This window comes from Cupriavidus sp. FW306-01-F10A (genome assembly GCF_058782785.1).
On sequence record NZ_JBYSYA010000015.1, the window covers coordinates 57672 to 161026 of the forward strand.

Sequence of the window (103355 nt, forward strand, 5' to 3'; positions counted from 1 at the left end):
ATCCTGGTCTCCACCATCGAGCGGCTGACCGCCGAGGGCTACGTTTATATCGGCATGGACCATTTCGCGCTGCCCGACGACGACCTCGCCGTGGCCCAGCGCGAAGGGCGGCTGCAGCGCAACTTCCAGGGTTACTCAACGCACGCCGGCTACGACCAGGTCGGGCTCGGCATTTCCGCGATCGGCGCGATCGCGGGGCGCTACGTGCAAAATGCGCGCACGCTGGACGAGTACTACGGCGCGCTCGACCACGGCCGCCTGCCGCTGGCGCGCGGCGTGGCGATGAGCGTCGACGACCACCTGCGGCGCGAGATCATCGGCGACCTGATGTGCAATGGGGTGCTCGATATCCCGGCGCTGGAAGCGCGCCACGGCATCCGCTTCGGCACGGCCTTTGCGCCGGAACTGGCCGACCTTGCTGCACTGGGCGCTGACGGGCTGGTGCAATGCGCGCCGGAACGCATCACCGTGACGCCGCTGGGCCGGTTGCTGGTGCGGCGCGTGGCGATGGTGTTCGACCACTACCTGCGCGAGGACGCCGCGCGGCCCGCGGACACCGGTGCCCAGGCCGTTGCCGCCAACGATGGCGCGCAGCCGGTGCGCTTCGTGCCGCGGGCGCGGTACTCGCGCGTGGTGTAGCGGCCGCGCAGGCGGTACGGACGAAAAAAAGCCCGCGCAATATGCGCGGGCTTTTCGTTTGCAGCAGGCGGACTTACTTGGCGGCGTTGGCCATGTAGTCCGAAGCGGCGATCACGTCCGCGTCCGGGCCGGCGTAGCCACCCTTGGGCGGCATCACGCCCTTGCCCTTGAGCGCAAAGTTGTGGACCGCGTCCATGCCTTCCTTCAGGCGCGGCGCCCAGGCGGCCTTGTCGCCGAACTTGGGCGCACCTGCCACGCCGGCGGCGTGGCAGGCGGCGCAGACCTGCTCGTAGACCTTCTTGCCCACGTCGGCCGAGGCGGCCGGCGCAGCAGCAGGTGCGGCGGCAGCGGCTGCCGGGGCCGCTGCAGCGGCCGGTGCAGGCGCGGCAGCGGCGGCCGGACCGGCGGCGGCATCAGGGGCTGCGGCGGTCGCCAGCGCGGCGGCAGCCGGGGCAGCCGGTTCCGGGAACTTGGCGCCGCCGGCGTCGGCCATGTAGACCACGGCACGGGCCAGTTCGTAGTCGGCGTAGTCGTCCGGCGTGGTGCCGGCGCGCGCGGCCATCGCGCCCTTGCCGTTTATCACCGACTTCATCAGGCCGTCAAAGCCCTGGCCGATGCGCGCGGTCCAGTCGCCAGCGTTGGCGTACTTGGGTGCACCCGCTGCGCCGGTGGCGTGGCACGCGGCGCAGATTTCCTTGTAGACCTGCTCGCCCGTCTTGAAGACGCGCGGCGCATTGGGATCCTTGATTTCGAGCGAGGCGACCGGCTTGATGCGGTCGTTGACGGCTTCCGCCGTGGTGGCGGCGCCGGCGCTTTCAGTCGAGCCGTGTCCGACAAAGTTGACCAGCAGAATGATCACGATGATCGGCACCAGGAAAGCCGCGATCACAACTGCGATCAGCTGCTTCGGGGTTTTGATGGGAGACTCGTGTTCGTCGTGTTCGTTGTGGACGTCGCTCATACAGAACTCTCAGTTTTGCAGGAAACCTTCTGGCCGCTTACGCTCGGCTTGCTTATTCTGGCCCGGTCTTGGTCACTCGCTGACCGCTGTCCGGCCCCATCCGGGCCGCCCGTGCTGGCTGCGGCCCTTGCCTGACTTGGGTCTGTTGCTATTTGCGCGCTGCGGACTGTCTCCCGGACCGGGCCTGATTGTCGCCGACAACAAGCCGCGCGGCCTTGACCCCGGTCGACTCATTGCATCGGCGGTGTGGCGGGCACGATTTGACGCAAATAGCTGGCGATTATAGCGCCAAAGGCCCCCCGCCAGTGCCAAAAAGCGGCGGTTGCGAGACGTTCCCTGAAGCCCCTGGCGGGCCCGCATGGACGGCACGGGGCAAACGCGGTATCCTATGCGACTTTCCTGCGGCGGCACTCGCCCGCCGCAACCGCTGTACCCACAAACCGGTTGCAAAACCGTCCTGTGCGCCCGTAGCTCAATGGATAGAGTACTGCCCTCCGAAGGCAGGGGTTGCTGGTTCGATCCCAGCCGGGCGCGCCAATCCCCACAAGGGTTTCCGGCTTTTCCCACCACCGCCGCGAAGGGCGACTGTAGCTAAACTGCAGCTAACTTCGACGCCGGCGCTGCCGTCAGTGGTGCCACCCACTGCGCCAGGTGATCCGCCGACAGGTGCGCATACCGCTGCACCATCTCCATCGTTTCCCAGCCACCCAGCTCCTTCAGTACCTGCAGGGGCGTGCCGCGTTGCACGTGCCAGCTGGCCCAGGTGTGCCGCAGGTCGTGCCAGCGGAAGTCCCGGATGCCGGCCCGCTCGAGCGCCTTCTTCCACGCCGCAGTGCTGGTCTGGTAGACCGGCCGGCCGCGGTAGACGAAGACGGCCTCGACGTGGTCCGGCTCCCGCTTCTTTGGCAACTGCCGGCGCAATACGGTGATCGCCATGTCCGACAGCGGCACGGTAATCGCCTTGCGCGCCTTGGCCTGGTCCGGGTGGATCCAGGCGACGCGCCGCACCAGGTCCACTTGCGACCAGTCCAGCCCGGTCACGTTGGCCCGGCGCAGGCCGGTCTCCAGGCTAAACTGCGCCATGTCGGCCAAGTGTTCGGGCAGCGCGGCCAGCAGCCGCTCGGCCTGCGCCGCGGTCAGCCAGCGGATGCGCTTGCTGACTACCTTGGCGCGCTTGCGCTTCGGCGCGCTGTCGAGCCACCCCCATTCCACCGCGGCGTTCAGCACCGCCGTGAGCACACCGATCACCCGTCGCACCGTGCCGGCGCTTACGGCGCCGTCCAGTTCCTTGATCCCCTGGCGCGTGCGCACCGTGCGCCGTTCGGCCCGCTTCACCGCGGCGATCGCATCGACGCGGTTGCGGTCGATGGTGGCCAGCTCGGCGCCGTCCAGATGCGCGTGCAGCCAGCGCAGGTGGATCTTCGACGTTTCCAGGCTGGCCAGGCTGGCCCGGTCACCCACATAGCGCACCACCGCCTCGTTCCAGGTGTAGCGGGGGCGCTGCCCCAGCTTCGCCTGGTTCCACAGGTCCACCTTCAGGCGGTCGTGGAATTCCTGCGCCTGCCTGGCGTCGCTGGTGCCAGTGCTTCCCTGTAGCGGCGTGCCGCCGCCAGGGGGGTACAGCTTGTAATACCACTTGGTACTGCCTTTGCGTTTGAAGAGCGACATGGCTCACCTTCCTTTGCCAGATCGCCTTGCACAACTCGCGGGATCCATTCTCCGGCGAGATAGCGCTCCAGGGCAATCTTCGAGAACATCCAGCGCTTGCCAACCTTGCGGCCGGGCAGCGCCCCGGCCTTGGCCTTCAGGCGCACGGTCTCCGGGTGGGCGCCGAGCATTTCGGCCGCGGCGTCCAGGTTGATCGTCGTGGTGATGGGCGTCATGCTATTTCCGTCGATTGGGCGGCCGAACCGCTGACCTCGTGCGCGGGCAGGTCCAGCAGCTGCAGCAGCATCGCCAGGCGCTCGCGCCACGGTTTCAGGAAATGCCGGCGCTGGTGCGAATCCACCTGCAGTGGCGTGCCATCGGCGGTGTCCAGCGGGCCGCCGATGATCAGCTGCGCCGGCGCCAGGCCGTCCAGCTCATCCCGGGCAGTTACCCACCAGCCGTACCGGTGCGCCGAGTGCGCTTCCGTCGCGGTTGCCATCAGGATCGCCTCGGCAATGGTCAGCAGGTTCTCGCGCGTCGCCCTCGGAAAATCCACCAGCAACCTGCCGGCGGCATGCGCCTCCGGGTAGAGGCCGGTGCAGATGATCTGCGCCACGCGTTGGACATAGGGTACAGCCCGTTCCTGTCGAGGGAGGGTGATGTCGTTCATGCTGCGTCTGCCAAGTGAAGGATCTGACCGGCTTCCACCGGACCAAGGGCGGTCGCCCGGTTGTTGACCTGGAGGGTGGCCACCAGGAGCTGCCGCCGGGTGCACGCGCGTTGCATGTCGTCGGTCAGGTTCAGGCCCTGGCCAATGGCGCGGAATTCGTCGCCGGTCACGCCCAGGCGGCCGCGCTCGCGGAAGCGCTTTCCCACGGCGGCAACAGCGACCACGGCCGCGTCCATGGCGCCGCGCAGCTCCTGGTTGTCGGCGAAGTACAGCGTGGCCACGACCTGGCCCACGTTGATGCGGAAGGCGAGCGTGTGCCACGCCGCCTCGGTGGCGGTGCCGTCGAGGATCTTGCTCAGCTCGACGTGCGGGACGAGCTGCAGGTCCACCTCGGCATTGCCACTGAAGCGGAACATCACGGGCAGGCCACAGGCGCGGGCAGCGCGCGGGCGGCGTGTCTTACGGTGCTTGCTGGCTGGCATGGTGGCTTTCCAGTGCTGGGTCAGTCATCGAAGTCGGCAGCGGCACGGCGCTTCAGGTCGGTGCCGGCTGTTGCGCAGCGGCGTCGCGCGCGCTGCCGCTGGCGGCTGGCCATGGCCCGCGCCGCGGCGGCCAGGGTGGCGCGCAGCAGGTCGGACATGGCCTCGAAAGGGGTAGCGATCCGCAGGGCGCGATGCGCGCGACGCAGCTCGGCTTCGGTGACGATGGACTTAGCCATGACGGCCTCCGCGACGAACGAACCCGTCCCACACGCCGCGGCCGTAGCACACGGTGAAGAACAGGCTTACCCAGAACATGCCCGGCTCATCTGTCGCAGCGGTCAGGTACAACCAGGCCGGCTGACCGAGCAGCCCCACCAGGGAGCCCCAGCGGGCGTGCGCGGCGCCAGCGTTGAGCAGGTAGATAGCGCCGGCCGCGGTGGCGATCATCCAGAGGTTGAGCAGCGCGAGCATCAGATGGCCCTCCCGATAGCGCGGGCGCAGCAGAAGCGCGGCGGCTCCGTCAGGTGGTCCAGGGCGCCGAGCTGCGCATCCAGACGGCTACGCGCGATCGCGGTGAACTGCATGCGCGCACCGCTGTGCGAAACGATGTAGACCAGGAACGCGGTCATGCCGATTCTCCCTGGGGCACCAGAAGGGCCGGAACGGCGATCGGCTCACCCAACACGAGTCGCTGGCAGCCGTCCTGCAGCCTGATGGTCAGGTTGTGCTGGCTGCCGTCTTCGGTGATCACATACACATGCTGCGTAGCGATCATTTCTGGCGGATGGCCAAGGTAGGCTTCCACTCGTTGGAACCGAACTTCCCCCACCTCCATTCGTACCGCCTTCGACAGATAGATATCCGCTGCCATGCTCAAGCTCCTTTGTTGCCCGAGCGATCCTCGAAGACCCAGCACTTGACTGTAGTGGGGCGCCTTGGCGCGTGGGAATACTCGGCGTTGTGACGCGCGTTGATCGCGCTGTTGACAACCCTCAGCTCCACGAACTTGCGATGCCGCGAGGTACGCAGCACACGCTTCAGATCGGTCAGCGGAGGGAGGTTGAGGCGGCGGTCATTGGCCACCTGTTCGAAGTGCCGCAGGCTGATGGCGATGATTCCGCCATCTCCCCGGGCGTGGTTCAGCACGGCGTGGTCTTCCTCCGCCGATTCGATGTGGTCGTACAGTTCCCAGAATTCCTGCACCAGCGGGTGGTCCGCGCCGATGGCCTGCTGGCGCTCGGCAGCCATGGTCACCAGCTGCTTGACCGCCGCATCGCGGTACTCTTTGGGCAGCGGCACCACGTGGCCGAGGCAGTCCACCAGCGCCATCACCTGGGCGTGGTTCTTCACCAGGCGCTGGTGCTTGACCTCGGGGTGCTTCGCCAGGTGGTCCTGGTACACCGGCATGCGCTCCACGTAGGAGGCCAGGATCTCGCGCTCCTTGAGGATCGCGGTCAGCAGGAAGCCGGATACCTCTTCCACCGGCATCTGCTCAAGCTCCCGCGCGGCGGCGAACGTGTCGGGGCTCTGGCCGGCCCGGTCGAAGTACAGGTGGACGATCCGCTGCAGCACGGCCTCGCTGGCGTTGACCTCGGCGTTCTGGCTGATGACCACCGTGCCCCGGAAGGGCGGTTCGTAGGTCTCGTTGCCGGCGTTCTTGACGCCGCGCGCCCGCGTGCTGCGGCCGTTGTATGCGGTTTTCAGCTCGTTCCAGTCGAAGCCCTTGACCTTGGCACCATCCTCGCCCCGGTCGCCTTCGATCAGCACCACCGGCAGGTTGGACACCTGGGCGAAGTTGCGCGCCCGCGCCGCCAGCGAAGACTTGGACGGGTCAAAGCCCTCATAGTCGCGCCGCCCGCACAGCTTCCACAGGAATTCGATCAGGGTCGACTTGCCGGCGCCGGGTTCCCCCACGACCTCGAGGAAAGGGAAGCTCTTCTGCTTGATCCCGTCGCCCTCGCGGATCTGCTCAGCGAACAGGCTGCCCAGCCAGAAGGCGAGCGCCACGATGGCCTTGGCGCCGAAGGCGCGCCACAGCAGCGCCAGCCAGTCGTTGCGGAATGCCTTGAGGTCGGTGTTCAGCGAGAGCCCAGCCGAGCCGCCGATTGTCTTGATGGACAGACGCCCCACGTCGAAGAAGTCCTCGTCATTGAGCGCGTGGAGCTTGCCGTCCTTGACCGCCACGTCCGCGTAGACATAGCAGCCATGCTCCTTGGTGTACCCGACGAAGTCGATGGTCTGCACGCTCTTGATGCGGTGCATCTGCTCCTTCAGGTAGCTGTCCAGCTGCCCGTTGGAACCCGTGTAGAAAGCGCCCGGCGCCACTGCCAGCAGCCGTTTCTTGAACTCGGTGGCGGACGCGACCTGGGAGCTGGTGAAGGTGTTCTTCACCGGTTGCGAGTCGTGGGGGAACGCAACGCGGAAGTAGTACCAGGCTTCGTCGGTCACGGCGTTGGCCTGGTAGTAGAGAACGGTCGGCAGGCATGTGGCGATGTTGGTCACCACGCCGGCCTTGAGCATGGCCTCGTCGCGCAGTTCCGCCTCGCTCATGTCAGCGTGCGCGCTGCGCACGGCGTCCATCTCGCGGTTCAGCGCTTCCAGATCGACCTTGAACCAGTACAGCTTGCTGTCGAAATCGAAAGCGAACTGGCTCATGCCGGTGCGACCGTAGATGAGCCGCGCCTTCTCGGCCGCGCTGGGGGCGGCCGTCAGGTCGCCCAGGTAGCGGTACTCTTCCAGGTCCTGCGCGAAAAGCTTGCCGAGCTGGTGCAGATCGTTCCAGTCGCGCTTCTTCGCGCCGACCTGTTTGGGCAGCGCGATCGAGGCTTCCCAGCCGTCGTCGCGACAGCGCTTGAGCCACTGCCTGGCGAAGCGCGTGCCGGCATGGTCGGCATCCAGGGCCCACACCAGCTTCGGGCGCGCGCGGCCAGCGGCGGCCCACTGCTCGGCCAGCGCGGCAAGTGCTGTGCCCGGGTAGTTGTTGCAGGACAGTGCCGCCACCGCCGGCACGCCGTGGTGCCAGAGCGCAATCGCGTCGAAGATGCCCTCCACGATCCACACCTCGGATGCGCCGGACGTTTCCAGCACCGGCGGCTGCCACCACATGCCGCCGTAGCTGCCATGGAAGGTTGCCTTGCGCGCGCCGAACCGGTGCGGCTGGTCGATGATCCGCTCCCAATAGATGCCGGCGCCCAGCGCGAACCGCACGGTGGCGCTGCCGATCTTCAGATCGTGGCTGTAGTAGCTCTCCTGGGTGTACCAGTCGCGGACCTTGTCCAGGTTGAAGCCGCGGCCGTCGCGCATGTAGGCATCGGCAGCCGCCTTGGGGTTTTCCGGCGTGGGCTTGAAGCGGTCGCTCCAGCTCTCGAACAGGTCGGGGTACAGGTCCTTGATGTGCAGTTCCGCGCCGCAATGGTTCAGGCGGTTGCAGCGCACGACCCACGGTGCATCGCCAAAAGCCCACAGCGTCTTCTTGCCGCAGGACGGGCACTTGCCGTCCTCCAGCTTCTCGCCGCCGCGCTTCGGCTTGAAAGCGTAGTCGCGCAGCAGGCGGCTGGTGACTTCGCTGTGCAGGGATGGGTTCATGTGTCAGCGCCCAGAATCGGTCAAGCCACGCCCTCGAGGCGCTTCGGCTGCAGCGCCGGCGCAAGGGATTCCAGTTCGGCTACAGGCATGCCGAGTAGGCGGGACACGTGTCGCAGGTTGGCGTATAGCTCGACGGCCACGCCGCGGGACTGGATGACGGCCAGTTCCTTGACCAGCGATCCCCGGTAACGCAGCGCGGCCAGGTGCTGGGGCACGGTCAGCGCACCGACCTTGCGGGGTGGTTGGCGGCCCTCCAGCACGTCGAGCACCCAGCGGCGGAAGGCCTTCGCGCGCTCGGTGCGGGCCAGCATGCCCAGCAGGTAGCAGCCGCGCGGGCTGAAGATGCGAACCTGCTGGCGGCCGCCGGCGGTGTCCAGCTCGACGAGCTGGGTCATCTCGGCGGTGAACTCGTCGGCGTTGCGGCTGAAGAGATTCTGGATATCCGCAGCCGGATTCCTGTAACCAAGGGCACTTGCAACCTGCAAGCCCCTTAGCCAAGGTACGTTGTGAATATCCACTACATCAAACTCGATGTTTTCGAAGGTGAGGACGGCAGTTTCAGAGAGATTTGGCATAGCAGGGCAAAAGGTGTCCCTCACGCCCGAATCGGGGCATGAACAGGGCGGTCAAACGGAAAAGGGGAGTTAGGCCGCTAGGTCGGCAGCAAGTCCAGTTGCCGCTCGTCGCGTGGCCCTGGGCGAGGCTTTCCCAGAGGCAGGTAGGCCTTCGGGTTCGGCTTTATGCTGGGCGCGATGGTGTGGACCGGGGAGAGCAGCATCTTGCACGTATACGCACAGTCCACGTTTGGGCATTGCACGTACAGTTCGCGTGAAAGCAACGACACGGCTCGGCTGCTGCGAATGTGGAGCCGAGTCTCGCAATGTGGACAGGTCATCTTCATTTGCAGAATCTCCCGCACTCGCCCAAGCCCTCACGGGCGCATTCGCAGTGCATGCCGACTTCGCCGAGTGTGGCGACGGCGTCGAGGTACTTGCGCGTGATCAGGACATAGCCGACAGCCGACACCAGACCATCCAGCTTGTCGATCACGACCCCCTGATTGCCGCTCAGGAAGCGGCTGACGTTGGAATCGTCCCAACCGATGGCACGTTGCACGTCCATGCGACCGGGGCCGGTGAGCGCTTCACGCAATGTCTGTTCAATGCGCACGGGCTTTCGCATCGCATCACCCCGCAACGGCATCTGCATGCGGATGCGAGTAGGCATCCGTATGCTGAGCACTATCAGGGTCAAGTCCGATGTCACGCTCGTATGCCGCCATGCCGCGGAGGAACATCAAACGAGTGAATGCCGCGCGGGAGCGGAATTCCGCAGCGCCGTAGCGATCGGTCTTGGCCAGCTCCGCGGGTGTGAGTCGGATGGCCACGGGCACCGTGTCCGGCTGGCGGGGCGCGCGCAGGGCAGGAGGCTTGGTAGGCATACGATATGATTGAGTTTCGTTAGTGTGTGCTGATGATGATAGTCTCCAATTTGGAGACTTATTTGATAAGAGTCAACCGAAATGGAGACTGTAGGCGAGCGTCTGAAGGCCGAAAGATTGCGTCTCGGTCTGACTCAGGCCGCATTCGGCGAGGCGCTAGGTGTCGCGAAGAACGTGCAAAGCCGGTACGAGAGAGGGGACCGTTCCCCTGATCCGGTGTACCTGGCAGCGATCGCCAGATCCGGCGTCGATGTGCTCTACGTCCTGACGGGCAAACGGCTTCCGGATAACGCAATCACTCTGGACGCCGCTCGCGTTGCGGCCGGCCAGGCCTACAAGGCCGCTCAAGCCCTGGGCGGCGACTTGTCCGTCGAAAAGTTCGAAAAGCTGTTTGTCACGCTATGCGACACGACAGCTGCGCGGGAGGAAGCCGCGGCGTCGCCAGTTCCTGAGCCCGAGGTGACGGGTGTACACAAGGTCGTCCAGAAGATCGGCGCCGGTTCGCACAACGTCCAGATCGGGCAAGGTCAGTTGGTCGCGTCAGACGCTGCAGTTCGGCCTTCAGCGGACCGGAAGAAGAAGCAGCGCTGAGCCGCGCGCCAAGCCGTCAGCCTTGATGCCGCCCCACCCAGTACGCCTGCCAGTCCGCTAGCGTCGTCCACAACGCAGCTCGCAGTTGCACCTCAGTCAACGTCTGCAAATCGTTGGTCTTGAATCGGGAGCGGCAAAGGTCCTGGGTCGATGGTTTCAGGCCCGGGCAGATTTCCCACATACGAAGGATTTGCCTCACCATGGCATTGCGCGGCAGGTTCTCGCCTCGCCGGCACGCTAGCCAGCTGACAAGGTAGGAGCGGGCGCTCCAGTATTGAGCATGCGTCAGCGTTTCTTCCCGCTCCACATCGTTTAGGCCTCTTCCGTTGAGGTGTCGTGTCAGCGCCTGCCAGATGGTAGCTGCGCTGACCAGGTCATCCTCGGCCATCTCGATTTCGAGGGCGATACTCGTTAAATCTCTACGCTCTTCAAGCGACATGGGATTCTTGTCGTCTGGCGTCTGAAATACCGTCGAAGCGGGCGAGACGAGCGAAGCGCGATGAACGACCAGGGTTCCAATCTGGATGTTCCCGTCACCGCGCCCGATGCATTGTTTGATCTTGCTATTTCTATCCCCACCAGCCACCGTCGTACCTCAACCGCAGGAGAAATTTGCACGGTACCGGGCACACGTCGCTGGGTAAGTAGGATGAGTCCGATTTGCTGCGTGGATTGCGCAGAACCGATGCCAAGCGGTGCGTTTATCGCCACAAGGTAAAATCCAGCGACGATCCGCCTGCCGTCAGCAGCCTCGGTCGTGTTGAAGATTCATTCTTCGGCGCAAATAGGGGTATCCGGGGCGGGCTGCTGGAACTGCCCCAGGAAGGCCAGGGACAAAGGTCTCATCTCGACCCAAAGCCGACCATCAGGGCTTGCGGAAGCGGACGCTCAACGTGGAGTTGAGATACCTTACCCATGCGCATGGCGAGCAGCAGAAGCGATTGCGAATCTGTTAAGCGACCCAATGCCTGAACTCAGCGGCCCGCCGCAAGCAGCCTGCTGGAATGATAGTTTTCACCGCTAGTAGAGCGTAATGACTCTTAGGGTTTTGCTTGCCGGAAGGTATTCAAGCGCGACTGTAATCCGAGTCGGATACCCGTCGACGCGATCCACCTCGATCATCAAGTTGAATTTCATGACGTCATGCTCGACCAGGTAAATGAGGTTGTAGATGTAACTGGCCGCGACTTTCGATTGAATCAACGATGCAATGTGTTCGCGGTCCGCATCGGCAAGACCTGCTTTGACTAGTTTGCCAAGCTTCTCATTGATCAGGTACCCATGTTTGGCTTCCTCTAGGATAACGCTAAACTCACTGAGACTCGCAACTTCGTCGGAGATGGCATTTAGAGCCATCTCCGAGTCAACGGCAAACGCGCCAACTACCGGTCGCTCGATCTTATATGACAGGAAGTTCGCAAAATAGTGATCTTGCAGGCTGGCCACCTTGTAACCGAAATCCTCCAGCGGGTAGATGGTGATATTTATGTTTTGGGCATTGGAGCGGTCCTCCTCGTGCGCCACAATAAGGGTCTTGTTCCGTTTGACAAACAGGTTAGCCATGCAGAGGGAAAGATAAATCTTTGCCCGTGATGCGAAGGACGTTGGGATGTAGCCTAGGTAGGCCGGAAAGGCAGAAAGTCGTTTGTGAAGTTGCGTCAGGTTGGCAGAAGAAAGATTGTTGATGTAGACGCCGTATAGAAGCGTAGAATGCCTAAAGCTAAACGAGCGCGCCAAGATCATGGATTCTTGGATAATCTCGAATACCAACTCTTGGTCGTCACCAAGAAGATCGCCGACCAGTACGCTCTGCGTTGTGCGTGGTTCAAGAAGCGGTAGCACTTGTTTAAGCACCTCCCTGCCGTACATACTCGACTCAATTTCCGTAGAGTCGAAAATGAAGGCCGCTTCGTGCCGATCAGCACTTGGCACCAGTGCCGAGCGCAAATCTGAGTATTGGACGCCCTTCGATGCGAGGGTTCTGATCATATCTCCATGTAGTTGGAGGATCTCCTTTCGCATTCGCGGTGCAGCAATCCCGAAGTGGTCCCGGATCACTTCAAGCATGATGTGGCCGCGAGCATTGAGAGTATGGATTGACTGCATGGGGGGCTCGTATAACAATTGGCATTTATTACATGGGGAATTATACGCCTTCACTTATCCATCGCGCTCTCAAGGCTAACAACTGCAATATCAAAGCATGGTGGCATCGCACTGGGGCCGAGCTCGGGAAAAGATGAATGGCTGCAGCCGTCTTGACCACGAGCTACTCATCGTGCTGGGTGGCGTGTTTGGCAACATAGAGTCGAAAGCCTACTTCGTCAAACTCCCCAGACACGAGATCTAGAAGCTCCTCCGAGGCAGGTATGTATTCGCGATTGGCGTAGCTTCCGATGTAGACATCCTCTGTTTCATCGGCTTCAAGTTGAGGATGCCAATACTGAAAGCCAACGAACCCGAATTTTAGAACCGTCTTTAGCAGTCGAACGACATCCGACGCAGGCATCGCGTGCGATACGGAAATTACCCACTTGGACGGAAGTTCCGATATACCGAACATCTCCGCGATGGGAATGCCCTCTGCCTGAAGAGCACGTGCAATTTCCGTTGCCCTAGGATGATGCGCATTAAGTCCGACGCGCCAATTCGGCCAAGGAACCTGATCTACTGAACCCTCTATAACTGCCGGCACAGTTCCGCGACCCATGTTGGCAACGCCGACATTCGTTCCCTGCTCAGCGGAAGTGCCGCTTGACGTAGTGCCTTTCTCGATGTGAACGACGGCTGCTGTCTTCTTGCTTAGATACTCCGAATAGAATGAATCTTCTTGGAGCTCAGCTCTAAACTTCGTCTGTAACAGGAACAGCGCGAACAGAAAGATGGGCACATCGACGATTGCGGCGACAACCAACGCTCCACGCTCCCACGCGCCCGGTTCCAACCTAAGTGCAGTCGTCAGGAATATGCCGACTGTCAGAACCAAACCAATAAGCCATGCCGCTAGCAGTTGAATTGGTTTTGTTACCTTATGCGGCTGAATTTGCTCGGCTGTCATCGTTCGATTCATATCTTCTTCAACTTTAGTATTCCCCAGGACGGTGAGGGTTGGACCGCCAATCGCTATGCTGCGCCCTAACGCCAAGGCTATTGTCCATCAAATTGCCCCACTGGGGGCGCGACGTATACGCCGCTGCAAGCTCGCTCGAACATCCGAAATCCGATGTCGACGAACGACGCTTCATGGCCGGTAAGGGACCTCGGCCCGTGCTACCCGGTCGTCTATTACCGACCCATTCCACCCTGGGGCACGCGGAGGCGAGTGAGCTAAGGCGCAGTCGATGCTGGATTTCCTGAACTGCGCCAATTGGTCCACCTTGAAATGCAACGCGAGAGGGAGTGGGCCTGGCCTCAACTGGTCTCTTGTCTTCGGACTCGGATCAGGGTCCGAACACCTCCTGGCAATGGCTCCTCTGCGAGCTCAAAGAGCTGCGACTTGATCACCAGTGCTTTCAGGCTTTGCTCCCCATAACGCGCCTCGCGATCCGCTAAAGCGTCCGGCTCTCTTCCATGCGCAATGGCTGCTGCATAGGAAAGGTCCGTCCATCCGTCAGCACGGCTCGGCTTGGCTGCAATTTCAAGCAGCAAGTCAATCAACCGGCTACCCTGCAGCCACATGAGCTCGAATGCCGCATGGTATTCGGTGGAAGCGAGAATGTTGGCGAAATATAGACCGGCCTCGCGCGTGGTGTCACGCATGGACTTGAGGCGATCATGCATTGCCATAATCCTCTCTCGTTGCTGGTCCAGGCGAACAGAAGTTTCGGTCATTCGCTCAAAAGACTCGGGCTGCCAGTAGGGAAGGAAATGGTGTGCCAGATCGTTACGCTCCTTCGCCAGCAACGCCAGGTCTGCTTCCAGGGACGCTCGGTCTGCTGGGGCGATCTCGATCTGGAACGTCGTGCTGATCCAGGGCAGTGTTGTGTTCTTTGAAGTTTGCTCGTCCCGAATCTCCGTCGGGCTCGTCAGAATCTCATCGCGGAACCGCTTCAGCAGGCCACCCATCGACGTGGTCCTGAGTTCCTCCTGGCGAGCCTCGAGTCGGGAGCCAGCGTCTGCGAGCGTACCCTCAATCCTTGCGATTCCAAGAATAGATTTCAGCAGATGCTCAATCTGCTGGTTCAGAAGGAGATTTCTTCCTACCTTTCGGAGAACTTCGTCCTTTAGCGCCTGCGGAGCATTTTTCTCAGCTTCGTCCATCTGCCGTGTGTCGTCGAATTTCTATCGATGGGCCAGCGACCGTGCACCAGGATGTCCTTCGTCCTGACCGTATTTCGCCGAGATCAGGGCTAATTCTAGCGACAAAACCCACCGGTTCATCCCGCTGCCGAAACCAAGTGAGTGCTTCTGATGGAACCCGGCCATTGGACCAAGTCCCCCGGAAATCGAAGAGGGAGCGAATTTCAATCCGGCCCGGAGTTCAATTCCTCCAATTCCCCAGGCTTTATCTCCAACTCCAGGCTGGTGGTATAGCCGCGCTCCGTCAGATGGTGGGTGACCTTGGTGATCGTCCAGCCCGTATTGTCGATCTGCGGCTTCCACCCAGACACCACCGCCGGCAGCTCGGGAAACAAGTCCGGCCGGCCACGCGCCAGCGTGATGCTGAAACTCGCCACGCCGCGCTGCACGCGGGCCCACTCGGCGCGCGCGGCGCGCTCGGCGTTGGCCTTCGTGGCGTAAGTGTGGCGCAGCACCTTCACGTTGTCCGGATTCGGATACGTGGCGACCGTGGGCTTCGGCTTGGCCTTCTTCTTCGGCCTCTTGGTGGGCGCGGGCGCTTCCTTCACGGCCACGGCGTTCGAGGCGTCGATCACCACCTCTCCCTTCTTGGCGAGCCGCGTGTCCTGGTAGAACGCCTTGACCCCGTTGTAATTGTCCCGGTCGGCCACCATGAAACTGTGCGTGTCGCCACTGGCCCTCGTGATGAGCACGGTGGGCAGCGGGATGCCCGAGGCGCTGAGCGCCTCGCCGGCCTTGATGAAGAGCAGCTTGCCCTGCTTCACCGTGGCAATCGCGTCATAGTCCTTTGCCAGCCGCGTGAGCAGGTTGGCATCCGACTCCCCGGTCTGGTCAAGGTGCCCGATCACTTGGTCTGCCAGCTGCCGCGCGATCACCGCCACGAGCTGGTTGCGGCTGGCGATTGCGCGCACCAGGGCGCCGATGGTCTTGTCATGGAAGCTGCGCTCCTTCCGTGTGGTCAAGTCGGTGCCTAGGTCGGCGCTGCGTGCGCGAAGCGTCAGCCGGTCGGGTGGGCCGCTGTGCTCGATCTCGTCCACATTGAAGAGCCCCTTGTCGACCACGCCGGCGTCGCTCCAGCCGAGTGCCAGGGACAGCCGCACGCCCTTCTCGGGCAGGTCCAGCATGCCGTCATGGTCGTCCAGCTCGATATCGAGCTGGTCGGCCTCGAAGCCGCGATTGTCGGTCAGGGTGAGCGACATGAGTCGGCCCTGGAAGCGCGACGTGATGTTGTTCCCGTTCTGCACCAGTTGGTAGACAGGGCGGGGCTCGCGGCCAGTGGTGGTGCGCGGCTCGGCGCGGACTGCGGCGAACGTCATTCGGCGTCACCCTCTGCCATGCCGTCGCCAATCAGGGCTTCGGCCTCGTCATCCACCCGTACCAGCTTGAGGGTGAACTCAATGCGCCGGGCCTTGCCATCCTGGAAGAGGTAGGTGCGCGTGACCTGCAGATTCTCGATCACGAAGAGCCCGTAGTAGCGACCGGTGCCCTCGATCAGCACATGGGCCTCACCGCTGTCGCCTAGCGTGCGCAGATCCTCAATCGTGTCGTCTCCGCCCGTCAGTTCGGGGGCCAGGACGCCGGTGAGCGTGATCAGTTCGTCGTCCGGTCCGAGGAACTGTCGGGCCGGCCGGCGGCCGGACCGGCTATTGGCCGGGTGCCGCCAGGCAATCTGCTGCTGGAAGTCTTGGTAGGGCGCCGTGTCCAGGCTGAACACGAATTGCCCGAGAGCCATCATCATGGTGTCAATCCCTGTCGGTAAGGCTGGACCGTTGGCGCGCGCCACGCTGGGCGTTGAGCTGGCGGATCTTCTCTTCGACGAGCCGGGCAACCTCTCGCTCGTCCATGCCGGGTGCCGCGTAGACGTTGATGGTGATCGGCGCCGCCGGTGCCGCTGCCTGGTAGGTTGCTCCAGCTGCCGGTGCGCCAAGGGGCGGTCGGGTATCGAACTTCACCGCGGCGGCTGCCGGCGCCGTGCCGATTGCCACGCCGGCGCCGACCCCGGCAAGCGCCTGCGTCACGCGCGCGATGGCATTCATCGGCCCGCGCTGGCCACGCGAAAGGCCCTGCTCAAGCCCAGCCATGGTGAATCCGCCCAGCTCGGCGAATACGCGGCTGGGCGAGCGGATTCCCAGCTTCTCCTTGAACCAGGTCACGACCGAGCCGGCGGCGCCTGTGACGGTCTCGCGCACCCGCGCCAGCCCGCTGGTAATCCCATTGGCGAATCCCGCCATCAGCTGGGCACCGGCGTCGTAGAACGCAGTGGCGAGTCGCAATGGCATGCCGAGCACCGTGCCGATGGCCTGGCCGATCTTCTGGCCCATGCTTTGCGCTGCGCCGCCGATGTCGTCCACCGGGGCAATCAACCGCGTGAACCATGCCCAGAGGTTGGACAGCAGCGGCCCCACGACCTGCCAAACCACCCCGAGAGCAGCGCTGACACCGGGGATGGCCTGAACGGCGGAGACAATGGCGGAAGCCAGGCGCCACGCCGCCGTCACAGCACGCATAAAGCCGTCGGCAAAACCGGTGACTACCGGCCCCAGGGCGCTGGCGATGCCGCTGGCCAGGCCTGCGAAGAAGGCCCGGATCGGGGCCCAATACTTGTAGACCAGCGCCGCCGCCGTGGCGAGGGCGGCTACCGCCGCCAGGATGGGCCAGGAGAAGGTCAGCACCGCCAGCCCGCGCACGACGTTGAAGAGGGTCCCGGCCCGGCTGGCCGCGCCTGCCAGCAGGCCGCCAAAGCGCCCCGCGGCGCCAGTGGCCGCGCTGAAGATCGGCGCGAGCCGTGCGCCGGCGCCGCCGAGCAGCTGGGCGCCGCGCGAAAGGAGGGTGGTGGCGGTGGTTGCGCGGTTGAGCGACGGCACCAGGGCGGCGAGCCGGATGCCCATCATCTGCAGCCCGTAGCGGGTGACGACCAGCGGACCCAGCGCCGCCGCTATGGCCAGGGTGAGCGCGCCCATAGCGGCGAGCAGCACGCCGGCCGCCGCGGCGCCCTTCATGATCCATCCGACCAGCGCCGGATGGGCCTGCGCGAACGCGTTGAAGCGGCTGACCAGGTTGCTGACGGTATCCATCAGCCCGACGATGGTCGAGCGCAGCGCCTCGCCGGCGGCACTGCTGCCATTGAACAGCTGGTTCTGCAGCCGCTGCCAGCGGGCAGAGATGGTTTCCTGGCGCGCCGCGAATTCGCGTGCCATCGATCCTTCGGCGCCTCGCCCGTTGGCAAGTTCAAGCTGGCGGCGCAGCTCCTCCGGCTTGTCGACCAGCTTGGCGAGCGTGTCGGAATGCTCCATCCCGACCAGTTCGACCATCACTCCGATGCGCTTGTCCTTCGGCAGCTTCTGCACCGCTTCGATCACCTGGAAGAGGGTTTCGGTGGCGCCGGTGGCCATGCCCTTCTGGATGGCGGCGCTGGACAGGCCGATCTCCTGCACCGCGGCCTGGAATTTTTTGGTGCCCTTCTCGGCAGCGGCGAACTTCTGGACGATGGCATTGACTGCCGTGGCGGCCGTCTCCGGCCGCTCGCCGAGCGTGAGCAGCGTCGACGCGAGCGCGGCCGCGTCCGCCGATGACATCTTCACCGTCGACACCACGCCGGAGATCCGGTTCAGCACGTCGATGATGTCGCCGCCCTTGCTGATGGCGTTGTCGTCCAGGTAGTTGATCGAATCGGCGAGCGCCTGGATCTGATTGACGGGGATGCGGAAGTTCTTCGCCACCTTTCCCATGCTTTCCGCAATCTCATCCGGCACGGCGTCGAAGGCGGTCGCCATCATGGCAACCGTCCGGGTGTAGGCGATCAGTTCCTCGCGCGGGACTTCCATGCGCGCGCCGGCGGTCACCATCTCGGCGATGGCCGTTGTCGGGATGGGCAGTTCTTCACCCAGCAGCTTGATCTGGCGGGCCATGTCGTAATAGACCGCCGTGAGCCTGCCGCCGTCGTCGCGGGCGCCTTCGACCTGGCGTGCGATGCCAAGCATGGCGTCCTCGAAGGAAACGTAGTCCTTCACAGCCTTGGCGATAGGCGTGAGGGCAACACCGCCAGCAGCGGATGCCGACACGCCGGCGCCGAGCATGGCGTTTCGGGCGGCCATGCCCTTCGCGTACCCGGCCTGTACAGCGGCCAGGCGCTGCTGGTGCTCGCCGACCGCCTTCAGCCGTGCTTCCTGCTGGGCCAGCGCCTGGCCTGCCGCTGCAACCTTGTCGCGCAGGTCGCGCTGGGCTTGGCCGAGGCTCGTGGTGCTGACTCCCGCCAGCTGCAGGCGGCCGCGCACGCCTTCCAGGCTCTGCTGCAGCTCGGCGCCGCGCTGTTTGAGCGCCCGCGCTTCCTTGACAGCCGCGTTGAAGTTTCGCGTCATGGCGGCTGATGGGCGCTCCGTGGCGGCCATCTCCTGTGCCAGTGCCTTGACCCGCGTCTGCGCGGACCGCAGCTGGTTCTCGGCGATCGCCGCGTCTCTGGACAGCTTGCGAAAGCTGTCGATGTTGGCCTGCGTGCGATTCAGCTCCTTCAATTGGTCGCGCGCGGCCTTTACCGTGCGCGCCAGTTCGGTGCTGCTGCCCATGGCATTGCGGAACGGCTGGGTAAGGCGGTCCACCGCCTGCAGGACGACTTCCAGTCTCAGGTTGCGTGGCACGCTCATTCGTCGGTTCCGCTTCGTTGCCGGGCGCGCTCGCGCCACTCCATCAGTTCGGCCACCCCCATTTCAAACAGTCGCTCCGGTGGCCAATGAAAGATCACTGCAACGTCGGCGATGGCGTCTTCGACTCGGGCCGGAAGCCCTCGTCCTTCGCCGCCTTCGGCAGCAAAAAACCGCTCACCGCTGTAGCCAGCTGCGTCATGTCGGCAGGATCGAGCTGGCTCACGTCGTGCGCCGTCAGCGTTGGGGTGGTGATGCGGGGCAGCACGGCGTGCAGCGCGGTGACTTCCATGCGCATCAGGTCGATCAGGCTGCAGCCGCGCAGCTCGCCGGCGGCAGGCCTGCGCACGGTGATGGAGGTGATGACCTCGTTGCCGCGGGTGATGGGAGTGTCGAGGGTGATGGTTTCGGATTTGGCTTCGTTCATGGTGGTCCTCGGAAGGGAAAGGATGCCGGCGGCCTGCTGTTACAGACCCATCGCGCGGCGCTGCTCGGCCAGGCGATCGACGCCGAACACGATCTCGATGAAGTTGACGTGGTCGATCTCGATCCACACCTCGCCGTTGATCGTCAGCTTGAAGTAGGTCAGCGACGACTTGACCTTGAACTGGCTGCTGTCGCCGACCTTGCCTGTGCCGAAGTCGAGTTCGGTATGCCGGCCGCGCACGACCACCTCCACGGCATCGGTGTCGCCGGTGTCGTCGCGCTGGTAGGCACCGGCGAAGCGCACCATTGCCGCAGCGGCCTGCGTGACCCCGTACTGCTTCAGGATCTCGCGCATGATGCTGCCGTAGGTGGTCTCCAGCTCCAGCTTCTCGTTGCCCAGGTCCAGCTCGACCGGGCCGTTCATGCCGCCAGCGCGGTATTCCTCGAGCTTGCGCGCCAGCTTGGGCAGGGTGATTTCCTCGCATTCGCCAACGTGGCTGATGCCGTCGGCGAAAACGTTGAAGTTCTTGAGTTTGCGTGGCATTGCCATGGTGGTTTCCTCTCTTGGATGCCCGCTATCAGCCGTTCACCGAGGCGGCGAAGTCCATCAGGTAGCGGTCGGTGATGCGCTGGCGCAGCTGGAGGTTTTCCAGCGGCGGGACCGGCGTGTAGTCGTAGTCGATCCACAGCTTGCCGTCCTTCAGCGTGTCCTTGGTGTTGATGCCGGCATCGACCCAGGCGCCGCCGCCCAACAGGTAGCCAAGCCGGGTCCATTCCCGGAACTTGGCGTTGAGGCCTTCCACGATGTCGCGTGCCAGGCACGGCGTGAGCGGCAGGTCGATGGCCCAGGCATGCGCCTCGGCCATGGTGTCGGCCAGGATCTGCGCGGTACGGGTGGCGCTCTCAAAGGCGAACAGCGGATCCGAGCTGCAGGTCCGCGAGCCCCAGAAGCGGAAGCCCTCGAAGTTGATCAGGGTGGTGACCTCATTGCTGTTGAGGTAGCCGGCATCGGTCGCCGGATCCTGCAGGTCCCAGTAGATGTCTTTGGACACGCCGGTCACACCGTTGACCGGGACGTTCGAGATCGTCTTGTGCCAGCCCACTGACTCGTCCAGCTTCGCGCGCAGGCCCAGGGCGCGAGCCGTTGCCCACAGGTTGCGCTCGGTATTGTTGGCGGTGTCCCAGCCCACGAAGTCCGGCCACAGCAGCATCAGCTCGCGCTGCCCGAAGTTGTCGCGATAGGTGGCCGCCTCTTCCTTCGTGGCGCAGCCGTGTGCGCTGACATAGCCGAAGGCGCGCAGCTTCTGGCAGATCGAGGCGAGGGCTGTGGCGACCTCCAGCTTGTCCAGTCCCGGCACTGCAAGGATGCGCGGCGTCACGCCGAAGCGCGTCTTCGCGGCCAGCAGCGCCTTCATGCCGGTGAACCGGCCGGCCGCGTTAGTGGTGCCGATCAGGTTGCTGGTGGTCTCAGCCTCCGTGGCGCCCTCCGCGACGCGGACGACGACCGTCATGGGGTTGGCCTGGTCGGTGATGGCCTCCAGGCTGGCGCGCAGCGTGCCATGCGTGCCGGCCTTGCCGATGGCCGCCTGCGGGTTGGTCAGCAAGACGGGAGTATCGAGGGGAAACGCCGTGGCGTCGGCGTCATCGGCGACGGTCACCAGGCCCGGAATGGCCGTGGCGATGGTGCGGATCGGGCGGGTGCCATCGTTGACCTCGATGACACGTACGCCGTGGTGGTAGTCGGTTGCCATGCAGTCCTCCGGGAGATTTGGCAGACGATGGAAAGCATCGTCCCGGTAGGATGCCGCGCACGCGCGTGGCGGTGTGCCGCTGGCTGTTGTCGGCCGCAGCGGTACAACGAAAAGGTGAGAGCGGTGCGCGCTCCCGCCCTCTTGAGCGGTGGCCTACGCGTTTTCCGGGACGCTATCCGTTCGGGCACTGACCAGGATCTCTGCCTCGATCGCGGCCTCATCTGGCGGTGCAGGCCAGGCGATCCCCAGGGGGAAAGTCGGAGCCAGCGCCAGCTGTTGCAGCTGAAGCCGAAACGACAGCCACGCCTCGTAGATCGCTCTTGGCACGGCGTCGAGCTTCCCGGCGGCGTAAACGTCTGCCCTGCCCGCTATTGCTTCGTTTGCCCGCGCCAGGAGGCTGTCATACCCGGCACGCGCTGCAGCCTCCGCTGCTTCCTCGGCCTGGACGGTGGCAGTGATCGCTTCGACATTCGGCTCCTCGGGCCAGTCAGGGACGATGGGGAAGTCGGGCGAGTTCACAACCCGCACCAGGTCGAGCTGGTATGCGGACCAAGCTTTGAATAGGGCGGTTTCCACCGCGTTCAGCAGTCCGGCGGCATGGGCGTCGGCCTTGCCTGCATTCGCATCCCTCGCGATCGCCATGAGGCGGTCGAACTCCGCCATCGCCGCCGCGCGGGTACGCTCCGCGACCAGTGCAGCGTCCAGCGCCCAGCCGCCGGCAGTCCAGCGGTGCAGATCGGACGGCTGAGGGTCGGGCGTAAGGCCCGCTTCCTGCGGGGTGATCCCAGGCACCCCCAACTCCGCCGGCTCGCCATTCTCAGTGCGGTACAGGACGATGCCGCGGTAGTCCGGCAGCATGACCCACGCGCCGTCGCGGAAGAACGGCCATTCGTATCGATTGCGCTCCGGCAGCGGAGCGAGCGACGTGAATGCCGGCTGCAGCCAGGCTTTGGGGTCGCGCGGGTCGGGGTCTGCGAGCGCGCTGCTGATGTACTGACCGGTGTGGCTGTCGTAGTGGTGGATCATCATTTCCTTGTTCTCCCTTAGAAGGCGCGAATCATGGCGAGCGCAGAAATGGTGCGAACGCGCACTTCTGCGCCGCCGTCTGCGTTGATCGTGATGGCGTGGAAGTGCCCCCCGGCCCAGCCGATGCCTACGTTGTGACCGTGCGACCCGTCTCCGGCGATCGAGATGCCGGTGTATGCGCCATACGTGCCGCGCTGGCCGTACTGCGTCAGGTCAAGCCAGCTCGAGCCGGATGCCGCGCCCTGGCCGTCCGGATTCGAAGCCGGGGGCGGCACGTCATAGGTGTGCGCGTGAGTGGGATCGTGAACGCCATGGCCGTGCCAACCCTGGGCATCCGTCCAGGCGCTGTGGTTATGATCGCCAAACCAGGACGATGACGCGCCGTGGCTATGCGCCAGGTTCTGCGGCGCCTGGTAGCTCCCGAGCTTGCGGCCCGCATCGACGCCCCGGCCGTCATCCCAGAAGCGCAGGCCCTCGCCGCGGTACTCGGGAATGCGGAAGGTATTTTGTCCGTCGCCGGTGGAGAAGGCGCCCCACATGCCGGCCTGCCACTCCGCTTCGCTGACCAGGTTCCCGCTGGCCTGGGCGTAGGTCCACAGCTCGGGGTAAGCCGACCGATTCAGCAATGCCCCGTTCAGTTTCAGGCACCCGGCCCGCACGGTGGCCCGCGGCTCGATGATGATTTGGCCGATCGCGGCGTTGAGCAGGGTCGACATGACCCAGGCAGTCGTGGCGAGCTTGCGGGTGCTGTCGCCCGCAGGCGGCGTGTCGGCAGTCGCGTACCCTGTCACCTGCAGCTTGGCGCTGCTGCCATCGTCGGCGGTGGAGCCGATCTGCAGCGTGCCATAGTGAAAGCCCGGCGCCGTGCCAGCCGAATACAGGTTCCATTTGTTGGGACCGGCCGCCATCTGGAACAAGGCGGCAGCGATTCGCGTCGCGCCGGCATTCGAGTAGTCCCGTGCGATGTACGCGTCGTAGTTCGTGAGCGACGCCTGCGCGCCAAGGATCGGTCCGGCCGCGTTGAACCCGGCGACCTGGTTGGTGGTGAAGGGTGCGTCCTTAAGCCGCGGAGCGGAGTGATAGCCGTAGACGCCGGCCGTCGCCAGCTCGTTGAACTCGGTGTTGTTGTAGACGCCGTACTGTGTTGTTGCGCCGCCGGCAATGGTGGTGCCCAGGCGCAACGCCACCGCGCTGGATGTGGCCGGCCCGAGGGACATGTAGCCGTCTGCGTGGAACGTGTACAGGTCCGTGTAGACGCCTGGCGTAGCCACGGAGTCAAAGCCGATGCGCAGAAGATGCGCATCCATGAGCAACCGTGCGTTCCGGACGTTGACAGTGCGGTCGATGAGTTGCACCACAGGCGCATAGGACTCCACCGCCAGGCCGCCGGCCTTTCCGCTGTTGGAGCCGTCCAGTACCCGCATGGTAGGCGTGTTGATGCCATCCCAGCCGGAAGTTTGCATGCCAACCACGCCGCCTGCCTTGTCGAACTTCTTGCCCAGTTCGGTGAGAACGGTGGTAGCGAAGTTCGGGTCGTTTCCAAGCGCCGCTGCCAGCTCCTTGAGGGTGTCCAGAGCGCCTGGCGACGAATCGACCAGGTCAGCCATGGCCGCCATCACGTACTCGGTGCTGGCGATTTGCCTGGTGCTGGTGCCCCTGGCCGCGGTCGGGACAGTCGGCGTGCCGCCGAAGGCAGGGCTGTCGAGCAGTGCCAGGTCCTGCCATGCCTGCCACGCGCTTCCCGTGCGCCGGCGAAAGACGATCCGATTCGACTGATAGGGGGAGAACAACTGCAAGCCGGCGGTGCCGTACACGCGATGCAGCAAGACGCCAGGGCCGAGGCTCATCGGCACATTTGTCGCCGCGCCCGGCACGTAGAGCAGGCCGCCGGGCACGGTCACATCGTCCAGATCGGTGATCGCGCCTTCGGTGCCTGTGCCGCCGAAACCCAGGAGTTTGAGGCGTGCCAGCAGCTTTTTCGCGGTGACCGCGCGGGCGTCGTCCGTGCCTTGGTCGACTTCGGTCTGGGTGGCGATTTCCAACAGGCCGGTGCGCGCTTCCGTGGCCATACGGGCCGACAGGTTCGCCGGCGTGACGGCGCGCGTCGTGTCAGTGCCGGTCTGCGCCTCGGCGTCGGTGGCCAGCTCGACCAGGCCGGTGCGGGTGGCCGTGGCGGTGCGCGATGCCAGCCCCGCCGGCGTCACGGCGCGGGTGGCGTCTGTTCCGGCCTGCGTTTCGGCGTTGTCGGCCAACTCCACCACGCCCTTCACCGTGGTGGTCGCGGGAGGATTGAGGAAGCCGGCATCCCCGAACACAAGGGCTGCCGCGTCGATGGTGGTGAACAGGATGTCTGCGGCCAGCAGCAGCATCGCTGCCGGCGACTTCTCCATGATCGGCGTGTCCTGGCTGTACGTGCCGAGCAGCATGCCGTTGTCCAGGTACAGGCCGAAGCCGTACATTTGGTACTGGTCCGCCGATTCGTCCTGAATGGTCACGTGGACCGTATCGGGTGCCACGTTCTCACCGCCGATGCTGGTCAGTCGCTTGCGCTCGTTGGGCATGACCAGCATGTCGACGTCATGTGCGAACGGAGCGGTGGCAATGCCGACCGCGACGACCGTGCGGGTAATGGTGCCGACGTTGCCCGGGCCAACCAGGGCAGCCCGGCCGGCGTTGGTGAGTTTGATGAGATTGCCAGCCATGTCAGGTATCGGAAAGGGACAGTCGGACATACAGGGCGGCACGTGCGGCCGCGCCGATGGCAACGGCCCCCTGGCGCTGGTAGCCCTGCGTGAAGATATAGTGTGAGCGCACCGGCTTGGCGCGGTCGATCTCGGCGATGACATCGCCGATGAATTCGGCGGTGGCGCTCTCGCCGTCGCGGTCGCTGACTGCCATCACCACCTCAAAGGTGTGCGGCACTCCGGGCGGGTTCATCTCCCACCATTCGCGGATGACTATGTTGGCGCCGAAGGCGGCGACCACGCTGCGCACTGCACCGGCGGTACCACGCTTGCGGGCGATCTGGATCGCGGCCTTCACCCGCGCCCGCTTGACCTGTTCGGGCCAATAGTCCTTCCAGGCGTCGACGCCAAGGTGCCAGGCGAGCCACGGCAGCAGCGCCGCCGGGCAGGTATCCGGGTTCATCAGCGTGCGCAGCGGCGCCGGGACGTCGCCGAGCCGTCCCATTACCTCGGCCAGATTGCGCTCCAGCCGCGTGGCGTTGGGTGGCAGAAGATCAGCCATAGACGCCCCCGTGCTGGATATCCACCAGGATGCAGTAGGGCGCCTGCGTGCGCGTGACTGGAATGCTTGCGGTTGGCTCCAGCAGCTCGACGCGCTCTACCCCATCGATGTGCAGCGCCGCGTAGATGCCGGAAAGCGTCGGCTCCATGCCAAGGCGGTGGATCGCCGCGTTGTAGGCCAGCAGGCGCTTCCTGGCCTCTTCGATCACGACGGTGGAGTCGGGCCCCGGAAAGGTGTAGAGCCTGGCGCGGGCGCGGTAGGTGACGATCTCGGCCGACCGGACCAGCACATGGTCGGTGAGCGGCCGCACATCGTCGGCGCCGAGCACCGATTCAACGGCAGCGAGCAGCGCGGCATCGGCGGTGCCGTCGCCGTCGCGGGAAAGCACCGTGACCACTACCGTGCCAGGCGTTGGGCTGGTGGCAGAGGCATCCAGTACGCGCCCGTCTGCGCCCAGCGCGTGGGATTTGTACGCGCCCTCCGGGCCGGCCACCGAGAACCCCTGCGGCGCCAGCTGGGTCCGCTTGCGCAGATCCTCGTCGCGCTCCATGACGGCCGGGATGTCGTTCTCGACATCAGCCGGCGTGATGGTCAGGCGCGCGATCCCAAAGAGGGCGGCCAGGTGCTCCAGGTCGGCACCCATGGCCTTTGCCAGCATCACGGCGCGGGCGGCGTCGTTGACGCGCTGGCGCAGGACCAGCTCGCGGTAGGTGCTGGACTGCAGCGCTTTGGTCAGTGGCTCGGATTCCAGCGTGAGGGTGGTTGCAATCTCAGGCTGCTGCGCGACGGGGAAGAGCGCCACCAGCTCAGCCTTGCGCTGCGCGAACAGGGTCTCATAGTCGAGCGCCTCCACCACATCGGGGGAGGGAAGGCGGGACAGATCGATCGGGGTCGCGCTCATGCGTGGCCTCCGCGCAAGGGGACGCGCAGGTTGGCGGCCTGGGCGCGCGGTCCGTCCACGCGCTGGGCCTCGATGTCGATAAAGAGGGAGCCGTCGGCGCCGGCGTCGAACGAGACGCGCGTGACACGAAGTCGGGGTTCCCAGCGGACCAGCGCCATGACCGACGCCGACATGGCGCGCAGCAAGGTGGCACGGTGCAGCGGCTGGTCGACCAGGTGGGGCAGCAGCGAGCCATAGTCGCGCCGCATCACGCGGGTGCCGATCGGCGTGGTCAGGATGTCGCGCACCGACTGCAGGATGTGCTCGCGGTCGGCCAGCGCCCGCCCGGTGGCGACGTTCATCCCGAGATAGCTCACCGGGTTCCCTCCGTCCAATCACCGCCGCGCAGCACGCCGCCGTGGTCGTGGTCATCGACGACGACGCCGTTGGAGGAAAGTTCGCCATCGGTGTGGGTGACGTTGCCGCGGATCTGCGTGCCAGCGCCGCTGCTGCCTTCCTGGCCGGACATGCCGGCCTGGTAGGTGAAGAGACCCTCGACCGTGACCTTGCCCTTGAAGGTGGTATCGGGGCAGTCCACCACCACGGTCTGGCCGGCCTGTAGCAGAACTGTCTGCACCCCCTCGATCTCCAGCGCCCCGCTGACGTGGTTGTAGCGGGTGATCGCGCCGTCCGGGTAGAGCGTGACGGTTTCGTCGGCGCTGTGGCTCGGAACATCATGCGCCGCGGACGGAATGCCAGCGACGACGATGCCGTTGGCGACATCGCCGCTGGGGCAAAACATGATGACCTGTTCCCCTACGGTGGGCGGGTTCCATGTGCGCGTGGCGCCTGCGCGGCGCTCCACCCACGGCAGCCATGCCGTGGTGATGCCGCCGGTCGCAATGCGCACGCGCGGGGGCGTGCCGAAATCGACTTCGGCAATGGTGCCGAGCCGAATCAGGTTCTCGATTAGGCGGGCGAGTTCGGTGGTGGAGTCCATGCCCGCCAGCGTGCCGTGCGCGCGCGAGGCAGTCACGCAGCGGGTGTTGTGGCGGCAACCGGCACAACAGGCGGTGTCAGCCGGCGATATGCGCGAGGACGAGGTCGGTGATGCGATCCACGTCAGCGTCGTCAAATCCCAGTAGCTCGCGCTGCGGGTAAGTGACCTCGAGGCCGGCCTGGTTGACGCGGTCGCGGAGTCCGAACTGGTGTACCGCGGCGATGCGCTGGGTGCGGCCGATAAAGGTCACGACAGCGGCGTCCGGGCTCGACTGCGCCTTGAGGAAGCGGGTGGTGCGCAGGCGCGCGAACATGGCGCGGCGCACGCGCCCGGGTCGCAGCCGCAGCCGCAGCTGCGGCTTGCGGGGTTCATAGGCCGACCCGTCCGGATTGCGCTGCTCGGCGATGCGGGTGCCCTGGCGGCGCCGCAGTTCCGCCGCGACAGCTCGTGCAAGGGCGCGCCGCGCCGGCGCCTCCAGATTCTGCAGCAGGGCGCCAGCCCATGCCTCCAGGGCGCGGAAGTCGCTCATGGCGCTGCTGGCCGCCAGGTGGACGGATCGTCGTCCTCGTTGACTGGCTCCGGGTGGTGCTCGACCTGGTAGCCGGTTCCGGCCACGCGCACTGTGACTCGCTCGGTGAGTGGCAGCTTCAATGCCAGGTCGACGGTGGTGTGGTTCAGGATGTCGGCCTCGAACTTCACCCCGTCCTCGCGCTGGGTGGGGCTGAAGAATAGCTCGGGCTGATTGACGCGCAGCCAGGCCAGCACCGGCACCATGATCGCGTCGGAGCCGGCCGCAAAGTCCGTCACGATCAGCGTCAGCGTGTAGCGGTACTCGAAGGACAGCGTCCTGGCGCCGGTGGCCACCAGCCGGCCTTCATCCACGAACACGTGCAGCTTCTCCGGGTTGCGCGCGAGATCCGGTACCGCCGCGGTCAGCGCCTCGCGCAGGCTGTTGGGCTTCATCATGGCACTGGCGCCTCCCCAATGATGGTTACGCCCTGGTCGCGCAGGATCTGCTGCAGGGCGCTCAGCTGCTCGGCGTCGGCGAGGCTGCTGGTGTAGTTGCCGGCAACGGTGGCGGCGACGGTAGAGAGCGCAATGCCCGAGGGGGCCGCATCAGCATCGCCGGGATCTGGTTCGAGCAGGGCGCCGGTGGCGGCGGCGTCGTGCAGGCGCACAAAGCCGACAGGCACAGTGCAGGCGGCATCAGCCTGAACAGGGACATAGCGCGGAACCTCCTTGATGATGGTGTCGCCCTTGACCTGGATGGTCTGGACGCGGTCGACATAGCGGGTGACGGTGACGACGCTGCCGGTTGCGTTCCTGAGCTGTACCCGCAGGCCTGCGGCGGCCGCTTCCGCGTCATCGCCGCGCTTGACGGCTTTGCGGTAGCGATCGGTCATCCACGCGCCCGTGCCGGCAACCGCCAGCAGCAGCACGACGCCCGCGAGAACGAGAGCCAGGGTTCGGTTCATGCTGGCTCCATTTCTTCGGCGCCGTAGCGCGCGAAGGCGCGTGCCAGTTTCACGTCGTACAGGTTGTCCCTGTAGGCCGGGCCGTTGTAGAGGCTGGCGAAGGTGGGCCATTTGCGCGCCCTGAGCGCTTTGTGCAGCACCGGGTCCGTCAGGACGAAGCGCACGAACGCGTCGAGCTGCGCGCCCTCGCTCTCGCGCATGCACAGGGAGAACGCCTGCACACTCGAATACCCGAGGCGCTCCCAGTGGTAGCCCATCACCTGGAACAGCCCCCAGCTGGCAGAGGCGAGGGCGCAGGCTTCATCGATCTCGGCGGCGCGGGCGAGCCGCATGTGCTCGGCGGTGCCGCCGGCATAGCCCCCGCGCGCGCCATTGACCAGGTTCGGGTACTGCCGTGCCAGCGCGTCGGCGTCGTGGCCGGCCGCACGCAGCTGCCGGTACATGACGTGCCGCTCGAACAGGATCACCGGGCGCCCGTCGGGCAGGAAGCCGCTGCCCCGGCTTTCGACCTCGTTGACGGCGCGCACCGCCGCGAGGGGCACGCCCAGCTTGTCAGCGGCGCGCTGGAGGTCGGCGGCGGTCAGGTGCCGCGGCTCCCGGGTGTCTTGCTGCAGCGCCTGCAGCGTCTTCGGGCCGGCGAGGCCGTCGACCACCAGTCCGTATCGCGCCTGCGCCGCCCGCACTGCGGCAAGCGTGGCTGTATCGAAATCGCCCGTCAGTTCGAGCCCCGCGCCACGCTCGCGCAGCAGGCGCTGCAGCTCGCGCACGCCGGCGCCCACGTCACCGGGTCGCAGGATAGTCATCGCAGGATCTCCGCAGGAATCGAACGAGCCAGGAGCAGCCGCCATCGGTCTCGGTCATGCGGAACAGCTCCACCACGTTGCCGCGCACCGCATACACCGCCAGGCACAGCACCGCGGTGATGCCGCTTTGCGCGAGCATCGCCCAGTCGTAGCGGCCGAACAGCACACCGATGGGAACGGCGCCCGCCAGCACGATCAGCAGGTAGGCCAGCCGCGAAGCCCACGGACGGTAGGCAGCCCCCGCGCGCCGGAACAGCAGCAGGCGGATGGCGATCAGCGCGCACAGCGCCGCCTGGATCAGAAAGAGGATCGTCACTTGTTGCCTCCTTGTCCGTTGTTGCGAAAAAGCCCGACCAGCCAGTCCCCGTGGCCGGCCACGTGGATCAGCAGCATCAGCAGCTTGACCATCACCGCCGAGGCCACCAGCGCGCCGACGCCATGGCTTACCTCGGCTTCAGTGGGCAAGGCCTTGGCAATCAGCGCAGCGGCCAGCGGCGCCGCCAGGCAGCCGGCCACGATGGACAGCACCAGGAAAGCCAGCTTCTTGGCGGTCGACATGTCGTCGGAATTGAGCGCGAACACCGCAGCGCCAGCGAAGGCGCCGAGCACCGTTGCCGCATCCACGCCTGGCAGCAGGGTGATGGCGCCAATGCCGGTGACGGCAATGGCGGTGGTGGTGCCGGTGGAAATGGGTTCAGCCATGTTCGATTCCTTGGGGTCAGTCCCACAGTTGCACGCGCTGAACGGCCGGCTGTGGCGAGGTGTCGGCCAGGTCGATGACCGTGCCATGAGGGAGGACCGGGCCGAGATCGGACAGGCCGGGATTGGCTTCCAGCACTGCCTCGGTGACGCCGGCGGTGCGGCCGTAGACGCGCTGGCAGACAGCATCCACGGTGTCGCCTTGCAGGGCTCGCACGCGCATCAGATCAGCTCCACGGTGGTGCGGGTGATGCCGAGCAGGTCGCTGATGGCCCACCGCGCATCGCGGCGCAGGTCTTCCACGGCCTGCAGTAGCGCCTCGGCAGCCTTGTCGCCGGCGGCCGTGGCGTCGTAGTCTCGGTACCGCTCGATCAGCCCTGCGCGCGCCTGGCAATGCAGCGCGCGCAGGTACCGGTGCAGGTTGGCCGACTTGCCGTCGATCTGCGCAGACGGTACCGCCAGCAGCATGGCGTGGCCGGCCGCCTGCTGGCTCGCCTTCCAGTCGGCCAGCTCCGCGTTGACCGACAGCGCCGCCTCGATCAGAGCCGCGCGCAGGCGATCCGGTGTCACGGTGCCGTCCTGGCGCATGGCGGCCAGCGCCTGGTCAACGTCGATGTCCGGAAAGAAGCCATCGTTGGCGATCAGGTTCTGGCCGGCTGCGGCGGGGGCGGTGGCAATGAAGGAAGACATGGGTTCACTGGTCGTGGAGGCGGTGGACGGGGCAGCCAGCTGGATTGGCCGGCGCGAGGCCGGTGCGCCCTTCGGATGCCCCGTGCCGCCTGATGCGCGGGGTCACGCTCGGTGTCAGCCGCGGCCGTCGCCCTCCTTGGCGTCGGCCTGGGCTGCGTTCTTGATCTCGCGCTCGAGGCGCTCAATGTCTTTTTTCACGCCGGCCTTGTCGTGCAGCTCCAGCGCGCGGCGCAGGTTGCGCAGCGCGAACTCACGCCGGTCCTGTTTGCGATCGTCCGGCGTCGCGTCCACTAGGGCGGCATGCGCATAGCCCACCGCCTTGTGCAGCTTGGCGCGCACTTCGTCGGGCATGTCCTGGTCGTTGACCAGCGTGCCCACCTCGCCGAGGGCGTCCACGTCGACGGGCTGCCCGGCTTCGACCGCCTTCAGCGTCATTGCCGCGTATTCCTCGGCGATCAGGCAGGCCGTGGTGCGCTGGTACTGGTCCGGCATCACCAGGCCGTGCCGGATGGCGTATCGCGCCAGCGGCAGGGCGCCGGCGAAGTCGCCCACGTCGATGTGCCAGACCATCACGGTCATGAAGACCTCGTCCTGTACGCCGGCATCGGCTTCCAGCACGCCCTGGACCCAGGCCGCATAGGCCGGCAGCATCCCGCGCTTGGCATCGGCCTTGCGCTCGATCGACTGGATCTGCTTGAGCTGGCGCTTGTGCTCGGCCAGCTGCGCCAGCATCAGCTCATGGCCGGAGGCGTGGCGCAGCGGGTTGGCGGTCTCGGCTGCGGCTGCCGCCCGCTGGGCGCTCACGCGCAGGAAGTGGTTGCGGGCGGGGCTCGTCATGCCTGGGCCACCTCGATGTTCTCGGCCATCGCGGCGCAGGCCAGGTCCTCGATCACATAGGCGTCGTTGCTCGACTCGTAGTTCTCGATGCGGTCGCGCTTGGCGTTGTCCACGATCGTGCGGCGGCGGGAGCCTTCCTGGTAGTAGATCGACAGGTTGTCCAGGCGCGTCACCAGCAGGGCGTCGGGCGGGAAGTAGGGCACCCGCACGGCCGGCAGGTTGCCGATGCGCTTCTGGCTCATGATGATGTCGGTGGCCAGCTTCTGCGTGGGGTCGCGATCCTTGTTCAGCAGCGGGAAGTACTTGTCCGCCAGCAGCTGCCGGCCACACACCACCACCAGGTCGGGATCCTCGGCGTACCACGGCGCGATCAGGTGGCTGCACAGGTCGAACACCAGGGCGTCCAGGCTGGCGTAGTCGCGTGTGGCATCCGTGTCGGGGCCGCCGACCACGATCGTGCCGGCTGCCTTGCCTTCGACCATCACGCGCTCCGCCGCTTCTTCGCGCAGGTGCTGCAGCCAGCCCTTGTTGACGTCCTGCAGCATCGGGTTGGCGGCGCGGTTGGAGGTGGCGGCGCGGCTCAGGCCGTTGAAGCCGATCATGATGCGGTCCAGCGCCTGGCGGCGCAGGATGGCGTCGCGGATGCGCGTCTGGAAGTCGGGAAACTTGGCCCAGGCATCCAGCATGCGGTAGGTGATGTGGGTGTCCGAGTTGGTCTGCTCGCAGCGATAGCCGCGGTCGTCGAGCGCCGCGATATCGCTGGTCTGGCGATCCTGGGCCGAGGTGTCGGTGGTGCTGGCCACCGGGCCGGACACGCCCAGGCCGACCTTGTCGCCTTCCTGCTCGGTCACGCCATAGACGTTGATCCTGCCGAGGAAATCGCTGGATTCCTGTACTTTGGTTTCCAGCTTCTGCTGGACGCTCGGTTGCACGCTGAACTTGCGGTCCACGCGCTCGACGCCGTTGATCTCGGCGATTTTGGCTTCGTATGCCGCGTACAGGCGGCGGGTATCGTTGCGCATTGAGTTGGCTCCGGTGGTTGATGTGTCGCTGTCCGGGGGCCGGCTCAGCAGTCGGTTTCGATCGCCGCGCCGTCGCCGCCGGTGGCGGGCGGGCGGCGGTTGAAGTCTTCCTTCTTCTCCAGCGTGGCCGTGAGCGTGCTGAAGGCTTCCTTGCCCTGGGTCTGTTCCGCCTGCAGCGCATCCAGGCGTTTCGTGACGCCGTCGATGGCCTTGGTGAAGGTCTCGCCCAGCGTCTGCACTTCCCTGGCAATAGCCTGGACGGCTTCCTGTGTGTCGGCATGGCGGGCGTCGTTGCCGGCGTCGGACTTGTCCTGGCGCGCGAACAGCTTCTTGATGCTGGCGGCAAAGCCGGCGGTGGGCACACTGACGGTGGCTTCGGCGGCGAAGTCCAGCTCGACTGCGACGGCTTCGGAGAACAGGTTGTTCGGATCCTGCTTGCGCTCGGCCAGCGGGTTGTTCTTGGCCCTGGCGCTGAACTGCAGCATTTCGCAGCCCAGGCTCGCCGGGTTGTCGGTGACGGCCAGGCCAACCAGGTACGCCTCGCCCGAATCTGCGAAATCGGGATTCACTTCCATCGAGCAGAAGACCTTCTGCCGGGCCTTGTTGAAGGCGATCAGGTCAGGGGTCGGGTCGAGCTGCGCATACAGGCGCATCTTGCCGCCTTCCTCTTCGGTCTTGAGTGCCAGCACGTCGCCATACGCCCTGAACGGGCCATCGGGCACGATGCCGCGGATGTGCTCCAGGTTGATGCGGGCGCCGTAGGTGTCGGGGTCATAGCTGGCGGCCATCTGCACCAGCATCTCGCGGTCGATCACGCGGCCGTCGCTGGTCGCGCCTTCGGTGGCGATGCGGAAATACTTCGGGTTCTTGCCGGCCATGGTGTCCTCGTTTGGCGGGGTTCGGTGGTGGTGTTGCCATCTTCGGCGCGGTGTCACGCGCGGGGCAATGCCGGGCTGTTGTAGGCATCCCGGGCACAACACAGGCGGCGTGGCACGCGCGCGCGCGGACGGTAGCGTTGCGGCATGACTACGCTTCCGCCTATCTCCCTGCTCTCGTTCGATCCAGAAATGGAGCCACGCCGCATTGCGCGATCGCTCTACTGGCAGGGCTATCGGGTGGCGCGCATCGCGGAGATGCTCGGCGTCAAGCTGGTCACCGTGCACAGCTGGAAGCGCCGCGAGCGCTGGGACGAGGCTGACGCGGTGGAGCGCATCGGCACCAGCATCGAAGCGCGCATGGCGCGGCTGGTATTGAAGGAGGCCAAGGAGGGCAAGGACTACAAGGAAATCGATCTGCTGGGCCGGCAGGTCGAGCGCCTGGCGCGCGTGCGCCGCTATGAGGGCAGCGGTAATGAAGCGGATCTGAATCCGAAGGTGGCCAACCGCAATCGCGGGCCGCGCAAGCAGCCCGAGCGCAATGCCATCAACGAAGAGCAGCAGGAGCAGCTGGTCGACGCCTTCATGGAGTCGATGTTCGACTACCAGCGCGTCTGGTACGAGGCGGGCCTTGTCGAGCGGATCCGCAACATCCTGAAGAGCCGGCAGGTCGGCGCGACCTGGTTCTTCGCGCGCGAAGCTTTTATCGACGCGCTGACCACAGGCCGCAACCAGATCTTCCTGTCGGCCAGCAAGGCGCAGGCGCATGTCTTCAAGCACTACATCATCCAGTTCGCCAAGGACGCAGCCGGCGTCGAGCTGAAAGGCGATCCGATCGTGCTGCCCAATGGCGCCACGCTGTACTTCCTCGGCACCAACGCCCGTACCGCCCAGAGCTACCACGGCAACCTCTACCTGGACGAGTATTTCTGGATCCAGCGCTTCCAGGAGCTGCGCAAGGTGGCCTCCGGCATGGCCATCCATGCGAAGTGGCGGCAGACGTATTTCTCGACGCCTTCAAGCCTTGCGCATGAGGCGTATCCGTTCTGGTCCGGTGCGCTGTTCAACCGCGGGCGGAGGAAGGACCAGCACGTCCAGGTCGACGTGAGCCACGCCAACCTGATGGCCGGCAGGCGCTGCGCCGATGGCCAGTGGCGCCAGATCGTGACGGTCGAGGATGCCGTACGCGGCGGCTGCAACCTGTTCGACCTGGAGCAGTTGCGCCGCGAGTACAGCGACGCGGACTTCGAGAACCTGCTGATGTGCGGCTTCATTGACGACACTGCGTCGGTGTTCCCTCTGTTGATGCTGATGCGGTGCATGGTGGACAGCTGGGAGGTGTGGGATGACTTCCGGCACTGGTCGCCGCGGCCGCTCGGCAACCGTGAAGTGTGGGTCGGCTACGACCCCAACGGCGGGGGCGGGGATAGCGCAGCGCTGGTCGTCGTCGCGCCGCCGCTGGTGCCCGGCGGAAAGTTCCGGGTGCTGGAGAAGCACCAGTTCCGCGGCATCGACTACGAAGAGCAGGGCGCCGCCATCCTGAAGGCCTGTGAGCGCTACAACGTGACTTACATCGGTATCGACCGCACCGGCGTTGGCGATGCCGTCTACAAGGTGGTGCTCAAGGCGCGCCCCGATGCGCAGGGCTTCACCTACTCGGTCGACGTGAAGACCGGTCTGGTGCTCAAGGCCACCGACGTCATCAGCAAGGGCCGGCTGGAGTTCGATGCCGGCTGGGCGGACTTCGCCGCGTCTTTCATGTCCATCCGCAAGACGACCACCGCCGCGGGCGGCCGCGTGACCTACCAGGCCGGCCGCTCGGAAGAAACCAGCCACGCCGATCTGGCCTGGGCGTGCATGCACGCGCTGGCCCACGAGCCGATCGAAGGCGTGACCACCACCAATACCAGCATCATGGAGTTCTCATGACCAGCAAGAAGACGCGCCGCGATGCGGCTGTTGCCAACCACGCCGCTCCGGCGCCAAAGAGCGCTGACGCTTCCGTCGAAGCGTTCAGCTTCGGGGATCCGATTGCCGTGCTGGATCGCCGCGAGCTGCTCGACTACGTGGAGTGCATGCGCGTTGGCGACTGGTACGAGCCGCCGCTGCCGTGGGATGGCCTGGTGCGCAGCTTCCGAGCCGCCGTGCATAACAGTTCGCCCATCTACGTGAAGCGAAACATCTTGGTCTCGACCTTCATCCCGCACAAGCTGCTGTCGCGCTCGGCGTTCGCGCGCTGGGTGCAGGACTTCCTGGTGTTCGGCAACGGCTATCTGGAGCGGCGTGACAACGTGCTGGGTCAGCCGATCGGGCTGGAGCCGGCCATGGCCAAGTATGTGCGTCGGGGCGTGGATCTGGAGACCTATCACTTCGTGCAGAACTGGCAGGACAAGCACACCTTCAAGGCGGGCAGCATCTTCCATCTGCTGGAGCCGGACATCAACCAGGAGGTCTATGGTCTGCCGGAATACCTGTCAGCGCTCAATGCCACCTGGCTCAACGAGGCCGCTACGCTCTTCCGGCGACGCTACTACAAGAACGGCAGCCACGCCGGCTTCATCCTTTACATGACCGACGCCGCGCAGAAGCAGGAAGATGTGGACGCGCTGCGCGAGGCGCTCAAGAACAGCAAGGGGCCGGGCAATTTCCGCAACCTGTTCATGTACGCCCCCAACGGCAAGAAGGACGGCATTCAGCTGCTCCCAGTGTCAGAGGTAGCCGCCAAAGACGAGTTCTGGAACATCAAGAACGTGACCCGCGACGACCAGCTGGCCGCACACCGCGTGCCGCCGCAGCTGATGGGTATTATTCCCAATAACACCGGTGGCTTTGGTGATGCCGAAAAAGCTGCCATGGTATTCGCACGTAATGAAGTCAAGCCGCTTCAGGACCGCCTTACTGAAGTCAACGAGTGGCTCGGTCAGGATGTCATTCGCTTTGACCAATATCAGTTGACCGGAAACAGCTAGCCGGGGCCTTAATTTCGGATGGCGCGGAGTTTCATCAATTCGATATCACCATGTTTAGTTAGCGTCCATACATTAGACGAACCCTCGCGCTTTTCGATAAGGCCCAAAGCCCGAAGCTGGATGATGATAGTTTCCAATGTCTCATCATCAACGTCATATTCGTCTATGCTCGAATATTGGGTATTTTCCTTGCGAAGATACCTCTTCAAACCTGCTTCGCCTTTTTCCTCCAGCAAGCGCATTAAGGAATTGCCTATCCCTACTTCAGTAGCGCCGTCAAGTAAGCTAGGGCCAATGGTCGCGAGAATCTCGTCCCACGTCGCTGGGGCGGGATTATTTTGGATGGTGGTGATTACGTTGCCATACTGATCATTGACGTCAGCCCTAAATTTCAGGGAAAACTTATCGCTTCCTCGAGCTAAATTTTCAATTCCATGCGCTTGATGTGCCTCTGACTCAGCAAGTTTTGATTCCAAATGTTTGATGGTTTGATGAAGTTGAATAATCTGAATCGCGGAGCTTTCATCTGGAACTTGGTCGCCTCGGACCCAGCCAATAGCTGGTGTGGTTTTAATAAGCTGGACCAGACTGCGGCTGACGACGCTACCTAGTTCGGCCGGGGAAGACCAGAACTTGCACAGCCTTTTCTGCACATATTCTCGGAATGCTTCCAACCTAGTCTTGCCAGCATCCGTCGCTTCGGACTTGCCGGTAGCGATTTCGGCGGGATTCCGATGCAGGAAGGCAATCACCGGCTTGCCTATTTCTAAGGCGTAGCGATACTCCATCTCTGTGAAGCTGATACCGTCCGGCCCTAGCGAGCCATAGCGACCACCCATGATGAGAAGGTAGTAATCGCAATCCCCTATCACGCGCTTGATTAGGGACCACTGATCTTCATTGGCTGCAGGAAATAGCTCCATTCCAGACGGGATGCAGTCAAGCTCGAGGAGGGCCTGAATAATCTCTTGTCGCTCCTCTTTCAAATCTGCGAACGTCGAACTGATAAACACCTGGTATCGGCGGTCCAAGCTGCTTCTCCTTTCCAATTGACTACGTACCGCAGACGTAGCTCACCAATCACTATTTTCCCACGCGTTGCCCTTTTGTTGCGGTCAATCTTGCCGCAGGGCTGGACATGCCTCGGGACTTGCGTTGTTCGAAAGTCCACGAAGACGCATGAACGGATCCGCTTTGCTCCAGTTCAGCGAGTCCGACACGGGGACAACCCCACGCCGTTCGGCCAATCGGGTGCCTTCGCGGCTCCCCCGCCGCCTTGACGCCCAGCGCGCGGTGGAGACCCCGCCTCACCCGCCCGCTTCGTGGAGTGGATTTTATGCGCTTGCATAGAGCCCAGGATCCGCCCCAGTTCTGCCGTCGCGGGCGGTCGGCAGAGTGCATCGAATTATGCGGATTTATGCGCCTTGGCGGATGCAGCGGCAAGCATCCAGGCCCCTGCTTGGGGGGGTGCTGTCCGTCTGTGCAACTTCACTCCCCTTTGGCGCCATCGGCAAGTTGAGCACCGAGGAGGGCTCGGGAAAAAGGTAACCTTGGTAACCAGCCCCGAAAAGCAGCGCTAACCCTTTGATTTATAAGGTATGTAGTGGTTACCTCGAAAAGGTAATCTGAGGTAACCAAAAAGGTAACCTGTCGCTAAACCATTGATTTTGTTGGAGATTTGTTTCTATGGAGGTTACCTTCAGAAAAGGTAATCTGGTTACCCTATAGTTACCCCGATGTTACCTTCTTGCCGAAACCCGGAATCCCTTATCTGACAAGGCTTTGCGGGAGATTTTTCCGGTGGGGTTACCAAGGTTACCTTTTTCCCGTCCCCCGGCTGACTTTAGCCGAACCCGGGATATATACTGTATATATATACAGTAGTTGATCCAAAAACCTAAGCCCCCACCGGAAGCACACAGCCAGCACAAACACGAAAGACCGAAGAGCAGCCTGACGCGGTCAAATGGCAAAGCTGTCACACAGGCTATCAAGTCAGCTCCGTCGGACGCTCTCCACTTTGCTGCATTTTTGAGCACTTCTCCCTGTTAGCTTATACTTCGCCTGCAAGACGCCACGGAGCGCAATCAACATGCCAGCCAGAACAGCACAAGCATTTCTCGAGCGGTACTGGGACAGGAAACTACCTGTTGACCCGGTAGCTATCGCTCACGCTGCTGGCGTGAAGGTAATCGGGGAAGCCTTAGGAACCTTGGCCGGGAAGTTCGACGTGGTACAGGGCTACCCAGGCGGACCCGTCATTACGTACAACGTTCATGACCCGCTCGTTCGCCAGCGCTTCACTATCGCTCATGAACTGGGACACTTTGGCCTGATGCATGGTGCACGGTTCAGAGACTCAACTCAGAGCTTTTCTCTATCGAACTATGATCCGGTAGAGTCAGATGCCAATAAGTTTGCTGCTGAGTTGCTTATGCCGACCGCTGTCGTAAACGGCTTGATCTCGCAGCGGAACATTACTGACTTCAATACGCTTGCGCAGATGTTCAATGTCTCTGCAGTGGCAATGAAATATCGGCTCAAAAATCTCGGCTGGCTCTGACACGATGAAGACTTGATGAGGGTGCCTCGTCGAATGGAGGCAATGCAGGCAAGTCGCAACCAGAGTCTGGACCTACTTGGGAACAGCTGGGGCATATACCCTGGGATGACCTTTCGAGCGATACCACGGCTCCGCAGGATGTTGGATATCTACTGACCGAGCAGATCAAGGATCGGAAGCAGTTTCGCCAGTTTCGCCAGTTCGCATTCTATGGAGTGGCAGCGCTGATCGTTTGCGCCGTCTTTGCACTGTTGGGCTGGATCTGGTGCGTCGGCCGCCGGGTTGCAGATCCTTTTTCTGCAATGGACTATCAAGCGGCGCTGTTCATTACACCTCTAATAGTTCTGGCATCGTTCGCCGCTCTCCTCGTCCTTGCTCTACTCCGCTTTGCATTCCGGCCCATGGATGGCAAGGACAAGGATGACACGCCAGACGCCCTAAGCGTAGTACATGGACTGGGACGCGAGGCTCTTGCCGTCCTCAAGGACTACTTAGGCAAAAAGGCAAGTTAAGTTGGCGCCGAACCATGCGCAGAGATTCGACGACCTGGGCTAAATCAGACCTGCGCCATGTACCACTGATGTGCGACGTGTTCGGCGCGGAGCCGCCGGCGCAGGAGTGGCAACCCGAGACATGGCCTGACTCCGGGAGACCGGCAAGGTTGCCTTGGCACATCGGGCTCAAAGGCGGCGAGCCCGGCGGCAGCACTGCGGACTACGCTGTAGGCACTTGTGGCGTGACAGTGACGGCGGTACTCAACCTGCTCGACTCGAACAGCTTCGCGTAGCCATTTCGCCCGCAGTCATACGAGTACATGGTGCGGAGTAGCCATACCTGGCGCCAGAAATCGGACTTTGTGTCGATCTCTTCCACATTGAGCCCCAGCTGCTGGGCCTCCTCGCAATCCAGGACTGAGCCATGGCTATGGAAATGATCCCGGGAGGCCAGTTTGGCTATCGTTGCATCAATTTCGGCAAGTTTGCTCGCCATCATTCCAGTGGACAGTAGCTGCTTGGCAAGCTTCTTCGTCTGCGCCAGAGCCGTGAATGCAACCTGTAGCTGAATAGGATTGATGGCTTGCGGCGGGGCCTTGAGGATGAAGTCCACAGGTACACCACCAACCAGTGGATCAATAGGGCCCAGCTCTGAGGTGCTGCTCATGACGACCGACTTCCCGCACAAGGCGATGACCGTCCCGTTGCTCTTTGCGCGACGCGGAACAATCACGCGCAAATCTGGTGCGCTCTTTCTCAGCAGCGCACAGACTTTTTCGGTTGCATCGGTGAAGCCACCGTTTGTTTCGAGGAGTAGGTCGACACTCTCCTTCTGACGGTTGTTCAGAAGTTCTGCAAGATAGGTGTCATCCGTGGGATCGATCGTCGCGGTCGACCGGTCGCAGTCCGTGAAGTAAACGAGCAACTCGCGTCCGGTCGCTTCCTCGATGTCGCGGATCAATAGTTGTCGTAGGTAGCGGTCTTTATGCGATACCCAGAATAGCGGCGACTGTGTGGGAATGTCTTTAGTCCTGGGGAACGTGTCCGGCATCGTCTCGTTGGCTCTCTGTCGTCTTATGTTCTTGTTGCTCAGGAGACATCGCAAGAATTCCTAGGCTAGCCCTCAAGATTGCGCTAACAGGATCGAGCCCGGCCGAAAAAGCCACCTCGTCCTTGACTAACTGCTGCTGCGTCAGGTTGCCCACGATGTCTCTGGGAAGAGCCATTGGCCCACCAACTGACTGCCACATACCCATGTTGAAGTCCATACTTTCCCCTCGTTGTAGCGCGTACATCATCTGTAGCTGCAGCGCAAAATTTCTTCTTGCTAGCGAAGTTAGGCACCGTACGCATGAAAGTCAATCCACCTGATGGGTAGACCGCAATAGCGCGCTAAATGTTCGCAGTTGTTTGCGCAAAAACCACGGGATTCTACCGAATGGCTACGGAAACGAGTAATCAGATCACGATAAGCAAGTGGCACCGTCACCCTTCTATGAGAAGCATGCAGCACGTATTGGTGTCTCTGTCGCACGCCCGTGCGTCCCGGCGCCGACGCTTTGCCTGTAGCTAAATTTCACCTACGATGGTCTGGATTCATCCTGACTGACCTTGGTTAGCCTTGGTTTTGCAAACTGCGAGTTGCGCAAGACATTGATTTATAACGCGTTTTGGTTCATCACCAAAACTCCGAAGGCAGGGGTTGCTGGTTCGATCCCAGCCGGGCGCGCCAAATTTCCTCCCGATATGTCGTGCCATGATGCTGGCCCTGAAGCAAGCGCATGCGCCGGCCGTCAGTTCGTGCCGGCGGGAGCCGGGACGATTCCCGGCGCAGGCTCCGGCACGCGATCGTCGCTGACCACCCGGTTGCGGCCGGCCGCCTTGGCCGCGTACAGCCGGCGGTCCGCCACCTGCAGCATGGTGTCGAGGTTGTCGGTGCCGTCCACTCCCATGTCGGACACGCCGATCGATACCGTGAACTGGATATTGCCCTTGGCAGTGGCATCGGCGGCCGGCTCGCACACGGTCTGGCCCAGGATCTTGCGCAGGCGCTCGGCGGTTTGCGTGGCTTCGTCCAGCGATGTGCGCGGCAGCAGCAGCGCGAATTCCTCGCCGCCGACGCGTGCCGGCACGTCGATGGCGCGCACGGTCGCGCGCACCACGTCGGCCAGCTTCCGCAGCACGCGGTCGCCGCTGGCGTGGCCCCAGTTGTCGTTGATGCGCTTGAAGCGGTCGATATCGATCATCAGCATCGACATCGGCGTCTTGTCGCGCAGGCAGTGCTCGTACTCGATGCCGAAGCGCGCCTCGAACTCGCGGCGGTTGGTCAGGCCGGTCAGCGCGTCGGTCTCGGCCAGCTCGCGCAGCGCCTCGCCGCGCGCCTGGTAGTGCGAGAACAGCTTGCCGATGCCCTGCAAGGTGACCCACATCAGCAACGCCAGCGCCAGCGCGCTGGCGGCCAGCACGGCGCTCAGGTGCGACGCCGTGCGCAGCAGCAGGTCGGTGGCCGAGAAGTAGTCGACCAGCGCCAGGGTGCTGCTGCCGATGCGCTGGAACATGATGCGGCTGCCGTCGGCGGCGCGCAGCGTGCCCGAACCGCGCCGGAACATTTCCCGCGCCGTGGCTTCGTGCCAGGAGGCAGGCAGGATGGCGGACAGCTTCTCGCCGCGCCTGACGTCGCGGGTGCTGGCACCGACCAGGTTGCCGTCGATATCGACCAGAAAGCGCTGTACTCCTTCGGGTGTGGTCCGGGTCAGGTACGCGTCCATGCTGTGCTGTGAGATCTCGGTGATGGCCACACCACGGAACTGGTGGTCCAGGTAGACCGGCACGCTCAGCGACAAGTACATATCGTCGCTGCCGTCGGCCACGGGGCCGAAGTTCCAGCGCATGCCCTGGTCGGGATTGGCCTCGGGCAGGTGCTCGCGGATATAGCCGGTGGCGGCGACGCGCCGCAGCGTGGCGGCGGCGTCAGCGGGCGGCACCGGCGGATAGGCGACGAAGAAGCCATTGTTCGAAACGTACGTCAGCTTGCGCGCCACCAGCGGGTTGACCGGCTCGGCGCTGATGAGCTGGCTGAGGCCACGGGCCACGTACAGGCCCGCCAGCAGGTCGCCGTCGCGGCGGGAGAAGCCTTCCAGGCCCGCCAGCAGGGCGGGGCTGACGCCGAGCAAGACCGCATCGCCTTCCGGTGCGGGGAGTTCCCAGACGTCGTCGTTACGGTGCTCATAGGCCGCCTTCAGCGGCGGGTCAGGCTCGATCGCGTGCGGGCCCGTCTGCAGGCGGATCAGGTGCTGCGCAAAACTGCGCACGCTCATCAGCCGCTCGGCTTCGACATTCAGCACCGAACTGATACCGGCGACCTGCAGTTGCTGGCCCTGCTGCAGCGACCGGATCTCGTGATCGCGCAGCAGCCCGAGGCCATGGACGGAGAGCATCACCAGCAACATCGAGGCAACTGCAAACGACAGCACCACAAAGCGCTGCGGCGTGCGCACGGCTTGTTCCCAGAGGCGGTCGAGCAGAGTGGCAAGGCGGGGGCGCATGGTGAAGTTCCAATAGGCTTCGGCGGGCACGCGGACACTGCGCATCGTAAATCACGGATAGTGCCGCACAGCGAGGGCAATCAGCGAAGCTGGGCTTATCATGCGCCGCCCGAAACAAAAGACAAAGCGGGGCGACTACCCATTGCTTAGTTCGGAATAATCTAGCCCTGGCAAGTACCGTCACGGATGCAATTTACGTCACCGGGGCAGCACAGCGGCGCGGCTTAAATCGCGCGCTGAAAACTTTCTGCACGCACCTCGCTGTGTGGCGCGCCAGTGCTGATAGATTCACTCGATTCACGCAATCTCGCGCGGCGGGCCGTGTGCCGCGCTCCCGGAAACCACCATGGCAATTTCGACAAAGCCGCGCAGCGCGCTGGCGGCACTGTTGCTCGCCGGCGCGCCAAGCTCCGTGCCCGCCGCACCGCTGAGCCTGCCGGGCTCGCTCCCCAATATGGCCGGGCTTGGCATCGGCTCCACCACAGAGTTTGCCGGCGGCAAGGGCCGCAACGACGTTGACGATCCGGTGGTCTCGCGCCTGCACGAGATCGACACCACGGTCGAGGCCGGCGGCTACCTCGGCTATGAATACCTGAACCAGGGCCGCGTCCCCTGGCGCTTGGGCGGCGGCGTCAACGTGATGACCAATGCCGGCATCGTCTACGGCGGCATGCATATCGCTGCAACGGGTTCGCTGTGGGTGCCGCTGCACCCGCGGGTCTATGCGGGGGTCGGACTGGGCGCGGCGTGGGTCAGCGGCAGTTTCAACTGCACCTATTTCGGCGTCACCCCATCGGATTCGGCGGCGAGCGGCCTGCCTGTCTATAGCCCGGGCGGGGGCCTGGAACAGTTCACCGGCTGGCTGGCGTTGCTCTACGGGGGGTAATGGTCTACGGCCAGCGCCTGACCAGCGATGCTGCCGACAGCCCCATCGTGACCCAGCGCGGTACGCGCAACCAGGTCACTTACGGGGTCGGTATCGGCTATGCGTGGCGGTAGTGCCACCAGCGCTTGCTATGATCCCACCATGACCGACGACCTCGTCATCCCCCATCACGAATACCTGATCACGGCGATCCGGGCGCAGGGTGCGGGCGGCCAGAACATCAACAAGGTGTCCAATGCCGTGCACCTGCGCTATGACGTGCATGCCTCCTCGCTCGCGCCTGACCACAAGGAACGCCTGCTGGCGCTGCACGACCACCGCATCACGCGCGACGGCGTGGTGGTGATCAAGGCGCAGCAGTTCCGCAGCCTCGACCAGAACCGCGACGAAGCGGTGCGGCGGCTGCACGAACTGGTGCGCAGCGTGGCCGCGCCGCCGCGCGTGCGCCGGCCCACGCGGCCGACGCTGGCCTCGCGCCGGCGCCGGCTGGAATCCAAGAGCCAGCGCAGTCAGGTCAAGGTGCTGCGGGGCCGGGTGGTCGACTAGCGCCGCAGCAGTCCGGCTTCAGGTCCCGGTCTTGAATGCCGCGAGCGCCGGCACGTTGTCGCCGGCATCCGCCTGCGGCGGCTCGAAGCGCGCGCCCGGGCGCCGGTAAGCCGGAAAGAAGCCATCCAGGTCATCCAGCGTGGCTTTGTCGCCGCCGGACAGCGCCACGTACCGGTCGGGGTCCACCACCAGGCGCTGGGTCCGGTACACATGCGTATCGTGCGAAAAGCCGCGCTTGAACTCATACAGGGAGTCTTTGGCCGAACCCAGCCCGCCGCCCAGGTGCAGGTAGTGCAGGCCGTTGGTGCGGCCCCATTCGCGCGCGGCATGGATCACAGTCTTGGTCGGCTGGAGGTGGCGGTACGCCCAGTCCCAGGCGGACAGGTGATATTGCATGATGCCCGTCCCCCGGGCCACGGTGAACAGCGCCGCGCCGATCATGCAGCCGTCTTCCTCGGCCACGAACAGCAGCAGGTCGTCGCCCAGCGCGCGCACCAGGGTGCGGTAGTACTGCGCGTCGAAGAAGTAGTAGGGCAACGCGCCCAAGCGCGCCATGGTCGCGTTGTACAGCGCGATAAAGCGCGGCAGCATGGCGAAATCTCGGTCCAGGCGTGCGCTCACGCCCGCGCGCCGGGCGCGGTTGATGCCCAGCCTGTGGCGCGCCTGCGTTTCGTGCCATAGCTGCTCGGCACTCTTGGTCAGGTCGACGGATACCGTCTCGCCCTGATCCACCACCAGCCCGAGGCGGCTGTTCCAGTCGGCATTGAGCAGTGGGTGCAGGCGGATAAACCACGACACGCAGCCGCACTCGCGCAGCAACGCGAGCGCCGCGCCCAGTGCCTCCTCGGCAAAGCCGGCCGGGACATCGGTGCTCAACACCGGGCCGCCGTAGCCATAGGCCGAGGTGGCATCCCAGCTGCCGCAGGCAATGGGCCGGCGCACCAGCGGAACCAGCAACTCGTGGGCGCCGTCACGCACCAGTACCGCGGCGGCGCTGCCGTGGTCGCTGCGCTCGGCGGCAGTATGCCAGCCAGGCGTGTGGTAGCAATCATGGCGACATCGCGCCAGCGTGTCGCGCCACACGGGGCTTGTCGGTTCCAGCACGCTCGATCGCATCGAAAACTCCCTGTCAGGTAGCCGGCGCCGCGCCAGTGTCAGGCCGCGGCGCCGGGGGCATTGCTTGCCCCGGGCTTCAGCGCGCGGATTGCAGCGCGGCAATGCGCTGCTCAATGGGCGGATGGCTCGAGAACAGCGCCAGCCACGACTTGCCGCCGGCGATGCCCATCGCCTGCATGTTCTGCGGCAGGCCGTCCGGGTCCAGGCCGCCGAGGCGGCGCAGCGCCGACACCATCGGCGTGGGCGAACCCATCAGGCCGGCCGCGCCGGCGTCGGCGCGGAATTCGCGGTGGCGCGAGAACCAGGCCACGATGATGCTGGCCAGGATGCCGAACACGATTTCGCAGACGACCACCGTGACCATGTAGCCGATGCCCGGCCCGCTCGACTCCTCGTCACTCTTGCGCAACATCGAGTCGACGAAGTAGCCGACCACGCGCGCCAGGAAGATCACGAACGTGTTGACCACGCCCTGGATCAGCGTCAGCGTCACCATGTCGCCATTGGCCACGTGCGCCACCTCGTGCGCCAGCACCGCTTCGACTTCGTCGTGCGACATCGACTGCAGCAGGCCGGTGGACACCGCCACCAACGAGCTGTTCTTGGTCGCGCCGGTGGCGAAGGCGTTGGGTTCGCCGTCGTAGATGGCCACTTCAGGCATGGGCAGGCCGGAGCGCTGCGCCAGCTTCTCGACGGTCTGCACCAGCCACAGCTCGGTGCTGGTGCTGGGGTGGGTAATGACCTGCGCGCCGGTGGACCACTTGGCGATGGTCTTGGACATCAGCAGCGAGATAAAGGCGCCGCCGAAGCCCATCAGCGCGGCGAACGCGAGCAGGGTGCCCAGGTTCAGGCCGTTGGCGGTCAGGTAGCGATTCACGCCCAGCACGCTGGCGGTGAAGCTGAGGACGAGCATGACGGCGAGGTTGGTCGCCAGGAAAAGTAATACGCGTTTCATGAGTATGTGGTGGAGCAGTACGACGGAAAAACGCGGACGAGCCGCAGGCGCGCGCCGCTCGTGGGGCACGGCACACAAGAACGGGCGAGCGCGGGCAAGGCCGCGCCGGGGGCATCAGGCGCGCGGCGGACGCGGCTGCAGCGGCAGGTCCGGGTCGGGCAGCGGGGCGCCGGCATAGCGCGGCGGCCCGGCGCGACCGGACGAGGCCGCTAGACGCAATGGAGCCGCCGGCAGGAGCTGCTCGGCGAGATCGGCACCGGGCTGCAGCTGCGGCTCGGCGGTTTCAGACGACGGTGATGGCTGGCCCGCGGCGGCATCTGGGCTGCCGGCATCGGCGATGGTTGGCTCGGCCGGCGTATCGGCGGCGGACGCCACGTCGTGCGCGACCGTAGCCGTCCAGCCCGGCAGGGGCAGGAAGGCCAGCATCATGACCAGCAGGAGGAGCCGGATTGAGCGCACGCGAGGACAGTATGTCAGTAAACGTTCAAGGAATTCTACAGGATGCGGGATGGCGCCGGCGCCCCGCGTGAGGCATAGCACACCATGTGCAACGGATTGCCTGTGGGGCTCCCCACTTGCCGCAAACGTGCGCCAGCATGCTGGGTGCAAGCGTTGCCAGACTGTCCTACACTAGGGCTAACCCTGTAGTGGTTACAGGGATTTGCTGCCCAGGATCACAAACCATGCGCATTGGCGAACTCTCCCGTACCAGCGGCTGCGACGTCGAAACTATCCGCTACTACGAGCGCGAAGGGCTGCTCGACGCGCCCCGGCGCGAGGCCAACGGCTATCGCCGCTATGACGACGGCCACTTGGTCCAGCTGAATTTCGTGCGCCACTGCCGCTCGCTCGGCATGGGCCTGTCGGATGTGCGGCGGCTGCGCGAGTTCGAGCGCAATCCGTCGCAGGACTGCGACGACATCAATACGCTGCTGGACCGCCAGATCGCGCAGATCCATGCGCAGCGGGTGGCGCTGGAGGCGCTGGAAGGGCAGTTGCGCGCGCTGCGCGAGACCTGCCACCACCACCAGCCCGCCAGTGAATGCGGCATCCTGCAGAACCTGCAGCAGGCCGCCGCCGGCGCGGCCTGCGAATGCCATGCGGGCGCGCACGAGGCCGGGCCTGCTGCCAACGGGTGACGCGCGCAGGCGCATCGCTGTGCTACGATGGCTGTTCCCGTGATCGCACCACTGCGGTGCACGGGTTCGGGGCAGCGCAGCCAGTGAGCGATGTAGTGAGCAACGACTTACGCGGCTCGCCTGTTCAGGGAACCATCCGCTGCCCCTTATCCAACCTTCTGCATGACCATGACTGATCGCCTGACGCCGATGCCCGATGCGCCTGTCCGCCTGATGCGGACCGGCCGCGCGCACGCATGCGCGATCGCCACGGCCAACATCCTGCCCCAGCGCGCCATGCGCGCGGTCTCTCCCCGCCGGATCAGCGCACCGCCTGATTCCGCCCGGTTCCCAGCCTGATTCGTCTCCCATAAGCGGGGCCCGGGCCGAACCGGGCCCGAGCCAGCGTTTCCGTTGTTGCCGGCAATTGCCGCAAGGCTTTCGCCGATCCCTTGATGTCCGCGCTGCTGCGCGGCACGCCAACCTGCAAGACCCGACCGCCGCCGCCTGCCATGCTGGCCGGGCCGCGCCAACCACCTGACTGCCGGAGGACCCGCCATGACGGCCACCAAAACGAATACCGCCACCCTGTACCTGACCGAACTCGACGTGACCCGCCTGGAGCGCATCGCCAGCCGCGCCGGCTCGGCGCAGCTTGAGGACATGCTCGACAGCCTGCTGGCGCGCGCCACCATCGTCGCGCCCGAAGAGATCCCGACCGACGTGGTCACCATGAACACGCGCCTGGTCTGCAACCTGCCGGGCGAGCAGGCCCCGCGCAACTGGACGCTGGTGTACCCCGACGCGGCCGACTTCGATGCCGGCCGCCTGTCGGTGCTGTCGCCGGTGGGCCAGGCGCTGCTGGGCGCGCGCGCCGGCCAGACCGTCAGCTACCGGCTGCCCGACGGCCGCGAGCAGCAGGTGAGCGTCACCGGGATCGCGTTCCAGCCGGAAGCCAGCGGCCAGTACACGCTTTGACCCGCATCCCGAGCCAAATCCCAGCGGCCTGAGGCGTGCTGCCGGGGCCACGCAGGCGCGTCCCGCGCCGCGTGTGCCCGGCAATCCATCGACACCATTCATCGGCAAGCCAGACGTTTCACGACTCGCAACGCACCATTCGTCGCAGCGGTATTTCTGCTTGCGCGGACTGTGACTAATCTTCAGTCCGTGCTCGCATCGCAACATAGATTGCAGAGCGGCCGGAGTCTCATCCCGGTCCGTAAAAGAAAGAACGACGAAATCAGTTGAAGGAGTCCCAAATGATCGCCAGACGTATCCTTGGCGGCGCGCTCGTGTTCGCGGCGGTCGCCGCGTCCGCTGTGGCGTTGGCTGCCCCCGCTGCCAGCAAGGTTGGCAAGTTTGATGTGTATGCCGATGCGCTGAAGGCCGGCAAGTACGACGTGTATACGGACGGCGCCAAGCAAGGCAAGTTCGATACGTACACGGACGGAGCCCGCACCGGCCGCTTCGACCCGTACTCGGAAGGCTCGCGCCGCGACGGCAAGTTCGACAGCTTCACCGAAGGCTCGCATAGCTTCAGCGGCGAGATCTCGAAGAAGGACAAGTTCGATACCTTCAGCGAAGGTGCGCACACCTTTACCGGTGATATTGCCGATCGTGCGCTCGACAATTCCCGCACGGGTGACGGTTCGCTGTACGGCTATCGCGTCTGATCCTCGCAGGTCTTCCCAAAGACCTCGTGCGGCCACTGCGGTGGCCGCAAGTTTTCTCTCCCGCCTGCCCGGCTGACCTCCTCCTCCTTCTCTCTTCGCCAGGCAGGCGCTTTTCTCTTCCCTCGGCTCGTGACCGCGTCAGCGCGCAGGCATGCCCCTCATGCCGAAGGCGGCTGCGTGGCGGTCGCGTCGTGTCCGGGTTCCGGCTGCGCGCGCGGCAACCTGCGCGCGATCGCGGCATAGAGCAGCGGCACCGCCAGCGTACCCAGCACCGTCGCACCCAGCATGCCGCCCAGCACGCCGGTGCCGACCGCCTGTTGCGCACCCGCGCCCGGGCCGGTGCTGATCGCCAGCGGCACCACGCCCAGCACAAAGGCCAGCGAGGTCATCACCACCGGCCGCAGCCGCTGGCGCGCCGCGCGCGTTGCAGCCTCCACCGCGCCCATGCCCGCACCGCTGCGCCGCAACTGCTCGGCATATTCGACGATCAGGATCGCGTTCTTGGCCGCCAGCCCCATGATCACCACCACGCCCACCTTGAAGTAGACGTCGTTGGGCATGCCGCGCAGCCAGATCGCCGCGGCCGCGCCCATCAGGCCGGTTGGCACGATCGCGATCACCGCCAGCGGCAGGGTCCAGCTTTCATACAGCGCCACCAGGCACAGGAAGATAAACAGCAGCGACAGCGCGAACAGCCACGGCGCCTGCGTGCCGGTCTGCTCCTGTTCGAAGGCGCGCCCGGTCCAGCGCACGTCGTATTCCGGCCCCAGCTCGCGCACCAGTTCGGCCAGCCGCGTCATGGCCGCGCCGGTGGTGTGGCCCGGCGCGACCTCGGCATTGATGCGCACCGAGCTGAAGCCGTCGAAGCGCTCCAGCGTCACCTCGCCGCGCCCCCATTCCAGCGAGGCGAACGCGGCCAGCGACACCATCGCGCCCTGTGCGTTGCGCACGTGCACGCGCGCGAGCTGGTCCGGCCGCATGCGGAAGGGCGCGTCGGCCTGCAGGATCACGCGCCGCACGCGGCCCTCGCGCGCGACTTCATCGATATAGCGCGAGCCCAGCGTGGCCGACAGCGTGTGGTGCACGGTATCGGCATCGACGCCGAAGGCCTCGGCCTTGCGGTAGTCGATCTTCAGGTCCAGCGCGGGCACCGGCTGGCCGGTGGTGGCGCGCACCTCGCCCAGCACCGGGTCCTGCCTGGCGCGCTCAAGCAGCTTGTCGCGCGCGGCGAAAAGCGCCTCGCGCCCCACCGGCTGGCGCGCCACCAGGCGCATGTCCAGGCCGCCGATGCTGCCCAGTTCAGGCAGCGCCGAGCTGTTGTACGCAAACAGTTGCGCCGCGCCGCGGCCCGGCCAGGTTTCCAGCCCGGCCGACAGCCGCGCCAGCACGGCCTGGGCCGTGTGCTTGCGTCCGCGCGCTTTCCAGTCGGTCAGTCCGATAAACAGGCTGGCGCGCTGCTCGCCGCTGCCGCCGCTGGACCAGCCCAGCACGGCAAAGCTCGAATGCACCGGGTAGTGCTGGTCACGCATCCACTGTTCCAGCCCGGCCACCAGCCGGCGCGTGTCGGCCTGCGTGCTGCCGGCGGGCAGCTCGACATCGACCACGATCTCGCCGGTATCCTCTTCCGGCAGGAAGCCGCTGGGCATCTTCCACAAGGCGTAGCCGCATGCCAGCGTCAACGCCAGGTAGACCGCCAGCCAGCGCAGCCGCCTGCGCTGCAGCGCCTGCACCCAGCCGGCATAGCGCCCGGTGAAGGCGGCAAAGCGCGCATCGAACCAGGCCAGCGGCCCGCGCGCCGGCGCCGCGCTGTGGCGCAGCAGGCTGGCGCACATGGCCGGCGCCAGCGTCAGCGCAAAGAACAGCGAGAACGCGATCGATACCGCCAGCGTCACCGCGAAGTGCCGGTAGATCACGCCCACCGCGCTGCCGAAGAATGCCATCGGCACGAACACCGCGCACAACACCAGCGTCACCGCCACCAGCGCGCCCGAGACCTCGCGCATCGAGCGCGCCGCTGCCTGCATCGCGCCGACGCCGTCGGTGCGCATGATGCGCTCGACGTTCTCGACCACCACGATGGCGTCGTCCACCAGGATGCCGATCGCCAGCACCACGCCGAACAGCGTGATCACGTTCAGCGACAGCCCCAGCGCATACAGGCACGCGACCGTGCCCAGCAGCGATACCGGCACCACGATGCACGGGATCAGCGTGGCGCGCAGGTTGCCGAGGAACAGGTACAGGATCAGGAATACCAGCACCGTGGCTTCGACCAGCGTCAGCACCACGCGCGAGATCGACGCCTGCACGAAGGTGGCGCCGTCGTAAGAGATCTCATGGCGCACGTCGCCGGGGAAGCCCTTGCTGGCGGCATCGAGCGCGGCGCGCACGGTGCGCGAGGTCTGCAGCACGTTGGCGCCATCGGCCAGCTTCAGCCCGATCGACGCGGCGTTGCGCGTGTTCAGCGTGGAGCCGTAGCGGTAGTCGCTGGCGGCCAGCTCCACCCGCGCCACGTCGCGCAGCAGCACGGCCGAGCCGTCGGTGGCCGCGCGCACCACGATGCGCCCGAACGCCTGCGCATCGCTCATCGGCGCGGGCGGGCGCACGATCGCCTGGAACGGCTGGCCCGGCACTGCCGGCGCGGCGCCCAGCTGGCCGGGGGTCACGTTGCCGTTGCGCGCGCGGATGGCGGCCTCGACCTCGGCCGTGGTCAGGTTGAAGGCATGCAGCTTGTCGGGATCGAACCAGATCCGCAGCGCGTACTCGGCGCCGTATGGCTCGGCCTTGCCGATGCCGGGCAGGCGGCGCAGCAGCGGCAGCACCGAGCCCGCGGCAAAGTCGCCCAGCGCGGTCTCGTCCAGCTGCCCGCTGTCGGACACCAGCGACACGTACATGAAGGCGTTGCTGCTGGCCTGGTCGACATAGACGCCGCCGCGGCGCACCGCCTCGGGCAGCAAGGGCTCGGCCTGCGCCACGCGGTTGCGCACGTTGACCTGCGCCAGCTGCGGGTCGGTGCCCTGGCGGAAGCCCAGCGTCACCGTGGCGGTGCCGCCCTCGCTGCTGGAATCCAGGTAGAGCAGGCCGGGGATGCCGTGCATCTGCTGCTCCAGCACCGCCGTGACGCGGTCCTCCACCGTGCGCGCGGACGCACCCGGGTAATCGGCATAGATGATCACCGTGGGCGGCGCCACCGCCGGGTACTGGGCGATGGGGATGCGGTTCAGGGCCACCAGGCCCGCTACCACGGTCAGGATGGCCAGCACCCAGGCAAACGCCGGGCGCTTCAGGAAAAACGACGCCATGTCAGGTCAGGGCTGGCACGGGCGCACGGCAAGTGAAGATCGGCCCTGGCTCCGGTGCGGTTGGAACGGAACGGCTTGGGTGTGGAGACGCCGTAAGGCTTAGCGGCAAGAGGCGTCGAGTCGCGGCAAAGCCGGGCCGATGTTGCTGATGGTGCAGATCTGGCCGCGTGTCGGGTCGCCTGTCGGTCAGGGGGCGCGTGGCCCGCAGACCGGGGCCGGCGTGCACCGCGGCGCTTGCAGGGGTCCTGAGGGGAGAACCCGGCGCTGCGGCAGGAAGGATCGGTGAGGATCGACGCCGGCGACTGGCCGTCGCAATGCGGCCTTGCCGGCGATTATAGACAGGGAATAAAGTCCGGGCAACGCAAACATCACATTGCCGGCAGCCTTCCGACGTCGGGGGTGGAGCCTGCGCTTACAGGTCGCGCGAGGCGAAGGTATCGCATTTGCGGATATCGCCGGACTCAATGCCGCGGCGCAGCCAGCGCACGCGCTGCTCGCTGGAGCCGTGGGTAAAGGCCTCCGGCACGACATAGCCCTGCGACTGGCGCTGCAGCCGGTCGTCGCCGATCGCGGCGGCGGCCTTCAGGCCTTCTTCGATATCGCCGGGCTCCAGCAGCTGCTGGTTGGCGCGCTGTGCGGTGGCGGCCCAGACACCCGCCAGGCAGTCGGCCTGCAGTTCCATGCGCACCGAGAGCTGGTTGGCCTGCGCCTCGCCCATGCGGCGGCGCGCGCCGTCGACCTTGTCCGATACGCCCAGCAGGTTCTGCACATGGTGGCCGATCTCGTGCGCGATCACATAGGCCTGGGCAAAGTCGCCGCTGGCGCCGAAGCGCTGGCGCAGCTCGTCATAGAAGGCCAGGTCGATATAGACCTTCTGGTCGCCGGGGCAGTAGAACGGGCCCATCGCCGACTGGCCGGTGCCGCACGCCGTGGGCGTGGCGCCCGAGAACAGCACCAGCGTGGGGGGCGCATAGCGGCGGTTCAGCTGGGTTTCAAAGATGTGTTGCCAGGTGCGCTCGGTATTGCCCAGCACCTTGCGCGTGAACACCGTCATCTGATCCGTCGCCGGCGGGCGGTTCGCCTGCTGCTGTTGCTGCTGCGGGCCGGAGCCCTGCAGCACCGAGGCGCCCTGCATGATCAGCATCGGGTCGATGCCGAAGAAATAGGACGCCGCCAGCGCGACGATGACCGTGCCGATGCCGATGGTCTTGCCGCCGACACCGCCGAATCCGCCGCGGCGGTCTTCAACGTGCTGGCTTTCGGCTTCGTCATCTAGGCGCATGGGGGGCTCCGGGGGGAGGGGGAATTGCGGGGTGGGAGGATGCCAAGCAGTATAGCAATCCGGTGTCAGCTGCTGTTTTCGGTGCCGGACACCAGGCCCAAATAAAAAAACACCACCCACTCGCCCTGGAGACGGGCAACGCAGGCGGTGTGCGGCAAAACAAAGAAACCGGGTTTGCACCCGGTTCCGTCATGACGCGCGTTCCGGGACGGGAACGCAAGCAGCGCGGTCAGGCCAAGGCAGCCTCGCGCGCAGCCGGTGCGGTTGCCACCGCGCTGGCGCCAACTTCAGCCACGCGCAGCAGGTTGGTGGTCCCGCCTTGCCCGAACGGCATTCCCGCGGCGATGGTGATCTGGTCGCCCGGCACGGCATAACCTTCGGCCACCGCCGCGCGTGTGGCGGCTTCGACCATTTCATCCACGCTCTGCACATCCGGGCTCACGGTGGAGTGGACGCCCCAGGCAATGGCCAGGCGGCGCGCGATTTCCAGGTTCGGCGTGATGCTGACGATCGGCGCGCACGGCCGCTCGCGCGCGGCGCGCAGCGCGGTGGCTCCCGAGGACGTGTAGGTCACGGTCGCGACGGCGCCAATGATCTGCGTGACTTCGCGCAGCGCCGCGCAGATCGCATCCTGGCGCGTGTTCAGCGGGGTCTCGTGCTGGGCGTCGAGCAGGTTGCGGTACAGCGGGTCGCGTTCGACCTCGGTGACGATGCGGTTCATCATCGACACCGCCGGCACCGGGTAGCGGCCGTTGGCCGACTCGGCCGACAGCATCACCGCGTCGGCGCCTTCATAGATGGCGCTGGCCACGTCCGACGCTTCGGCGCGGGTCGGCACCGGCGAGTCGATCATCGATTCCAGCATCTGCGTGGCGATCACCACCGGCTTGCCCAGCTGGCGGCACACGCGCAGGATGCGCTTCTGCACGCCGGGCACGCGCTCGGGCGGCAGTTCCACGCCGAGGTCGCCGCGCGCCACCATCACGGAATCGGACACGCGCACGATCTCTTCGAGCTGCTGCAGCGCGGCCGGCTTCTCGATCTTGGACAGGATGCCGGCACGGGTACCGACGATCTCGCGCGCTTCGACGATGTCGGACGGGCGCTGCACGAACGACAGGCCGATCCAGTCAGCGCCCAGCGACAGCGCGAAGTCCAGGTCCTTGCGGTCCTTCTCGGTCAGCGCGGGGATGGGGATCACGGCGTCGGGCACGTTCACGCCCTTGCGGTCGGACAGCGTGCCGTTGTTGACCACGCGCGTGGTGATGGTGCCGGTGGTCACCGCCTCGATCGACAGGCGTACCTTGCCGTCGTCGATCAGCAGCGACTGGCCCGGCTGCGCGGCGGCGAACAGTTCGGGGTGCGGCAGGTAGACGCGGGTGCCGTCGCCCGGGGTGGGATCGCTGTCGAGCACGAACACATCGCCCGCGCGCACCGCGACCTTGCCGGCGGCGAAGGTGCCGATGCGCAGCTTCGGGCCCTGCAGGTCGGCCAGGATCGCGATCGGGCGGCCGGTTTCGGCCTCGATCTTGCGCACGGCGTCGTAGCGCGCGCGGTGGTCTTCGTGCGTGCCGTGGCTGAAGTTCAGCCGGAACACGTCGGCGCCCGCCTCGAACAGTTCGCGGATCACCGCGATGTCGGTGCTTGCGGGTCCAAGCGTGGCAACGATCTTCGCTTTGCGCTGGCGTCTCATGATGTCTCCTCTTCCATTCTCGGACGGCGCGCCACGTGGCGCGCCGGGTAATGCTGTTCAGGTGAACGACTGCTTCGGTACGGCGATGCTGCGCTGACGACTGCCGGCCTACACAATCAGGATGGCGCGGAAGTCATTGACGTTGGTGCGGGTCGGGCCGGTGACGATCAGGTCGCCCACGCCGGCAAAGAAGCCGTAGCCGTCGTTGTTGTCCAGGTGCGCGCGCGCCGACAGCCCGCGCGCGGCGGCGCGGGTCAGGGTGTCGGGCGAGAGCAGCGCGCCGGCGTTGTCCTCGGAGCCGTCGATGCCGTCGGTGTCGCCGGCAATCGCGTGCACGCCGGCCAGGCCGTCGAGCGCCACCGCCAGCGCCAGCAGGAACTCGGCATTGCGCCCGCCGCGGCCCTTGCCGCGCACGGTTACGGTGGTCTCGCCGCCGGACAGGATCACGCAGGGCTTGCTGAAGGGCTGGCCGCGCTGCGCCACCTGGCGCGCGATGGCGGCGTGCACTTCGGCCACTTCGCGCGCTTCGCCTTCGATGCAGTCGGACAGGATGTGGGCCTCGTAACCCAGTTCACGCGCACGCGCGGCCGCGGCTTCCAGCGATTGCTGCGCGGTGGCCAGCGTTACGTTGCGGTGGCCTTCGAAGCGCGCATCGCCGGGCTTGGGCGTTTCGCCGGCGCCGCTCTCCAGGTGGGCGCGCACGTTGGCGGGGACTTCAATGCCGTACTTGGCGATGACGGCCAGCGCGTCGGCGCAGGTGGTCGCATCGGGCAGCGTCGGACCGCTTGCGATCAGGGTCGGGTCATCGCCGGGGATATCGGAAATCAGCAGGGTCTCGACGCGGGCCGGGGCGCAGTGCAGCGCCAGGCGTCCGCCCTTGAGCGCGGACAGGTGCTTGCGCACGCAGTTCATTTCGCCGATGCTCGCGCCGCTCTTGAGCAGCGCCTTGTTCACGGCCTGCTTGTCGGCCAGCGTCAGGCCCGGCGCGGGCGCGGCCAGCAGCGCGGAGCCGCCGCCGGAAATCAGGCACAGCACCAGGTCGTCGGCGGTCAGGCCCTGCACCAGTTCCACCATGCGCTGCGCGGCGCGCTGGCCGGCTTCGTCGGGAACGGGATGCGCGGCTTCGACCACTTCAATGCGCTGGCAATCGGCGCCATGGCCGTAGCGCGTCACCACCAGGCCCGACAGCTCGCCTTGCCAGTTCGCCTCGACCGCCTGCGCCATCGCGGCAGCGGCCTTGCCGGCGCCGATCACCACCGTGCGGCCCTTGGGCGGCGTGGGCAGGTGCGGCGGCAGGCAGTGGCTGGCGCTGACGGAAGCGACCGCAGTGTCGAACAGGTCGCGCAGCAGCGCGCGCGCGTCGGACTGTGCGGGATGCGCTGCGGCGCGCTGGGGCGAGAGCAGGGCGGCTTGAGGTTCGGTGGCGAGCATGAAAAGTCCTGGTGCTGACGGGGAAAGCTAGTCGTCCCCGCAGGGCGGGGACGACGTGGTTGCTGCTTACTTGGCGATCTGGTGGTTAGACATGATCTCGATCGCGCGGCACAGGGCCGAATGGTCCTGCTTGCCCAGGCCGTTGGCGGCGCAGGTGTTGAACAGCTCCTGCGCGGTGGCGGTGTTGGGCAGTGCCACGCCCAGTGCCTTGGCACCCTGCAGCGCCAGGTTCAGGTCCTTCTGGTGCAGTTCGATGCGGAAACCCGGGTCGAAGGTGCGCTTGACCATGCGCTCGCCGTGCACTTCCAGGATGCGCGAAGCCGCAAAGCCGCCCATCAGCGCCTGACGCACCTTGGCCGGATCGGCGCCAGCCTTGGAGGCGAACAGCAGGGCTTCGGACACGGCCTGGATGTTCAGCGCGACGATGATCTGGTTGGCCACCTTGGTGGTCTGGCCGTCACCGTTGCCACCGACCAGCGTGACGTTCTTGCCCATCAGGTCGAACAGCGGCTTGACCTGGTCATAGGCTTCCTGCGGGCCGCCGACCATGATCGTCAGCGAAGCAGCCTTGGCGCCCACTTCACCGCCCGACACCGGAGCGTCCAGGTACGAGGCGCCCAGCTTGTTGATGCGCGCGGCGAAGTCCTTGGTGGCGATCGGCGAAATCGAGCTCATGTCGACCACGATCTTGCTGTGGCTGGCTTCCTTGCCGGCGGCCTTGAACGCGGCGGCAACGCCCTTTTCGCTGAACAGAACGGCTTCCACGTGCGGGGTGTCCGGCACCATGATGACGATGATGTCGGCACGCTTGGCGACTTCCTCGGCGCTGGTGCAGACGGTCACGCCTGCATCGACCAGCGCTTGCGGGGCCGGGTTGACGTCATGCACGAACAGCGTGTGGCCGGCGGCGCGCAGGTGGCCCGCCATCGGTGCGCCCATGATGCCCAGGCCGATGAAGCCGACGTTGCGTTGGTTTGCCATGTTGATGTCTCCTTGAATGAGATTAAGTCTGTCTTGGTTGGCGTAGGTGGTAACCCGTTACTGCACGCCGTGCTCGGCGCGCCAGCCCAGGCCGGCTTCGGTGGTGGTCTTCGGCTTGTACTCGCAGCCGATCCAGCCGTTGTAGCCGATCTCGTCCAGGAACTTGAACAGGAAGCGGTAGTTCAGCTCGCCGGTCCCCGGTTCATTGCGGCCGGGGTTGTCGGCCAGCTGCACGTGCTTGATCTTCGGCAGGTTGGCCTTGATGGTGTTGGCGATCTCGCCTTCCATCCGCTGCATGTGGTAGATGTCGTACTGCACGTACAGGTTGGGCGCATTGACCTGGTTGATCAGGTCCACCGCCTGCTGCGTGCGCGACAGGAAGAAGCCAGGGATGTCGAAGGTGTTGATCGGCTCGACCAGCAGGTCGATATGCTCGGCGGCGAGCGCGCTGGCGGCGAAGCGCAGGTTTTCCACCAGCGTTTCCTGGGCCTGCTCGCGCTTGACGTTCTGCGGCTGGATGCCGACCAGGCAGTTCAGCTGGCGCACGCCCAGCACCTTGGCGTACTTGATGGCCTCGCCCACGCCGTCCTGGAACTCGCCGACGCGGTCCGGGTGGCAGGCAATGCCGCGCTCGCCCGCTTCCCACTTGCCGGCGGGCAGGTTGTGCAGCACCAGGTCCAGCTGGAAGCGGTTCAGGCGGTCAGCGATCTGGTCCGCGTGGAAGGCATAGGGGAAGAGGAATTCCACGCCGCGGAAGCCCGCGCGCGCGGCGGCTTCGAAGCGGTCGAGGAAACCGACTTCGTTGAACAGCATGGTGAGGTTGGCCGCAAGTTTAGTCATGAGTCTCTCCGGTTTAGTTGTGTTGTCGTTCTGCCGGTGCAGAACCGGTGATGCAGGGGCGCTGGATTTGCGCGGGCCGTAGCCCGCGCTTCCATGTTGGAATGGTGCTGCTTACGCCGTTTCCACTTCTTCCTTCAGGATCGCTTCCTCGATGTCCTCGAGGTCTTCGATCGGCTCGAACTCGTTGACATTGTCGATCTCGGTGCCCATCGCGATATTGGTCACGCGCTCCAGGATCACCTCGACCACCACCGGCACCGAGAACTCGGCCATCAGGTCGCGCGCTTCAGCAAAGGCCGGGGCGATGTCTTCCGGCTTGAACACGCGGATCGCCTTGCAGCCCAGGCCCTCGACCACCTTGACGTGGTCCACGCCGTAGCCGTTCAGTTCTGGCGAGTTGACGTTGTCGAAGGCCAGCTGCACGCAGTAGTCCATCTCGAAGTTGCGCTGCGCCTGGCGGATCAGGCCGAGGTAGGAGTTGTTCACCACCACGTGGATGTACGGCACCTTGAACTGCGCGGCCACGGCCAGTTCTTCGATCATGAACTGGAAGTCGTAGTCGCCCGAGATCGCCACCACATCCGAGTCCGGCGAGGCGGTCTTCACGCCGATCGCGGCCGGGATGGTCCAGCCCAGCGGGCCGGCCTGGCCGCAGTTGATCCAGTGGCGCGGCTCGTTGACCGACAGGAACTGGGCCGCGGCGATCTGCGACAGGCCGATGGTGCTGACATAACGCACGTCGCGCGGGAAGTACTGGTTCATCTCGCGGTACACGCGCTGCGGCTTGACCGGCACGTTGTCGAAATCGCTCTTGCGCTGCATGGTGCGGCGGCGCTTCTGCACGTCGGCGACCCACGACTTGCGGCACGGCAGGCGGCCGGCCATCTTCATTTCGCGGGCAACTTCAACGAACAGTTCCAGCGCGGCCTTGGCGTCCGACACGATGCCCAGGTCCGGGCCGAACACGCGGCCGATCTGGGTGGGCTCGATATCGACGTGCACGAACTTGCGGCCCTTGGTGTAGACATCGACGCTGCCGGTGTGGCGGTTGGCCCAGCGGTTGCCGATGCCCATCACGAAGTCCGAAGCCAGCAGCGTGGCGTTGCCGTAGCGGTGCGAGGTCTGCAGGCCGACCATGCCGGCTTGCAGCGGGTGGTCGTCGGCCAGCACGCCCCAGCCCATCAGGGTCGGCACCACCGGCACGTTGACCAGTTCGGCAAACTCGACCAGCAGATCCGCCGCGTCGGCGTTGATCACGCCACCGCCGCACACGATCAGCGGGCGCTCGGCCGCGTTCAGCATCGAGATGGCCTTCTCGATCTGGGCGCGCGAGGCAGCCGGCTTGTACGGCTGCAGCGACTGGTAGGTGTCGACATCGAATTCGATCTCGGCCACCTGCACGTCGAACGGCAGGTCGATCAGCACCGGACCCGGGCGGCCCGAACGCATGATGTGGAAGGCTTGCTGGAACACTTGCGGCACCAGGGCCGGCTCGCGCACGGTCACGGCCCACTTGGTCACGGGCTTGGCGATCGATTCGATATCGACGGCCTGGAAGTCTTCCTTGTACAGGCGGGCGCGCGGGGCCTGGCCGGTAATGCAGAGGATGGGGATCGAATCGGCCCAGGCCGAGTACAGGCCGGTGATCATGTCGGTGCCGGCGGGGCCCGAGGTGCCGACGCAGACGCCGATGTTGCCCGGCTCGGCACGGGTGTAGCCTTCGGCCATGTGCGAGGCGCCCTCGACGTGGCGGGCCAGCACGTGGTTGATGTTGCCCGACTTGCGCATTGCCGAGTAGAACGGGTTGATCGCCGCGCCCGGCACGCCGAATGCCGTGGTCACGCCTTCCTTCTCCAGCACGGCGATTGCCGCGTCGATTGCTCTCATCTTTGCCATGATCTTGTCTCCAGTGATGGTGTGAATTCCGTTGGAGTCGATCCTATTCCCGCAGGCGGGGTGGGATAAACAGAAGGGAGATCAGTTGATTCGATACCTGGGGTACGCAATATCGCCTTGGAAGCCAGATCGGACGGTCGGCGGGGGTACGCCGGGGTACGCAATTGGATATGTGGTGTGACGGTGCGGGCACGCAGTGCAGCGGTGGGTACGCGCCCGCGCCGGCCGGCCGCCGCAGCGCAGTGCGGCAAAATGACGGGATTCTTCGCCATCCGGGCCGACCATGTATTCCAGGCTGCCGTCTACCTACGAACTGCTTGAAGCGCTTGCCGCCGTCCCGCCCGGGCCGGCCGCCGACCCTCCGATGCCGGGCGGCCGCCTCGGGCGCGTGCTGTGGGTGGGCTTTATCGCGGCGCTGGCCGCGACCATCCTGAGCGGCGTGGCCCTGGCCGTCTGGCGGCTGTGGCTCAAGCACCCGGTGCCGCCGTGGTCGCTGCGGACCTTCGAGGTGCTGCTGGCCCTGTCGGCCGCCTGCTATGTCGGCGCCGGACTCACGCGCGCCGGCACCGTGCTGGCCAGGCTGCGCCATCCGCTGCGCTGGCAGGCCGCCGAGATGGACCGCCACAGCGCAGCCGAGGATGCGCTGCTGCGCCGGCTGGCGCGCATCCCGCCGCCGCAGCTGCAGGCGCGCCAGCGGCGCGTGGTGTTGCAACTGCGCTTGTGGGAAGGTGCTGCGCGCACCCTGGCAGGGCTGCTGGCACTGGCGCCGGCCGCGGCCGTGGTGGCGGCACTGCCGCGCCAGCAGGCCATGGCCGGGACGCTGCTGTGGCTCTACGGCGTGATGGTGGTGACCGGCGCGGCCTGCTACCTGTACCTGCACGTGCAATGCAGCCGGCCGCTGCGGCGGCTGGCCCATGTGCTGGGCGAAGCGGCCGAGATGAACGCGCAGGTCAGGGCGCGCGCGGCTCCGGCCGCCTGATTCCGCACCGGCTGCGGGTGACGCGACCTGCCCCTGGCAGCGGCCCTGACACAGCCGTATGCGGATGCCGCGATCCTGCCCATCAGCCGCGCAGGGATGCCACATCCCCGGGGATGCCGCACAATGGCGCCCGGGAGACGAATATCCGATGGACAAACTCAAGCAAATCGAAGCCTTTATCGCCGTGGTGGAGCACGGCAGCATGGCGGCCGCGGCGCTCACGCAGAACGTGACGCCGGTGATGATCGGCCGCCGCATCAACGCGCTGGAAGCCCGCATCGGCGTCAAGCTGCTGCACCGGTCCACGCGCCGCATCGCCGTGACCGAGCAGGGCGCGGTGTTCATGGAGCAGTGCAAGAAGGCGCTGGCCGACCTGGACCGCGCCGAGATGCTGATCGCCGAAGGCAAGCACAAGGCCACCGGCCACCTGATCGTTTCGGCACCGGCGGCGTTCGGGCGCAAACACGTGGCACCGCACGCACCGGCGTTCCTCTCGGCCAACCCGGAAGTGCAGATCTCATTCAACCTGACCGACCGCGTGGTCGACCTGGTGCGCGAAGGCTATGACGTCGGCATCCGTATCGGCGGCGCCATCGACCCGAACTTTGTCGCGATCAAGCTGGCCTCGAACAAGCGCGTGGTGTGCGGCACGCCGGCGTACTTCGCCAGGTACGGCGTGCCGCAGACGCTGGACGACCTGGCCCAGCACAACTGCCTGGCGTTCAACCTGCAGGGCGGCCAGCAGCGCGGCTGGTATTTCAGCCAGAACGGCAAGACCGTGACCGTGCGCGTCAACGGCAACCTGGACTGCAACGACGGCGAGCTGCTGCACCGCTGGACCGGCGAGGGCCTGGGCCTGGGCTGGCGCTCGACCTGGGAGATCCTGCCGCAGCTGGAGAGCGGCGAGCTGATCACGGTGCTGGACGAATACGCGCTGCCGGCCTACGACATCCTTGCCGTGTACCCGCAGCAGCGCCCGGTGCCGGCCAAGATCCGTTTCTTCATCGAGCACCTGAAGGCGCAGTTCGCGCGCCCGGGCTACTGGATGGACACGGCGGGCGGCAACTGAGGCCGCCGCCGAGCGCGATGCCGATCACAGCCTGGCTGGCCGACCTGGTGGTCATCGTGCACGGGCTGTTTATCCTGTTCGTGGTGGCGGGCGGCCTGCTGGTGTTGCGCTGGCCGCGTGTCGCATGGCTGCACCTGCCGGCGGCGGTGTGGGGCGTGCTGATCGAATGGTCCGGCTGGATCTGCCCGCTGACGCCGCTGGAAAACATGCTGCGCCGGGCCGCGGGACAGGCGGGCTACAGCGGCGGTTTTGTCGAGCGCTACCTGTTGCCGCTGATCTATCCGGCCGGGCTCACGCCCGCGGTGCAGCTGTGGCTCGGCGCGGTGGTGCTGGTGGTCAATGTGGTGGTCTATGCGTTGTGGTGGCGCCGCCGGCGAGCCGCGTACCACCACTGAGCGGCTTGCTTCAGCCCGCCGGCTCGAAGCGCGGCGCGCGCTTCTGCATATTGGCCAGCACTGCCTCGCGCTGGTTGGGCGAGCCGACCAGCCGGTCCTGCTCGTCGGACTCGGCCTGCAGGATGAGGGCATTGTCGCCGCGCTCCACCACCGCCATCAGGCGCTTGGCTGCGCGGATCGCATCCGGGTTCTTCTGTGCCACCTGGCGCGCGGCTTCCAGCGCCGCGGCGCGCGGGTCGTCGGCGAGGTAGGTGCCCAGGCCCAGTTCGCAGGCTTCGGTGCCGCTCAGCACGCGCGCGCTGTAGATCAGCTCGCGCAGCACGTCGGGGCGCACCAGGCCGCGCGTGAGCACCATGCCGGCCATGTCGGGCACCAGCCCCCACTTCATTTCCATGACCGACAGCCTGGTATCGGGCGCGACGTAGCGTACGTCAGCGCCCAGCGCCACCTGCAGCCCGCCGCCGAAAGCCACGCCGTGGACCGCGGCGAAGACCGGCACCGGCAGTTCGCGCCAGACCATGCACGCGTACTGCGGGCGATTGGACATGCCGTTGGTACGCTTGCCGAGGCGGCCCGCGCCGATGCTGTCGTTGTGGGATTCGCCGCCACCGTCCGACAACATGCCCGCCATGCGGCCCATGTCCAGCCCCGCGCAGAAGGCGCGGCCCTCGCCTGACAGGACCACGGCGCGCAGGTCGGGCATGCGCGCCAGTTGCTCGCCGGTCTCGATCAGTGCGTCGAACATGGCCTGGTCGAGCGCGTTCATCTTGTCGGGGCGGTTCAGGCGGACGTCGGCGACGCCGTCTTCGATGGTGACGAGGATACGTTCGTTGCTGCTGGCGCTCATGCGCTGGCTCCTTGTGATGCGGGTTCTCAACGGCCCTTGAACTGCGGCTTGCGCTTCTCCATGAAGGCGGCTACGCCTTCCTTGCAGTCATCGCTGCGGCTGGCGCGCGACTGCAGCGTGGCTTCCACTTCGAGCTGCGCGGCCAGGTCGTTGTCGAAGCTCTGGTTCAGGGCTTCCTTGATCATGCCGTAGGCCATGGTCGGCATGGTGGCCAGGTGGCGGGCCAGCTTGCCGGCCTCGTCCTGCAGCGCGTCGTCGGCGTGGACCTTCCACACCAGGCCGATGCGCTGTGCTTCCTCGGCATCGATCTTCTCGGCCAGGATGGCCAGTGCGCGGGCGCGCATCTCGCCGGCATAGCGCGGCACGAAGTAGGTGCTGCCGGCGTCCGGGACCAGGCCGATCTTGGAGAATGCCTGCAGGAAGCTGGCCGAGCGGGCCGCCAGCACCACGTCGCCCGCCAGCGCCAGGCTCATGCCGGCACCGGCGGCCACGCCGTTGACAGCGGTGACGACCGGCTTGGGCATCTGGCGCAGCGCCATGATGATCGGGTGGTAACGCTCGCGCAGCAGCGTGCCGGAATCGGAGATGCCATCCTTGCCGCGCGCGGCCAGGTCGGCGCCGGCGCAGAAGCCGCGGCCCGCGCCGGTGATCAGCACGGCGCGCACGCCGGCGTCGCCGGCGGCGCGCTCAACGCCCTCGCGCAGCTCGCGCATCAGGTCGCCGTTCATCGCGTTGAGCACGTCCGGGCGGTTCAGGGTCAGCGTGGCCACGCTTTCGCTGGCTTGATAGAGGACGGATGCCGTCATGGGTGGTTCTCCTTGTTGCTTGGTCGTGGTTCGGTGCGGGTGCGGAAACTTACTGCGGCTTCTTCAGCGCGTCGGCGGAGGCGTCGCCCAGCTTGCTGCCGCCGTCGCAGTCGAGGATGGTGCCGGTGACGTAGTGCGCGTTGTCGCTGCTCAGGTACATCGCGGCATCGGCGATATCGTCCTTGGTGCCGTAGTCGCGCAGCGCCAGGCGGGCCTTGTAGCGCGCCTCCATCTCGGCCGTGGGCGCCAGCCGGGCCATGCCTTCGGTGTCGGCGATCGGGCCGGGCGAGATGCCGTTCACGCGCACGCCGGCCGGGCCCCATTCCATCGCCAGGCACTTGATCAGCATGTTGATGCCGGCCTTGGCGGCGCAGGCATGGGCCTGGAACATCATGGCGTTGACCGCCTGCGGCGCGGTGATCGCGATCAGCGACGCACCCGGCTTGGCCAGGTGGTCGAAGCTGGCGCGGAACACGTTGAAGGTGCCGAGCAGGTCGATATCGACCACAGTCTTGAAGGCATTGGCGGACATGCCGACCACGGGCGCGAGGAAGTTGCCCGCGGCGCCGGAGATCACCACGTCGATCGGCCCCAGTTCGTCCTGGGCGCGCGCGAAGGCCGCTTCCACGGCGGCATAGTCGCGCACGTCGGCGGCCATGCCGATGGCGGTGCCGCCGGCCGCGGTGATGGTGTCGGCGGCGGCCTGGATGCGCTCGGCGGTGCGGCTGATCAGCGCCAGCTTCGCCCCGGCGCGCGCGAAGCCGTGCGCGATGCCGAGGTTGATGCCGGAGGAGGCGCCGGCGACGAATACGGTCTTGCCGGCAAAGGCGTCGGGGCGGAAGGCACTGGGCATGGGAAGTCCTCTCGATCGATGGTCAGGCGATGCGGGCCGCGATCCGGCGTCAGGCAGGACCGTGGCGTTGCGAAATGCAGGGGAGAGCTAGCGCCGGCGGCGTGGCTGCAGCGCAGGTATCGCGCGATGGCGCATGACGGTCTCCATGTTTCTGTTCTGGTGTGCGTCCGCCCCGGATCCTGCGGGGGGCGGCGCCGGCCTCTGGCTCGGGCCTCCGGCATCCTAACCCGAAGCCGGGATTCGATCTCGCGTATTGCCGGCAATGCCGGCCACCGCGGACGCAACAATGGCGGCGCCGGGAATGCCTTCCAGGCGCTGCAACTAGCTGGCGGGAAAGGAAAAAACGGGTGCGGGACTGCGTCGCGGCCAAGCGGCGGGACAGGGCGCCATTCCGCAGCGCAAAACCCAGTCCTCAGAAAAAAGAAAGCCCGCACACCGTTGCAGCGTGCGGGCAGCCTTCCGACGATGAGGTGCCGGAAGGCAGAGTGCTCATGAAGTGCGCCCCCGCGTCTTCATGGCGGGGTCAAGTGTGCGCGCGGGCGGCAGTGGCCGCTTTGACTCACGTCAAGCAGACGCCTACGCGAGCAGCGCGGTCACCAGGTCCTTGCCGCGCGACACCGGCGCGGTTTCCTCGAAATGCAGCGCACCTTCCACGTGGCCGAGGTGGTCCACCATCAGCGTGACGGCCCGCTCGACATCGCCGGCACGGGCGGCCTCGATGAATTCGCGGTGCTCGTCCGACGAGCAGGCCGCGTCGCGGCGCGACTGGTACAGCATGGTGATGACCGCGCTGCGCGTCGACAGCTCGCGCATCATCTCGGTCAGCACGCCGTTGCCGACCACCTCGGCCAGCACGATATGGAAGTCGCCAAGCAGCCGGGTGCGCACCTGCGCATCGCTGCCAGCCAGCGCCTTGCGTTCGGCCGCCAGGTGGCGGTCGATGCGCTTGTAGTCGGCCGGGGTCGCCTTGGCGACGAACTCGCGCGCCAGCGCCGCTTCCAGGATGCGGCGCACCGCGAAGACCTCGCGCGCCTCCTCGGCGCTGGGCTTGGCCACGAAGGCACCCTTGTCGGGCACGATCTGGATGACCTTGTCCTTGGACAGCATCAGCAGCGCCGCGCGCACCTTGGTGCGGCTGACGCGGTAGACACTGGCCAGGGCCTCCTCGCGCAGCTTGGTGCCGGGCGGCAGGCGGTGCGAAACGATGGCCGCGACTATGTCTTCGGCGATCGCTTCGGCGGTCATGTCAGGATCGATATGCTCGGGCATGGCAGCGCACTTGCGCAGGGGCTGCGCGGTTGGGGAGATGCGTGATTCTAGTCTACTGCGGCAGATGAATCGTCCCCGAGGGGCTGCGCAGCAAGGTCGTAGGCTAGGCGCAAAGCGCAGCAATAGCACGGCTATTGCGAGCATTTGCAACGACGCCTACGGCCTTGAGGCGCAGTCCAGCGGGGGCGAGCTCATCTGATGCAGTGGACTACCGCCCTGGCACGGCGACCGGAGATCCGGCGTCCACGCCGTCCTCCGCCATCGCGGCCAGACCCGCATCCAGGTCGGTCGCTTCAATGGTGCCGTTGAGCACGCCATGGGCCCGTTCGCGGTCGATATCCTTCTCCCAGGCGGCCACCACCACGGTCGCCACGCAGTTGCCGATCAGGTTGCCCAGTGCACGCGCGATGCCGATGAACCAGTCCACCGACAGCACCAGCACCAGCCCGATGGCGGGAATCGCCGGGTGTGCCGACAGTGTCGCGGCCAGGATCACGATGGCCGAGCCGGGGATGCCGTGCGCGCCCTTGGAGGTGACCAGCGCCACCGCCAGGATGCCGAGCAGGTCGCCCATCGCCAGCGGCGTGTTGGTCGCCTGCGCGATAAAGACCGCGGCCAGCGTCAGGTAGATCGAGAACGCATCGAGGTTGAACGAGTAGCCGGTCGGGATCACCAGGCCCACCACCGACTTCTTGATCCCCATGAACTCCAGCTTCTTCATCACCTGCGGCAGCACGCTGTCGGACGAGGCCGTGCCCAGCACCACCAGCAGCTCGGCGCGCAGGTAGCGGATCAGCTTGATCACCGAGAAGCCGCACACGCGCATGATCGTGCCCAGCACCAACAGCACGAAGATGATCACCGCGCCGTAGAACAGGAATACCAGGAAGCCCAGCTGCTTGAGCGAGCCGATGCCGTACTTGCCCACGGTGAAGGCCACCGCGCCCAGCACGCCCAGCGGCGCCAGCTTGATGATGAAGCCCATCATCTTGAACAGCGTGTGCGAGAAGGTGTCGATCAGCCTGACCAGCGGCCGGCCCGGCTCGCCCACCAGCGACAGCGCGCAGCCGAACAGGATCGACACCAGCAGCACCTGCAGCACGTCGCCGTTGGCAAAGGCGCCGAACACGGTATTGGGGATCAGCTTGAGCAGGAAGTCGACCGTGCCCTGGTCCTTCACCTTGGTCGCGTTGTCGATAAATCCGGCGATGGCCGACGCATCGAGCGAACGCGGGTCGACATTCATGCCGACGCCGGGCTGGAACACATAGGCCAGCAGGATGCCAAGCGCCAGCGCGATGGTGGTGACGATCTCGAAGTACACCACCGCCTTGATGCCGACGCGGCCGACCTTCTTCAGCTCGCCGGCGCCGCAGATGCCGGCCACCACCACGCAGAACACGATCGGGCCGATCAGCATCTTGATCAGCTTGATAAAGGCATCGCCAAGCGGCTTGAGCTTGGCGGCGAATTCAGGGAATGCCAAGCCGAGTGCGGTGCCAATCACCAGGGCAATCAGCACCTGGCCAAACAGCGAACGGGTGAAGCGGATATGCAAACGGGGCTGGGGGGCGCCGGGGCGGGGCTGCGAGGGAACTGCATGCTGCATGGTTGTCTCCGTACCGGGCCGGTCCGGCGCCTGTCCATTGGCTGGCGCTGGCTGGCCCATCTGATCCAGGAATCACCGGCGGCCCCGTACTGCTCTACTGGCGGGTGGCTGCCGGCCTTACGTTCCGTGCGGGGCTTCCGGGTCGGGAGCGCGCCACTTCGCGGACAGCCCCCCTGTTGAGGCGGAATCCACGCAATCGCCTGTCCGGACCGGATTGTCCGCGGCAAATTGTCTGAACGTGGAAGCGAATATAGTGCATATCATTTTTGTATGCAATTTTTGAATTCACTGTGCTAACATGAATCGCACAGAATAGAGCTTCGGCCCGGGCGCCACGCCCGCGCCGGCAGGCCTTGCGGCAGACGCCGGCGGGCCTTGCCGGACCACCCGCCGCGGCGTTCACGCACTTCCAGCAGGAGACAACGCATGGCAGCAAATCCGTCGCCGTCCGCCGCAGAGACTGGCACGCGCATCATGGCCTGGGCCGACGCCCTGGCCGTCCACACCGAGCAGCCCGGCATGCTCACCCGTACCTACCTGACCGAGGCCCACCACGGCGCCGCCGCGCAGCTGACCGAATGGATGCAGCAGGCCGGCATGACGGTGCGGCGCGACGCCGCCGGCAACGTGATCGGCCGCTATGAGGGCACCACGCCCGACGCGCCCGCGCTGCTGACCGGTTCGCACTTCGACACCGTGCGCGACGGCGGCCGCTATGACGGCAACCTCGGCGTGATCCTGCCGACCGCGTGCGTGGCCGAATGGAACCGCCAGGGCAAGCGCTTCCCGTTTGCGATCGAGGTGGTCGGCTTTGCCGAGGAAGAGGGCGTGCGCTTCAAGGCCACGCTGCTGGGCAGCCGCGCCATCGCCGGGACCTTCGACAACAACGTGCTCGACAACGTCGACGACTCCGGCAAGACCATGCGTGAAGTGATGCGCGAGGCCGGTTTCGACGCCGCTGCCTTGCCCGCCGCCAAGCATGACCGCAGCAAGGTCGCGGCCTTCATCGAAGTCCATATCGAACAAGGTCCGGTGCTGCTCAATGAAAACCTGCCGGTGGGCGTGGTGACCGCCATCTCCGGCGCCACCCGCTTTATCGTCGAGCTCGAAGGCCTGGCCGGCCACGCCGGCACGGTGCCGATGGACATGCGCCGCGACGCCGCCATGGCCGGGGCCGAGATCGGCCTGTATATCGAGAAGCGCTGCGGCGGCAAGCCGGGCCTGGTCGGCACGGTCGGCCAGTTCAACGTGCCCAACGGCGCCGCCAACGTGGTGCCGGGCCGCGCCGTGTTCTCCATCGACATCCGCGCCGGCGCTGACGCCGAGCGCGAGGCCGCCGTCAACGACGTGCTGGCCGAGATCGAGCGCGTGTGCGCGCGCCGCAACGTGCGCACGCAGGTGCGCAAGACCCATGAGGCGAAGAGCGTTCCCTGCGCCCCGTGGCTGCAAGAGCAATGGGCCGCCGCGATTGCCCGCCAGGGCGTGCCGGTGCGCCACCTGCCGTCGGGCGCCGGCCACGACGCCATGGCCATTGCCGCCATCGCCGACGTCGCCATGCTGTTCGTGCGCTGCGGCAACGGCGGCATCAGCCACCATCCCACCGAAACCATGACCGCCGAGGACGCCGCCCTGTCCGCGCGCGTGTTCAGCGATTTCGTCGAGCACTTCCGCCTGCCGCAGTAAGCCAGCGCAGATTCCCCGGAACCCACCCGAACCCCTCCGTAGTTGAGAGAACAAGTCATGACCGCACGAGACAATATGAACCCCACTGAAACCACGCTGACGCAGTTCATCGACCAGCACCGTCCGGAACAGGAAGCCTTCCTGGCCGAACTGGTCAAGGTGCCCTCGGACAACCCCGCAGGCGACTGCGACGCCCATGGCAAGCGCGCCAAGGAACTGCTGGAGGGCCTGGGCTTCACGGTGGAGGCGCACAAGGTGCCGGACGAGCTGGTGAAGGCAGCCGGCATGATCAGCGCCACCAACCTGATCGTGCGCAAGCAGTTCGGCACGGGCGGCCCGACCATCGCCATGAACGCCCACGGCGACGTGGTGCCCCCGGGCCTGGGCTGGACCAAGGACCCGTACGGCGGTGAAGTGGCCGACAGCGAGCACGGCCCGGTCATGTACGGCCGCGGCGTGGCGGTGTCCAAGTCTGACTTCGCCACCTACACCTACGCCGTGCTGGCGCTGATGGAAGCCGAGAAGCAGGGCGCCAGGATCAACGGCGCGGTCGAGTTGCAGTTCACCTATGACGAGGAAACCGGCGGCGACATCGGTCCCAAGTTCCTGCTCGACAACAACCTGAGCAAGGCCGACTACGCCATCTCGGCCGGCTTCTCGTACGGCATCACCTCGTCGCACAACGGCTGCCTGCACGTCGAAGTGACGGTCAAGGGCAAGCAGGGCCATGCCGCCATGCCGCATACGGGGGTGGACGCGATCGAAGCCGCCACCCACATCCTGCAAGCCATCTACGGCCTGCGCGCCGAGCTGGCCACGCGCAAGTCGAAGGTGCCGGGCATCGACACCGCCACGCTGAACGTCGGCCTGATCAAGGGCGGCATCAACACCAACGTGGTGCCTGACCTGGTGACCTTCCGCGTCGACCGCCGCATGATCCCCGAGGAAATCGGCTTCGACGCCGAAGGCGAGATCCGCGCCGTGGTGGAAAAGGCCGCCAAGGACCGTCCGGGCATCGAGGTGAAGGTCGAGCGCATCATCCTGGCCGAGCCGCTATCGGAACTGCCGGGCGTGGAAAAGCTGATCGGCGCGCTGAAGAGCCGTGCCGAATCCGTGTTCGGCGTGGAGATCCCGGTGCAAGGCGTGCCGCTCTACACCGACGCGCGCCACTACACCAAGCGCGGCATCCCGACCGTGCTGTACGGCGCCGGCCCGCGCACGCTGATGGAAGCCCGCGGCCATAACTCGGACGAGAACCTGCGCCTGAACGACCTGAACCGCGCGACCAAGGTGGTGGCGCTGGCGCTGTCGGACCTGATGAAGTAAGGCTTGGGCGCCGGCAGGCGCCGGGCTTTGCTGCGCAAGACGCCACGGAGGAATCCGTGGCGTTTTTGTTCTTTGGGGCTTGGCTGAAGCCGTGCAGGTCGATCCGCCTACGCCGGCAGCGTCGTCGCCCCCACCCCCAGCATCCGCTGCATCAGCACCGTATCGATCCATTGCCCGTGCTTGAACCCCACCGCCTCCAGCCGGCCGACGGTGCGGAAGCCCAGGCGCTCATGCACGGCCAGCGAACCGGCGCCTTCGCCGCCGGCGGTGCAGGCAATCACGGCGACCATCTGGCGCCAGGGACCGGTCTCGCAGCGGGCGACCAGTTCGGCCAGCAGGGCCTGGCCCAGGCCCTCGCCGACGCGGCGGTGGTCGATATAGATTGAATCCTCGATGGCAAAGCGGTAGGCGCTGCGCGCGCGGTAGGACGATGCATAGGCATAGCCCAGCACCTCGCCGTCGCGCACGGCGACCAGGTAGGGCAAGCCCTTGCGGTGGACTTCGGCAAAACGCAGCTGCATCTCGTCCAGGCTTGGCGGCGTTTCCTCGAACGAGGCGCGGCCGTGCAGCACATGGTGCGCGTAGATGGCGTGGATGGCAGGAACGTCGGCGGGTATGGCGTCGCGCAGGGTGAAGGGTTTGCGTGTACCGGCGGACGGCGTCGTGGCGGAAACGGTAGTGGAAGTCATCGGGAATGGTGCCCTATGCAAGGACTTGGGGCAACGCAGGATGCGTGCCGGGCACATGCACCAGCGTGATGCTGCGCGAGGGCCGGTGTCTTGTATATAGTGCGGATTGATTTGCACCGCATTAGTGCCAACGCCCCGGGGCGGGGCACGGCAACGACAAGAAAGGACCATGCCATGATCACCATCTACCACAACCCCCGCTGCTCCAAGTCGCGCGAAACGCTCGCCCTGGTCCAGGCCGCCAGCGAGCGGCTGGGCGAACCGGTGGAAATCGTGGAATACCTCAAAGAGCCGCCGTCGCTGGCCACGCTGCGCCAGTTGCACACCATGCTGGGCGTTCCGGTGCGCGAGATGCTGCGCGACAACGAAGCGCCGTACGCCGAGCTGGGCCTGGCCGATCCCGGCCTGACCGAGGCCGAGCTGCTGGCCGCCGTGGCCGACAACCCGATCCTGCTGCAGCGTCCGGTGGTGGTGCGCAACCGCCGCGCCGCGATCGGCCGGCCGCCCGAGAACGTGGCGCCGCTGCTGGCCTGAGCCAGGCCATGCACGGCACCAAATAAAACCGGCCCCCACGTGGTGGGGGCCGGCCGGTGCTTGAGGCAAACAGCTTCAGGCGGGTCGTCTAATGAACACCCAGCCAGTGCATGGCCTCCTGACCGAAAGCGATGGCCGCCAGCACGACCAGTAGCACCACCAGCGTCACCGTGCTGACGTATAGCGTGGCCTTGGCGACTTCGGCGTCCTCATCCGAGGTGTGGCGATGGGTGATGGGCGTGGCGCCCCGCGTGGCATGCGGCCAATGGATCCGGCCGGCCAGGTCTCTCAAGTGCAGGTCGGTATGAAAACGCATGATCGACACCTCCTCGGCAGGCGCCGCGCGATCCGGGCAACATGGCTCAAACGGCATATGGCGTGGCTGCGCAAGTGCGCCGGATAGTCTGTGGCTCGTTTCGCCCGGTACGCCATATCCGCTTCTACTATAGGCGCGCTGGCGTGAGATGCGAACGCAAAGCCTGCAAGGGGCGTGCCGCCGTGGCTGCCGCGGCGCAGCAACCGTTCAGGGCTGCCCGGACGAAGGTGAGGGCTCGCTAGCGTCCGCTGCCGCATCGGACGCCAGGCTGGTCAGTGCGGTCTCGCGCTCACGCAGCGCAGCGAGCATGTTGCAGAACAGCGCACCCTGTTCGAGCGCATCGTCCAGCGCCACATGGGTGTGCGGCAGCGGATCCATCCAGGCGGCCGGGAAGGCCGCCTTGACGGTCTTGCGGTAGGGGCGCCCGGTCAGCGCAAAGCCCAGCGTCTTGATGTCGAGGGCGGCCCAGCCAAAGGGCGAGCGCCCGGCGAACCGCATCATGTACCAGAACATCCAGGTGAAATCGAAGCCGGCCGGAAAGGCCACGAAGACCGGCTTGCCGGGCAGGCTCTCGACCCATTCGACATAGCGGACCATGGCGTCCTCGGGGCGCTGCAGGTCGCGCCGGCAGGCGCTCCAGGCTTCGGGCTGGGTTTGCCACCACTGCATCTGCACCGGGTGGCCGGCGGCGCTGGGCAGGGTCTCGAGGTTGGCGGAGAACGTGCCCACCACGGTCTTGTCCGCCAGCATTGCCGCGGACGCGAACGACAGCATCGAATGCGGGCCCGGGATCGGGCCGTCGGCTTCCACGTCGGTGCTGACGTAGATCTCCGGGCGGGTGTCGGGCGCCTGTCGCTTGGCCACGGCCTCAGCCCACGTCGGTCAGGTGATCGGCCACGAACGGGTTATTGCGGCGTTCCTCGCCGAAGGTGGAGACCGGCCCGTGCCCGGGGATGAAGGTCACGTCCTCGCCCAGCGGCCACAGCCGCGTGCGGATCGAGCGGATCAGGTCGGCGTGGTTGCCGCGCGGAAAGTCGGTGCGGCCGATCGAGCCGGCGAACAGCACGTCGCCCACCACCGCCAGCCGGTTGGCGCGCGAGAAGAACACCACGTGGCCGGGTGTGTGGCCGGGGCAGTGGTAGACCTCCAGCGTCTCGTTGCCGAACTGCACGGTGTCGCCGTTCTCCAGCCAGCGGTCTGGCTCGAAGCTCTCGGCGTGGCCGAAGCCGAAGCGGCGCGTCTGCTCGGGCAGCTGCTCGATCCAGAAGCGCTCGTCCTGCTGCGGGCCTTCGATGGGGATGTCCAGCTCGCGCGCGAGCGCCGCGGCGCCGGCGCAATGATCGACATGGCCATGCGTCAGGAAGATCTTTTCCAGCGTGACGCCTTGCTCCCTGACCGCCGCGCGGATGCGGTCCAGGTCGCCGCCGGGATCGCAGACCGCGGCGCGGCCGGTGCTTTCATCGATCAGCAGCGAACAGTTTTGCTGGAAGGGCGTGACGGGAATGAGCAGGGCTTTCATGGACGATTTCTTGTGCGCCGGGCGCCTTCTGGCGGGGTGCCACGGACTGGCCCGCACGGACGGCGGGCGGGTGCCCAGCATTGTAGCGCCGGGCGGCGATTCACCGCCCGCGATGCAGGTCGGGTGCTTTATGCGTTACCCGCGCGAAAACCCCGTCTCGGGCGGGAATCCCTTGCCACAAGCGGGATTCCGGGCAGATAGGTCACGATGGTGCGAAATCGCACAGATTTCGTAACAAAATGAAAGAGATAGTCGTAAAGACTCAATGTTAGACTGCCGCCCATGTTACGGATCTCCGCTCTCGCCAAGCGCTGGCAACGGCTCGCCAAGCTCGGCGCATGCACCGCATGCGCCGTGGTGCTGGCCGCCTGTGCCACGCCCCCTGAAGGCGACAACGCAAGCAACGACAACGCTGGCGCCGTGCCCACGCGCGCGGCAAAGAACGGTAAGGCCGGCAAGACCGATCGCACCGACGCAGACAACAAGTCCGCGCGTGCCTCGGACGGCGGCAGCTGGAACCTGTTCGGCTATGACGCTGACGAAGGCCGCAGCGGCAGCTCGCTGGACGGCCTGCGCGCCGATATCGGCACGTTCGAGCAGCGCGGTGTTTCGTCGTGGTACGGCAAGGGCTTCCACGGCCGCAAGACCGCCAACGGCGAACGCTTCGACATGCGCGCCATGACGGCCGCCCATCCGTCGCTGCCACTCGACAGCTGGGTGCTGGTGCGCAACCTGCGCAATAACAAGGTGGCAGTGCTGCGCATCAATGACCGCGGGCCGTACCATGGCAACCGCGTGCTGGACGTGTCCTACGGCGCCGCGCGCCGCCTGGGCTTCGTCGAACGCGGCGCCACCAACGTCGAAATCCGCCGCCTGACGCGCACCGAAGTGGCCGCGCTGGGTCCGCAGATCGATGCCGGCGGCACCGAGGCCGGCGACGGCAGCGGCGACGACGACGTATCCGTGCCGGAACTGGCCAACTCGCTGGCGCCCGCCAAGGCGCGCAAGTCGACCAAGGCCGGCGGCAAGACCGTCAAGCGCACACGGCGCTGACCAGGGCAGCGCCGCCGCATGCCGCCGCGCGCTGACACTTCTGCTTTACCTTGCTCCTCCCAATCCCGGGATCACGCGCGCACCGCGTCAGTCCTCTGCCTGCCCCGCGCGCTGCGCCAGCGCCAGCTGGTAGAGCGCATCGGTGCCGGCGCCGGTGATCGCGGCCGCCAGCTTGGCGGCGCGTTTGGCCGGCAGTTCCGCCAGCAGCAGCGCCAGCACGCGCTGGGCTTCGGCATCCGGCAAGCCATCCGCGGCAGTTGCGGCGCCAGCGCCTTCCACCACCAGCACGAATTCCCCCTTGGCCCGGTTCGGGTCGGCGGCCAGCCAGGCCGGCGCCTGCGCCACCGGCAGCACCGCGATGTCCTCGAACAGCTTGGTCAGTTCACGCCCGACCAGCAGCCGGCGCTCGGCTGGCAGGCCCGTGGCCAGCGCTGCCAGCGTGTCGGCAATGCGGTGCGGCGCCTCGTAGCAGACCCAGGCGTGGTCCAGCGCCGCCAGCCGGGCGATGGCCTCGGTGCGCGCCTTGGGCTTGCTGGGCAGGAAGCCGACAAAGGTGAAGCGGCCTTCGCCGGCATCGAGCATGTCGCCCGCCACCGACAGCGCGGCCACCGCGGCACTGGGGCCGGGCAGCGGCACCACCGGATGGCCGGCGGCGCGCACCGCCTCGACCAGGCGCGCACCCGGGTCGGAGATGCCCGGCGTGCCGGCGTCCGAGACGTAGGCGATGCGCTCGCCGGCCGCCAGGCGCGCCGCGATGCGGCCCGCGGCCTCGCGCTCGTTGTGCTCGTGCACGGCCACCAGCGGCCGCTGCAGGCCCACGCGCGACAGCAGCTGGCCGGTATTGCGGGTGTCTTCACAGGCCACGGCGTCGGCCAGGCCGAGCACATGCAGCGCGCGCAGCGACAGGTCGGCGACGTTGCCGATGGGCGTGGCCACGACATAGAGGGTGCCGGCCGGGTAGGACTGGCTGGCCGCCAGGGAGATCCAGTCACTCATGCTTGAGAACTTCCGTTGATGCCATCATTCAAATCCACCACGCAGTTGCAATCCACACAGCTACGCGGTGCGCAGGCGGAGGACCGGGCCCTGGCACACCTGCGGCGCCAGGGCCTGGAGCCCGTGGTCCGCAATTATCGCTGCAAAGGCGGCGAGATCGACCTGGTCATGCGCGCGCCGGACGGCACGCTGGTGTTCGTGGAGGTGCGCCAGCGCAGCGGGCGGGGCTTCGGCGGCGCGGCCGCCAGCGTCACGCCGGCCAAGCAGCGGCGCGTGCTGCTGGCGGCAGCGCACTACCTGGCCACGCTGGCGCAGGTGCCGCCGTGCCGCTTCGACGTGGTGGCCCTGGAACCCGGCCGGCTGGACTGGCTGCAGCATGCCTTTGACCAGGATGCCGCCGGGGCTGGTTCATAATGCGCGGCAGACCCTAAGGTACGATCCGCGGATCGCAATGGCAACAACAAGGCCCCCAGAGCCATGAGTATCGACAGTATCCAGCAACAGTTTCTAGACAGCGCCGAGACCAAGCGACAGGCCGCGGCGGTGATGGCCCCCTATATCAACGCCGCCGTGGAACGCATGGTCGGCGCGCTGACCAGCGGCAACAAGATCCTGGCCTGCGGCAACGGCGGCTCCGCAGCCGATGCGCAGCACTTTGCCGCCGAACTGGTCGGGCGTTTCGAGCGCGAGCGCCCCGGCCTGGCCGCGATCGCGCTGACCACCGACAGCTCGATCCTGACCGCGATCGGCAACGACTATGACTTCAGCAAGGTGTTTTCCAAGCAGGTCGAGGCGCTGGGCCAGCCCGGCGACATCCTGCTGGCGCTTTCCACCTCGGGCAATTCGGCCAACGTGATCGCCGCCATCGAAGCCGCGCGCCAGCGCGAGATGGCCGTGGTCGCGCTGACCGGCAAGGGCGGCGGCACCATCGCCGGCCTGCTCGATGAATTCGATATCCACCTGTGCGTGCCGAGCGAGCGCACCGCGCGCATCCAGGAAGTGCACCTGCTGACCCTGCATTGCCTGTGCGACGGCATCGACGAGGCACTGCTCGGGGAAGCCTGATGCTGCCTTCCTCCCATTCCCAACATCCAGCCACAGCAAGGACCGCATGACGAACCTGCCCACTACGCAAGCCCCCCGGAACGGCGCCGGCGCGCGCCATCCTTCCCGCACCGCCGGTCTTGGCCGCGCCAGCCTGGCCGCGGCGGCCGTGCTGGTCTGCGCCACCCAGCTCGCCGGCTGCTTCCCCGTGATCGCCGGCGCCATGGGGACCGGCGTGGCCATGGCCACCGACCGCCGCCCGGCCGCCACCCAGACCGTGGACCGCGGCCTGCAGCTCGAGGCCGAGAACACCATCAACTCGCGCTACCGCGGCCAGGCCCGCGTCAACGTGACCGTGTTCAACCGCAAAGTGCTGCTGACCGGCGAAGCCAGCAACGACACCGTCAAGCAGCAGGTCGAGCAGTATGTGCGTGGCCTGCAGAATGCACGCGTGGTGATCAATGAGCTGGAGGTCGTCAACTCGCCGGGCTTCATGACCCAGAGCCAGGACGCCTACCTGACCAGCAAGGTCAAGACCCTGCTGATGACCGCCGACGGCGTGCCGTCCAACTCGATCAAGGTCACCACCGAGAAGAGCGTGGTCTACCTGCTGGGCGTGGTCACCGCCGCCGAGGGCGACCGTGCCACCGACGTGGCGCGCAATGCCTCGGGCGTGACCAAGGTGGTCAAGGCCTTCGACTACGTCAACGACACCGAGCGCGCGCGCCTGGACTCGGCTTCCACCTCGCAGAACCCGTCGTTCGACGGCAGTGTCGGTACGCCGGCGCCGGTGCAGTCGGTGCCGGGCGTGGGCGGACCGATCGATGCGCCGGCCGGGGCCGCCACGGGCACCACCGCGACCACCAGCCCGGTCGCCGCACCGGTGACTTCGCCGGTGACGCTGCCGCCGGGCCGCAACCTGCCCTGAGCACGCGCCCGGTCCAGCTTCCGGGGCCGGTCCCGACGGCGTCCGCTCATGCGGACGCCGTTTGTCCTTCTGCGGTTTTCACCGCACACGGTCCCTGCCCGATGTGCTACGGTAGCCACGCCGGCCGCCCCTAGCGGAACCCAGCGCCGGCCCCACACGGAGCGAGACCATGACAATCTTCCCCCGGCCCGCTGTGTTGCTGCGGCTGGCGCTGCTGGCCGCGGCGCTGTGCGGCGCCCAGCCGGCGCTGTCGGCAGACAGCGCCGCCCCTGCCACCGATGCCGCGCTGCGGGCGCGCAGCCAGGCCGCCGCCTGCACCAGCTGCCACGGCCCCGCCGGGCGCGCGCCGGCGGGCAGCACGATCCCGCCGCTGGCCGGCCGCCCGCAGGCGGAACTGGCCGCGCAGATGCAGGCCTTCAAGGCCGGCACGCGGCCGGCCACGGTGATGCACCAGATTGCCAAGGGCTACAGCGACGACCAGATCGCGGCCATCACGGCGTGGTTCGCCGCGGTGCGCTGACAGCAGGGGACTACCATGCAAAGACGAAGCTTCCTGGGCGCCGCGGGCGCCGCAGTACTGGGTTCGGTCGGGGTCCGGGCGGCACGCGCCGCGGCGCCGGCCAGGGTGGTGGTGGTGGGTGGCGGCTACGGCGGCGCCACCGCCGCGCGCTACCTGCGCGAGTGGAGCGGGCAAGCGATCGAGGTCACGCTGGTCGAACCCAATCCGGCCTTTATCTCCTGCCCGCTGTCGAACCTGGTGCTCGGCGGCAGCCGGCAGCTGGCGGACCTGACCTTGCCGTACGACGCGCTGGTGCGCCGCCACGGCGTGCGCCTGGTGCGCGATACCGCCGTGGCCATCGACCCGGCCAAACGGACCGTGCGCCTCGCAGGCGGTGCCACGCTGCCCTACGACCGCCTGCTGCTGTCGCCCGGCGTCGAAATGATGAGCGATGCGCTGCCCGGGCTGAAGCAGCCCGGCGGCGACCAGGTCCTGCACGCCTGGAAGGCGGGCCCGCAGACCGTGGCGCTGCGCCGCCAGCTGGAGGCCATGCCGGACGGCGGCACCTATGCCATCAGCGTCCCGCTGGCGCCGTACCGCTGCCCGCCGGGACCCTACGAGCGCGCCTGCCAGGTGGCGTACTACTTCAGGCAGCACAAGCCGCGCAGCAAGGTGCTGATCCTGGACGCCAACCCCGACATCACCTCCAAGGCCGGGCTGTTCCGCAAGGTGTGGGCGTCGCAGTACCCGGGCATGGTGGAATACCGGCCGCAGTTCAACGCGGTGGATGTGGACCCCGCCACGCGCACGCTCAAGTTCGATGTGCAGGACGACGAGCGTGCCGACGTGCTCAACGTGCTGCCACCCCAGCGCGCCGGTGCGATCGCGGTGTCGGCGGGGCTGGCCACGGCCAATGGCAAGTGGTGCGAGGTGGACTTCGTCACCTTCGAGTCGCGCGCCGCGGCCAATATCCACGTGATCGGCGATGCCATCCAGATCGCGCCGCTGATGCCCAAGTCGGGCCATATGGCCAACCAGCATGGCAAGGTCGCGGCCGCGGCCATGGTCGCACTGCTGTCGGGCCGGACACCCGATCCGCAGCCGCTCTACAACAACACCTGCTACAGCTTCACCTCCGACCGCGAGGCGGTGCACGTGGCCAGCGTGCATCGCTATGACGCGGCGCAGAAGACCATGGTCACGGTGCCGGGATCGGGCGGGCTGTCGGAGGCGCCGAACCAGCTCGAAGGCGACTACGCACTGGCATGGGCCAAGGGCATCTGGGCGGAGATGCTGGGGTAGGTGCAGGGGGCCATGCCCCGAAGGCCGGGGGCTGCTACCCTACGGGTTTTGTCCGGCACTGCGCCGGGCCGCGCCCCCAGCCCCCTCATGCAAGCCAGAGACCGTCTACTCGCCCTCGCCATCGTCTGCGTCTGGGGCGTCAACTTCGTCGTCATCAAGGTTGGCCTGGCGGACATGCCGCCGATGCTGCTGGGTGCGCTGCGCTTCCTGCTGGTGGCGTTCCCGGCGATCTTCTTCGTGCCGCGCCCGCGCGTGCCGTGGCGGCTGCTGCTGGCCTACGGCGTCACCATCAGCCTGGGCCAGTTCGCCTTCCTGTTCTACGCCATGGCGGTCGGCATGCCGGCCGGCCTGGCCTCGCTGGTGCTGCAGTCGCAGGCCTTCTTCACGCTGGCCATTGCTGCGCTGTGGCTGGGCGAGCCGGTGCGCTGGCACAACATCGCGGGCATGGCGGTGGCGGCGGGCGGGCTGGCCCTGATCGGGGCCGGTGCCGGCAGCGCCGGCGGCATGAGCGTGGCGGGCTTCGTGCTGACGCTGTGCGCGGCGTTCTGCTGGGCCAGCGGCAATATCGTCAGCAAGAAGATCGGCCCGGTCGACCTGCTGGGGCTGGTGATCTGGGGCGCGCTGATCCCGATCGTGCCGTTCGCGCTGCTGTCGCTGTGGGTCGAGGGCCCGGCGCGCATCGTGCAGAGCGTCACCCATGTGTCGGGCATGGCCGTGTTCGCCGTGGCCTACCTGGCCTTTGCGGCGACGGTGTTCGGCTACACCATGTGGGGCCGGCTGCTGACGCGCTACCCGGCCAGCCAGGTGGCGCCGCTGACGCTGCTGGTGCCGGTGGTGGGGCTGGTGTCGGCGCATTTGCTGCTGGGCGAGGACCTGTCCGGCGCGCAGTGGGCGGGCGCGGCAGTGGTGATGGCCGGGCTGCTGCTCAATGTGTTCGGCCAGCGCCTGTGGGCGGGCAGGGCGCTGGCGCGCCGCTGATTCTCCCGCCGCGCTTATGCTGTGCTGCATCAGTGGGTAAACACTATATGCGCATTCACGCATATACGAATATATTGGATGCCATGGAAGAGCTGGATCGCGTATTCGAAAAGGTATCGGGCTACTTCAGCCTGTTGGCGGAGCCGACGCGGCTGAAGATCCTGCACGCCTTGTGCGATGGCGAGAAGCCGGTCAGCACGGTGGTCGAGACGGTGGGTTCGTCGCAGACCAATGTGTCGCGGCATCTCAACGCGATGTACCGCTCGGGCGTGCTGTCGCGCCGCAAGGAGGCGAACCTGGTGTTCTACGCCATTGCGGACGAAAGCGTGATCGAGCTGTGCCGCACGGTCTGCGTGCAGGTGGCGAGCCGGCTGGAGGACAGCGCCTTGCCCTCCGGCGTGGTCGACCGCTTCATGGCACAGCCGGCACCCGAAGCCCCGGCGCGCAGGCGGCGCACCGCAGGCTAGCTCAGCTCTTCCGGTAAACGGATCGCTGCCGCACCCGCTGCAGCGGCCCGATAACAGGCACGCCGACCGGTCCATGGGACCGTGGCGAGCGCGCCGGAGGAGACCGATTTGCAGGAACGGAACCGGCCCGGGCGCATCGTGCCCGCGCCCGAGCACTTCGTCAGCGCATCGCTGCAGCAGGACATCGGCCGGCACGGCCTGGACGCGCCGCGGCGCGACTTCCTGCGCAAGAGCTTCCTGGGCGCGGCCGCGGGGATTGCCGCCGCCACGGCAGGCCGCCAGGCACTGGCAGCCGACGGCGATCCCGCCATCCTGCAGCCGCAGCCCTGGGCCACCTCGCTCGGCCAGCCGGTGGCGGCACGCCCGTACGGGCAGCCCTCCGTGCATGAGAAAAACCTGGTGCGGCGCGAGTCGCCGGGCCTGACGCGCGTCTCCGCTGCTTCGGTGGCCTTCGCGCCGCTGCAGGGCTTCTTCGGCATCATCACCCCCAACGGCCTGCATTTCGAGCGCCACCACCAGGGCTGGCACGATCTCGACCCGGCCCGCCACCGCCTGATGCTCAACGGCCTGGTGCGCACGCCGCGCGTCTACACCATGGACGACCTGATGCGCCTGCCGGCAGTGTCGCGCATGCATTTCATCGAATGCGGCGCCAACACCGGCATGGAATGGGGCAACGTGGCCGTGCCCACGGTCCAGTACACCCACGGCATGCTGTCATGCTGCGAGTTCACCGGCGTGCCGCTGCGGGTGCTGCTGGACGATGCCGGCGCCGACCTGCGCCGCGGCCGCTACCTGCTGGCCGAAGGCGGCGATGGCTCGTCGATGACGCGCACCATCCCGATGGAGCTGGCCGACGAGATCATCGTCGCCTGGGGCATGAACGGCGAGATGCTGCGCCCCGAGAACGGCTATCCGCTGCGGCTGGTGGTGCCGGGCGTGCAGGGGGTGTCGTGGGTCAAGTGGCTGCGCCGGCTGGAGCTGGGCGACCAGCCCTGGAATGCCAAGGACGAGACCATCCACTACGTGGACATGATGCCGGACGGCAAGCTGCGCCAGTACACCTCGATCCAGGAGTGCAAGTCGGTCATCACCACGCCTTCGGGCGGACAGCAGCTGGTGGGCAAGGGCTTCTACAACATCAGCGGGCTGGCGTGGTCGGGGCGCGGGCGCATCAGGCGTGTCGATGTCTCGACCGACGGCGGGCGCAACTGGCGCAGCGCGCGGCTGGAGGCGCCGGTGCTGTCCAAGTGCCTGACGCGCTTCAACCTGGACTGGGTCTGGGATGGCGGCCCCGCCATCCTGCAAAGCCGCGCCATCGACGACACCGGCTATGTGCAGCCGAAGCTGGGGCAGCTGCGCGCGGTGCGCGGCACGCGCTCGATCTACCACAACAACGCCATCCAGAGCTGGCAGGTGGCGGCAGGCGGCGAGGTGTCCAATGTCCATGTGGGCTGAACTCAGGACCGCCGCCGCCCTGGTGCTGGCAGCCGTCAGCGCCGCCCCGGCATGGGCGGGCACGGCCGACGCGCGTGCGGCACTTGGCCGCACCGCCACGCCCGCCGAAGTCGCCGCGTGGGACATCGACGTGCGCCCGGACTTCCAGGGCCTGCCCAGGGGCAGCGGCACGGTGGCGCAGGGGCAGAAGGTCTGGGACGGCAAGTGCGCGTCGTGCCACGGCGATTTCGGCGAATCCAACGAGGTGTTCACGCCGCTGGTCGGCGGCACCACCGCCGAAGACATCAGGCGCGGCCGCGTGGCCGGCATGACCGGCAACCAGCCGTACCGCACCACGCTGATGAAGGTCAGCACCGTCAGCACGCTGTGGGACTACATCCACCGCGCCATGCCGTGGAACGCCCCCAAGAGCCTGAGCGTGGGCGACGTCTACGCGGTCACCGCCTATATGCTGCACCTGGGCGAGATCGTCCCGGCCGACTTCACGCTGTCCGACGCCAATATCGCCGAGGTCCAGCGGCGCATGCCCAACCGCGACGGCATGACCACCGGCCACGGCCTGTGGCCGGGGCGCGGCCGCCCGGACACGCGCAATACGGCCTGCATGAAGGATTGCGCCGGCACGGTGGCGATTACCTCGTCGATACCGGACTATGCCCGCGATGCCCATGGCGAACTGGCGCAGCAGCAGCGGAGCTTCGGCCCGGTGCGCGGCGTGGCCGCGGGCAATATCGTATCGAAAAGTGCTGCATCAGCTCCTTCGGAGCCGGCCGCGCCGGGCGCGCGGCTCACCAGCCAGTACCAGTGCATGGCCTGCCATGCGATGGACCGCAAGCTGGTTGGGCCGTCCTTTGCCGACATCGCCGGCAAGTACCAGGGCCAGGACGCGCACGGCGCGCTGGCGCGCAAGGTCAAGGCGGGCGGACAGGGCGCATGGGGCAGCGTGCCGATGCCGGCGCAGCCGCAGATCCCGGATTCGGACGTGCAGGCCATGGTGGGCTGGATTCTTGAGGCAAAATAGCGGACTGGCCACCGCAGTGCCCCCGGGCGGCGGCCAGTGTGTGCCGCGAAGCCATTGCAGTACGGCCCAGCGGCCTTTGCCGTCCCCACGGCTTTACAGAGCTTGGAGAGCTTAACAATGAAGCAGTTTGTCATCGCAGCGCTGATGCTCGGCGCCGCCGCATCGGCCCACGCGGTCGATGCCGCCAAGGCACAGGAGATCGCCAACAAGAACGCCTGCATGGGTTGCCACCAGGTCGACAAGAAGCTGGTCGGTCCTTCCTACAAGGAAGTGGCCGCCAAGTACAAGGGCGACAAGAACGCCCTGGCGACGCTGACCAAGAAGGTCAAGAGCGGTGGCTCGGGCGTCTGGGGCCCGGTGCCGATGCCCGCCAACGCGTCGCTCAGCGACGCCGACCTGAAGACCGTGGTCGAGTGGGTGCTGGCTGGCGCCCCCGCCAAGTAAGCCTTACCGACCAGGCGGGCAGTCCGCCGATGCACCAGGCCGGGCGGTGAATGCCGCGCGGCCAGGACAGACCAGCGGCCGGCCATGTACCGGCCGCATGAAGAAGAATCCCCGAAGCGGTCATTTACCGACTGGAACGGAGTAGCCGGAGAGCAGAAACATGAATTCCAAACGACGAGAAGTGCTGCGGGTTACCGCTGTCCTGTCGCTGATGGCCGCCACCGGCCTGATCAGCGAGGCGCAGGCGGCCGAGTGGAACAAGAACGCCTTTGACGGCAAGAGCGTTGCCGACGTGATCAAGGCGCTCGGCGGCAGCGGCACCGAGAAAAGCACCGCCATCACCTTCACCGCCCCCGATATCGCCGAGAACGGCGCCGTGGTGCCGGTGGCCGTGACCAGCACCATCCCGGATACCGAGCAGATCGCGATCCTGGTGGAAAAGAACCCCAACACGCTGGCCGCCGACTTCATCATCCCGGCCGGCACCGAGCCGTTCGTCTCCACGCGCGTGAAGATGGGCCAGACCTCGGTCGTGCATGCCGCGGTCAAGGCCGGCGGCAAGTGGTACGTGGCATCGAAGGAAATCAAGGTCACGCTGGGCGGCTGCGGCGGCTGACGCCGCGCCCCGGATCGAGATTCCCAAACTGCAACAGGAGAAACACATGGCAGACCCGATGCGCGTACGCGCCACCGAAAACGGCGGCGTGGTTGACGTCAAGATTCTGATGAAGCACGACATGGAAACCGGCCAGCGCAAGGATGCGTCCGGCAAGGTCGTGCCGGCCTGGCATATCCAGACCGTGACCGCCCAGTGCAAGGGCAAGGAAGTGTTCCGCGCCCAGTTCGGCCCGGCGGTGTCGAAGGACCCGTTCCTGAACTTCAAGTTCAAGGGCGGCGCCAAGGGCGACAAGGTCGCAGTGACCTGGATCGACAACAAGGGCGACAAGCGCACCGACGAAGCGACCATCGCCTGACAGCCGTTCCCGCGGCCGGCAGGCCACGCCGTCCTCTGCTAAGGTTCGGGACGGATGCCGGGACTGGCCCGGCGGGAAGGAACAACATGCGGCGAGCATTTATTCGAGCATCGGCGGCGCTGGCCGCCATCGGCCTGTCGGCAAAAGCCGCGGCCCAGGCCGCGCCGGCTGCGGGCAAGGGCGGGCGCATCAAGGTGGTGTACCAGCTGTCGGAAGGCATCGACCAGGCGGTGCGCGCGATGGGCAACCTGCGCAACCACCTGAACGGCGCGCCGGGAACGAAGATCGTGGTAGTGGCGTTCGGCTACGGCATCGATTTCCTGGTCGAAGGCGCCAAGGATGCGCGCGGCAACACCTTTGACGGCCCGGTGGGCGCGCTGGCCTCGGCCGGGGTGGAGTTCCGCGTGTGCCGCAACACGCTGACCGCACGCAAGATTGCGGAATCGAGCCTGTTGATGGAAGCCAAGGTGGTACCGGCCGGCGTGGTCGAGATTGCGCGCCTGCAGGCCGAAGAAGGCTACGCCTATATCAAGCCCTGAGCCGGGCGGCGTAGCTTCCGGCAACAAGAGAGAGAGAACGGCCCGCCACGGTGCGAGGCCGCGAGGAGAAGCCCCATGAACACCATCCGAAGCCTGGCCCGGCGCGCCGCGCTGGCCGCGGCGGCCACCGCTGCGGTGGCCTCTGCTGCCGCCGTGCATGCGCAGGGCAGCACCGCCGACGAAATCGCCAAGTACCGCCAGATGCTGGCCGAAGGCAATCCCGCCGAGTTGTGGGAAGCCGCCGGCGAAGAACTGTGGAAGAAGCCGGCCGGCCCGAAGAACGCCTCGCTGGAACAATGCGACCTGGGCAAGGGCCCGGGCGTGACCAAGGGCGCCTACGCCGAGCTGCCGCGCTACTTCAAGGACGCCAGCAAGGTGATGGACCTGGAGCAGCGGCTCGCCTACTGCCGCATGACGCTGCAGGGGCTGACCAGGGAGGAGGCAACGAAGAACCCGTTCTCGTCGTCGGGCAAGCCGTCCGAGATCGAGCGCCTGGTGGCCTACCTGACCGGCGAGTCGCGCGGCGTGAAGATGAACGTGCAGCTCGGCCATCCCGAAGAAAAGCGCACCTATGCGCTGGGCGAGAAGATGTTCTTCTACCGCGGCGGCGCCTATGACTTTGCCTGCGCCACCTGCCATGCGGTGGACGGCCAGCGCATCCGGCTGCAGGACCTGCCCAACCTGCTGACCGACAAGGGCGCGCAGGCGGCCTACACCACCTGGCCCGCCTACCGCGTCTCGCAGGGCGAGGTCCGCACCATGCAGCACCGCCTGTACGACTGCCTGCGCCAGCAGCGCTTTCCCGAACCCGCCTATGGCTCGGACGTGATCACCGCGCTGACCATGTTCCTGGCGAAGAACGCCAACGGCGGGACCTACGACGGCCCGGCGATGAAGCGCTGACCAGTACGGGAGAGACAACATGCAACGACAACACCAGGCACTGGCCATCGCGGCCCTGGCCACCCTGCTGGCAGGCGGCGCCCACGCGCAGGACAGCACCAGGGCCCGCACGCCCAAGGGCAAGCCCGCCGCCGTCAGCGGTGCCGACATGAAGCACCTGATCGAGGACTCGTTCTCGTCACGCGGCCCGGTCACGGTCGAGGGCGTGCTCAACCAGGACGGCATGCAGCAGGCCTGCAGCCAGTACCCGGACCGCACCAAGGTGCCGGCAAAGCTTGCCAAGAAGATCGAAGCCGCCGAGCTCAAGCAGGTGAAATACCCCGCCGAAGACAAATGGCTGGGCGACTGGAAGGAAGGCGAAAAGGTCGCCCAGAACGGCCGCGGCATGCAGTTCACCGACCAGGTCGGCGGCACCAACGGCGGCAATTGCTACGCCTGCCACCAGATGACCAAGGCCGAGATCTCGTTCGGCAATATCGGCCCGTCGCTGTACCAGTACGGCAAGCTGCGCGGCAACTCGCAGGAAGTCATCAAGTACACCTGGGGCAAGATCTGGGACTCCAGCGCCTACGCCGCCTGCTCCAACATGCCGCGCTTCGGCCACAAGGGCATCCTGACCGAGGCCCAGATCCGCGACGTGATGGCGCTGCTGCTCGACCCGGCCTCGCCGGTCAACCAGTAAGGCCGATGCGCGCGCCTGCCGTGCTGCTGCGCTGGCTGCTGGCCTTCAGCCTGGCCGGCGCCGCAGCCGGCGCGGCAGCGCTGGAGGTCGGCGACACCGTGCGCCTGTCCGACGTGCGCACGCTCGACGGGCGCACCCTCAGCGCTGGCGCGCTGGCCGGCAAGCCGCTGGTGGTCGAATACTGGGCCTCGTGGTGCCCGTTCTGCGCGATGCAGAACCCGCGCCTGCAGAAGCTTTATGAACGCACGCGCGGCACGCCGCTGCAGGTGCTGACCATCAGCATCGACAAGGATCCGCGCGAGGCTGCCGACTACATGAAGAAGCGCGGCTACACCTTCCCGGCGACGACGGATTCGCCCGCGCTGCAGGCCGTGTTCGGCAAGCGCAAGGGACTGCCGGAGCTGTACGTGATCGACGCGCGCGGCCGCGTGGTGCAGAAGGAAGTGGGCGAAATGCTTGAAGACGACGTGGCGGCGCTGGAGCGGTACGCGCGGCCATAGTTTTGCGATGGCGGACGCCCGCGCCAGGGCCGACCGCCACCGTCAATTCCAGGAAGAGACATGAACCGACGCGAGTTCCTGCAGGTGCTGGCCATTGCCGGCGCCGGCGGCATGACGTTCCCCCATCAAGACGCGCACGCCGCGCAGGCCGCCGAGGCCATGTACGACCTGCCGCGCTTCGGCAACGTCCACCTGCTGCATTTCACCGACTGCCATGCGCAGCTGCGGCCGGTGTATTTCCGTGAGCCCAACGTCAACCTCGGTATCGGCGACTATGCCGGCAAGCCGCCGCACCTGGTCGGCGACGCGCTGCTGCGCCAGTACGGCATCCGCCCCGGCACGCCGCAGGCGCATGCGTTCACCTACCTGGATTTCAACGAGGCCGCGCGCCGCTATGGCAAGGTCGGCGGGTTTGCGCACCTGGCCACGCTGGTGAAACGGCTGAAGGCAGGCCGGCCGGGCGCCCTGCTGCTCGATGGCGGCGATACCTGGCAAGGCTCGGCCACCGCGCTGTGGACCAAGGGCCAGGACATGGTCGATGCCGCGCTGGCGCTGGGCGTGGACGTGATGACGCCGCACTGGGAGATGACCCTGGGCGCGGACCGCGTCAAGGAGATCGTCGACAAGGACTTCAAGGGCAAGGTCGCCTTCCTGGCGCAGAACATCAAGACCAACGATTTCGGCGATCCGGTGTTCGATCCGTACGTGATCCGCGAGATCAACGGCGTGCCGGTGGCCATCATCGGCCAGGCGTTCCCGTACACGCCCATCGCCAACCCGCGCTACTTCGTGCCGGACTGGACCTTCGGCATCCAGGAAGAGAATCTGCAGCAGGTCATCGACGCAGCGCGCGGCAAGGGCGCGCAGGCGGTGGTGCTGCTGTCCCACAACGGCATGGACGTGGACCTGAAGCTGGCCTCGCGCGTGCGCGGGCTCGACGCCATCCTGGGCGGCCATACCCATGACGGCATGCCCGCGCCGGTGCCGGTGAAGAATGCCGGCGGCACCACGCTGGTGACCAATGCCGGCTCCAACGGCAAGTTCCTCGGCGTGCTGGACTTTGACGTGAAGGGCGGCAAGGTCGCGGACTTTCGCTACCGGCTGCTGCCGGTGTTCGCCAACTACCTGCCGGCCGACCCCGCCATGGACGCGCTGATCAGGAAGGTACGCGCGCCCTATGAGCAAAAACTGGGCGAAGTGCTGGCCGTCAACCGCGGCCTGCTGTACCGCCGCGGCAATTTCAACGGCACCTTCGACCAGCTGATCCTGGACGGCCTGATGCAGGCCCAGGGCGCGCAGATCGCGTTCTCGCCGGGCTTCCGCTGGGGCACCACGCTGCTGCCGGGCGAGGCCATCACCATGGAACACCTGATGGACCAGACCGCCATCACCTACCCGTACACCACGGTGACGCAGATGAGCGGCGAGACCATCAAGACCATCCTGGAAGACGTGGCCGACAACCTGTTCAATCCCGACCCGTACTACCAGCAGGGCGGCGACATGGTGCGCGTGGGCGGGCTGCAATACACCATCGATCCGACCGCCGGCATGGGCAAGCGCATCAGCGACATGCGCCTGGCCGGCAAGCCGCTGGAAGCCGGCAAGACCTACAAGGTGGCGGGCTGGGCCCCGGTGGCCGAAGAGGCGCGCCAGGCCGGCGGCGCGCCGATCTGGGACGTGATGGCGCAGTGGCTGCGCAGCACCAGGGAAGTCAGCGCCCGCCCGCTGAACCTGCCGCGCGTGCGCGGCATGGACGGCAATCCGGGCATGGCCGCCTGATGTTGTGCGGCCCCGTCACGCGCCGCGCAGAGGATTGAAGGGCGCTGCCGTATTACGCTACAATCAACCGCCACGGGCCGATAGCTCAGCTGGGAGAGCGCTGCGTTCGCAATGCAGAGGTCGGGAGTTCGATCCTCCTTCGGTCCACCAGATATCCCGCGCAAAAGCCCCGGAAAGCCAACGCTTTCCGGGGCTTTTGTGTTTCTGCCGCCCGCGCTGTCCGCCATCTCGCGCTGGCAGCCGCCATACGCTATCGTTGACACCTCGGCACAGGCGTACGCGCCTTGTGCCGCCGCCAACCTACGCCCGCCGGGGCCTTGTTCGATCCCATGCAAGCCAACAGGAAATCGAGCCACCCGCTGGCGATGTCCCTGCGCTGGCATTCCTGAATCTCAAGAGGCATCCATGAGCCACATCCTGCTGATCAACCCGAATACGTCGAGCGCCACCACGCAGATGATGGTCGAGATCGCGCGCGCCTGGTTCGCGCAGGCCATGCCCGCGCCGCCGGCCGTGGTCGGCGCGACGGTCACGCGCGGCGCGCCGATGATCATCGACGAAGACGATCTTGCCGTGGCCGCCGAGGCGATCTGCGCTGCAGACATGCTGCGCCTGGCCGGCGGTGCCGACGGCGTGATCGTCGGCGCCTTCGGCGACCCCGGCATCGAGGCCCTGCGCGCGCAGCTGTCAGTGCCGGTGGTGGGTATCGGCGAAGCCTCGATGCACGCGGCCGCGGCCGGGCGGCGGCGCTTCGGCATCGCCACCACCACGCCGCGGCTGGCGGCGTCGATCAGCGCCAGCGTGCGCCGGCAGGGGTTGGACGAGCTGTTCACGGGCACGCGCTTCACCGAGGGCGATCCGCGCGCGCTGGGCGGCGCGCCGCAGCAGCAGGAAGACCTGCTGGCGGGCGCGGTCGATACCTGCATCCGAGCCGACGGCGCGCAAGCCGTGATCATCGGCGGCGGCCCGCTGGGCGAGGCCGCCCGGGCGCTGGGCCAGCGCTTTCCGATTCCCGTCATCGGCCCGGTGCCGGCGGCGTGCGCGGCCATGTCGCAGGCGCTGCGCTATTGCCCGGCGGCGTAAGCCGGCCCGTGGGGACAACAAGGAGCGCGAGCGATTTGCCCGGCCGTGTGGGTCGCGCCAGCGTGCAGGCGCGGGTAGGCTAGGCCACCCGGGTCGGCCGGCGGGCCTTCATCGCCGACGGCCGTACCTGTTGCAGCGCGCGCAGCGACTGCAGCGCGTCCTCGACCGCCTCGATGCCGTCGCGCAGGCGGCCGATGGCATAGCCAAGGCGGCTTTGCGCGTCGGCGTCTGGGGTGGAAAGGTTCTCTAATGCATCGACTTCCGCCTGCATCTGTCCGACCAGGCGGCGCAGCTGGGATGTGCTGTGCGAGGCAAGTGACCGAATCGCCATCGTTGGGTCCTCCTTGCAGTGTCCGGGTGTTCCCGTCCTGTGTAACGGTAAAGGCGACACCAGAACTTCGCCAGCGCTGTTACGAAATCGGCACGGCAGCGCCGCCGTGGCCCGGTCCGCCTGTCGCGGATGTTGGGCTATAGTCACCCGATGGAATCGGAACACAACCCTCTGCGGCCGGCATCCGCCGGCCTTCCGGACGACGCCACCGCCGCCAGCCCGGCCGAGGCCGACACGCGCCACCGGGCTGGCCGGCGCAGCACGCTGGTCAGCGTGGCCGTCAATATCGGCCTGACCGCCGCGCAGGCGGTGGCCGGTGTCATCTCTGGCTCGCAGGCGCTGATCGCCGACGCCGCGCATTCCCTCTCGGACCTGCTGTCCGACTTCGTGGTGCTGCTGGCCGCCTGGCAGAGCCGCAAGGATCCGGACGCCCACCACCAGTACGGCCACCTGCGCTTCGAGACCGCGGCGTCGCTGGCACTCGGCGCGCTGCTGCTGGCGGCGGGGGCAGGCATGCTGTGGGCGGCGGTGGACAAATTGCAGCACCCGGCCAGCCTGCAGCCGGTGCAGCCAGTGGCCTTGTGGGTGGCACTGGTCGCGCTGGTGTCCAAGGAACTGCTGTTCCGCTACATGCTCGCGGTGGCGCGGCGCGTGCGCTCGGGCATGCTGGTGGCCAATGCCTGGCATGCGCGCTCGGATGCGGCCTCGTCGCTGGTGGTGGCGCTGGGTATTGGCGGCAACCTGCTGGGCTACCACATGCTCGACCCGGTGGCGGCCATCGTGGTCGGGCTGATGGTTGCGCGCATGGGCCTGCGTTTCGGCTGGGATGCGCTCAACGACCTGATGGACCGCGCGGCAGACGAGGAAACCGTCGCGGCGATCCGCGCGACCATGCTGGGCACGCCCGGCGTGCTGGGCCTGCACGACCTGCGCACCCGCAAGATGGGCGACCAGGTGCTGGTTGACGTGCACCTGGAGATCGATGCCGCGCTGACGGTGGCGCAGGGGCATGCGATCGCGGTCGAAGCCCGGCGCCGCACCCTGGAGCACCATCACGTGCTCAACGTGATGACGCACGTCGATCCCGTATACATGAGCAGCCAGGCCAGCGCTGCCTGAGCCCGGCCTGTGGACATCTTTGCCGGTTGCTGGGGATAACCGGCCGGACAAGCTGTGCCCCGCCTGGGGGCGCCTTGTGGGACGTATACGGATAACTGCGGCGCCCGCACTGCCGACGTATACGTGACTGCCACGCTATCCCGGCGAATCAGGGTTATCCCGCGGTGGTTATCTTTGCTGCAAGTCCCTGAGCCGAAAGGAGAAAGGTGACTTATCCACGGCCTGATGCCTGGTTTACCTACTACTACTATGTTTACATACGTAAACAATATTAAAGACATAGACAGGACCGTTGCGCTGTTCGCATTGACCTGACGTTTACGCGGGCCATGGCGCTGGTGCGCCGGCGTATACCTGGCGCGCGCCGGGTATACGTCCACGCAACGCTAGCGCGGCACCTTGAACACCTTGCGTGCAGCCAGCACCTCGGCCCGGGTCGTGCAGCCTTCCTGGTGGTCATTGACCAGCCCCATCGCCTGCATCAGCGCGTACATGGTGGTGGGACCGACAAAGCGCCAGCCGCGCTTCTTCAGGTCCTTTGACAGCGCCGTGGATTCCGGCGAAGTCGCCATGGTGCGCAGCACCTCGGGTGTCAGCACCCTGGGCCGGCTGGACGGATCGGGCTCGAAGCGCCAGAAGTAGGCGGCCAGCGACGATTCTGTCTCCAGCAGTTCGCGGGCCCGCTGCGCATTGTTGATGGCCGCCTCGATCTTGCCGCGGTGGCGCACGATGCCGGCGTCGCCGAGCAGGCGCCCAATATCGCGCTCGCTGAAGCGCGCCACCTTTTCGATGTCGAAATTGGCAAACGCCTTGCGGAAGGCCTCGCGCTTGCGCAGGATGGTCAGCCAGCTCAGGCCGGACTGGAAGCCTTCCAGGCACAGCTTCTCGAACAGCCGGCGGTCGTCGGCGACCGGAAAGCCCCACTCGGTGTCGTGGTAGTGGCAATAGTCCTCCAGCGTGCCGCACCAGCCGCAGCGCACCGCTGCTTCCTTCTTGCTTGTCATGGGTACACCTGTTCCCTGTTGAAAGTCCCGCACGCCGGCCAGGCTCTCGCCGACCGGCGCATTTGCTGCGATCATGCCCGCACCTGAGAGATTGCGGAAGGCTGAAAATGGACATGCGATTGACAACCCTGGACGAAGACGGATGGGAGCTCGACGACGCCGAGCCCATCGCCGCCGCCCATCCCGAGACCTTCTGGATGCCGCCGCGCGAGGAGCGTGATGAACTCGCACCCGGCCAGCTGGTCAAGCTGATCTTCCGCATCCTGGTCGCGGACGAGACGGGCAGCGAAGAGGTTCACGTGGAGCGGATGTGGGTCATCGTCACCGGGCGCGAGGGCAGCCTTTATACCGGCGAGCTTGATAACCAGCCGTATTGCACCGACGAGATGAACCCGGGCATGCCGCTGTGCTTCGAGGCTCGGCATGTGATCAATATCCACCGGGACGAGGACGAAGCCGGCTAGACGGGCTGCCCGCGCGCAACAAAAAAGCCAGCCTCGCGGCTGGCTTTCTTGCCTGGAACTGGCGCGGACGGCTCAGGCCAGCTTCTTGCCCGTGCGGTCGTGCATGAACACCAGCGCGATAAAACTCACCACGGCAGCGGCGATCACGTAGTAAGCCGGCGCCAGCTTGTTCTGCGTCGACTCGATCAGCCAGGTCACGATCAGCGGCGCAAAGCCGCCGAAGATGGTCACGGCGAAGTTGTAGGCCAGCGACAGCCCGGTGGAGCGCACCTCGGTCGGGAACTGCTCGGCCAGCACCGCCGGGGCCGGGCCGGTGAAGGCCGCCAGCAGGATGCCCAGCACGATCTGCACCTGCAGCAGCGTCTGCGTGCTCGGCGACACATTGAGCCAGTGGAACAGCGGATAAGCCAGCACGCCGATCAGCAGCGCCACGATGCCCAGCATGCGCTTGCGGCCCATGCGGTCCGACAGCATGCCCATCAGCGGGCACAGCACCAGGATGATGGCGCCGCACAGCGCGGTCGACTTGAAGGTCGCGCCCAGCGGCAGGCCCAGCTGCTGCTTGGCGTACGACGGCATATAGAACACCAGCACGTAGGTGCACACCGTCCACAGGATGGTCACGCCCAGGCCGGCCAGCACTTCGCGCGGGTGGTCGCGCAGCACCTGCGTGAGCGGCGAGAACTTGACCTTGGCGGCCTTGCGCGCGGCCTGACGCGCCTCGAACTCGGGCGGCTCGTCCAGGTGCGAGCGGATATACATGCCGACCGGGCCGATCAGCAGGCCGAACAGGAACGGGATGCGCCAGCCCCAGGCATCGATCTGCTCGGGCGACAGGCCATTGGTGACCAGCGCGCCCATGGCCGCGCCCAGCATGAAGGAGATGCCCTGGCTGGCCTGCTGCCAGCTGGCGTAGGCGCCGCGCTCGGCGTCGGGCGCGTGCTCGATCAGGAAGGCGGTGGCGCCTCCCACCTCGCCGCCGGCGGAGAAGCCCTGGATCAGGCGCGCCAACACGATCAGCGCCGGTGCCCACAGGCCGATCTGGTCGTAGGTCGGGGCCAGCCCGATGATGGCCGTGCCCAGCGCCATCAGCAAGATGGTCAGCGTCAGCGCCGCCTTGCGGCCAACGCGGTCGGCGTAGACGCCCAGCACGATGGCGCCGACCGGGCGCATGAAGAAGCCCACACCGAAGGTGGCGACGGTCAGCAGGAACGAGGTCAGGTCATCGCCGGTCGGGAAGAACAGCTTGGCGATGATGACGGCAAAGAAGCTGTAGACGGTGAAGTCGAACCATTCCAGGCCGTTGCCGATGGTCGCGGCGATGATCGCCTTTCGTCGGGTGGCGGCTGAAATGTCGGGGATGGGGGCGGTAGTCGCGGTCATGAAGCGTCGGAAAGGCGGGGAAACCGTGATATTAAGCGATTCCTTAATTTTCCATCCGCCCCTGAACCGCCGTGAACGCGCTCAGAAGCTGACCGCCAGCCCCAGCGAGACGCCCGACACGTTGTTGCCGAACACATAGCGCAGCACCGCCCGGATCCGCGTGACAAAGACCTCGTGCGCGCTGGTGTCCAGTTCCAGCCCGGTGCCGAGCGTGGTCAGGTAGTTGAAGCCGAGGATGCCGGCCTGGCTGCCAAGGTAGTGTGAATGTGATAGCTCAAGCACGTATCGTACCGGCCGGTCGAACGCATGCATCCCGGTTGGCGCCCGCCAGCGCGCCCACAGGTTGGCGGTCTGCGCCGTGGCCGTGCCCGTGACCGCGCTGGACGTACCGCCGAAGCTCTGCAGGTGGATATTGGTGTAGCGCAGTTCCACGTCGATCTCGTAGTTCTCGCGGTAGTGCTCCCAGTCCAGCATCACCGAGCCGCCCAGCCCGTAGGCATTCAGGCTGCCGCCGTCGAGGAAGTTGAGCTGGCGATCGGTGACCTGCTCGACCGCGAACTTGCCGATTGACAGGTCGCTGGAGACATTGCCCAGCGAGGCGTTGAAGATCGGCCGGAACACCAGTTCCTTGTTGGCCGTCAGCGGAAAGTCCCAGCCCACGCCGATGGTGCCGGAAAAGGTGTTCCAGCGGGTCGGGATGGCGCGGGATTCGGCGCCATTGGTGGCAACGAAGGTGGGATCGTAGCGGCTGTAGGCGATGGCGCCTTCCAGGTAGAGCGGGAACGACTTGCTGATGGTGAAGCCGCCGCCCAGCTGCGACATGACGATGCCGGGATCGTCGGTGCTGGTGTTGTTGATCGACAGCGAGCTGGAGGTAAGGTCCGGCACCACCGAGTACGCCATCAGCGACAGCACCGCGTTGGCGTGCCGCTGCACATTGGCCCCGGCCAGGCGCAGTCCGGGCGCGCCCTGGGCATGTGCCGCGCCGGCGGCCAGCAGCGCCGCCGCGCCCATGGCGGCCAGGGCCGTCCGCCAAAGGGGTCGCGAGCGGCGGCTAGGCGCGGGGTGGAACCGTCGGTGTCGCTGGCGTGCGGACATGGACAATCTCTGTGCAGTCAGTGCCGCAGCGCGCTGCCGTGCGGCAATCTCCCGCGCATTCTAGCGACGCAGGATAGTGAGGGAGCGTCGCGCGAAATCTTTCAGATCGGACTGCTGCCGCCTTAAATCGGCGCGGCGCCGGTCAGGCGGCCGGATGGCGGCGGGTCGACGGTCCGGAGGGCGGGGAGGGCGGCGTAGCCGGCATGGCTGGATGGGTGGGCGCCGGCCGGCGGCGCGTGAGCCACAGCAGCAGCGCACTGGCGGCCCAGCCGGTCACGAACACGGTGTCGCCGGCATGGTTCAGCCAGGTTGCCGCAGCGGGCGTGCCGGCCAGGGATGCCAGCAAGCCGGCCGGCAGGCGCGCCAGGATCCACAGGGCGACGGCGGGCACGCTGCCGTAGACGCCCGGTTGCCACCAGTGGGCCAGGAAGGGAGGGTGCCGCCCGGGGCGGCGCGGGATGCGCGGTACCACCGAAGTCTCCGGCCACACATGGCGCGCGGGGCGTGCCGGTGGCATCAAGGCGTTGCAGGAGCCCCGCCGGATGACACCGCCGGGGGCTCACGGTTGCATCATAGGCCGATCGCCCCTGGCTGCGTTGCCGGTGACCGAGGCGCTGTGTGCGCCACGCCACGCTGGGCCCGGCCGTTCAACTTTTTTGCACGACGTGTCCGCAAATGGCGCCCGTGCCCAGCGCGGATCTTTGCCAAACTGGATGCAGGTACACAAACAGTTTGAAGGTGGTCCTGCCATGCTTCCCTCGCTCTACATCTCCCACGGTTCCCCGATGCTCGCCATCGATCCCGGCCCCACCGGCGCCGCCTTCGATGCGCTGGGCGGGCAACTGCGCACCCGGCGCCCGCGCGCGGTGCTGGTGATCTCGGCGCACTGGATCTACAGCACGCTGGCTGTCACCAGCCGCGAGCGCCAGGAAGCCTGGCACGATTTCGGCGGCTTCCCGCGCGAGCTGTACGCACTGCGCTACGACGCCCCGGGTTCGCCGGCGCTGGCCGGGCGGGTCAAGGCCCTGGTCGAGGCGGCAGCGGTCCCCGGTGCCGGGTTTGTCGGCCAGGACGAAGAACGCCCGCTGGACCACGGCGCCTGGATGCCGATGCGCCACTTCTTCCCGGATGCCGACGTGCCGGTGGTGCAGCTGGCGCTGAACCCCTACTTGTCGCCCGCAACGCAGATCGAGATCGGCCGCGCGCTGGCGCCGCTGCGCGACGAGGGCGTGCTGGTGCTGGCCTCCGGCAGCTTCACGCACAACCTGCAGGAAGTGTTTGGCGGCGGCCGGCGCGACCAGCATGGGCCGCAGGCCGAGCCATATGTGGAAGCCTTCCGCGGCTGGATGGCGGATGCCCTCGACGAGGCCCTGGCCAGCGGCGATACCGGCCGCATTGCCGACTACCGCGCCCAGGCGCCGTATGCGCGCCGCGCGCACCCGACCGACGAGCACCTGCTGCCGTTCTTCGTGGCGCTGGGCGCGGCCTTGGGTCCCCAGGCTGCCAGTGGCGCAGGGCCGGCGCCGGCCAGCGTGTCGCGGGTTGCCGATGAGGTGACCTATGGCGTGCTCGCCATGGACAGCTTCGTGTTCGAGGGCCTGGGCGCCGGCGCACCGCTGCGCGCGGCGGCCTGACGCGCGTTACCGTTCGGCCGGGGCCTGTGCCGCCGGCGTGCCGGCGCGCGCCGGCAGGTAGCGCCGTGCCGAGCGCGCGCCCGCGAGCGCGATCCAGCCCATGGTCAGCGCCACCAGCGCCAGCCCGATGCGCAGGTTGGCCAGGTGCGCGACCCCGCCGATCAGCACCGGCCCCAGCAGCAGCCCCAGGTAGGCAAAGCGCGCCACGCGCGAAATTGCTTCGGCCGGCGCCACGCCCGGCAGCCGCGACGCGGCAACGAAGAAGATCGGCACCATATTGGCCGCGCCCAGCCCCATCAGCGTAAAGCCCGCCAGCGCGGCTAGCGGCAGCGGCACCAGCAGCGCCAGCGCAATGCCGCCAAAGCCCAGCCAGGCACTGCCAGTCAGCGTGGCGCCGTCGCCCAGGCGCGCGCGCAGGCGGTCGCCGCCGAAGCGTCCGCACGCCATCCCGCCCGAGAACGCAGCGTAGCCCAGGCTGATCCAGCCATCGGGCGCCTGCGCCACGTCGCGCATATAGACGCTGGTCCAGTCGTACATCGCGCCTTCGCCGACCAGGCCCAGGAACGCCAGCAGGCCCAGCAGCCACAGCGCGCGCACCGCGTGGTCGCGATGGTGGGCCGCCGATGGCAGCACCGGATGGTCCGCCAGCAGCCCGGGCAGCGTACCCAGCGCCACCGCAGCGGTCACGCCCGCCATCATCGCCGCATGTGCCAGCGGCGCCACGTCCAGTGACAGCACCAGGCCGCCCGCACCCGCGCCGGCCACGCCGCCCAGGCTGAACATGCCGTGCAGCGCCGACATCACGGGCCGCGTGCGGCTGGCCTCGACCGTGGCCGCCTGTGCGTTCATGGCGACGTCGAAAGCCGCATTGGCCATGCCGAACGCCACCAGCGCGGGCAGCAGCAGCCAGAACGATGGCATCGCCAGGATCGCCACCGTGGCCAGCGCAAACAGCAGCCCGCCCGTCATCGACGCCCGTGCGCTGCCCGCGCGCGCTACCCAGCGCCCGACCGGGCCCATCGCCAGGATGGCGCCGCCGGCCACGGCCAGCATCGCCAGCGACAGCATCGCGTCGGACAGGCCGAAGCGTGCCTTGATCGTGGGAATATGCACGCCCCACGTGGCAAAGGTGGCGCCATTGACGAAGAACAGCGCCATGGTGCCGCGCGTGGCGCGCGACACCGTGGCCGGCAAGGGCGCGGAAGCGGTCGGGGAATGCGGCTCAGGCATGGGAGGGTGCGGCAGGGGGGGCGGCGGTGCCCCTGCAAAAGCCGTCATTGTCCCGCATCGGCGCGAGGCGGGTATGACAACGCCGCGCTACCGGCTGGCGGCATCCACGCGCAGCAGCCCGCGCCGGTGCAGCGCGTAGCCGAAGGCCAGCAGCGCGCCCAGCGCCAGCGCCACCATCACCCACAGCATCAGCCAGTAGCCGCCGGCGGCACGCCACAGCAGCGCGCCCAGCCACGGCGCGGCGGCCTGCATCAGCAGCACCGGCGTCATCATCAGGCCGTTGAGCGTGGCGTAGTGATGGCGCGAGATCAGTTCCGGCATGGCCATCGCGCGCAGCATGGTGTTGACGCCGTTGGCGCAGCCGTACAGCACCGCGGCCACCATCAGCCAGGCGCCGTGCCCCAGCGCAAAGCACAGCAGCCCGGCGCCCATCAGCGCATAGACCGGCAGCGACAGCCGCACCGGGTGGCGCACCCCCGCGCGCATCATCAGCATGCGGCCCGCCACCTGGGCCGGGCCGATCAGCGCGGCCACCACCAGTTGCTGCGCCACCGGCATGCCCTTTTCGGTCAGCATCGGGATCAGGTGCGCCCCCAGCAGCGAGGCCACCACCGCGGTCGCGGTAAAGGCCAGCACCACCGCCCAGAACACCGGCTGACGCAGCGTGGCGCGGGCAATGTCGCGGCTGCCGGCCTGGCCGTCGGCGGGGGTCATGCCGGAATAAGTGGGATGCAGCGCGTAGCGCATGCGCGCGTGCAGCGGCGCGCAGACCAGCAGGTTGAGCGCGGCGAAGCCGATCAGCGTCGGGCGCCAGCCCAGATGGATCACCAGCCATTGCGCCAGCGGCACGAAGATAGTGCTGGCAAAGCCGGCCATCAGCGTGACCACCACGATCGGCTTCTGATACTGGTCGCCATAGGCCTGGCGCAGTACCACGAAGGCGGGCTCGTACAGCGTGGTCGCCATGGCCAGCCCGATCGGCACCCACATCAGCAGGAACACCGGCTGCGACGGCGTCCATGCCCACAGCAGCAGACCCAGCCCGGCCAGCACCGAGCCCGCGCCCATCACCTTGCGCGCCGGCGCGCGGTCCAGCAACCGCCCCACCGCGAACGAGCACAGCGCCCACACCAGCAGCCCCAGCGAATAGCCGCCCGCCAGGAAGGGCTTGGACCAGCCCAGGCTGCGGATCATGGGGTCGATGAAAACGGTGAAGGCGAAGAACAGCGTGCCCCAGGAGATGGTCTCGGTCAGGCCGAGGATCCAGACCAGCCGGCGCGGCGGCGTGGCGGGGTGCGCGGGTCCGGTGCGTGCCGGGCTGGCGTCTGGGGCGGTGCTGGCGGCGTCCGCGTCGGAGCTGGCTTCTATTGTTGTCATGGCGGGCCCAGCGGGGTGGTCGCCATGGACGGCGGCGCGTGGGGCCAGTCGGAAATTGTAGCGATCCCGCGCGCACTCCGCGCGCGGGACACGCACGTTACTGTGCGGTCACCGGAACAGGCGGTCCCTTGAGCTCGACCACGTTGCCGTCCGGATCGCTCACATAGAGCGACGGTCCCTTGCCTTCGGCGCCGAAGCGCTGCGCCACCTCGCCGGCATCCACGCCATGCCGCGCCAGGTGCGCCCGCACCGCGTCGGCATCGAACGGGTCGATGCGCAGGCAGAAATGGTCCAGGTTGCGGCCCTGCGTTCCCGGTCCGGCGCCGCCGGCGCGGCCGAGCGGGCCGTCGAGCGCGACCAGGTCGATCAGTCCGCTGCCCGCGCGCAGCTGCGTCAGGCCCAGCTCGGTTTGCTCGCGCTCGACACTGCAGCCGAGCACCTCGACATAGAAGCGCCGCAGCGCGTCAACGTCTGCGCTGCGCAGTACCAGGTGGTCGATGCCCAGGATGCGGAACATGGCGGCCTCAGTGGTGCAGTCCGTCGTAGTCGATGACCTTCAGGCTGTCCAGGTCGACATTGTCCAGGCAGCGCACATTGACCGCGGCCATCGGCTTGCCGTCCTTGTCCTGCCCGTCCGCATACGGACCGCAGCCGCACACCGGGCAGAAGCGGTGCGCGATCTTCATGGTGTTGAAGCGGTAGGTGGAGGCATTGCTCTCCGGCGTTTCCAGCTTGAACGTCGCGCGCGGCACGAACCACAGCAGGTGGCCGCGCCGGCGGCAGATCGAGCAGTTGCAGCGGATCACGCTGGGGATGCTGTCGGCCTCCACTTCGAAGGCAATGGCGCCGCAGTGGCAGCTTCCGTGGAAAGTCATGTCGTCTCCTTGAGGTCGGTCCGGCGTGCCCGCTAAATATCTGGAATCAGTCGTTTGCCCAGGCTGACCACTTCATCGGGCGCATAGCCCAGCTTGTCGTAGAAATCGATCACGGCGCGGTTGCCTGCGCGTACCAGCAAGTTGATCTTGGGGCAGCCCCGCTCGATCAGCAACTGCTCGGCATGCGCCATCAGCATGCGCCCGTAGCCCTTGCCCTGCAGGCCGGGCTGTACCGCCAGATAGTAGACCCAGCCGCGATGCCCGTCGAACCCCACCATGGCAGTGGCGACGGGTTTGCCGTCGATGTCGCCGACCAGGAACAGTTCAGGCTGCTCGGTCAGCTTGCGCGCGATATCACGCTGCGGGTCGTTCCACGGACGGGTCAGGCCGCAGGCCTGCCACAAGGCAATGACGCAGGATTGGTCTTCCGGGCGGAAAGGACGGATCAGCATGCTTGGTGGTGCGCCGCAATATGCCGGCACATTGTTAGCTTTTTGACAGTGTAGCGCCGCTGCGGGTGCCACAATGCCTGCAAAACACGGCGAGACGATGCGCGGCCATCGCGCACGCTGCCACCAAAGGAGACCCGCATGAGCGACACCCACGCGCCTGCACGCGCCACCTTCAGCCATATGGAACACGGCACCCGCGAGGACTGGGCCGCCATCTCCGCCGAATTCATGCCATTCGCGCGGGCGCTGCCGGATCGCGTGCTGGCGCACCTGCGCCTGCTCGATGGCGATTGCGGCGGCTTCCCCGTGGACCGGCTCACGCATTCGCTGCAGACCGCGACACTGGCGCACCGCGACGGCCAGGACGAGGAATACGTGGTCTGCGCGCTGCTGCACGATATCGGCGATACGCTCGGCAGCTTCAATCATCCCGACATTGCCGCCGCCATCCTCAAGCCATTCGTCAGCCCAGAGAACCTGTGGATGGTGGAAAAGCACGGCGTGTTCCAGGGCTACTACTTCTTCCATCACCTCGGCCTGGACCGCAACCTGCGCGAGCAATACCGCAGCCAGCCCGAGCTGTTCGAGCGCACCGCGGAGTTCTGCCGCAAGTACGACGGTGCCGCCTTCATGACGGACTACGACACGCTGCCGCTGTCGTTCTTCGAGCCGATGGTGCGGCGCGTGCTGGCGCAGCCGAGGAATTCGATGTATGTGAAGCCGGGAGAAAAGGAGCTGGCGCGGCCGTAAGGCGACAGCACAACACAACCGACTGTGTTCCCTCTCCCCTCAGCGGTGTATAGACCGGGGACATAGGTAACACCTGTTCGGGGACATGGGTAACACAACTAGACTGGCTGGCAGTGTCT

Annotated in this window: 116 protein-coding genes and 2 tRNA genes (1 of these 118 only partly in view); 43 read left to right on the forward strand and 75 right to left on the reverse strand. The window is 66.6% G+C overall.

Annotation, left to right across the window (positions count from 1 at the left end):
• On the forward strand, positions 1-639 hold the final stretch of the coding sequence (gene hemN, locus AC3WLF_RS20900) for an oxygen-independent coproporphyrinogen III oxidase (protein ID WP_492358765.1). 846 nt of this gene lie to the left of the window's left edge; the window shows 639 of its 1485 coding nt (coding positions 847-1485); its start codon lies beyond the left edge, outside the window; its stop codon occupies positions 637-639.
• A gap of 73 nt (positions 640-712) precedes the next feature.
• On the opposite strand, the gene AC3WLF_RS20905 is transcribed toward hemN, so the two are convergent.
• Complete coding sequence (locus AC3WLF_RS20905; protein WP_492357116.1) at positions 713-1600, reverse strand: c-type cytochrome; 888 nt, start codon at positions 1598-1600, stop codon at positions 713-715.
• Between the two features lie 461 nt (positions 1601-2061).
• On the opposite strand from AC3WLF_RS20905, the gene AC3WLF_RS20910 reads away from it, so the two are divergent.
• Positions 2062-2137: transfer RNA gene (locus AC3WLF_RS20910), tRNA-Arg, on the forward strand.
• A 54-nt stretch (positions 2138-2191) separates the two neighbouring features.
• Here AC3WLF_RS20910 and AC3WLF_RS20915 read toward each other — a convergent pair.
• The 12 genes from AC3WLF_RS20915 to AC3WLF_RS20970 form a co-directional block, all read right to left on the reverse strand.
• Positions 2192-3223, reverse strand: a complete 1032-nt coding sequence (locus AC3WLF_RS20915) for a tyrosine-type recombinase/integrase (RefSeq protein WP_492358818.1) — start codon at positions 3221-3223, stop codon at positions 2192-2194.
• On the reverse strand, positions 3136-3483 hold the full coding sequence (locus tag AC3WLF_RS20920) for a helix-turn-helix domain-containing protein (protein ID WP_492358766.1): 348 nt from the start codon (positions 3481-3483) through the stop codon (positions 3136-3138). The genes AC3WLF_RS20915 and AC3WLF_RS20920 overlap by 88 nt, the downstream gene beginning before the upstream one ends.
• Positions 3480-3917 carry a hypothetical protein gene (locus AC3WLF_RS20925; protein WP_492358767.1) on the reverse strand — a complete coding sequence of 146 codons (438 nt, stop codon included), beginning with the start codon at positions 3915-3917 and terminating at the stop codon, positions 3480-3482. The genes AC3WLF_RS20920 and AC3WLF_RS20925 overlap by 4 nt, the downstream gene beginning before the upstream one ends.
• Positions 3914-4399: a hypothetical protein gene (locus tag AC3WLF_RS20930; protein WP_492358768.1), complete on the reverse strand. Its 486-nt coding sequence runs from the start codon at positions 4397-4399 to the stop codon at positions 3914-3916. The genes AC3WLF_RS20925 and AC3WLF_RS20930 overlap by 4 nt, the downstream gene beginning before the upstream one ends.
• A 20-nt stretch (positions 4400-4419) precedes the next feature.
• Positions 4420-4635 (reverse strand): hypothetical protein, encoded by a 216-nt coding sequence (locus AC3WLF_RS20935; protein WP_492358769.1) that lies wholly within the window; start codon positions 4633-4635, stop codon positions 4420-4422.
• Positions 4628-4870 (reverse strand): hypothetical protein, encoded by a 243-nt coding sequence (locus AC3WLF_RS20940; protein ID WP_492358770.1) that lies wholly within the window; start codon positions 4868-4870, stop codon positions 4628-4630. The genes AC3WLF_RS20935 and AC3WLF_RS20940 overlap by 8 nt, the downstream gene beginning before the upstream one ends.
• Positions 4870-5028, reverse strand: a complete 159-nt coding sequence (locus tag AC3WLF_RS20945) for a hypothetical protein (RefSeq protein WP_492358771.1) — start codon at positions 5026-5028, stop codon at positions 4870-4872. Before AC3WLF_RS20945 ends, AC3WLF_RS20940 begins: the two co-directional genes overlap by 1 nt.
• Positions 5025-5270: a hypothetical protein gene (locus tag AC3WLF_RS20950; protein ID WP_492358772.1), complete on the reverse strand. Its 246-nt coding sequence runs from the start codon at positions 5268-5270 to the stop codon at positions 5025-5027. Before AC3WLF_RS20950 ends, AC3WLF_RS20945 begins: the two co-directional genes overlap by 4 nt.
• Positions 5271-5272: 2 nt before the next feature.
• Entirely contained in the window at positions 5273-7984 is a 2712-nt protein-coding gene (locus AC3WLF_RS20955; protein ID WP_492358773.1) for a toprim domain-containing protein, read from the reverse strand.
• Positions 7985-8004: 20 nt separating this feature from the next.
• Positions 8005-8559 (reverse strand): BRO-N domain-containing protein, encoded by a 555-nt coding sequence (locus AC3WLF_RS20960; RefSeq protein ID WP_492358774.1) that lies wholly within the window; start codon positions 8557-8559, stop codon positions 8005-8007.
• Between the two features lie 77 nt (positions 8560-8636).
• Complete coding sequence (locus AC3WLF_RS20965; protein WP_492358775.1) at positions 8637-8885, reverse strand: Ogr/Delta-like zinc finger protein; 249 nt, start codon at positions 8883-8885, stop codon at positions 8637-8639.
• Positions 8882-9166, reverse strand: a complete 285-nt coding sequence (locus AC3WLF_RS20970; RefSeq protein WP_400311495.1) for a DNA-binding protein — start codon at positions 9164-9166, stop codon at positions 8882-8884. The genes AC3WLF_RS20965 and AC3WLF_RS20970 overlap by 4 nt, the downstream gene beginning before the upstream one ends.
• A gap of 340 nt (positions 9167-9506) precedes the next feature.
• On the opposite strand from AC3WLF_RS20970, the gene AC3WLF_RS20975 reads away from it, so the two are divergent.
• Entirely contained in the window at positions 9507-10016 is a 510-nt protein-coding gene (locus tag AC3WLF_RS20975; protein WP_492358776.1) for a helix-turn-helix domain-containing protein, read from the forward strand.
• 16 nt (positions 10017-10032) lie between these two features.
• Here the strand turns inward: AC3WLF_RS20975 and AC3WLF_RS20980 are convergent, their stop codons facing one another.
• From AC3WLF_RS20980 to AC3WLF_RS21115, 28 genes are all read right to left on the reverse strand, one after another.
• Positions 10033-10455: a hypothetical protein gene (locus tag AC3WLF_RS20980; protein WP_492358777.1), complete on the reverse strand. Its 423-nt coding sequence runs from the start codon at positions 10453-10455 to the stop codon at positions 10033-10035.
• Between the two features lie 581 nt (positions 10456-11036).
• Positions 11037-12122: a hypothetical protein gene (locus tag AC3WLF_RS20985; protein ID WP_492358778.1), complete on the reverse strand. Its 1086-nt coding sequence runs from the start codon at positions 12120-12122 to the stop codon at positions 11037-11039.
• 163 nt (positions 12123-12285) lie between these two features.
• Complete coding sequence (locus AC3WLF_RS20990) at positions 12286-13086, reverse strand: hypothetical protein (RefSeq protein WP_492358779.1); 801 nt, start codon at positions 13084-13086, stop codon at positions 12286-12288.
• Positions 13087-13427: 341 nt separating this feature from the next.
• Positions 13428-14276 carry a hypothetical protein gene (locus AC3WLF_RS20995; protein WP_492358780.1) on the reverse strand — a complete coding sequence of 283 codons (849 nt, stop codon included), beginning with the start codon at positions 14274-14276 and terminating at the stop codon, positions 13428-13430.
• 203 nt (positions 14277-14479) lie between these two features.
• Positions 14480-15631 (reverse strand): phage late control D family protein, encoded by a 1152-nt coding sequence (locus tag AC3WLF_RS21000; RefSeq protein WP_492358781.1) that lies wholly within the window; start codon positions 15629-15631, stop codon positions 14480-14482.
• Positions 15628-16053, reverse strand: coding sequence for a phage tail protein (locus AC3WLF_RS21005; RefSeq protein WP_492358782.1), 426 nt, complete (start codon positions 16051-16053; stop codon positions 15628-15630). The genes AC3WLF_RS21000 and AC3WLF_RS21005 overlap by 4 nt, the downstream gene beginning before the upstream one ends.
• A 4-nt stretch (positions 16054-16057) precedes the next feature.
• Positions 16058-18994, reverse strand: coding sequence for a phage tail tape measure protein (locus AC3WLF_RS21010; protein WP_492358783.1), 2937 nt, complete (start codon positions 18992-18994; stop codon positions 16058-16060).
• Positions 18952-19053, reverse strand: coding sequence for a GpE family phage tail protein (locus tag AC3WLF_RS21015; protein WP_492358784.1), 102 nt, complete (start codon positions 19051-19053; stop codon positions 18952-18954). The genes AC3WLF_RS21010 and AC3WLF_RS21015 overlap by 43 nt, the downstream gene beginning before the upstream one ends.
• Positions 19050-19379: a phage tail assembly protein gene (locus tag AC3WLF_RS21020; protein WP_209777617.1), complete on the reverse strand. Its 330-nt coding sequence runs from the start codon at positions 19377-19379 to the stop codon at positions 19050-19052. Before AC3WLF_RS21020 ends, AC3WLF_RS21015 begins: the two co-directional genes overlap by 4 nt.
• Positions 19380-19418: 39 nt before the next feature.
• Positions 19419-19928 (reverse strand): phage major tail tube protein, encoded by a 510-nt coding sequence (locus AC3WLF_RS21025; RefSeq protein ID WP_492358785.1) that lies wholly within the window; start codon positions 19926-19928, stop codon positions 19419-19421.
• Between the two features lie 28 nt (positions 19929-19956).
• A complete protein-coding gene (locus AC3WLF_RS21030) occupies positions 19957-21129 on the reverse strand; it encodes a phage tail sheath protein (protein WP_492358786.1) in 1173 nt (390 codons plus the stop codon).
• A 153-nt stretch (positions 21130-21282) separates the two neighbouring features.
• The gene (locus AC3WLF_RS21035; protein ID WP_492358787.1) at positions 21283-22158 is read right to left on the reverse strand and encodes a tail fiber assembly protein; all 876 of its coding nucleotides are present in this window, start codon (positions 22156-22158) and stop codon (positions 21283-21285) included.
• A 14-nt stretch (positions 22159-22172) separates the two neighbouring features.
• Entirely contained in the window at positions 22173-24857 is a 2685-nt protein-coding gene (locus tag AC3WLF_RS21040) for a hypothetical protein (RefSeq protein ID WP_492358788.1), read from the reverse strand.
• A 1-nt stretch (position 24858) separates the two neighbouring features.
• Entirely contained in the window at positions 24859-25401 is a 543-nt protein-coding gene (locus tag AC3WLF_RS21045; protein ID WP_492358789.1) for a phage tail protein I, read from the reverse strand.
• Positions 25394-26302: a baseplate assembly protein gene (locus AC3WLF_RS21050; protein ID WP_492358790.1), complete on the reverse strand. Its 909-nt coding sequence runs from the start codon at positions 26300-26302 to the stop codon at positions 25394-25396. The genes AC3WLF_RS21045 and AC3WLF_RS21050 overlap by 8 nt, the downstream gene beginning before the upstream one ends.
• Positions 26299-26643: a GPW/gp25 family protein gene (locus AC3WLF_RS21055; protein WP_400311777.1), complete on the reverse strand. Its 345-nt coding sequence runs from the start codon at positions 26641-26643 to the stop codon at positions 26299-26301. Before AC3WLF_RS21055 ends, AC3WLF_RS21050 begins: the two co-directional genes overlap by 4 nt.
• An 11-nt stretch (positions 26644-26654) precedes the next feature.
• Positions 26655-27281, reverse strand: a complete 627-nt coding sequence (locus AC3WLF_RS21060; RefSeq protein WP_492358791.1) for a phage baseplate assembly protein V — start codon at positions 27279-27281, stop codon at positions 26655-26657.
• Between the two features lie 76 nt (positions 27282-27357).
• Positions 27358-27810, reverse strand: a complete 453-nt coding sequence (locus AC3WLF_RS21065; protein ID WP_492358792.1) for a phage virion morphogenesis protein — start codon at positions 27808-27810, stop codon at positions 27358-27360.
• The gene (locus tag AC3WLF_RS21070) at positions 27807-28247 is read right to left on the reverse strand and encodes a phage tail protein (RefSeq protein ID WP_209777610.1); all 441 of its coding nucleotides are present in this window, start codon (positions 28245-28247) and stop codon (positions 27807-27809) included. Before AC3WLF_RS21070 ends, AC3WLF_RS21065 begins: the two co-directional genes overlap by 4 nt.
• Positions 28244-28756 (reverse strand): hypothetical protein, encoded by a 513-nt coding sequence (locus AC3WLF_RS21075; RefSeq protein WP_209777609.1) that lies wholly within the window; start codon positions 28754-28756, stop codon positions 28244-28246. The genes AC3WLF_RS21070 and AC3WLF_RS21075 overlap by 4 nt, the downstream gene beginning before the upstream one ends.
• Positions 28753-29559, reverse strand: a complete 807-nt coding sequence (locus AC3WLF_RS21080) for an N-acetylmuramidase domain-containing protein (RefSeq protein ID WP_492358793.1) — start codon at positions 29557-29559, stop codon at positions 28753-28755. Before AC3WLF_RS21080 ends, AC3WLF_RS21075 begins: the two co-directional genes overlap by 4 nt.
• Positions 29537-29875, reverse strand: coding sequence for a phage holin family protein (locus AC3WLF_RS21085; protein ID WP_400311551.1), 339 nt, complete (start codon positions 29873-29875; stop codon positions 29537-29539). The genes AC3WLF_RS21080 and AC3WLF_RS21085 overlap by 23 nt, the downstream gene beginning before the upstream one ends.
• Positions 29872-30261, reverse strand: coding sequence for a putative holin (locus AC3WLF_RS21090; protein WP_492358794.1), 390 nt, complete (start codon positions 30259-30261; stop codon positions 29872-29874). The genes AC3WLF_RS21085 and AC3WLF_RS21090 overlap by 4 nt, the downstream gene beginning before the upstream one ends.
• A 16-nt stretch (positions 30262-30277) precedes the next feature.
• A complete protein-coding gene (locus AC3WLF_RS21095) occupies positions 30278-30481 on the reverse strand; it encodes a tail protein X (protein ID WP_492358795.1) in 204 nt (67 codons plus the stop codon).
• Entirely contained in the window at positions 30481-30948 is a 468-nt protein-coding gene (locus AC3WLF_RS21100) for a head completion/stabilization protein (protein ID WP_492358796.1), read from the reverse strand. The genes AC3WLF_RS21095 and AC3WLF_RS21100 overlap by 1 nt, the downstream gene beginning before the upstream one ends.
• Positions 30949-31062: 114 nt before the next feature.
• Positions 31063-31785: a phage terminase small subunit gene (locus AC3WLF_RS21105; protein ID WP_492358797.1), complete on the reverse strand. Its 723-nt coding sequence runs from the start codon at positions 31783-31785 to the stop codon at positions 31063-31065.
• Positions 31782-32807, reverse strand: a complete 1026-nt coding sequence (locus AC3WLF_RS21110) for a phage major capsid protein, P2 family (RefSeq protein ID WP_400311563.1) — start codon at positions 32805-32807, stop codon at positions 31782-31784. The genes AC3WLF_RS21105 and AC3WLF_RS21110 overlap by 4 nt, the downstream gene beginning before the upstream one ends.
• A gap of 44 nt (positions 32808-32851) precedes the next feature.
• Positions 32852-33685 carry a GPO family capsid scaffolding protein gene (locus tag AC3WLF_RS21115; RefSeq protein WP_492358798.1) on the reverse strand — a complete coding sequence of 278 codons (834 nt, stop codon included), beginning with the start codon at positions 33683-33685 and terminating at the stop codon, positions 32852-32854.
• A 144-nt stretch (positions 33686-33829) separates the two neighbouring features.
• Between AC3WLF_RS21115 and AC3WLF_RS21120 the strand changes: the two genes are divergently transcribed.
• A complete protein-coding gene (locus AC3WLF_RS21120) occupies positions 33830-35611 on the forward strand; it encodes a terminase ATPase subunit family protein (RefSeq protein ID WP_492358799.1) in 1782 nt (593 codons plus the stop codon).
• The gene (locus tag AC3WLF_RS21125) at positions 35608-36651 is read left to right on the forward strand and encodes a phage portal protein (RefSeq protein ID WP_492358800.1); all 1044 of its coding nucleotides are present in this window, start codon (positions 35608-35610) and stop codon (positions 36649-36651) included. Before AC3WLF_RS21120 ends, AC3WLF_RS21125 begins: the two co-directional genes overlap by 4 nt.
• 8 nt (positions 36652-36659) lie before the next feature.
• On the opposite strand, the gene AC3WLF_RS21130 is transcribed toward AC3WLF_RS21125, so the two are convergent.
• Positions 36660-37682, reverse strand: a complete 1023-nt coding sequence (locus AC3WLF_RS21130) for a DUF4062 domain-containing protein (RefSeq protein ID WP_492358801.1) — start codon at positions 37680-37682, stop codon at positions 36660-36662.
• Positions 37683-38743: 1061 nt separating this feature from the next.
• Here AC3WLF_RS21130 and AC3WLF_RS21135 point away from each other — a divergent pair.
• Both AC3WLF_RS21135 and AC3WLF_RS21140 read left to right on the forward strand, forming a co-directional pair.
• A complete protein-coding gene (locus AC3WLF_RS21135; protein ID WP_492358802.1) occupies positions 38744-39214 on the forward strand; it encodes an ImmA/IrrE family metallo-endopeptidase in 471 nt (156 codons plus the stop codon).
• Between the two features lie 215 nt (positions 39215-39429).
• Entirely contained in the window at positions 39430-39726 is a 297-nt protein-coding gene (locus AC3WLF_RS21140) for a hypothetical protein (RefSeq protein ID WP_492358803.1), read from the forward strand.
• Positions 39727-39928: 202 nt separating this feature from the next.
• Here AC3WLF_RS21140 and AC3WLF_RS21145 read toward each other — a convergent pair whose 3' ends face one another.
• The 3 genes from AC3WLF_RS21145 to AC3WLF_RS21155 all read right to left on the reverse strand — a co-directional run bounded on the left by AC3WLF_RS21145 (position 39929) and on the right by AC3WLF_RS21155 (position 43253).
• Positions 39929-40669: an SDH family Clp fold serine proteinase gene (locus AC3WLF_RS21145; RefSeq protein ID WP_492358804.1), complete on the reverse strand. Its 741-nt coding sequence runs from the start codon at positions 40667-40669 to the stop codon at positions 39929-39931.
• Between the two features lie 64 nt (positions 40670-40733).
• Positions 40734-40976, reverse strand: coding sequence for a hypothetical protein (locus AC3WLF_RS21150; RefSeq protein ID WP_492358805.1), 243 nt, complete (start codon positions 40974-40976; stop codon positions 40734-40736).
• Between the two features lie 525 nt (positions 40977-41501).
• Positions 41502-43253: a diguanylate cyclase gene (locus AC3WLF_RS21155; protein WP_492357117.1), complete on the reverse strand. Its 1752-nt coding sequence runs from the start codon at positions 43251-43253 to the stop codon at positions 41502-41504.
• 346 nt (positions 43254-43599) lie between these two features.
• Here AC3WLF_RS21155 and AC3WLF_RS21160 point away from each other — a divergent pair, with 346 nt between their 5' ends.
• Genes AC3WLF_RS21160 through arfB form a run of 3 tightly spaced genes read left to right on the forward strand, consistent with a single transcriptional unit; the run spans position 43600 to position 44685 of the window.
• A complete protein-coding gene (locus AC3WLF_RS21160; protein WP_492357118.1) occupies positions 43600-44139 on the forward strand; it encodes a MipA/OmpV family protein in 540 nt (179 codons plus the stop codon).
• The gene (locus AC3WLF_RS21165; protein WP_492352497.1) at positions 44139-44252 is read left to right on the forward strand and encodes a MipA/OmpV family protein; all 114 of its coding nucleotides are present in this window, start codon (positions 44139-44141) and stop codon (positions 44250-44252) included. Before AC3WLF_RS21160 ends, AC3WLF_RS21165 begins: the two co-directional genes overlap by 1 nt.
• A gap of 28 nt (positions 44253-44280) precedes the next feature.
• A complete protein-coding gene (gene arfB / locus AC3WLF_RS21170) occupies positions 44281-44685 on the forward strand; it encodes an alternative ribosome rescue aminoacyl-tRNA hydrolase ArfB (RefSeq protein WP_492320051.1) in 405 nt (134 codons plus the stop codon).
• Positions 44686-44703: 18 nt separating this feature from the next.
• On the opposite strand, the gene AC3WLF_RS21175 is transcribed toward arfB, so the two are convergent.
• The 3 genes from AC3WLF_RS21175 to AC3WLF_RS21185 form a co-directional block, all read right to left on the reverse strand.
• On the reverse strand, positions 44704-45789 hold the full coding sequence (locus tag AC3WLF_RS21175; RefSeq protein ID WP_492320050.1) for a GNAT family N-acetyltransferase: 1086 nt from the start codon (positions 45787-45789) through the stop codon (positions 44704-44706).
• Positions 45790-45877: 88 nt separating this feature from the next.
• A complete protein-coding gene (gene htpX, locus AC3WLF_RS21180; RefSeq protein WP_492320049.1) occupies positions 45878-46756 on the reverse strand; it encodes a protease HtpX in 879 nt (292 codons plus the stop codon).
• Between the two features lie 114 nt (positions 46757-46870).
• Complete coding sequence (locus AC3WLF_RS21185; RefSeq protein WP_492320048.1) at positions 46871-47185, reverse strand: hypothetical protein; 315 nt, start codon at positions 47183-47185, stop codon at positions 46871-46873.
• 254 nt (positions 47186-47439) lie between these two features.
• Between AC3WLF_RS21185 and AC3WLF_RS21190 the strand changes: the two genes are divergently transcribed.
• The 3 genes from AC3WLF_RS21190 (at position 47440) to AC3WLF_RS21200 (ending at position 49547) form a co-directional block, all read left to right on the forward strand.
• Complete coding sequence (locus AC3WLF_RS21190; RefSeq protein WP_010812157.1) at positions 47440-47895, forward strand: Cd(II)/Pb(II)-responsive transcriptional regulator; 456 nt, start codon at positions 47440-47442, stop codon at positions 47893-47895.
• A 537-nt stretch (positions 47896-48432) separates the two neighbouring features.
• Positions 48433-48852 carry a nucleoside diphosphate kinase regulator gene (gene rnk, locus AC3WLF_RS21195; RefSeq protein ID WP_492320047.1) on the forward strand — a complete coding sequence of 140 codons (420 nt, stop codon included), beginning with the start codon at positions 48433-48435 and terminating at the stop codon, positions 48850-48852.
• A 281-nt stretch (positions 48853-49133) separates the two neighbouring features.
• Positions 49134-49547 carry a hypothetical protein gene (locus AC3WLF_RS21200; RefSeq protein ID WP_010812154.1) on the forward strand — a complete coding sequence of 138 codons (414 nt, stop codon included), beginning with the start codon at positions 49134-49136 and terminating at the stop codon, positions 49545-49547.
• Between the two features lie 158 nt (positions 49548-49705).
• Here the strand turns inward: AC3WLF_RS21200 and AC3WLF_RS21205 are convergent, their stop codons facing one another.
• From AC3WLF_RS21205 to gcl, 7 genes are all read right to left on the reverse strand, one after another.
• Complete coding sequence (locus AC3WLF_RS21205; RefSeq protein WP_492358806.1) at positions 49706-52849, reverse strand: multidrug efflux RND transporter permease subunit; 3144 nt, start codon at positions 52847-52849, stop codon at positions 49706-49708.
• A 412-nt stretch (positions 52850-53261) separates the two neighbouring features.
• Positions 53262-54131, reverse strand: a complete 870-nt coding sequence (gene ypfJ / locus AC3WLF_RS21210) for a KPN_02809 family neutral zinc metallopeptidase (RefSeq protein WP_492320045.1) — start codon at positions 54129-54131, stop codon at positions 53262-53264.
• A gap of 229 nt (positions 54132-54360) precedes the next feature.
• A complete protein-coding gene (gene pyk / locus AC3WLF_RS21215; RefSeq protein WP_011616210.1) occupies positions 54361-55824 on the reverse strand; it encodes a pyruvate kinase in 1464 nt (487 codons plus the stop codon).
• Positions 55825-55932: 108 nt separating this feature from the next.
• Entirely contained in the window at positions 55933-57255 is a 1323-nt protein-coding gene (locus tag AC3WLF_RS21220) for a glycerate kinase type-2 family protein (RefSeq protein WP_492311651.1), read from the reverse strand.
• A gap of 66 nt (positions 57256-57321) precedes the next feature.
• Positions 57322-58236 carry a 2-hydroxy-3-oxopropionate reductase gene (gene glxR / locus AC3WLF_RS21225; RefSeq protein WP_010812149.1) on the reverse strand — a complete coding sequence of 305 codons (915 nt, stop codon included), beginning with the start codon at positions 58234-58236 and terminating at the stop codon, positions 57322-57324.
• A gap of 57 nt (positions 58237-58293) precedes the next feature.
• Positions 58294-59076 (reverse strand): hydroxypyruvate isomerase, encoded by a 783-nt coding sequence (hyi, locus tag AC3WLF_RS21230; RefSeq protein WP_010812148.1) that lies wholly within the window; start codon positions 59074-59076, stop codon positions 58294-58296.
• Between the two features lie 111 nt (positions 59077-59187).
• The gene (gene gcl / locus AC3WLF_RS21235; protein ID WP_010812147.1) at positions 59188-60972 is read right to left on the reverse strand and encodes a glyoxylate carboligase; all 1785 of its coding nucleotides are present in this window, start codon (positions 60970-60972) and stop codon (positions 59188-59190) included.
• A 283-nt stretch (positions 60973-61255) separates the two neighbouring features.
• Here gcl and AC3WLF_RS21240 point away from each other — a divergent pair, with 283 nt between their 5' ends.
• From AC3WLF_RS21240 to AC3WLF_RS21250, 3 genes are all read left to right on the forward strand, one after another.
• Entirely contained in the window at positions 61256-61951 is a 696-nt protein-coding gene (locus AC3WLF_RS21240; RefSeq protein WP_492320044.1) for a hypothetical protein, read from the forward strand.
• Positions 61952-62099: 148 nt separating this feature from the next.
• The gene (locus AC3WLF_RS21245) at positions 62100-63020 is read left to right on the forward strand and encodes a LysR family transcriptional regulator (protein ID WP_010812145.1); all 921 of its coding nucleotides are present in this window, start codon (positions 62100-62102) and stop codon (positions 63018-63020) included.
• A gap of 17 nt (positions 63021-63037) precedes the next feature.
• Positions 63038-63415, forward strand: a complete 378-nt coding sequence (locus tag AC3WLF_RS21250) for a DUF2784 domain-containing protein (protein WP_492358807.1) — start codon at positions 63038-63040, stop codon at positions 63413-63415.
• A gap of 10 nt (positions 63416-63425) precedes the next feature.
• Here the strand turns inward: AC3WLF_RS21250 and AC3WLF_RS21255 are convergent, their stop codons facing one another.
• The 5 genes from AC3WLF_RS21255 to AC3WLF_RS21275 form a co-directional block, all read right to left on the reverse strand.
• On the reverse strand, positions 63426-64262 hold the full coding sequence (locus AC3WLF_RS21255) for a crotonase/enoyl-CoA hydratase family protein (RefSeq protein ID WP_492320042.1): 837 nt from the start codon (positions 64260-64262) through the stop codon (positions 63426-63428).
• 26 nt (positions 64263-64288) lie between these two features.
• A complete protein-coding gene (locus AC3WLF_RS21260) occupies positions 64289-65068 on the reverse strand; it encodes an enoyl-CoA hydratase-related protein (protein WP_492320041.1) in 780 nt (259 codons plus the stop codon).
• 49 nt (positions 65069-65117) lie between these two features.
• On the reverse strand, positions 65118-65921 hold the full coding sequence (locus AC3WLF_RS21265) for an SDR family oxidoreductase (protein WP_492320040.1): 804 nt from the start codon (positions 65919-65921) through the stop codon (positions 65118-65120).
• Between the two features lie 576 nt (positions 65922-66497).
• Entirely contained in the window at positions 66498-67190 is a 693-nt protein-coding gene (locus AC3WLF_RS21270; RefSeq protein WP_492320039.1) for a GntR family transcriptional regulator, read from the reverse strand.
• 208 nt (positions 67191-67398) lie between these two features.
• Positions 67399-68799, reverse strand: coding sequence for a C4-dicarboxylate transporter DctA (locus AC3WLF_RS21275; RefSeq protein ID WP_492358808.1), 1401 nt, complete (start codon positions 68797-68799; stop codon positions 67399-67401).
• 426 nt (positions 68800-69225) lie between these two features.
• Here AC3WLF_RS21275 and AC3WLF_RS21280 point away from each other — a divergent pair, with 426 nt between their 5' ends.
• The gene (locus AC3WLF_RS21280) at positions 69226-70482 is read left to right on the forward strand and encodes an allantoate amidohydrolase (protein WP_492358809.1); all 1257 of its coding nucleotides are present in this window, start codon (positions 69226-69228) and stop codon (positions 70480-70482) included.
• 57 nt (positions 70483-70539) lie between these two features.
• Complete coding sequence (locus AC3WLF_RS21285) at positions 70540-71808, forward strand: M20/M25/M40 family metallo-hydrolase (protein ID WP_010812137.1); 1269 nt, start codon at positions 70540-70542, stop codon at positions 71806-71808.
• A 107-nt stretch (positions 71809-71915) separates the two neighbouring features.
• Here AC3WLF_RS21285 and AC3WLF_RS21290 read toward each other — a convergent pair whose 3' ends face one another.
• Positions 71916-72497, reverse strand: coding sequence for a GNAT family N-acetyltransferase (locus tag AC3WLF_RS21290; protein ID WP_492320036.1), 582 nt, complete (start codon positions 72495-72497; stop codon positions 71916-71918).
• A 174-nt stretch (positions 72498-72671) separates the two neighbouring features.
• Between AC3WLF_RS21290 and arsC the strand changes: the two genes are divergently transcribed.
• The gene (gene arsC, locus AC3WLF_RS21295) at positions 72672-73031 is read left to right on the forward strand and encodes an arsenate reductase (glutaredoxin) (RefSeq protein WP_035816098.1); all 360 of its coding nucleotides are present in this window, start codon (positions 72672-72674) and stop codon (positions 73029-73031) included.
• 88 nt (positions 73032-73119) lie between these two features.
• On the opposite strand, the gene AC3WLF_RS21300 is transcribed toward arsC, so the two are convergent.
• From AC3WLF_RS21300 to AC3WLF_RS21310, 3 genes are all read right to left on the reverse strand, one after another.
• Positions 73120-73347 (reverse strand): hypothetical protein, encoded by a 228-nt coding sequence (locus AC3WLF_RS21300; RefSeq protein ID WP_010812133.1) that lies wholly within the window; start codon positions 73345-73347, stop codon positions 73120-73122.
• 207 nt (positions 73348-73554) lie between these two features.
• On the reverse strand, positions 73555-74211 hold the full coding sequence (locus AC3WLF_RS21305; protein WP_492357376.1) for an exonuclease: 657 nt from the start codon (positions 74209-74211) through the stop codon (positions 73555-73557).
• Between the two features lie 4 nt (positions 74212-74215).
• A complete protein-coding gene (locus tag AC3WLF_RS21310) occupies positions 74216-74866 on the reverse strand; it encodes an MBL fold metallo-hydrolase (RefSeq protein ID WP_492320034.1) in 651 nt (216 codons plus the stop codon).
• Positions 74867-75148: 282 nt separating this feature from the next.
• Between AC3WLF_RS21310 and AC3WLF_RS21315 the strand changes: the two genes are divergently transcribed.
• Positions 75149-75919, forward strand: a complete 771-nt coding sequence (locus AC3WLF_RS21315) for a septal ring lytic transglycosylase RlpA family protein (protein WP_492352477.1) — start codon at positions 75149-75151, stop codon at positions 75917-75919.
• Positions 75920-76006: 87 nt separating this feature from the next.
• On the opposite strand, the gene rsmI is transcribed toward AC3WLF_RS21315, so the two are convergent.
• Positions 76007-76915 carry a 16S rRNA (cytidine(1402)-2'-O)-methyltransferase gene (gene rsmI / locus AC3WLF_RS21320; protein ID WP_492320032.1) on the reverse strand — a complete coding sequence of 303 codons (909 nt, stop codon included), beginning with the start codon at positions 76913-76915 and terminating at the stop codon, positions 76007-76009.
• An 18-nt stretch (positions 76916-76933) separates the two neighbouring features.
• Here rsmI and AC3WLF_RS21325 point away from each other — a divergent pair, with 18 nt between their 5' ends.
• The 19 genes from AC3WLF_RS21325 (at position 76934) to AC3WLF_RS21415 (ending at position 91519) form a co-directional block, all read left to right on the forward strand.
• Entirely contained in the window at positions 76934-77329 is a 396-nt protein-coding gene (locus AC3WLF_RS21325; RefSeq protein ID WP_492320031.1) for a YraN family protein, read from the forward strand.
• 63 nt (positions 77330-77392) lie between these two features.
• Positions 77393-77980 carry a phosphoheptose isomerase gene (locus AC3WLF_RS21330; protein WP_492320030.1) on the forward strand — a complete coding sequence of 196 codons (588 nt, stop codon included), beginning with the start codon at positions 77393-77395 and terminating at the stop codon, positions 77978-77980.
• 46 nt (positions 77981-78026) lie between these two features.
• Entirely contained in the window at positions 78027-78887 is an 861-nt protein-coding gene (locus AC3WLF_RS21335; RefSeq protein ID WP_492358810.1) for a BON domain-containing protein, read from the forward strand.
• Between the two features lie 169 nt (positions 78888-79056).
• The gene (locus AC3WLF_RS21340; protein WP_010812125.1) at positions 79057-79407 is read left to right on the forward strand and encodes a c-type cytochrome; all 351 of its coding nucleotides are present in this window, start codon (positions 79057-79059) and stop codon (positions 79405-79407) included.
• 15 nt (positions 79408-79422) lie between these two features.
• Entirely contained in the window at positions 79423-80688 is a 1266-nt protein-coding gene (locus AC3WLF_RS21345; protein WP_492358811.1) for an FCSD flavin-binding domain-containing protein, read from the forward strand.
• Between the two features lie 87 nt (positions 80689-80775).
• Positions 80776-81666, forward strand: coding sequence for an EamA family transporter (locus AC3WLF_RS21350; protein ID WP_492358812.1), 891 nt, complete (start codon positions 80776-80778; stop codon positions 81664-81666).
• Positions 81667-81713: 47 nt separating this feature from the next.
• Entirely contained in the window at positions 81714-82133 is a 420-nt protein-coding gene (locus AC3WLF_RS21355; RefSeq protein ID WP_011616199.1) for an ArsR/SmtB family transcription factor, read from the forward strand.
• A gap of 108 nt (positions 82134-82241) precedes the next feature.
• The gene (soxC, locus tag AC3WLF_RS21360) at positions 82242-83591 is read left to right on the forward strand and encodes a sulfite dehydrogenase (RefSeq protein WP_492320027.1); all 1350 of its coding nucleotides are present in this window, start codon (positions 82242-82244) and stop codon (positions 83589-83591) included.
• The gene (locus AC3WLF_RS21365) at positions 83575-84612 is read left to right on the forward strand and encodes a c-type cytochrome (protein WP_492358813.1); all 1038 of its coding nucleotides are present in this window, start codon (positions 83575-83577) and stop codon (positions 84610-84612) included. The genes soxC and AC3WLF_RS21365 overlap by 17 nt, the downstream gene beginning before the upstream one ends.
• A gap of 117 nt (positions 84613-84729) precedes the next feature.
• Complete coding sequence (locus AC3WLF_RS21370; protein WP_492352474.1) at positions 84730-85056, forward strand: c-type cytochrome; 327 nt, start codon at positions 84730-84732, stop codon at positions 85054-85056.
• Between the two features lie 160 nt (positions 85057-85216).
• Positions 85217-85672, forward strand: a complete 456-nt coding sequence (gene soxY, locus AC3WLF_RS21375) for a thiosulfate oxidation carrier protein SoxY (RefSeq protein ID WP_010812118.1) — start codon at positions 85217-85219, stop codon at positions 85670-85672.
• Positions 85673-85718: 46 nt separating this feature from the next.
• Complete coding sequence (gene soxZ, locus AC3WLF_RS21380) at positions 85719-86030, forward strand: thiosulfate oxidation carrier complex protein SoxZ (protein ID WP_018006135.1); 312 nt, start codon at positions 85719-85721, stop codon at positions 86028-86030.
• A gap of 86 nt (positions 86031-86116) precedes the next feature.
• On the forward strand, positions 86117-86569 hold the full coding sequence (locus tag AC3WLF_RS21385) for a DsrE family protein (RefSeq protein ID WP_010812116.1): 453 nt from the start codon (positions 86117-86119) through the stop codon (positions 86567-86569).
• Positions 86570-86644: 75 nt separating this feature from the next.
• A complete protein-coding gene (gene soxA, locus AC3WLF_RS21390) occupies positions 86645-87472 on the forward strand; it encodes a sulfur oxidation c-type cytochrome SoxA (RefSeq protein WP_492320023.1) in 828 nt (275 codons plus the stop codon).
• A 19-nt stretch (positions 87473-87491) separates the two neighbouring features.
• Positions 87492-88154 carry a sulfur oxidation c-type cytochrome SoxX gene (soxX, locus tag AC3WLF_RS21395; RefSeq protein ID WP_492352472.1) on the forward strand — a complete coding sequence of 221 codons (663 nt, stop codon included), beginning with the start codon at positions 87492-87494 and terminating at the stop codon, positions 88152-88154.
• A 5-nt stretch (positions 88155-88159) separates the two neighbouring features.
• Positions 88160-88654 carry a TlpA family protein disulfide reductase gene (locus AC3WLF_RS21400; RefSeq protein WP_492320021.1) on the forward strand — a complete coding sequence of 165 codons (495 nt, stop codon included), beginning with the start codon at positions 88160-88162 and terminating at the stop codon, positions 88652-88654.
• A gap of 60 nt (positions 88655-88714) precedes the next feature.
• The gene (gene soxB, locus AC3WLF_RS21405) at positions 88715-90436 is read left to right on the forward strand and encodes a thiosulfohydrolase SoxB (protein WP_492320020.1); all 1722 of its coding nucleotides are present in this window, start codon (positions 88715-88717) and stop codon (positions 90434-90436) included.
• A 74-nt stretch (positions 90437-90510) separates the two neighbouring features.
• Positions 90511-90586 (forward strand) — tRNA-Ala (locus AC3WLF_RS21410).
• A gap of 255 nt (positions 90587-90841) precedes the next feature.
• Positions 90842-91519 carry an aspartate/glutamate racemase family protein gene (locus AC3WLF_RS21415; RefSeq protein ID WP_492320007.1) on the forward strand — a complete coding sequence of 226 codons (678 nt, stop codon included), beginning with the start codon at positions 90842-90844 and terminating at the stop codon, positions 91517-91519.
• Positions 91520-91598: 79 nt separating this feature from the next.
• On the opposite strand, the gene AC3WLF_RS21420 is transcribed toward AC3WLF_RS21415, so the two are convergent.
• Positions 91599-91850 (reverse strand): hypothetical protein, encoded by a 252-nt coding sequence (locus tag AC3WLF_RS21420; protein ID WP_010813430.1) that lies wholly within the window; start codon positions 91848-91850, stop codon positions 91599-91601.
• Between the two features lie 150 nt (positions 91851-92000).
• Here AC3WLF_RS21420 and AC3WLF_RS21425 point away from each other — a divergent pair, with 150 nt between their 5' ends.
• Positions 92001-92969: a cation diffusion facilitator family transporter gene (locus tag AC3WLF_RS21425; protein ID WP_492358814.1), complete on the forward strand. Its 969-nt coding sequence runs from the start codon at positions 92001-92003 to the stop codon at positions 92967-92969.
• A 386-nt stretch (positions 92970-93355) separates the two neighbouring features.
• On the opposite strand, the gene AC3WLF_RS21430 is transcribed toward AC3WLF_RS21425, so the two are convergent.
• Positions 93356-93973, reverse strand: a complete 618-nt coding sequence (locus AC3WLF_RS21430) for a DNA-3-methyladenine glycosylase I (protein ID WP_492358815.1) — start codon at positions 93971-93973, stop codon at positions 93356-93358.
• A 107-nt stretch (positions 93974-94080) separates the two neighbouring features.
• Between AC3WLF_RS21430 and AC3WLF_RS21435 the strand changes: the two genes are divergently transcribed.
• Positions 94081-94437: a DUF2314 domain-containing protein gene (locus tag AC3WLF_RS21435; RefSeq protein ID WP_492320004.1), complete on the forward strand. Its 357-nt coding sequence runs from the start codon at positions 94081-94083 to the stop codon at positions 94435-94437.
• A gap of 72 nt (positions 94438-94509) precedes the next feature.
• Here AC3WLF_RS21435 and AC3WLF_RS21440 read toward each other — a convergent pair whose 3' ends face one another.
• The 3 genes from AC3WLF_RS21440 to AC3WLF_RS21450 form a co-directional block, all read right to left on the reverse strand.
• Complete coding sequence (locus AC3WLF_RS21440) at positions 94510-95820, reverse strand: MFS transporter (protein ID WP_013958307.1); 1311 nt, start codon at positions 95818-95820, stop codon at positions 94510-94512.
• 81 nt (positions 95821-95901) lie between these two features.
• Positions 95902-96834: a hypothetical protein gene (locus AC3WLF_RS21445; RefSeq protein ID WP_492352469.1), complete on the reverse strand. Its 933-nt coding sequence runs from the start codon at positions 96832-96834 to the stop codon at positions 95902-95904.
• Between the two features lie 226 nt (positions 96835-97060).
• Positions 97061-97435 (reverse strand): hypothetical protein, encoded by a 375-nt coding sequence (locus AC3WLF_RS21450; protein WP_492320001.1) that lies wholly within the window; start codon positions 97433-97435, stop codon positions 97061-97063.
• Between the two features lie 232 nt (positions 97436-97667).
• Here AC3WLF_RS21450 and AC3WLF_RS21455 point away from each other — a divergent pair, with 232 nt between their 5' ends.
• Positions 97668-98552, forward strand: coding sequence for a DODA-type extradiol aromatic ring-opening family dioxygenase (locus AC3WLF_RS21455; RefSeq protein ID WP_492320000.1), 885 nt, complete (start codon positions 97668-97670; stop codon positions 98550-98552).
• A gap of 6 nt (positions 98553-98558) precedes the next feature.
• Here the strand turns inward: AC3WLF_RS21455 and AC3WLF_RS21460 are convergent, their stop codons facing one another.
• The 5 genes from AC3WLF_RS21460 to AC3WLF_RS21480 all read right to left on the reverse strand — a co-directional run bounded on the left by AC3WLF_RS21460 (position 98559) and on the right by AC3WLF_RS21480 (position 102486).
• Positions 98559-99782, reverse strand: a complete 1224-nt coding sequence (locus AC3WLF_RS21460) for an MFS transporter (RefSeq protein WP_492358816.1) — start codon at positions 99780-99782, stop codon at positions 98559-98561.
• An 87-nt stretch (positions 99783-99869) separates the two neighbouring features.
• Entirely contained in the window at positions 99870-101159 is a 1290-nt protein-coding gene (locus AC3WLF_RS21465; protein WP_492319998.1) for an MFS transporter, read from the reverse strand.
• Positions 101160-101256: 97 nt separating this feature from the next.
• Positions 101257-101676, reverse strand: a complete 420-nt coding sequence (locus AC3WLF_RS21470) for a VOC family protein (protein ID WP_492358817.1) — start codon at positions 101674-101676, stop codon at positions 101257-101259.
• A gap of 7 nt (positions 101677-101683) precedes the next feature.
• Positions 101684-102034, reverse strand: a complete 351-nt coding sequence (locus tag AC3WLF_RS21475) for a GFA family protein (protein ID WP_013958300.1) — start codon at positions 102032-102034, stop codon at positions 101684-101686.
• A 32-nt stretch (positions 102035-102066) separates the two neighbouring features.
• Entirely contained in the window at positions 102067-102486 is a 420-nt protein-coding gene (locus AC3WLF_RS21480) for a GNAT family acetyltransferase (protein ID WP_492319996.1), read from the reverse strand.
• 138 nt (positions 102487-102624) lie between these two features.
• On the opposite strand from AC3WLF_RS21480, the gene AC3WLF_RS21485 reads away from it, so the two are divergent.
• A complete protein-coding gene (locus AC3WLF_RS21485) occupies positions 102625-103236 on the forward strand; it encodes an HD domain-containing protein (protein ID WP_492319995.1) in 612 nt (203 codons plus the stop codon).
• Positions 103237-103355 lie beyond the last annotated feature (119 nt).

What these genes read in the sequence shown, in the direction of transcription:
- AC3WLF_RS21460 (WP_492358816.1), bottom strand. Translation starts at nt 99,782, where the DNA reads ATGCCTGAGCCGCATTCCCCGACCGCTTCCGCGCCCTTGCCGGCCACG.
- AC3WLF_RS21480 (WP_492319996.1), bottom strand. Translation starts at nt 102,486, where the DNA reads ATGCTGATCCGTCCTTTCCGCCCGGAAGACCAATCCTGCGTCATTGCC.
- AC3WLF_RS21445 (WP_492352469.1), bottom strand. Translation starts at nt 96,834, where the DNA reads ATGGGCGCGGCGGCGCTGCTGGCCGCCGGCGCGGCACATGCCCAGGGC.
- AC3WLF_RS21335 (WP_492358810.1), top strand. Translation starts at nt 78,027, where the DNA reads ATGACGAACCTGCCCACTACGCAAGCCCCCCGGAACGGCGCCGGCGCG.
- AC3WLF_RS21365 (WP_492358813.1), top strand. Translation starts at nt 83,575, where the DNA reads ATGTCCATGTGGGCTGAACTCAGGACCGCCGCCGCCCTGGTGCTGGCA.
- AC3WLF_RS21435 (WP_492320004.1), top strand. Translation starts at nt 94,081, where the DNA reads ATGGACATGCGATTGACAACCCTGGACGAAGACGGATGGGAGCTCGAC.
- AC3WLF_RS21165 (WP_492352497.1), top strand. Translation starts at nt 44,139, where the DNA reads ATGGTCTACGGCCAGCGCCTGACCAGCGATGCTGCCGACAGCCCCATC.
- AC3WLF_RS21115 (WP_492358798.1), bottom strand. Translation starts at nt 33,685, where the DNA reads ATGGCCGGCAAGAACCCGAAGTATTTCCGCATCGCCACCGAAGGCGCG.
- AC3WLF_RS21420 (WP_010813430.1), bottom strand. Translation starts at nt 91,850, where the DNA reads ATGGCGATTCGGTCACTTGCCTCGCACAGCACATCCCAGCTGCGCCGC.
- soxY (WP_010812118.1), top strand. Translation starts at nt 85,217, where the DNA reads ATGAATTCCAAACGACGAGAAGTGCTGCGGGTTACCGCTGTCCTGTCG.
- AC3WLF_RS21020 (WP_209777617.1), bottom strand. Translation starts at nt 19,379, where the DNA reads ATGAACGAAGCCAAATCCGAAACCATCACCCTCGACACTCCCATCACC.
- AC3WLF_RS21095 (WP_492358795.1), bottom strand. Translation starts at nt 30,481, where the DNA reads ATGCGCGTGCGAGCCCTGCAAGGCGACACCGTGGATGCTGTCTGCCAG.
- AC3WLF_RS21200 (WP_010812154.1), top strand. Translation starts at nt 49,134, where the DNA reads ATGATCGCCAGACGTATCCTTGGCGGCGCGCTCGTGTTCGCGGCGGTC.
- AC3WLF_RS21240 (WP_492320044.1), top strand. Translation starts at nt 61,256, where the DNA reads ATGTATTCCAGGCTGCCGTCTACCTACGAACTGCTTGAAGCGCTTGCC.
- AC3WLF_RS21135 (WP_492358802.1), top strand. Translation starts at nt 38,744, where the DNA reads ATGCCAGCCAGAACAGCACAAGCATTTCTCGAGCGGTACTGGGACAGG.
- AC3WLF_RS21000 (WP_492358781.1), bottom strand. Translation starts at nt 15,631, where the DNA reads ATGACGTTCGCCGCAGTCCGCGCCGAGCCGCGCACCACCACTGGCCGC.
- gcl (WP_010812147.1), bottom strand. Translation starts at nt 60,972, where the DNA reads ATGGCAAAGATGAGAGCAATCGACGCGGCAATCGCCGTGCTGGAGAAG.
- AC3WLF_RS20940 (WP_492358770.1), bottom strand. Translation starts at nt 4,870, where the DNA reads ATGCTCGCGCTGCTCAACCTCTGGATGATCGCCACCGCGGCCGGCGCT.
- hyi (WP_010812148.1), bottom strand. Translation starts at nt 59,076, where the DNA reads ATGACTAAACTTGCGGCCAACCTCACCATGCTGTTCAACGAAGTCGGT.
- AC3WLF_RS21080 (WP_492358793.1), bottom strand. Translation starts at nt 29,559, where the DNA reads ATGACTATCCTGCGACCCGGTGACGTGGGCGCCGGCGTGCGCGAGCTG.
- AC3WLF_RS21065 (WP_492358792.1), bottom strand. Translation starts at nt 27,810, where the DNA reads ATGAGCGACTTCCGCGCCCTGGAGGCATGGGCTGGCGCCCTGCTGCAG.
- AC3WLF_RS21025 (WP_492358785.1), bottom strand. Translation starts at nt 19,928, where the DNA reads ATGGCAATGCCACGCAAACTCAAGAACTTCAACGTTTTCGCCGACGGC.
- AC3WLF_RS21345 (WP_492358811.1), top strand. Translation starts at nt 79,423, where the DNA reads ATGCAAAGACGAAGCTTCCTGGGCGCCGCGGGCGCCGCAGTACTGGGT.
- AC3WLF_RS21125 (WP_492358800.1), top strand. Translation starts at nt 35,608, where the DNA reads ATGACCAGCAAGAAGACGCGCCGCGATGCGGCTGTTGCCAACCACGCC.
- AC3WLF_RS21450 (WP_492320001.1), bottom strand. Translation starts at nt 97,435, where the DNA reads ATGCCACCGGCACGCCCCGCGCGCCATGTGTGGCCGGAGACTTCGGTG.
- AC3WLF_RS20960 (WP_492358774.1), bottom strand. Translation starts at nt 8,559, where the DNA reads ATGCCAAATCTCTCTGAAACTGCCGTCCTCACCTTCGAAAACATCGAG.
- AC3WLF_RS21285 (WP_010812137.1), top strand. Translation starts at nt 70,540, where the DNA reads ATGACCGCACGAGACAATATGAACCCCACTGAAACCACGCTGACGCAG.
- AC3WLF_RS21220 (WP_492311651.1), bottom strand. Translation starts at nt 57,255, where the DNA reads ATGCTCGCCACCGAACCTCAAGCCGCCCTGCTCTCGCCCCAGCGCGCC.
- arsC (WP_035816098.1), top strand. Translation starts at nt 72,672, where the DNA reads ATGATCACCATCTACCACAACCCCCGCTGCTCCAAGTCGCGCGAAACG.
- AC3WLF_RS20985 (WP_492358778.1), bottom strand. Translation starts at nt 12,122, where the DNA reads ATGCAGTCAATCCATACTCTCAATGCTCGCGGCCACATCATGCTTGAA.
- soxA (WP_492320023.1), top strand. Translation starts at nt 86,645, where the DNA reads ATGAACACCATCCGAAGCCTGGCCCGGCGCGCCGCGCTGGCCGCGGCG.
- AC3WLF_RS21110 (WP_400311563.1), bottom strand. Translation starts at nt 32,807, where the DNA reads ATGCGCAACGATACCCGCCGCCTGTACGCGGCATACGAAGCCAAAATC.
- AC3WLF_RS21465 (WP_492319998.1), bottom strand. Translation starts at nt 101,159, where the DNA reads ATGACAACAATAGAAGCCAGCTCCGACGCGGACGCCGCCAGCACCGCC.
- AC3WLF_RS21265 (WP_492320040.1), bottom strand. Translation starts at nt 65,921, where the DNA reads ATGCCCAGTGCCTTCCGCCCCGACGCCTTTGCCGGCAAGACCGTATTC.
- soxX (WP_492352472.1), top strand. Translation starts at nt 87,492, where the DNA reads ATGCAACGACAACACCAGGCACTGGCCATCGCGGCCCTGGCCACCCTG.
- AC3WLF_RS21250 (WP_492358807.1), top strand. Translation starts at nt 63,038, where the DNA reads ATGCCGATCACAGCCTGGCTGGCCGACCTGGTGGTCATCGTGCACGGG.
- AC3WLF_RS20965 (WP_492358775.1), bottom strand. Translation starts at nt 8,885, where the DNA reads ATGAAGATGACCTGTCCACATTGCGAGACTCGGCTCCACATTCGCAGC.
- AC3WLF_RS21485 (WP_492319995.1), top strand. Translation starts at nt 102,625, where the DNA reads ATGAGCGACACCCACGCGCCTGCACGCGCCACCTTCAGCCATATGGAA.
- AC3WLF_RS20935 (WP_492358769.1), bottom strand. Translation starts at nt 4,635, where the DNA reads ATGGCTAAGTCCATCGTCACCGAAGCCGAGCTGCGTCGCGCGCATCGC.
- AC3WLF_RS21160 (WP_492357118.1), top strand. Translation starts at nt 43,600, where the DNA reads ATGGCAATTTCGACAAAGCCGCGCAGCGCGCTGGCGGCACTGTTGCTC.
- AC3WLF_RS21090 (WP_492358794.1), bottom strand. Translation starts at nt 30,261, where the DNA reads ATGGCTGAACCCATTTCCACCGGCACCACCACCGCCATTGCCGTCACC.
- soxB (WP_492320020.1), top strand. Translation starts at nt 88,715, where the DNA reads ATGAACCGACGCGAGTTCCTGCAGGTGCTGGCCATTGCCGGCGCCGGC.
- AC3WLF_RS20925 (WP_492358767.1), bottom strand. Translation starts at nt 3,917, where the DNA reads ATGAACGACATCACCCTCCCTCGACAGGAACGGGCTGTACCCTATGTC.
- AC3WLF_RS20980 (WP_492358777.1), bottom strand. Translation starts at nt 10,455, where the DNA reads ATGTCGCTTGAAGAGCGTAGAGATTTAACGAGTATCGCCCTCGAAATC.
- AC3WLF_RS20955 (WP_492358773.1), bottom strand. Translation starts at nt 7,984, where the DNA reads ATGAACCCATCCCTGCACAGCGAAGTCACCAGCCGCCTGCTGCGCGAC.
- AC3WLF_RS21150 (WP_492358805.1), bottom strand. Translation starts at nt 40,976, where the DNA reads ATGGACTTCAACATGGGTATGTGGCAGTCAGTTGGTGGGCCAATGGCT.
- AC3WLF_RS21385 (WP_010812116.1), top strand. Translation starts at nt 86,117, where the DNA reads ATGCGGCGAGCATTTATTCGAGCATCGGCGGCGCTGGCCGCCATCGGC.
- AC3WLF_RS21440 (WP_013958307.1), bottom strand. Translation starts at nt 95,820, where the DNA reads ATGACCGCGACTACCGCCCCCATCCCCGACATTTCAGCCGCCACCCGA.
- AC3WLF_RS21030 (WP_492358786.1), bottom strand. Translation starts at nt 21,129, where the DNA reads ATGGCAACCGACTACCACCACGGCGTACGTGTCATCGAGGTCAACGAT.
- AC3WLF_RS21035 (WP_492358787.1), bottom strand. Translation starts at nt 22,158, where the DNA reads ATGATGATCCACCACTACGACAGCCACACCGGTCAGTACATCAGCAGC.
- soxZ (WP_018006135.1), top strand. Translation starts at nt 85,719, where the DNA reads ATGGCAGACCCGATGCGCGTACGCGCCACCGAAAACGGCGGCGTGGTT.
- AC3WLF_RS21415 (WP_492320007.1), top strand. Translation starts at nt 90,842, where the DNA reads ATGAGCCACATCCTGCTGATCAACCCGAATACGTCGAGCGCCACCACG.
- AC3WLF_RS21100 (WP_492358796.1), bottom strand. Translation starts at nt 30,948, where the DNA reads ATGTCTTCCTTCATTGCCACCGCCCCCGCCGCAGCCGGCCAGAACCTG.
- AC3WLF_RS21120 (WP_492358799.1), top strand. Translation starts at nt 33,830, where the DNA reads ATGACTACGCTTCCGCCTATCTCCCTGCTCTCGTTCGATCCAGAAATG.
- AC3WLF_RS21340 (WP_010812125.1), top strand. Translation starts at nt 79,057, where the DNA reads ATGACAATCTTCCCCCGGCCCGCTGTGTTGCTGCGGCTGGCGCTGCTG.
- AC3WLF_RS20950 (WP_492358772.1), bottom strand. Translation starts at nt 5,270, where the DNA reads ATGGCAGCGGATATCTATCTGTCGAAGGCGGTACGAATGGAGGTGGGG.
- AC3WLF_RS21245 (WP_010812145.1), top strand. Translation starts at nt 62,100, where the DNA reads ATGGACAAACTCAAGCAAATCGAAGCCTTTATCGCCGTGGTGGAGCAC.
- AC3WLF_RS21155 (WP_492357117.1), bottom strand. Translation starts at nt 43,253, where the DNA reads ATGCGCCCCCGCCTTGCCACTCTGCTCGACCGCCTCTGGGAACAAGCC.
- AC3WLF_RS20995 (WP_492358780.1), bottom strand. Translation starts at nt 14,276, where the DNA reads ATGGACGAAGCTGAGAAAAATGCTCCGCAGGCGCTAAAGGACGAAGTT.
- glxR (WP_010812149.1), bottom strand. Translation starts at nt 58,236, where the DNA reads ATGGCAAACCAACGCAACGTCGGCTTCATCGGCCTGGGCATCATGGGC.
- AC3WLF_RS20905 (WP_492357116.1), bottom strand. Translation starts at nt 1,600, where the DNA reads ATGAGCGACGTCCACAACGAACACGACGAACACGAGTCTCCCATCAAA.
- AC3WLF_RS21045 (WP_492358789.1), bottom strand. Translation starts at nt 25,401, where the DNA reads ATGGCTGATCTTCTGCCACCCAACGCCACGCGGCTGGAGCGCAATCTG.
- AC3WLF_RS21060 (WP_492358791.1), bottom strand. Translation starts at nt 27,281, where the DNA reads ATGGACTCCACCACCGAACTCGCCCGCCTAATCGAGAACCTGATTCGG.
- AC3WLF_RS20975 (WP_492358776.1), top strand. Translation starts at nt 9,507, where the DNA reads ATGGAGACTGTAGGCGAGCGTCTGAAGGCCGAAAGATTGCGTCTCGGT.
- AC3WLF_RS21315 (WP_492352477.1), top strand. Translation starts at nt 75,149, where the DNA reads ATGTTACGGATCTCCGCTCTCGCCAAGCGCTGGCAACGGCTCGCCAAG.
- AC3WLF_RS20945 (WP_492358771.1), bottom strand. Translation starts at nt 5,028, where the DNA reads ATGACCGCGTTCCTGGTCTACATCGTTTCGCACAGCGGTGCGCGCATG.
- AC3WLF_RS21400 (WP_492320021.1), top strand. Translation starts at nt 88,160, where the DNA reads ATGCGCGCGCCTGCCGTGCTGCTGCGCTGGCTGCTGGCCTTCAGCCTG.
- AC3WLF_RS20920 (WP_492358766.1), bottom strand. Translation starts at nt 3,483, where the DNA reads ATGACGCCCATCACCACGACGATCAACCTGGACGCCGCGGCCGAAATG.
- AC3WLF_RS21280 (WP_492358809.1), top strand. Translation starts at nt 69,226, where the DNA reads ATGGCAGCAAATCCGTCGCCGTCCGCCGCAGAGACTGGCACGCGCATC.
- htpX (WP_492320049.1), bottom strand. Translation starts at nt 46,756, where the DNA reads ATGAAACGCGTATTACTTTTCCTGGCGACCAACCTCGCCGTCATGCTC.
- AC3WLF_RS21050 (WP_492358790.1), bottom strand. Translation starts at nt 26,302, where the DNA reads ATGAGCGCGACCCCGATCGATCTGTCCCGCCTTCCCTCCCCCGATGTG.
- AC3WLF_RS21040 (WP_492358788.1), bottom strand. Translation starts at nt 24,857, where the DNA reads ATGGCTGGCAATCTCATCAAACTCACCAACGCCGGCCGGGCTGCCCTG.
- pyk (WP_011616210.1), bottom strand. Translation starts at nt 55,824, where the DNA reads ATGAGACGCCAGCGCAAAGCGAAGATCGTTGCCACGCTTGGACCCGCA.
- AC3WLF_RS20970 (WP_400311495.1), bottom strand. Translation starts at nt 9,166, where the DNA reads ATGCGAAAGCCCGTGCGCATTGAACAGACATTGCGTGAAGCGCTCACC.
- AC3WLF_RS21260 (WP_492320041.1), bottom strand. Translation starts at nt 65,068, where the DNA reads ATGACGGCATCCGTCCTCTATCAAGCCAGCGAAAGCGTGGCCACGCTG.
- AC3WLF_RS21330 (WP_492320030.1), top strand. Translation starts at nt 77,393, where the DNA reads ATGAGTATCGACAGTATCCAGCAACAGTTTCTAGACAGCGCCGAGACC.
- AC3WLF_RS21190 (WP_010812157.1), top strand. Translation starts at nt 47,440, where the DNA reads ATGCGCATTGGCGAACTCTCCCGTACCAGCGGCTGCGACGTCGAAACT.
- AC3WLF_RS21070 (WP_209777610.1), bottom strand. Translation starts at nt 28,247, where the DNA reads ATGATGAAGCCCAACAGCCTGCGCGAGGCGCTGACCGCGGCGGTACCG.
- AC3WLF_RS21255 (WP_492320042.1), bottom strand. Translation starts at nt 64,262, where the DNA reads ATGAGCGCCAGCAGCAACGAACGTATCCTCGTCACCATCGAAGACGGC.
- AC3WLF_RS21290 (WP_492320036.1), bottom strand. Translation starts at nt 72,497, where the DNA reads ATGACTTCCACTACCGTTTCCGCCACGACGCCGTCCGCCGGTACACGC.
- rnk (WP_492320047.1), top strand. Translation starts at nt 48,433, where the DNA reads ATGACGGCCACCAAAACGAATACCGCCACCCTGTACCTGACCGAACTC.
- AC3WLF_RS21270 (WP_492320039.1), bottom strand. Translation starts at nt 67,190, where the DNA reads ATGCCCGAGCATATCGATCCTGACATGACCGCCGAAGCGATCGCCGAA.
- AC3WLF_RS21470 (WP_492358817.1), bottom strand. Translation starts at nt 101,676, where the DNA reads ATGTTCCGCATCCTGGGCATCGACCACCTGGTACTGCGCAGCGCAGAC.
- AC3WLF_RS21075 (WP_209777609.1), bottom strand. Translation starts at nt 28,756, where the DNA reads ATGAACCGAACCCTGGCTCTCGTTCTCGCGGGCGTCGTGCTGCTGCTG.
- AC3WLF_RS21350 (WP_492358812.1), top strand. Translation starts at nt 80,776, where the DNA reads ATGCAAGCCAGAGACCGTCTACTCGCCCTCGCCATCGTCTGCGTCTGG.
- AC3WLF_RS20990 (WP_492358779.1), bottom strand. Translation starts at nt 13,086, where the DNA reads ATGAATCGAACGATGACAGCCGAGCAAATTCAGCCGCATAAGGTAACA.
- AC3WLF_RS21005 (WP_492358782.1), bottom strand. Translation starts at nt 16,053, where the DNA reads ATGATGATGGCTCTCGGGCAATTCGTGTTCAGCCTGGACACGGCGCCC.
- AC3WLF_RS21310 (WP_492320034.1), bottom strand. Translation starts at nt 74,866, where the DNA reads ATGAAAGCCCTGCTCATTCCCGTCACGCCCTTCCAGCAAAACTGTTCG.
- AC3WLF_RS21205 (WP_492358806.1), bottom strand. Translation starts at nt 52,849, where the DNA reads ATGGCGTCGTTTTTCCTGAAGCGCCCGGCGTTTGCCTGGGTGCTGGCC.
- AC3WLF_RS21425 (WP_492358814.1), top strand. Translation starts at nt 92,001, where the DNA reads ATGGAATCGGAACACAACCCTCTGCGGCCGGCATCCGCCGGCCTTCCG.
- ypfJ (WP_492320045.1), bottom strand. Translation starts at nt 54,131, where the DNA reads ATGCGCCTAGATGACGAAGCCGAAAGCCAGCACGTTGAAGACCGCCGC.
- AC3WLF_RS21185 (WP_492320048.1), bottom strand. Translation starts at nt 47,185, where the DNA reads ATGATGCTGGCCTTCCTGCCCCTGCCGGGCTGGACGGCTACGGTCGCG.
- arfB (WP_492320051.1), top strand. Translation starts at nt 44,281, where the DNA reads ATGACCGACGACCTCGTCATCCCCCATCACGAATACCTGATCACGGCG.
- AC3WLF_RS21055 (WP_400311777.1), bottom strand. Translation starts at nt 26,643, where the DNA reads ATGAACGTCGCCACCGGGCGGGCGCTGGCCGACCGCGAGCACATCCTG.
- AC3WLF_RS21300 (WP_010812133.1), bottom strand. Translation starts at nt 73,347, where the DNA reads ATGCGTTTTCATACCGACCTGCACTTGAGAGACCTGGCCGGCCGGATC.
- AC3WLF_RS21370 (WP_492352474.1), top strand. Translation starts at nt 84,730, where the DNA reads ATGAAGCAGTTTGTCATCGCAGCGCTGATGCTCGGCGCCGCCGCATCG.
- rsmI (WP_492320032.1), bottom strand. Translation starts at nt 76,915, where the DNA reads ATGAGTGACTGGATCTCCCTGGCGGCCAGCCAGTCCTACCCGGCCGGC.
- AC3WLF_RS21455 (WP_492320000.1), top strand. Translation starts at nt 97,668, where the DNA reads ATGCTTCCCTCGCTCTACATCTCCCACGGTTCCCCGATGCTCGCCATC.
- AC3WLF_RS21275 (WP_492358808.1), bottom strand. Translation starts at nt 68,799, where the DNA reads ATGCAGCATGCAGTTCCCTCGCAGCCCCGCCCCGGCGCCCCCCAGCCC.
- AC3WLF_RS21325 (WP_492320031.1), top strand. Translation starts at nt 76,934, where the DNA reads ATGCCATCATTCAAATCCACCACGCAGTTGCAATCCACACAGCTACGC.
- AC3WLF_RS21475 (WP_013958300.1), bottom strand. Translation starts at nt 102,034, where the DNA reads ATGACTTTCCACGGAAGCTGCCACTGCGGCGCCATTGCCTTCGAAGTG.
- AC3WLF_RS21105 (WP_492358797.1), bottom strand. Translation starts at nt 31,785, where the DNA reads ATGACGAGCCCCGCCCGCAACCACTTCCTGCGCGTGAGCGCCCAGCGG.
- AC3WLF_RS21430 (WP_492358815.1), bottom strand. Translation starts at nt 93,973, where the DNA reads ATGACAAGCAAGAAGGAAGCAGCGGTGCGCTGCGGCTGGTGCGGCACG.
- AC3WLF_RS21355 (WP_011616199.1), top strand. Translation starts at nt 81,714, where the DNA reads ATGCGCATTCACGCATATACGAATATATTGGATGCCATGGAAGAGCTG.
- AC3WLF_RS20930 (WP_492358768.1), bottom strand. Translation starts at nt 4,399, where the DNA reads ATGCCAGCCAGCAAGCACCGTAAGACACGCCGCCCGCGCGCTGCCCGC.